Below are 100,535 nucleotides of genomic sequence, written 5' to 3'. Positions count from 1 at the left end.
GAAGTGGCGTCCCATAGGGGGTTCGAACCCCTGTCACTGCCGTGAAAGGGCAGTGTCCTGGACCACTAGACGAATGGGACGTGGCCGAACCTCTTTAAGATGGCGCGTATGTTACTGAGCACGCCTAACGCTGTCAAGCGCCTGTTGGGCCGCGCGTTTCCTCAGCGACACAGGCTATCCTGTAAAACGTAAGGCGGGCCACCCGCCTGCCGGACACTGGGCTTGGCTGACCTAAAGACGGCCATTCAAGCTTATAAAGGCCCCGCCCCTGAAGGCCCAGCAACGCGCCCTGCATTGTGGGGCAACGGCCAGCGGTGGCAAAGTAAGCTATCGGCGTGAGGGTGTGCGTGGCTGATGTTGCTACCCGACCGCCTTCGCCCGACAGCGATCATTTCTGAAATCGGAAGGTACGCCATGCGCAAGAAGATAGAGAAGAGCGAGGCCGAGTGGCGCAGCCAGCTCAGCCCCGAGCAGTATCGGGTCACCCGTGAGAAAGGCACCGAACGGCCCTTTAGCGGTGACTACCAGGTAAAAGACGCCCAGGGCATCTATCACTGCGTCTGCTGCCATGCCCCGCTGTTCGAGAACGAGCACAAGTTCGACGCCGGCTGCGGCTGGCCAAGCTTCGACCGCCCGCTAGGCAAGGGCTCGGTCGAGGAACATGAAGATACCAGCCACGGCATGCAGCGTATCGAAGTGGTCTGCTCGCACTGTGACGCCCACCTGGGTCACGTCTTCCCGGACGGCCCACCGGCGTCCACCGGCCTGCGTTACTGCATCAATTCGGTGGCCATCGACTTCAACCGCGACGAGTAGCCCAGAGGCCACCGCCCTTCCCCGCTGGCCCTAGCCCGCCGTCCATCTGCTAAGATGGACGGCCGTTAGAAACGCGCAGGAGAAGAGGCCATGCTGGGCTGGTACCCGGGACACATGCACAAGGCACGCCGCCAGATCACCGAGGCGCTGCCGGAAATCGACGTGGTGCTGGAGGTGCTCGACGCCCGTCTGCCCTATTCCAGCGCCAACCCTATGCTTGCCGAACTCACCGAGCACAAGCCGGTATTGAAGATCCTCTCGCGCGCCGACCTGGCCGACCCAGAGCGCACCAAAGAGTGGGTAGCCTATTTCGATGCCCAACCCAACACTCGCGCCCTGGCGGTGACCACCACCCAGGCCCGCGAGCTCAAGCGCATTCCCAAGCTGTGCCATGAGCTTGCCGGCGAAGTGCGTGCCGACCGCGACGTGCGAGTCATGGTGATGGGCATTCCCAATGTCGGCAAATCGACCCTGATCAATGGCCTTGCCAAGCGCAAGATCGCCAAGACCGGCAACGAGCCGGCGGTCACCAAGCGCCAGCAGAAGGTACGCATCGACGGCCGGGTAGCGTTGACCGATACTCCCGGTGTGTTGTGGCCGAAGATCGAGGATCAGGCCAGTGCTCACCGGCTGGCCGCCAGCGGCGCCATCCGCGATACCGCCATCGACTATCTGGACGTCGCCGTGGTCACCGCCGCCGAACTGGCCAAGCGTTACCCGGAGGCGCTGAGCCAGCGCTACAAGCTGAAGGCGCTGCCGCCGTATCAGGGTAACCCCGCCGCCGATTCCGTCGAGGCCGACGGCCCGATGCGCGTTGATCTGCTGGCCCTCGCCGGCTTCGACGGCAACGCCATCGTGCGCGACATCGCTGCCAAGCGCGGCGGCCTGCGCCCGGGCGGCGAGGTCGACCTGCACCGTGGTGCCGAGGTGCTGCTGCACGAACTGCGCGATGGCAAGCTCGGCCGGCTGACGCTCGAGACGCCGGCGGACATCCCGCCGCCCCCGACCCCTGAGGCCGATGAGGCCGACAGCGAAGACGCCGCGACCAACGCCGACTCTTGAGCTTAACGGTTTTCAAGAACGCCGCCCCTGAAGCGGGTGCCAGCTTCCGTCTTGCGCCAACGATACGCGTGCCGGGCCCCGTTTAGCGGGGCCACCCCTGGACTCACTACCCGGACACCTCATGGATACCCCGACGCCCATCAACAAGTCCCAAAAGCTGCACAACGTCTGCTACGACATTCGCGGGCCGGTGCTCGACCACGCCAAGCGTCTCGAAGACGAAGGCCAGCGCATTCTCAAGCTGAACATCGGCAACCCCGCGCCGTTCGGCTTCGAGGCCCCGGAAGAGATCCTTCAAGATGTAATGCGCAACCTGCCCACCGCCCAGGGCTACTGCGATTCCAAGGGACTCTATTCGGCACGCAAGGCGATCATGCAGGAATGCCAGCGCAAGCAGATTCCCGGCGTCGGCATCGAGGACATCTTCGTCGGCAACGGCGTCTCGGAGCTGATCGTGATGGCCATGCAGGCGCTGATCAACGACGGCGACGAGGTGCTGATTCCGGCCCCCGACTACCCGCTATGGACCGCCGCCACCAACCTGTCCGGCGGCCGGGCGGTGCACTACCGCTGCGACGAACAGGCCGACTGGGCGCCGGACATGGACGATATCCGCGCCAAGGTGACCAGCCACACCAAGGCCATCGTGCTGATCAACCCCAACAACCCCACTGGCGCCGTCTATCCACCGGAGGTAATCCGCGAGCTCTTGGAGGTCGCCCGCCAACATAATCTGGTGGTGTTCTCCGACGAGATCTACGACAAGATCCTCTACGACGAGGTGGAACATGTTTCCACCGGGGCGCTGGCCGGCGATGACCAGCTGGTGGTGACCATGAACGGCCTGTCCAAGAGCTATCGCTGCGCGGGCTTTCGCTCCGGGTGGATGATTCTCTCCGGCAACGTCGCCAAGCAGCGCGCCGCCGACTTCATCCAGGGCCTCAACATGCTGGCCTCGATGCGCCTGTGTGCCAACGTGCCGGCCCAGCACGCCATCCAGACGGCTCTGGGCGGCTATCAGTCGATCAACGACCTGATCCTGCCGGGCGGGCGTCTCAAGGCGCAGCGCGACATCACCGTCGAGAAGCTCAATGAGATTCCCGGAGTATCCTGCGTTACCCCCAAGGGCGCCCTCTACGCCTTCCCCAAGCTCGATCCCAAGGTGTACCCGATCGTCGATGACCAGAAGATGGTGCTCGACCTGCTGCTGCAGGAAAAGATCCTGCTGGTGCAGGGTACGGCCTTCAACTGGCCGGAGCCCGACCACGTGCGCATCGTCACTCTGCCTTGGGCCGACCAGCTGGGAGACGCCCTGGAGCGTTTCGGTCGCTTCCTGTCGCGCTACCGTCAGTGAGGGGTCAGTGAGGGGGCATTGAAAGCTCAGTCAGAGTAAGCCGCAAGGGTTTTATGCATCAGCGCTGATAGGACTTGAAACCGACCCGCATAAGACGTATCTAAGCTAGCGTATTGAACGCGCCGGCGACCGCCGGCGCCCAGCACTCAAAGCGGGAGCTTCCTCCACATGATGCGCATCCTTCTCTTCCTTGCCACTAACCTAGCGGTGGTGCTGATCGCCAGCATCACCCTGCGCCTGCTCGGGGTCGAGCCCTACCTGAATGCCCAGGGCATGAACATGAACAGCCTGCTGATCTTCTGTTTCGTGTTCGGCATGGCGGGCTCGCTGGTCTCGCTGTTCATTTCAAAGTGGATGGCCAAGCGCAGCACCGGCACCCAGGTCATCGAGCAGCCGAGTAACGCCACCGAGAAGTGGCTGCTCGAGACCGTCGCCGAACTGGCCCGTGAGGCCGGCATCAAGACCCCCGAGGTCGGCATTTTTCCGGCCCAGCAGTCCAATGCCTTCGCCACCGGCTGGAACAAGAATGACGCCCTGGTGGCGGTCTCCGCGGGCCTGCTCAACCGCATGCGCCCGGAAGAGATCCGCGCCGTGCTGGCCCACGAGATCGGCCACGTCGCCAACGGCGATATGGTCACCCTGGCGCTGATCCAGGGCGTGCTGAACACCTTCGTGATGTTCTTCGCCCGGGTCGTCGCCCAACTGGTCGACAGCTTCCTGCGCAAGGACGACAACGGTGGCCTTGGGTTCTTCGGCTACTTCGCGGTAGTGATCGTCGCCGAGATCGTCTTCGGCCTGATCGCCTCGATCATCGTCGCCTGGTTCTCGCGCTTCCGTGAGTACCGTGCCGACTCGGCCGGCGCCAAACTGGCCGGCAGCGGCGCAATGATCAACGCCCTGGCGCGTCTCAAGGCCGAACATGAAATGCCGGACCAGATGCCCGACACCCTGACCGCCTTCGCCATCACCACCGGCCAGAGCCGTAAGCTGATGGAGAAGCTGTTCGCCAGCCATCCGCCGCTGGATGATCGCATTCGCGCGCTGAAGGAATCGGCCTACCGCTGAGCCGGCGCCGTCCCTGGGCCGCTCCAGCGGCCATGACGCTGCGATAGCCCAGCGATGACGTATTGATAACGCGGTAATAATAGAAAGGGCCCGCCCTCATGATGAGGGCGGGCCCTTTTGCGTCAGGTCAGTGACTGCCGGTGTATCTTGCCGGCCGTCGCCACCTAGCGCGCCTCGCTGACCAGCGACTCGGCCATTGGCGTCGGTTCGCTATCCTCGGCCTCGGCGGCCGCCAGCGGCACGACCTTGAAGCCGACCATGGCATAGACGATCGCCAGGCCGAAGTTCACCAGATTGAAGATGGCGAACGGCAGATAGGACAGGGTCGCCACGCCGAGGGTGGCCGCCATATAGGCACCGCAGCTGTTCCAGGGAATCAGCGGCGAGGTGATGGTGCCCGAGTCCTCGAGCGAGCGCGATAGATTGACCGGCGCCAGCCCGCGGCGGCGGAATTCGGCCCGGTACATGCGCCCCGGCAGGATCACCGAGATATACTGATCGCCGGTGATGATATTGGACGAGAGCCCGGTGCCCAGCGTGGTAATGATCAGCGCGCCTGCGCTCTTGGTCACCCCCAGCATGCCCCGTACCAACCGCTCGAGCAGCCCCAGGCGCTCGATCACGCCGCCGAAGGCCATCGCCGAGAGAATCAGCCAGACGGTATTGAGCATGCTCGCCATGCCGCCCTTGCTCAGAAGGTCATCGAACACGTCATTGCCCGTATTGGCCACGTACCCATCGAACAGCGCCATCCACACCCCCTTGAGCAGCGCAAGCGGCGTGGCCAAGTCCGCCTCGCCGGCCAGGGAAAGGACCGCCTGGGGTTGGAAGATCACGGCAAATACTGCCCCCATCAGGGCCCCGATCACGATGGTCGGAAAGGCCGGCCAGCGGCGTACCGCCATCACCAGCAGTACCGCCAGCGGAATCAGCAGGTGTGGCCCGATGGCGTAACTTTCATTCAGCCTGCCCTGCAGCGCCAGCACCTGCTCGGGCGTTGCCTGGCCTGCCTCCGCCTGCAGGCCCAGCACCCAGAAGGCAATCAGCGCGATCACCAGACTTGGCACCGTGGTCCACAGCATATGGCGGATATGCTCGAAGAGCTCGACACCCGCCGCGGCCGGCGCCAGGTTGGTGGTATCGGACAGGGGCGAAAGCTTGTCGCCGAAATAGGCACCGGAGATCACCGCGCCAGCGCTTACCGCCGACGACAGGCCAAGGCCATCGGCAATACCGATCAGGCCGATGCCCAGGGTGCCGGCCACCGTCCAGGAACTGCCCACCGACAGCGCCACCACGGCGCACAGCAGGCAGGCGCTGGCATAGAAGTACTGCGGGGCGATTATGTCGAGCCCGTAATAGATCATCGATGGCACCACGCCGCCGAGAATCCAGGTACCGATCATGGCCCCTACGGCCAGCAGGATCAGGATGGCGCCCAGCGAAATCTGGATGCCGTGGTTGATCGCTTCCTCGATGTCCCGCCAGCCATAGCCGTTCTTCATGCCCACCAGGCCCGCCAACAGCGCGCCCAGCAGCAGCACGACCTGGTTGGGCCCCCAGGAAGCATCGGCACCGAACAGGACGACCGCCAACACCAGCATGGCCACCACTACCGCCACCGGCATCAGCGCATCGAGAAAGGAAGGAGCGCGCACCTCGCGCGACCGGGTATCAGACATGATCTTGCATCCCTCGAACAATGAGCGAGCAAGCTTGCCTGTCCGCGCTGGGCGAGGGCAGCCCCGGTGTCCCGATCCTAGAGACGATGTCCCAGGATCGAAAAAACACAGCGCATTCTTATAAGACTAAGGTCGCATAAACCGATATCTGTCGGGTTAGTCTGAATGACCACAACCGGCCGCCGGATCAGCTTTCGACTTCGACGGCGAAGCCCGCAGCGGCGAGCAACGGCTCGAGCGACGCCGCCGCCGGGCGCAGCCGAACCCTGAGGGTAGAAAACTCGCGGCGCAGCGGATATTCACTGCGGTAGGCGTCAAACCCGGCCTTCAGGCCTTTCTCGCGCTGATAGCGAATCAGACCATCATGGTCCCGGCGCACGTCATAACAGGCCCGCACACAGAGCCTCAAAGCCTCCCAGGGTAAGAGGCCAGCATCCAGGGTCAGGCTCGGCAGCGACGTCGCCGGCGCCAAGTCCGCAAACGCGACCCGCACCGGCAGGCCGAAGTACTCCATCGCCGCTCGATAGACCTGATGGGTGCCGCGCAGCTTGCCGTCCAGGCTATGGCCCGCGATATGCGGGGTAGCGATATCGGCCAGCCGCCACAGTGCCTCGTCGATGGCGGGCTCGTCCTCGAACACGTCCAGTACGGTGCGCAGGTCGCTGCTGGCCGCCAGGCGCGCCAGCAGCGCCTGGCCGTCGAGACAGTCGCCGCGCCCGGCGTTGAGCAGCCAGGTGCCCGGCTCGAGGGCAGCGATACGCGCCTCATCGAGCAGGTGGTGAGTGCGATGCTCGCCGTCGCGCACCAGCGGGGTGTGCAGGCAGAGCACGTCGCAGGTCTCGATCAGGGTGTCGAGATCATCGAACGTAGGCCTTTGCTCAACACCGGCGTCGTGATCGGCGGTGTTCTTGGCTTCTCGGTCTGCTGCTTTTTCCGCCTCTTGCTCTGCTCTGGGCGGATCGCAGACCCGGCAATCCAGGCCCAGGGCCGTCAGACGCCGGTAGAGCCGCCCACCGACGTTGCCGGCGCCGACGATGCCGATCCGGCGCTGGTCGAGCTCCGTGCCCTCGCGCTCGGCCAGGGTCAATAGGCTCGACAGCACATAGTCGACCACCGCCTCGGCATTACAGCCCGGGGCATTGGCAAAGCCGATGCCCTGGGCCTCTAGGGCCGCCTGATCGAGATGATCGGTACCGATGGTGCAGGTGCCGACGAAACGCAGCCGGGAATCCTCGAGTAGCGCCTCGTCGACCCGGGTAATCGAGCGCACCACTAATACTTCGGCCTCGGCGTCGCGCACCGCCTGGGCATCGATCTCGCGGCCGGGCCGCCTAGTGATCGAGCCAAGCTCGGCAAAACAGGCCTCGGCCTTGGGTATCAGGGAGTCGATGAGCAGACGCATGGCGATTCCTTGCAGCTTGCAAAACGGGTTGGCGGGCCGGTGCTGGGCACGGCCGTGGCCAGCGTGATGGGTTGTTCATGCCGGCCAGGCCGTTACAATAGCACGCAAGCCAAGCCCGCAAGGGCGCGGCCTATCGCATTTAACGCCCATTTTTCGCTCGTTTTCACCCCCGTTTCCGTGCCGCTTTTTTATCGCGCGGAATGCCGCCAGGAGCCGCCGTGATCGTTCGCTGGGAAAGTAACCACGACTATGTGCTGGTGCACGTGCATCAGGACATGTTCGGCGATTGGATCTTCAGCCGCGCCTGGGGACAGATCGGCACCCAGTTCGGCGGCCTGCAGCACCGGCTGGCGGACGACTATGCCCAGGCCATGCTGTGGCTCGAGGACGTCGCCACCATCCAGACCTCCCGGGGCTTCCACAAGGTGCTGGAAGCGCAGGATGATACCCCGGAAGGCCGCGACGCCGTGCAGCAGCTCTCGCTGCTCGATGCCCTCTAGGCACCCTCTAGCCCCCCTCTAGACGCCACACTTCAGTAGGTGAAACGCCGTTAGGCGCTACTCCTCACCCCACGAGCCGGAAAGATAGCGCCGGCCGTTATGCATCACCGCCCTGACCGATTCAGGATTAGCAGGGGGCATGATCTTCTGCGCCTTCTGCCAAGCCGCGCGATCGAGCCATCCCCGCGCCTCTAGCCAGGTGGCGAGCCGCGCGGGCTCGAAGCCCCGCTCAAGCTCGCTCCCCGCCGCATCCTCTAGCACCGGAATCCGCTCGCCGTAGCGCGCGAGCAGTGCCGCGTCATCGGCGATCTCGACACGGTGCAGCGCTGGCGCCTGCGGCCCCAACCATACCAGCCAAGCCTCCAGCTCTTCGCAGAGGTGGCACCCCAGGGTGGTATAGAGCGTCAGCGCCGCGGCGTCTTTCATCCCGCGTCCCGGTGACGAATCAGGAAGCAGTGGTGAAGGTCCGGGCGACGATTGAAATCCGGATCGAAGGTCTTCGCCGAGATGTCTTCCACCGCGAAGCGCTCGGCCAAAGACGCCTCGAGCACGAAACGGCGCTGGTTGTTGGAGAACACCAGGATGCCGCCAGGCGCCAGTCGCGCCATGGCCAGCTCGACGAGCCGGCCTTGATCGCGCTGGATATCGAGGGTCGCCTCCATCTTCTTCGAGTTCGAGAAGGTCGGCGGATCGAGAAAGATCAGGTCGAACTCGCTGCCGGCGGTCTCGAGCCAGCGCAGACAGTCGTCGCGCACTACCCGATGGCGGCTGGGATCCAGCCGGTTGAGGGCAAAGTTTTCCCGGGCCCACTCGAGATAGGTATTCGAGAGATCGACGCTGACGCTGTCGCTGGCACCGCCCTCGGCCTGGGTACCCAGTGCAGCCTGCACGGTCGCCGTGGCGGTATAGCAGAACAGGTTGAGGAAGCGCTTACCCGGCGCCATCTCGGCCAGCATACGGCGCACCGGCCGGTGGTCGAGGAAGAGCCCAGTGTCCAGATAGTCGCGCAGATTCACCCACAGCTGGGCGCGGCCCTCGCGGACCTGAAAGCGTTCGCCGCTGGCGGCGTGTTTCTGATACTGCGCCTTTCCGGACTGGCGTTCCCGCTGCTTGATGTAGACGTGCTCCGGCGAGACCTCGAGCACCTCGGGGATCACGCCCAGGGCGTCGAGCAGCCGACGCTGCGCCTGGTTGGCATTCACCGACTTGGGCGGCGCGTACTCCTGCACATGCACCCGATCGCCGTAGACATCGATCGCCAGCGCATACTCGGGCATGTCGGCGTCATACAGCCGATAGCAGGACTCACCGCTGCGCTTGAGCCAGGATTTGAGGCGCTTGCGATTCTTCAGCAAGCGGTTGGCGAACATCTGCGCCCCTTCCGAGCGCGCCGGGCGCTCGTCCGAATGAGTGTCCGCCTGCTTGGACGACTTAGCGGCTGGCTTCGTGGCTGGCTTGCCGGACGCATCGTCGGCATGTTCATCACCGGCTGACTGACCACCGACGGCACGGCGTTTGGCAGGCGCCGGCTGATCAGAGGGCGGCGCCGACGCCTGGCCCTGGTCCAGTTCGATCAGCAGCAGCTTGCAGTCCAGCGGACCGTTCTTGAAAGCATATTGCTTGCCGGCCCTGAGCCCGGTGCGGTGACCAAGCTCCGGGTTGCCGGTCAGCATCGCCAGACGCCAGCCGGGGAAATGCGCCTGGGCGCGGGCACCGAGCGCGGCATAGAGCGGCACCAGTTCCGGCAGCTCACCGATTCGCTCGCCATAAGGCGGGTTGGTGATCAGCAGGCCCAGCGCCTCGGCCGGCAGGTCCGCGGGGCGCACCAACTGCTTGACCGATGCGCCCTGGAAATCGATCAGCACCGGAATGCCGGCCCGCATGGCGTTGGCGCGGGCCGCCGAGATCGCCTGAGGGCTCTGGTCGCGACCATAGAGCTTGGCCTTGCAGCGCTTGCGGCCAAGGCTCGCCCGGGCCTCGGCCTCGCGCTTGAGTTCCTGCCACAGGGCGGCGTCATGCCCCGCCCAGCCGTGAAAGCCGAAGCGCTCGCGCAGTAAGTTAGGCGCCACGTCGGCGGCCATCAGGGCTCCTTCGATGACCAGTGTGCCCGAGCCACACAGCGGATCGATCAACGCTTCGCCGGCCTTGGCGCGGGCCGGCCAGTCGGCGCGTACCAGCAGCGCCGCGGCGAGATTTTCCTTGAGCGGCGCATGACCGAGCTCACGCCGGTAGCCGCGACGGTGCAGGCTATCACCGGACAGGTCGATGCCCAGAGTCAGGCGCCCCCGATGCAGGTGGGCATAAATACGCAGGTCCGGTTCCCGTGGGTCCACGCTTGGCCGTTCGCGACCGGCACTTCTCAGCGCATCGACGACCCCATCCTTGACCGTCTGGGCACCGAAACGGGTATGGCGGATGGCCTCGGACTGACCGTGAAAGTCCACCGCCAGCGTCTTGCCCGGCGCCAGGTGGCCGCGCCAATCGATGGTTTCGGCACAGGCTTTGAGCTGGTCCGGCGTCTCGATACCCTCTTCCCTCGACAGGCAGAGTACGATGCGATTGGCTAGGCGCGACCACAAACAAGCGCGATAGGCAGCCTCGAGAGACCCCGAAAGATGCACTCCGGCCACCGTCGTCTTCGTGACCGTCATCCCCAGACTGCCAAGCTCGTCGGCCAGCAAAAGCTCCATGCCTTTGGGGCAGGTGGCGAATAAGGTCAAAGTTTCAATAGCTTGCTGATCATTCATGAAAGAGCCACCTGGCGCGACGCGCCGTCATATTACTGAAATGCTATTTTGGTACTGCGCTTATTCCAAATCGCCTGTCGACATCGACTAGGCGGGTGCGCTAGTTGTAGAGGGGTAGCTACGCGGTACACATGTGTTATTTGGTCTAAGGACGCTATCGGCATCAGGCGCTGAGCCTCGGGATTGCGGTTAGCCTTGTGCAATCTGTGCTCGTCCCAGCCTATGCCCCATAAACACTGGTTTGCATAAAAACTGGTTCATCAAGAGGCCATCCGATGAAACGACAGAAACGTGATCGCTTCCAGCGCGCTTATGTTCACGGTTACAAGGCAGGGGTCAGTGGCCGTTCCCGTGATGAATGTCCCAGTCAGGAGGTCAATCTTCGCGAATACTGGATGAGCGGTTGGCGTGAAGGTCGAGGGGATCAATGGTCGGGCATGACAGGCGTGTCCGGCATTCACAAAAATCCCATGGTCATGTAATTCCCCATTTTCAACGCCCTAAGGCCCGTGAACACACGGGCCTTTTTATATTGAGCCCTACCTGATCGTTAGCCCTGCCTTGTATTCAGCGCTCTCCTATTTTCAGCCCTAGCGGGATCCCGCGACTTATTGCCGCCTCCCACCATATCGTCATCGGGTCTGGCATTACCCGTCAGTCGGCGGCAAGCTTCAATGCCCGGGCGCATTCGCCCACCAGGGGCGGGCCACGGTAGATGAAGCCTGAATAGAGCTGCACCAGATCTGCACCGGCCCGACGCTTGGCCACTGCCGCCTCGCCGCTGTCGATACCGCCAACGCCGATAATCGGCATGTCCGGCAGCCGGCGCCGCAGTTCACGAATCACCCGATTCGACGATTCGAAGACCGGACGACCGGAAAGCCCCCCCGCCTCATCGGCGTGAGCCTGGCCGGTCACGGCATCGCGCGCCACCGTGGTGTTGGTGGCGATGACCCCATCGATGCCGTTGGCAACCAGCGCTTCGGCCACCAGGCCGACCTCCTCGTCGTTCATGTCCGGCGCGATCTTTACCGCCAGAGGCACGCGCCGACCGCTGTCATGATCGAGTCGCAGGCTTTTCTCGCGCAGCGCGCCGAGCAGCCCATCCAGGTGTTCGCCGAACTGAAGATTGCGAAGCCCTGGCGTGTTGGGCGAGGAAATATTGACCGTGATGTAGTCGGCATGGGCATGCACCCGCTCGAGGCAGAACAGATAGTCGTCGACGGCCTGCTCCACCGGGGTGGTCAGATTCTTGCCGATGTTGATACCGATCACACCGTCATAGCGGCTCTTCTTGACCCGTGCAATCAGGTGGTCGACGCCTGAATTGTTGAAGCCCATGCGGTTGATGATCGCCCCGCTCTCGGGCAGGCGGAACAGACGTGGCTTGGGGTTGCCCGGCTGCGGCTTGGGAGTGACGGTGCCGACCTCGACGAAGCCGAAGCCTAGGGTGCCAAGGGCATCCAGGTGATCGGCATTCTTGTCGAGCCCCGCGGCAAGCCCGACGCGATTGGGGAAGCGCAGTCCCATTAGCTCGATGGGATCGTCGACCCGCGCGCCGCCGCCCAACTGGCCGGAAAGACCCAGGCGATGCGCCATGTCAAGCGCTATCAGCGTCACGCCGTGGGCAGTCTCAGGATCAAGACGGAAGAGGATCGAGCGGGCGGCGGCGTACATGGCACTCCCTAAACTGGTAGACACGGGCGAAGCAACACAAAAGAGCGAACAACCTCGGGCAACATCGCCGATAGCGACATGGCAGATAGCAGCATTCTAGATAGCAATATCGCGTGCGGAGGAAAAAGCGGCAGAGATTATAGCGCATCGGCCCCATCAACGACGAACCCCGCGCGAGGCGGGGCCGACGTTGATGGGAAAAATCAGGGAAAAGCGCGCAGCCTGTGTGGCTCAGTGATCGATTTCACCGTCGGTAAACAGGAATTCCCGCAGGTGCCCATCCAGCGTCTTATCCTGGCGGCGCAGCCATTCCAGGGTCATGGCCGCATGCTCTTTTTCCTCATCCCTATTATGAATCAGTATCTTACGTAACTCTGGATCCTGACAGGCATCGACGCGCTGGTTGTACCAGTCGACGGCCTCCAGTTCCTCCATCAGCGAAACGATGGCTCGGTGATAATCGCGGGTAGCGGCGCTAAGTTCTTCCACCGGCTCGTGATAGCTGTCACTGCTGCCTGCCATGGGCCTCTCCTTTTGTGGTCTACTGTGCGTATCCAACGTTAGGCCAAAGCGGAGCCGCTGTCAGCTTTCACCGTCAACGCGGCCAAGTCCCGCTTCATCTCAGGGAGATACTATGACCGACACCACCGACACCCTGGAAGGCCGGCTATCGCGCATTCATGAAGCCCTGGTCGATGATGACTTCGCGGTCATCGACGAAGTGCTCGATGATCTCGAACCGGCCGAGATCGCCCTGCTGCTCGAATCCTTGCCTCTGGCAGCGCGTACTCGGCTCTGGGAGCGGGTTCCCCAGGACGTAGACGGCGAAGTTCTGCTGCATGTCCATGATGAGGTTCGCAGCACCCTGATCGAGGACATGGACGATCACGAGATCGTCGCCGCCACCTTGAACATGGACACCAGCGATCTGGCCGAACTCTTCGAGGACCTGCCTCAACAGGTCGCCGAGGATATGCTGCGCTCAATGGACGAGCTGCAGCGCACGCGGCTCAAGGAGGCGCTGGCCTTCGAGGATGACTCTGCCGGCCGTCTGATGCGCACCGACACCGTCAGCGTGCGTGCCGACGTGACGCTCGAAACCGTGCAGCGTTTCCTGCGCTGGAAGAATCAATCCATCCCCGACAATACCGATGCGCTGATGGTGGTCGACCGCGACGGCATCTTCCTGGGCGTGCTGCCCCTGGCTCGGCTGGTGTCGCAGTCATCGGAGCTTGCCGTGGCCGATGTGCTGGAAAGCGACATCGACACTGTCTCGGTGACCATGAAGTCATGGGACGTGGCCACGCTATTCCAGACTCACGACCTGGTGTCAGCGCCGGTGGTCGACGAGAGCGGCCTGCTGCTGGGGCGCATCGTCATCGAGGACATCGTCGACGTCATCCGCGAGGGCTCGGATCAAGCGTTGATGAACATGGCCGGTCTCGACGAGGAAGAGGACCTGTTTGCCCCCATCGTGCCCAGCGCCAAGCGCCGGGCGGTGTGGCTCGGCATCAACCTGATGACGGCCTTCCTGGCCGCCTGGGTGATCGGCCGCTTCGAAGCAGCACTCGACCAGATCGTCGCTCTGGCAGTGCTGATGCCCATCGTCGCCAGCATGGGCGGCATCGCTGGCAGCCAGACCCTGACCCTGGCAATTCGCGGCCTGGCGCTGGGTCAGATCAGCCGCACCAACAGCAACTGGCTGATGCGCAAGGAAATCGGCATCTCGTTGATCAACGGCGTGCTGTGGGCACTGGTGGTCGCCGTGATCGCCACCCTGTGGTTTCAGGATATACGCATTGGCGGCATCATCGCCGTCGCCCTGGTCATTAACATGCTCGCCGCAGGCATCGCCGGCATCGCCATTCCCCTGGGCCTCAAGCGGCTAGGCATCGACCCGGCGTTGTCGGGTTCGGTGGTGTTGACCACCGTTACCGACGTGATCGGCTTCATGGCCTTCCTGGGGCTGGCAACGGTCTTTCTGCTATAAGCCGCTAGGCAACGCCTAGACGCCCGTCCCGTCTAAAAGCGGGGCGCGCCCATGGCAAATCGGTTTCTCGCCTGTAGCGCGACCCGGCGTGACGTTTCCCTCTGTTCGTTTCCCACAATTCGTTTCCCACAACGCAAACGACCCCGCCATTGGCGGGGTCGTTGCGTGTGGCGCTTAGGATGGCGTCAGGCTTCGGCGTTGCCTTCGGCCAGGTCCACCAGCTCACGGATGGCGACCGCAAACAGCGGGAAGCCGCCCTGAGACCCGGAGTGCACTTCGACCAACAGCTTGCACCAGCGCTGGTACATGGCCGAGTGGTTCTCGAACCACTGCTCGACGCGCTGCTCGACTTCGCGCGGCCCGCTCTCCATGCGCAGTACGCCGACGGTCAGCGCCAGCTGCTGACGATCCAGGTCATCGCGGAAGGTCTCGCGGGCCTGTGCCTGCCAGCTGTCGCGTACCTCGAGGGCGTTGATCTGCTCGGTCATCCACGGCAGTTCCAGACGATGGCCAACTTCGTAGAAGACCTCGGCAACGCGCTGGATCTTTTCGTTGGTCTGCTTGGCGGCCTCGATGATGCCAAGCCCCGCATAGAGGCTACCGGTAGCCGCCACGACGTTGGCGAGACTTTCCGGCACACCGGCCGCCGTCAGCTCGTCACGACGCGCGGCCCAGGCCTCGCGCTCGTCACCCCGCAGACGCTTGCCGATACTCTCCTGCAGCTGGGTCAGTCGCGGCGAGAAGTGGGCGATGCAGTCCTTGGCGGTCATGCCGGTACGCTGACGCAGGAACCAGCGGGTGGCACGACGCATCAGGCGCATCAGGTCCAGCATCATGCGGTACTGCACCTGGCTGGGCACCTGGTTATCCAGCGCCTCGACCTGCTGCCAGAGAGCATCCAGATTGAAGCTGTCACGGGCCACGATATAGGCCCGCGCGATCTCGGCCCGGCTGGCACCGGTGGTATCGATCAGGCGGCGCGCGAAGACCACACCCATGTGATCGACCAGGTCGTTGGCGATCTGGGTGGCGACGATTTCGCGCTTCAGACGGTGCTCGTACATCTCATCGTAGAAGCGCTCCACCAGTACGCTGGGGAAGACTCGCTCCAGGTGCTGCTGGATGTAAGGGTCATCCGGTACGTCGGAGGCGATCAGGTCCCCCTTGAGCACGCTCTTGGCATAGGAGATCAGCACCGAGAGTTCCGGCAGCGTCATGCCCTGGTTGGCATTGGCACGCTCCAGCATCTCTTCGTCGCTGGGCAGGAACTCGAGTTCGCGGTCTAGCTGCCCGGCCGCCGCCAGCTCGTTGACGAAGCGACGATAGGGCCCCAGGCCCTCCTGGGAGAGGATCTCGGACAGCGACAGCGCCTGGGTCTGACGGTAGTTGTCGCGGATCACCAGCTCGGAGACCTCATCGGTCATGCTCGCCAGCAGCTGGTTGCGCTGCTTGTCGGTCATGTCACCACGCTTGACGATATCGTCGAGCAGGATCTTGATGTTGACCTCGTGGTCCGAACAGTTGACGCCGCCGGCGTTGTCGATGAAGTCGGTGTTGACCCGCACGCCCTTGTGCGCGGCTTCCATACGGCCCCGCTGTGTCAGGCCCAGGTTGCCGCCCTCGCCGACCACGCGGCAGTTGAGCTCGTTGCCGTTTACGCGCAGCGCATCGTTGGCCTTGTCGCCCACATCGGCATCGGTCTCGGTCTCGGCCTTGACGTAGGTACCGATACCGCCGTTCCAGATCAGGTCGACCTGAGACCTGAGCATGGCGCGGATCAGGTCATTGGGTGGCAGCTTGTCTTCGCTGATGCCAAAGGCTTTCTTCATCGCCGCCGAAATCGGGATCGATTTGGCGCTGCGCTTGAAGATGCCGCCGCCCTCGGAAATCAACGAAGCGTCATAGTCTTCCCAGCTGGAGCGCGGAAGAGCGAAGAGACGCTGGCGTTCGGCGAAGGAAGCCGCCACATCCGGCGTCGGATCGACAAAAATGTGCAGGTGGTTGAAGGCACCCAGCAGGCGAATCTTGTCGGACAGCAGCATGCCGTTACCGAAGACGTCGCCGGCCATGTCGCCGATGCCGACCACGCTGAACTCGTCGGCCTGGGTGTTCACGCCCTGCTCGCGGAAGTGGCGCTTGACCGACTCCCAGGCGCCCTTGGCGGTAATGCCCATCTTCTTGTGGTCGTAGCCGTTAGCACCGCCGGATGCGAAGGCATCACGCAGCCAGTGGCCATATTCCAGCGAGATTTCGTTGGCAATGTCGGAGAAGGTAGCGGTGCCTTTATCGGCCGCGACCACCAGGTAGGGGTCGTCGGCGTCGTGACGCACCACCTTGACCGGCGGCACGACCTCGCCGGCTTCCAGGTTGTCGGTGACATCGAGCAGGGCGCGAATGAAGGTCTTGTAGCAGGCGATACCTTCCTGCTGGATGGCATCGCGATCGCCGCCTTCCGGCAAGCGCTTGCAGACGAAACCGCCCTTGGCGCCGACCGGCACGATGACCGCGTTCTTGACCTGCTGAGCCTTGACCAGGCCGAGCACCTCGGTGCGGAAGTCTTCGCGACGATCCGACCAGCGCAGGCCGCCACGGGCTACCTTGCCACCACGCAGGTGAACGCCCTCGACCCGCGGCGCATAGACGAAGATCTCGAACATCGGCCGCGGCTTGGGCATGCCGGTGATCTGGGACGGATCGAGTTTGAAGGACAGGTAGTCCTTGGGCTCGCCATTCTCGTCCGGCTGATAATAGTTGGTCCGCAGGGTCGACTGGATCAGCTCGATGTAGCGGCGCACCAGCAGGTCATCGTTGAGACTGGAGACATCATCGAGCAGCGCCATCAGGCGTGACTGACAGGCTTCGGCCTCGGCGGCACGATCGCCTTCCTGCTCAGGATCGAAGCGCAACTCGAACAGGGCCACCAGCTCGCGGGTGATCTCCGGGTGGCTCGCCAGGGTAGTGGCGATATAGAGCTGAGACAGTCCAAAACGAATCTGCTTCAGGTAACGGCCATAGGCCCGCAGCATGGCGACTTCACGCCAGCTCAGGTTGGCGCCGATCACCAGGCGGTTGAAGGGATCGTTCTCGGCCTGGCCCTGCCAGATGCGCTGGAAGGCATCGGTGAAGGGCTCGCGCATCTCCTGCAGATTAACGATTTCGCTGCCGTGATGCTCCAGATGGAAGTCGTGAATCCAGTAACTGCCATCCCGGGCCGTAATCTCGTAGGGGCGCTCACCGATCACGCGCAGGCCCAGATTCTCCATCACCGGCAGCACATCGGACAGCGGGATCGGGCGGTCCTTGTGGAAGAGCTTCAGGTTGACGCCGTCGACGTTTTCCTCGACCAGGCGATAGAGCGACAGCGACAGCGGTGCGCCCTGCTCGACTTCGACGCAGTGATGAATGTCGTAGACGGCGGAGCGGGCACTGAAGTCCTCACGGTAGCCGGCCGGGAAGGCATCGCGATAGATATCCAGCAGCCGATTGGCCTGCTCTTCGCCGAAGCCTTCCACCATGGCGCTGTGCAGGTCATCGCGCCAACTGGTGGCCAGGGCGCTGACCTTGTGCTCCAGGCGTTCGAGGTCGTAGTCCACCGGGGCGTCGCCGTTGAAGCGCAGGATCAGTTGAATGCGCGCCAGCACCGACTCGGAAAGATAGGTATTGAAGTCACCGAAGCTGGCATCGAGCTCTTCGCAGAGCAGGTTCTGGATGCGCACGCGAAGGTCGGTTGAGAAGACATCGCGTGGCACGAACACCAGGCAGGAATAGAACTTACCGAAACGGTCTTCGCGCACGAACAGACGCACCCGGCGACGCTCGCGAATATTGAGAATCCCCACCGCAGTGCGGGTCAGTTCCTCGTTGCTGATCTGGAAAAGATCATCACGCGGATAGACGTTGAGAATCTGGCGCAGCTGATGGCCATCGTGGCCGTCAGGATCGACGGCGGCGGATTCCATGACCGCATTGATCTTGCGGCGCAGTACGGGGATGTGACGCGGCGAGTCGTTGTAGACGGTGGCAGCGAACAGGCCCAGGAAGCGGCGCTCACCGATCACATTGCCTTTCTCGTCATAGCGATCGATGGAGATATAGTCCGGGTAGGTCGGACGGTGCACCCGAGCGTGGTAGGCGCTCTTGGCAAAAGACAGCAGTTCCGGCACCAGCACATAGTGATCGCCGTCGACGCCCTGATCGTTACGGATCCGCTCCTGATAGCGTGTTTCATCGAGCTTGAACACGCCAAGCTCACTGCCCTTGCGCTTCTTGAGCTGATCCTGCCCCTTGACCTGAACGACGTCGTAATCGTCATAGCCAAGGAAAGTGAAGTTGTCCTCGAGCATCCACTGCAGGAAGGCAATCGCTTCCTTGTGGTCAACCGCTGCGACACCTTCCGGCTTGGCGGCCTTGAGCTCGGCCAGGGAGGCCTTGACTTGGTCACGCATCGGCTCGAAGTCGGCAACTGCGGTGCGCACGTCCGACAACACTTCATGGAGGCTATTTTCAATCTCGGCCAGCAACTCGGGATCCGAATGACGGTCGACCTCGATGACGATCAGCGACTCACGCCCCTTCGGCGCATCCTTGGCATTGGTAGCCGTCATGTACTCGAGCTGATGCTTGGCGTCGCGCTTGGTGGCCAGCACCGCATTATAGATGGAGTGCACGGTGATGCCGCGACGGTTGAGCTCGATGCGCACCGAGTCGACCAGAAACGGCATGTCGCGCCCCACCACCTCGACCTGGGTATGGGTCGACTGCCAGCCATGCCCCTCGAAGTCTGGGTTGAAGACCCGCACGATGGGCTCGTCGGGATCCAGTTGCTGCATGAGATGCCAGGCGGAGAGCACGGCCCCGTATAGATCTTCGAGACGGCGCTCGGCCAAGTCGGCAAAGGGGGCATTGGCGAAGAATACTTGGGCGAAGGAGGCGATCGCCTTCACCTTGTCCTCGTCCAGACGGTGCGCCAGCTGTTCCTTGAGCTGGGCCAGCAATTCCTGCTTGTCATCGATCGCGACGTGTTGCATCAATCACCTCGGCTGACACCGACCCTCCTGGGTCGGCGGGAAATTCGTAGACACGTCCATGACGGTCATGGAGACCTTAAGGATACGTGAGACCCATCACGGGCCCCACTGAATTAACCCTTTGTCATGGAGCATGTCAGTTACGCATCGGTCCTTGACTTCATACCCGGCGCTCGAGCAGCACCCCACACTCACAATGGTGCGTCCAGGGGAACTGATCGAACAGCGCGAAACGCGTGATGTCATGGGTCTGAGTCAGGCGCGCCAGGTTGTCCACCAGCGTATCAGGATTGCATGAAATGTAGATGATACGCTCATAACCGCTGAGCTGATCGCAGCTCTCGTCATCGAGCCCAGCCCGGGGCGGGTCGACCAGCACGGTAGAGAAATCGTAGTCGGCAAGCCCCATCTCGGCCACCCGGCGGCCGCCCTTCTCGCCTTTCAGAGCCAGGGAGAACTCCTCGGCGGACATCCGCGACACATGGACATTATCGACGCCGTTAGCGGTGAGGTTGGCCTTAGCCGATGCCACTGAGGTACGCGAGATTTCGGTCGCCAACACGCGGCGAAAGTTCTTGGCCAGCGCCACTGTGAAGTTGCCGTTACCACAGTAGAGCTCGACCAAGTCACGCTCCTCGCTGTGGCGCGTCGCGTCCAACGCCCAACCAAGCATCGACTGGCAGATCGCGGCATTGGGTTGGGTGAAGCTGTTCTCGACCTGCTGATAGTGAAGCTCGCGCCCCTCGACGGCGAGGCGCTCCCAGACATGGTTGCGTGTGAGTACCAGGCGTTGCTTGCGAGAGCGGCCGATGATCATCACCCCGAGACGTTGCTCCAACGCCCGGGCAGCGGATTCCCAATCCTCGCCGAGGGGGCGATGATAGATCAGGGTGATCAGCGCCTCACCGGATAGGGTGGTGAGAAAATCGACCTGAAACAGCTTGCGGCCGAGCACCTGATCCTCGCGCACCGCCTCGAGCAGCAGTGGCATCAGCTCATTGATCCGCTCGCTGGCTACCGGGAACTGGTCGACCCGAACCGGGCGTTTCTTGTCCGGGCGCTCCGGATCAGGCTCGAACATGGCATAGAAGAGCTCGTCGCCCTCACGCCAGATGCGAAACTCGCAGCGCATGCGGTAATGGCTCGCCGGCGAGGCAAAGACCTCGAGCTCAGGCGTCGCCAGGTGCGAGAACTGGGTGATGATGCGCTCGCGTTTGGCCTCGAGCTGCTCGCCATAGCGGGCGGGGTCGACAACGGGTACGGCCACAGAGTCTCCTTGTGAATCAGTCAGTCGGTCTATCAAATGCGCAAACGGCGTGGCAGGCCTCGAAAGCCGTCGTCGCCACCATGAGCCTTCGCGGGGCAGCAAAACCATAGCCGGCCAATACCGAGGCGAGAGAAGCACTCGACGCGGTCACCCAAGCGCCGCCGGGGCCCCCACCGCCGGAACCTTCTGCTCGCGGCAACGGTGCTACCACCTGTGACACGCGACGGGCGATGGCATCTCCCGAATCGATCCAGTTGATCGGACGCGGTGCGGCTGCGGTAAGCGCTCGCGTCAGCAACGGAAAGTGCGTGCAGCCCAGCACCACGGTATCAAGTGCCGGATCCTCCCACAGCGGCGCCAGGCAATCGGCGATCACGCGATCATCCAGCGTCTCACCGGCCAACTGACGCTCGGCTTGCCCGACCAGCGGGTCGGCGGCCAGTCGCATCACCTGGCAGTGCCCCGCGAAGTCCTCGATCAGCTGGCGCGTATAAGGTCGATGCACCGTCGCCGAGGTCGCAAGCAGTGCCAGATGGCCGCTGCGACTGGCCGCGGCTGCCGGCTTGATGGCCGGCACGGTGCCGATCACCGGAATCGCCAATCTATTGCGCAGCGCCTCGAGCGCCAGGGTACTCGCGGTATTGCAGGCCACCACCAGGGCACTGGCTTGACTCGCCTCCACGGCCGCCTGGCAGACCGTTACGATTCGCTCCACCAACCAGTCATCGGGCTTGGTGCCGTAGGGCAGCATGGCGTTATCGCAGGCATAGCAAAGCACCACATCGGGCAGGCGATGGCGAATGGCAGCGACCACCGAAAGGCCGCCAACACCCGAATCGAAGATCAGAATAGGACCGCTCATCCGTAACGGTCCTGAATCGACTGCATGGACTAGGTCTCCTTGGCGTGATGAGGCCCCCACCCCGAGGCCCTTAGACGAGGATTGTTCAAACACCTTTCCCTTCAGCGACCCGTCTCGATGTGACCAGACCCGCTGAAGATGGCACGGCGGGTCATGGCCGCCGCAAAGTGAGGCATTCTACCCCAGTCGCCGGCCAGGGGCCGAGCCCATCGAGCCGAATGGCGCCGCCGATACGACACCGCCCGGCCAAATGGCCGGGCGGAAAGTGGGATAGGCGAGGTTGGCCTGTGACAGCCGCCACCTTCGACGATTCTAGCTCGGCAAGCCTGTTTCAAGCCTTCCTCGAAGGTCTCTCGTTAAACGGCTGTCAGGAAAGGAGTCCATCAAACCATCGGGTCCGGCGCCGCGCAAAGCTCGGCATAAAGTTCCGGGTAGGCTTCCTGAAGGCTTTCAAGCTTGGCTGCTGCACCCTCGGGCAAGGATTCGGCGAGAACTTTCATGGCATCGTCATCGAAATGTTCACGAATCAACGGGAAGAGTTCTTCGCGTTCGTCGCGCAAGTAGGCGCGGTGTGCCTCGAGATAGGCGCCAAGGTCATCTGCGAAGCGGTCCATGGGAATTGCCACGTCCATCAGCACCATATCCAGATCGTGAGACAGGCGCATCAGGCGTTCGTGAAGGGCATGGTAGTTATCGGCCAAACGCTCGCTGAGTCCCTCGGCTTCGGGTGCCTTATCCATCAACTCCTGACCGAAGACCCTCTCCAGCGGCACGGTAAAACCGTCCATATAGTCGAGGATATAATCGACGACTTCGCGCACTAGTTGAAAATCTGGCCGCTCCCCCTCCGCCAGCGTCTTGTGTTTGAGCTGCAACACGTGCAGTAGCCGTGCCATGTTGGCATGGTCCAGGCGCAGTTGATTCAGCATCGGCATGACGGGACCTCCTGTGCTGTCCGGGGCGAACGTCTGTATGGTCATTGGATTCTCCGAGCGACTCCGGGTTCGATAATCTTTCAGCGCAAGCATCTATGACCGCTAATGTCTCACTCAACGATCTGGACAACCAGCATGAAAGCAGATGCCGTCCTCACATGATGCCATGGCGCCATAGTCGTGACGGGCGCTATTCAATAGTGACCCGATACTGGTCCCCCCGTTTGGATACGCCTAACAGGGTACACCTATGGTGACCCATCTGCTGCCAGCCTAGAATATCTAACCCTAGCGCCTCCTTCACCGATATGCCTAGCGCTAGAAACCATATGCATATAAATAATAGCGCTAAAAGCGACGCTGAACTCTCCTCGTCACAGGACACCGCTTATCATGGATCTTTTCAGCCAGCAGCATGCCCAGGAGCACGCGCCCCTGGCCTACCGGATGCGGCCCCGCCAGTTGAGCGACTATATCGGCCAGCAGGCACTGGTCGGCCTCGGCAAGCCGCTGCGCCGCATGGTCGAAACCGCCACCGTGCGTTCGATGATCCTGTGGGGACCGCCGGGGGTCGGCAAAACGACTCTGGCTGAGATTCTGGCCAATGAATCCGGCGCCGAGCTCGAGCACATGTCGGCGGTGATGGCGGGGGTCAAGGATATCCGCGCCGCCGTGGAGCGGGCAGGCGTTGCCCAGGGACAGAACCGCCCCACGCTGCTGTTTCTGGACGAGATCCACCGCCTTAACAAGAGCCAGCAGGATGCCCTGTTGCCGCATGTCGAGTCGGGCCTTTTGACGCTGATCGGCGCTACCACCGAGAACCCGTCCTTCGAGGTCAACTCGGCATTGCTCTCCCGGGCCCGGGTCTATGTACTCAAGGCGCTCGATGAAGAGGAGCTGCTTGCGGTGCTTCGCCAGGCATTGGAGGATCGCGGACGAGGCCTTGGCGCGCGACGCATCCAGGCAGAAGACGAGGTGCTCAAGCTACTGGCCCATGCGGCCGGTGGCGATGCCCGCCGGGCACTGGGACTTCTGGAAACCGCCTGCGACTTCACCCTTCCTGACGGCGACGGCGAGCGGCTCGAAAAAGACGGCCTGGCCGAGGTCCTTGGCCATCAGGCCAGCGCCTTCGACAAGCAGGGTGACCACTTCTACGACCTGCTCTCGGCCATCCACAAGTCGATCCGCTCTTCCCGCGTCGATGCAGCGCTGCTCTACATCGCCCAGTTCACCCAGGGCGGCGGCGACCCACTGGATGTGATCCGGCGATTGACGGCCATTGCCTCTGAAGACGTCGGCAATGCCGACCCAAGGGCGCTGCCGCTGGTCATGGCGGCCTGGGATGCCTACCTGCGCCTGGGCGATTACGAAGGCCAGCGTGCCATCGCGCAAGCCGCCATTCACCTTGCCATTGCCCCCAAGAGCAATGCCATCGACCAGGCCTGGAAGAAGGCCAAGGCCTTTGCCGCCGAACACCCAACTCTCGAGGTGCCGAGCTATCTGCGCAATGCTCCTACCAAGCTGATGGAGTCGCTGGGCCACGGTCAGGGCTATCGCTATGCCCATAACGAAGCCAACGGCTATCCGGCCGGTTCGTCACATGACTGCTGGCCGGAGGGCGCGCCGCGCACCCGCCTCTACGCCCCCAGCGAGTACGGCCAGGAGAAGCGCTTCAAGCAGATGCTCGACTGGCGCGCCGAGCTCGACGCACAGGCCGATCAGGAGCAGGGCTGAGTCAGCGCGGATCGGCGAGCAAGGCCCGCGCTCTGGCATCGTCAACGTAGGCGACATTGAGGCGAATCCAGGACGTGTCGCTGGCCTCGGGCAGGAAGACGTCGCCGGGCGACAGCCTGATACCCCGCTTCGCCGCAGTGGCTACCAGTGCACGAGACGAGGCGAACGCCGGGTGACGTGCCCACAGGAACATGCCGCCCTGGGGCGTTGCGAACGTCTCCCAGCCGCCCTCGCGAACCAACGCCAAAGCGGTATCCATACGCCACGCCAGGCGCGGCCGCAGCCGCTCCACCAGCCGGCGATAGCCGCCGTTGTGCAACAGGGTCGCCACCACCTGTTCGGCGAAGGGCGAGGTGGCAATGGTGCTGAGCATCTTGACGTCGACCAGCGTCCTGACCCATGCCGGCGGCGCGGCAACGAAACCGACCCGCAGCGAGCAGGATAAGGTCTTGGAGAAGCTTCCCACATAGAGCACCCGCCGCAGGCCATCCATAGCGGCCAGTCGCGGCGTGGGCGTTACCTGGAAGTCGGCATAGATATCGTCCTCGACGATCCAAAGATCGTGCCGCTCGGCCAGCGCCAGCACTCGCCGAGCGACCGCCTCGGTCAGGGTGGTGCCCGTGGGGTTATGCAATGCGCTGTGGCAGAAGAACAGCCGCGGAGCATGGCGTTCTATCAGCGCCTGGAGACATTCAGGGTCGGGACCATCTTCGTTCCGGGGGACGCCGATGACGTTGACGCGATGCAGGTGCAGCAACCCTAGCAGGTTGTAGTAGCCCGGGGATTCGACCAGCACGGTATCGCCCGGGCGCAGCAGCCCGCGCACAATGGCATCAAGCGCCTGGCTGCCACCCGCAGTGGTCAGCAGCTGGTTGGCATCGGCCCGGATGGATAGCCCCCGCAGCCGTTCCTGCACCAGTGCGCGCAGCTCAGGTGAGCCCAGTGGCGTACCGTAATCAAAAAGCCCCTTCATCGATTGCCGCGTCACCCGACGCAGGGCGTGGCCGAAGGCTTCCTCATCGCGCCAGGCGGTGGGCAGCCAGCCACAGCCCAGGCGCAGATGCTCGCCTTCTGGCTGGAACTGCTGCCACATCTCATCGGATACGTCAGCCATGCCCGCCCGGGCCTCACGCTCCGCCACCTCGCGGGCGCCCTCGGCCACATAGAAGCCTGCACCGGGGCGCGCGACGAGAAACCCCAATGCAACAAGGCGCTCATAGGCCTCGATGACCATATTACGGCCGACCCCCTGATTCACCGCGAGGCGGCGAATCGACGGCAGGCGCTCACCCGACACCGCATGCTTTTCGATCCAGCCTCGAAGGCCGTCCGTTAGCTGCTCGACCCGCGGCCGAGCGTCTCGCGGATCGATCATCCTGCGCATGAGAGCCCTCCGATGCCCATCAGCGTCATGTTCCTACCGTTACCGCGAAACCCATCGCCAGTGTACCTTATAGCGTGGCGAGCACGGTGAGAGGCTGAGGGCTCACCCATCCGCTCAAGGACTCCCATGTCGACGCTTCCGGGACTGCGACTGGCCGCCGCCCTCTGCCTGATCACTACCGCCGTCAATCTCCAGGCTCCCTACTACGACGCCCTGGCCACCCACGATGGGCTTGGCGCAACCGCCACCGGCGTCGCCTTCGCCTGCTATGTGCTCGGCATTCTGCCGGTGCTACTGCTCGGCGGCGGCCTGCCGGAGCGATTCGGTCGACGCGCCCTGATCGCCGTCGCACTGGCCCTGTGTATCGCCGCCACCCTGTTGACGCTGATCGCTCCCGGCATAACCACCTTGGGCCTGGCCCGGCTGCTGATGGGCATAGCCACCGCACTGACGGCGGCCTCGGCGCCCGGCTTCATGCAGGCGCTGATACCTCCCGGCGACAGTCGCAGGGCCACGGTCTGGGTGACCGCCAGCACCTCGCTGGGCTTCGGCCTGGGCGCCGCCCTGACCAGCCTCTGCCTGCTGCGCGAGCCCAGCCTGACGCCGCCCAGCCTGTGGGGCTATCTGATCGCGGCCTCGCTGGCTCTGGCCGGCCTTTGGCGCCTCAATGACGACACCCGCAAAACCTCCGAGGCGGTGCGAATACGCTTGCCGGCCTATCCGGACGGCTCCGCCGCCTTCGGTGCGGCGATCCTGCTAGCCTGGGCCACCGTCGGGCTGGTGATCGCGCTGTTGCCCGGCGTGCTGGAGCGGCACGCTCTCTCGGCCTGGTCCGGCTTCGTGACGCTCGGCATCTGCAGCGGCGGTGTCCTCTTTCAGCCCCTCGCCCGCCTCCTGGCACCAGCGACCTCGGTCCGCCTGGGCCTGACCATTCTGCCGCCAACCTATGCGCTGATCGCCTGGGGCGCCCTCGAAGGCAATCTACTTGCCGTGCTGCTGGGGGCGCTGGGCGCCAGCAGCGCTTGCTACGGGTTCATCTATCTAGGTGGCCTGAGCGGCGTACTCGAGACCGCCGACGACCGCCCCGACCGCGCCAGCGCCGGCTTCTTCCTGATGGCCTACATAGGCTTCAGCGTGCCGGTCGTCATTACCGGCGGCTTGATGGAGCGCCTCGGTCAAGAAGGCGCCCTGTCCACCTTCGGTCTGGCGCTGTTCGTCGGCTGCCTGCTGGTGGCCATCCGGCTTTGGCGACAGGCGACCGGCACCCAAGAGCCAACCTGACCCCCGCCCTAAACGACATCGCCCCCGGAGCAGGCACTCCGGGGGCAATATGGTCGGCGGCATTCGCTGTTCGTCGGCGCTTACTGCGTCTCGCGAATCACATCGACGCCATCGGGAATCTCGAAGGTGAAGAGCGAATCATCGATGGGGGCATTCTGCTCGACGTTATCGAAGGCGATCGCGGTGCGCTGACCGGTGCTGTCGGTCATCTGCAGCATGCCGAGTTTCTCGGCGTAGAAGGTCAGCTGAAGCTCTTCGAAGAGCGTATCGGGGCTGCGTGGGTCCAGGGTGAAGGTTTCCGCGGTGCCCTGCTGGCGACGTTCGACGTCATAGTTCTTGGTGAGCTCATCGGCGCTGCCCGAGAGCAACAGGGCCGGGGTATGGGTAACCCGGGTATCCAGCGGCTGCACGGTGACCTGCTCCAGGTCCGGGTCATGCAGATAGATATCTTCACCGTCCGAGACCACCACTTGGCGGTAGGGTGACTCGACCTCCCAGTGGAAGCGGCCGGGACGCGATAGCCACATGCGGCCACTGGCTTGCTGCAGGCGCTGGCCGCTGCCGTCGAGGATCTGCTGCTCAAAATCGGCCCGATAGGTATCAATCGGCTCCAGCAGTTGCGTCAAGCGCTCGGCGCCTTCATCGGCCAATGCCGTAAGCGGCATCATCAGGGCGAAGCCGAAGGTAGCTAGGCGTGTCGGTGTCATGGCGTCTCCTTGGCCGGCAATCGCCGGCAAATGTATCCCGTCTCCGCGTGCATCCAGCGAGGGTGCACTACTGAGACCGGTGACGCCTTGCCGGGTTGCCCCGACAAGGCGTCTTGCTTGTTTGCTGCACGGTTGGCCGAATCACGATAAGGCGTCAGTTGCCCACCGGCGGCGGCGCCAGCACTTCACGGGAGCCGTTGGTGCCCATGGTCGATACCACACCTGCGCCCTCCATGGTCTCTACCAGGCGCGCCGCACGGTTATAGCCGATCTTGAAGCGGCGCTGCACGGCCGAGATCGAGGCGCGGCGGGACTCGGTGACGAACATCACCGCCTCGTCGTAAAGAGCATCCTGCTCGGCGTCATCATCGCCGCTGCCACCATCGCCCTCGAGGCCGGTCAGGGCGTCTGCCGATACGCCGCCGGAGAGAATTTCGTCGATGTACTCGGGCTCGCCGCGCCGTTTCCAATCCTCGGCTACTCGGTGTACCTCGTCGTCGTCGACGAAGGCGCCGTGCACGCGCATCGGTAGGCCTGCGCCGGCGGGCAGGTAGAGCATGTCGCCGTGGCCAAGCAGGTTTTCGGCCCCCCCCTGGTCGAGGATGGTCCGCGAGTCGATCCGCGAGGACACCTGGAAAGCCATGCGGGTCGGAATATTGGCCTTGATCAGGCCGGTCACCACATCCACCGAAGGACGCTGGGTGGCGAGAATCAGATGGATGCCGGCGGCACGTGCCTTCTGGGCCAGCCGCGCGATCAGCTCCTCGACCTTCTTGCCGACGATCATGAACATGTCGGCAAATTCGTCGATGACCACCACGATGTAGGGCAGCTTCTCGAGCACCGGCGGCGATTCATGCATCTGCCAGGGCTGCGGCTCCCATAGCGGGTCGGCGACCTGAGCGCCGGCCCGTTCGGCCTCATCGAGCTTGGCGTTGAAGCCGGCGATATTGCGCACCCCCATGGCCGCCATCAGTTTGTAGCGGCGTTCCATTTCGGCCACGCACCAGCGTAAGGCGTTGGCGGCCTCCTTCATGTCGGTGACCACCGGCGCCAGTAGATGCGGGATGCCGTCATAGACCGACAGCTCCAGCATCTTGGGGTCGACCATGATCATGCGCACTTCATCGGGCGTGGCCTTGAGCAGCATCGAGATCAGCATGGCGTTGACGCCCACCGACTTGCCCGAGCCGGTGGTACCGGCCACCAGCAGGTGCGGCATCTTGCCAAGATTGGCCACTACCGGTGCCCCGCCAATGTCCTGACCCAAGGCCATGGTCAACGGCGAATTGGCGTCCTGGTAGCTGTCGGAGTCGATGACCTCGCGCAGGCGGATCATGGCCCGGTGCGGGTTGGGAATCTCGATGCCTACGGTGGGACGCCCAGGGATGATCTCGACCACCCGCACGCTCTTGACCATCAGCGAGCGCGCCAGGTCCTTGGCCAGATTGCTGATCTTGGAGACTTTCACCCCGGCGGCAGGCTTGATCTCGAAGCGCGTGATGACAGGCCCCGGCCAGGTGTGCACCACCTCAGCCTTGACGCCATACTCTCGCAAACGGACCTCGAGCAGCTCGGCCATCTCGGCAAGCTGCTCCTCGGTGTAGTTGGGCTGATGGGCTTCGGCCGGTGTCAGCAGCCGAAGCGAGGGCAGTTCCCCATCGATATCCGGTAGGTCATCCATTGACGAGCGCTGGTTCTGCAGGTGCTCGACGGTCCAAAGCGCGGGCTCGTCGGGATGATCCGCCGCCGCGCGGGCCTGCTCGGCGCTAGCGATACGAGGCTCGGCGGCAGAACCTGGCGATTGACTGGCGCTATCTCGAGCAAGGCTTTCTTGGCCAGACTTCGACTGCACGGAGCTTTCTTGAGCCGACTCTGCTTGTCTCGCCTGCTCGTGCGCCGTCTCGTCTCGTTGCTCCAGGGGCGAGCTAGAAGGCGATGTGACAGACGCCGCAGGCTGCCCAACTGGAGGCGGCACGGGAGCGGGGGATGACGCCACTTCGGGAGCCTCACTGCGGCGCTCACTCTCGTCCCTACTCACTTCCTCATGCTCGCTGTTGCTCTCTACCGGACGCTCTTTACCCCTGTGAGGCGGTTTGTCATCGTCCCAGTCTGCATCCTGCCAGCTGATCATCGGCTCACGGCGGGCATGACGAGCCACGGACTGCGGCGAAGACCCTGAAGACGCCATGGCCGGCGTGGGGCGTTCATCCTGATCCGCTGCCTCATCAACGGGCCTAGACACTGCCGGCGTTTCTGAAACTGGCTCCGACGGCGCCTCTGAAACCGGTTCTGATGCCCGTGTTTGAGCCGGCTCAGGCGGCGTTTCCGAGGTCTGGGCAGGCATATCGCGTTCGGCCCGCAACGACATGCCGGTCCAGGGCGGCTCGTCGTCTTCCGGCAACACCGGCTCGGGAATCGTCTCTGCCCGCAGCGGGGGCGCCTTCATGGCCTCGGGGGCGGGCCTGGGATCAGTAGGATTAGCCTCGGCGGGCGTAGCCTCCGGTGATGCCTTCTCATGGGCACCCTTCGGGGCCAGCTGCTCACTGTAAGCGGCACCTGGCTGTTTGGCCGAAGGCGTGCGCTCGGGCACCTCCCAGGGAATATCGGTGCCCTGATCAGGATTCCACTGCGGCTCGCGAAGCCCAGCTTCCTCGGCCGGCATTGCGTCGTCGCTATAACGACGGCTCCAGGGCCACAGCCGCTGCCACCAGCTAGGCCCCGGTGATGCCTCATGGTCTTCGTCGCTGACTTCCACGGGCTCAGGCTCGACAGCCGCCTGCTGGGCGTCGACTTCTTCGCGCGCACGCAGCGACCGATCACGGCACCAGCCAATCACGCGCTGCACCAGATGGCCGGACTCGTCCATCACCCGTAACCAGGAGATCCCGGAGAAAGGCGGGAAACCGCACAGCAGCGCGACCAGTGACAGCAGTGTGGTGCCGTGGCTACCGACCAGCGGCGTCAGGCTGCGCACCATCTCTTCGCCGACGATACCGCCAGCGGCATAGGGCAAGCCGCTTTCGGGATTGAAGAAGTGCAGCGCCCCGAGAGTGGTGGTGCCCAACATCAGCAGGAAGAGTCCGCCGGTTCGCACGGCAAGCCCCAGCGTATCCCACTGCAGGTGCACCTGACGCACCCGGCTCATCCGCCAGCCGGCAAAGCCCAGCATGCCCGGCCACCACAGAGCACTGGCGCCGAACAACGAATACAGCACGTCGGCAAGCCAGGCACCTACCGGGCCCATCCAGTTGTTCACCGTCACATCCGGACCGCTGTGTGACCAGCCAGGGTCCGAGGCCTGATAGCTGAACATTGCCAGCAGCAGGAAAACGCAGGCCGCCAGCAGCAGAATTACCACGCCCTCGCGGGCAGCTCCTTGCAGTCGCACCCCGAAGCGGCGCGCCCTCTCCTTGGCGCCGGCCGCCGCCTCGCGGCGGCTACTCGCCTTGTTCTTGACACTCAAGTCGCCATTCCCCTTGCGCCGTCTGTGGCGTCTTCGTGTGTCCTACATCGACCAGCATGATACCGAGCCTTGGGGCCAGGGCACAGGGGCCATGCCACTCTTCCCCCATCACCGCATGACACCGGCCAATCAGGGCCACTCCACGCTTGAGGCGGACTGCGAAGCCCGTCACACTGGGCTTTACACCTCTTCTCCCCGCTAACCAACGAACCCGCTTCTGCCATGCTGCCCTGGTTGCCCACTTCTCCCGTGCAATTCCCGCCGCTCCATCAGGCACTCGACGAGCCGAATGGCCTGCTAGCGGCGGGTGGCGAGCTGACGCCCGACTGGCTGATCGCGGCCTACCGGCGCGGCATCTTCCCCTGGTTCAGCGAACATCAGCCGATCCTGTGGTGGAGCCCCAGCCCGCGTATGGTGCTGTTCCCAGGCGATATTCGCATTCGCCGCAGCCTGGCCAAGCGATTGCGCAACGCGGGCTTCAAGGTGACCTGGAACACGGCGTTTCCGGCCGTCATCGAGGCCTGCGCCGCCACCCGATCGGCTGATGAGGGCACCTGGATCAGCGATGACATGCGTGAGGCCTATGTCGCTCTGCATTCGCTGGGCTATGCACAGTCGATCGAGGTCTGGCGCGACGACTGCCTAGTCGGCGGTCTCTACGGTATCGGCATGGGCCGGGTATTTTTCGGTGAGTCGATGTTCAGCCGTGTGCCGGATGCCTCCAAGGTTGCCCTGGTCCACCTGGCCCGTCACCTGCAGGCACTGGGGGGTGGCCTGATCGACTGTCAGATGCACACCTCGCATCTTGCCAGCATGGGCGCCCGTGAGATCGCTCGCCAGGCGTTCATCAACTATCTTGATCTATACATTCAGGGGCAAACTGACATCGCGCCGCGAGGCCCCCGAGGATGACACCATTGGCGAAGGGGGCCGTTGAACGTGAGTAGTCGCGCGCCACAACACCCGGTTCGAGACCTGCGCTTCTTCCTGACGGTTCCCCATGCTTGCAGCTACCTGGAGGAGCATGAGGCGACCACCCTCTTTCTGGATCCCCAGGAATCTCCCGGTCAGAGTGTTTACGACGCCCTGACGCTGCTCGGTTTCCGCCGCAGCGGCAGGCATCTCTATCGGCCTCATTGCGAAGGCTGTCGCGCCTGTGTATCGGTACGCATTCCGGTCGCCGAGTTCGCTCCCAGCCGCAGCCAACGCAAGATCATCAACCGCAATGCCGATCTAACCATGCAGGAGCGTAGCGCCAGCTACGACCCGGAGCACTATGAGCTCTATGCCCGCTACGTACGCACCCGCCATGCCGATGGCGACATGTTCCCGCCGAGTCACGATCAGTACCGCACTTTCCTGACGCTGGACCATGCCTATGCGCGCCTGCTGGAGTTTCGCCTCGACGGCCGACTGGTGGCCGTCACCGCCATCGACCGGTTAGGGCATGGCCTGTCGGCAATCTATACCTTCTTCGACCCTTCCCCAACCCTCGATCGCCGCTCGCTTGGCACCTTTGCGGTGCTGAGCCTGATCGAATGCGCCCGCGCCGAAGGCCTACCCCACGTTTACCTGGGCTATTGGATTCGGGAATGCAGGAAAATGGACTACAAGCGCTACTTTCAGCCGCTGGAATACCTTGATGGCAGCCACTGGCGACGCTCGATTCCGACGATATGATGCCTCACCCTTCGCCGTTGCCACTAGCATGTTTTGCCTTGACGTCCGGCATACGGCACAATACCGCGCTATATTGATGATCGGTGACAGACGTTGCCGTCCCAGTCCCGGCCGTTCCGGCCGCGATGCTACCGGCACTGTCATCGTCGACACATCGCTTTGCAAAAAACCATCATGAGGAAATGCCTATATGGCTCGTGAAGACCATATCGAAATGGAAGGCGTCATCGTCGATACGCTGCCCAATACCATGTTCCGCGTCGAGCTGGAGAACGGTCACGTAGTCACCGCCCATATCTCGGGCAAGATGCGCAAGAACTACATCCGTATTCTTACCGGCGACAAGGTCAAGGTCGAGCTGACTCCCTACGACCTGTCCAAGGGCCGCATCGTCTACCGCTCGCGTTAAGCATCCCGGGCACGCTCGGACGCCTTTCGCCAACCGACCGGCCCAAAAAGACGCCCCGTCAATGGACAGGGCGCCGGTCGGTGGTGGTTATGTCAGCGGTGGCTATTCCATTGGTTGCCACGTCATATGTTGCCGGATCTATAGCTCCGTTATAAGTCCGTGACAGCCAAAGCCCGTGTCAGTCGAAAAAGCCTCAGACAATGGCTCAAGCTATCGCTTGAACCATTGCCTTGCGCCTACCTCGAACCACCAGGGCTCTTGATCAGGGCTCCGCCAGCTCTTCCTCGGTGGCGAGATGCAACTCATTGCTAGCCTCGTCAAGCGTGACGTGTACGACCCCACCTTGGTCGGCCAGGTTGCCAAACAGAATCATCTCGGCCAGCGGTTTCTTGAGTTTCTCCTGAATCAGGCGAGCCATAGGCCGCGCCCCCATCTCCGGATCATAGCCACGCTCGGCTAACCAAGCACGGGCATCCTCGTCCACGTCGAGCTGAACCCGCTTCTCGTCGAGCTGTGCCTGGAGTTCGACCAGGAACTTGTCAACCACGTTGCGCACCACTTCGGCGGGCAGCGAGCTGAACGGGATGATGCCATCCAGACGGTTACGGAACTCCGGCGAGAAGGTCTTGCGGATCACCTCCATGCCATCAGTCGAATGATCCTGCGGGTTGAAGCCGATGGAGCGACGCGAGATCTGCTCGGCCCCGGCGTTCGAGGTCATGATCAGCACCACATGACGGAAATCCGCCTCACGGCCGTTATTGTCAGTCAGGCGACCGTGGTCCATGACCTGCAGCAGCAGGTTGAAGACATCCGGGTGCGCCTTCTCGATCTCGTCGAGCAGTAGCACGCAGTGGGGCTGTTTGGTCACCGCCTCAGTCAGCAGGCCACCCTGGTCGTAGCCGACATATCCCGGCGGTGCACCGATCAAGCGCGATACGGTGTGGCGCTCCATGTACTCGGACATGTCGAAACGCACCAGTTCCACCCCCATCAGCGAGGACAGCTGCCGGGCCACCTCGGTCTTGCCGACCCCGGTGGGACCACTGAACAAGAAGCTGCCCACCGGCTTGTCCGGCGACTTGAGACCGGCACGCGACAACTTGATGGCCGCCGCCAGGCCGGTGATCGCCTCGTCCTGACCGAACACCAGCATCTTGAGGTCACGCTCGAGATTTTCGAGCAGCTTGCGATCAGAGTTCGAGACGCTCTTCGGCGGAATCCGAGCGATGGAGGCCACTACCGCCTCGACCTGATCGACGTCGATGGTGTCGACCCGCACCTCCGGCGGCAGCAGCCGCTGATGGGCGCCGGCCTCATCGATCACGTCGATGGCCTTGTCCGGGAGATGGCGATCGTTGATGTAACGATCGGCCAGCCTCGAAGCACTCTCAAGCGCCCCATCGGTGTACTTGAGCTTGTGATGCTCTTCGAAGCGGCCACGCAGCCCCTTGAGAATGCGGATAGTGTCTTCGACCGATGGTGCCGGCACATCGACCTTCTGGAAGCGCCGAGCCAGGGCCCGATCCTTCTCGAAGATACCGCGGAACTCCTGGAAGGTGGTCGAGCCGATACAGCGCAGCTCGCCAGAGGAGAGCAGCGGCTTGAGCAGGTTGGACGCGTCCATGACGCCGCCGGATGCCGCACCGGCACCGATCACGGTATGAATCTCGTCAATGAAGAGAATGGAGTTGGGCTGCTTCTTGAGTTCAGCCAGCAGGCTCTTCAGGCGCTTCTCGAAATCGCCACGGTACTTGGTGCCGGCAAGCAAAGCGCCCATATCCAGCGAATAGACCACGGCATCGGCGATCACGTCGGGCACGTCTTCCTCGACGATGCGCTTGGCAAGCCCTTCGGCGATGGCCGTCTTGCCGACCCCGGCTTCCCCCACCAGCAGCGGGTTGTTCTTGCGCCGCCGGGCGAGAATCTGCACCACACGCTCGAGCTCATGATCACGACCGATCAGCGGATCGATCTTACCCAGGCGTGCCTGCTCGTTGAGGTTGGTGGCATACCCGGTCAGCGGATGCGTATTGCCATCGCTGACACCCTCTTCGGCCTCTTCGGCATCGTGAGACGGCGAAGACGACGGCGACTGACCGTGCCCGGACACCTTGGAAATGCCGTGGGCGATATAGTTGACGGCATCCACCCGTGCCACGTTCTGCTGCTTGAGGAAGTAGACCGCCTGACTTTCCTGCTCGGAGAAGATCGCTACCAGCACATTGGCGCCGGTGACCTCGCTCTTGCCGGAGGACTGTACATGAAAAACGGCCCGTTGCAGCACGCGCTGGAAGCCCAGAGTCGGCTGAGTCTCCCGATCATTCTGGTCCTCGGGAATCAGCGGCGTGGTGGAATTGATGAAGTCCTGCAGATCTGAGCGAAGCTTGTCCAGATTGGCACCGCAGGCACGCAGCACATCAGCCGCTGAGGCATTGTCCAACAAGGCCAACAGCAGGTGTTCGACGGTCATGAACTCATGACGCTTGGAACGCGCCACGGTAAAAGCCGTATTCAGCGTGAGTTCGAGTTCTTTGCTCAGCATGGCAGTCCCCTTCTCGCCACCTCGGGCGTCGGCCGGCAATCGCCGGCAATTTCACCATCGGGTACATTCTCGGGATTCGCAAGCTCGAGTTCGAGCCGGTCACGCCGATCCTGCACTGGCTGTCTTCCGCTTGCCTGACAATCAGCTTGCCAGTCGTCAGTCGGCCCTATCGATATCGCACAGCAACGGGTGCTGGCACTCCTTGGCATATTGATTGACTTGATGACTTTTAGTTTCCGCGATGTCGCGGGTAAAAATCCCACAGGTCGCCTTTCCCTGGGTGTGAACCGCCAACATCACTTGCACGGCCTTCTCGCTATCCATATTGAAGAAGGTCTGCAACACCTCGACCACAAACTCCATGGGCGTGAAGTCATCGTTGTGCAACACCACCTTGAACATCGGCGGCGGCGCTAGCTCCGGTTCGGCAGGCTGGACCGTCACATCCTCATCGCCCTCTTCCTGAGGCCCCGATTCCTGAGGCCCAGACGGGCGGGTCATGCCGGCTTCCAGCGCCGCCGTGACATTGCGTTGGTAAGGATCATCTATCTTGAACATAAAAGGCGTTACCCATCCTCTCAAGCCTGTGAGCCTTCAACGCATCAACTATGGTTGGACGCCAAGGCCCGCTGAGGGTTCAGTTATAAGATGCGGCCGTGATGAGCCGCTTGCAAGGGGCGCTGGCCATCGAGGGTTGCCCAACAGGCTCTTTAAGGCTGTTATCAGCGTCCCTAGAACGTAAAGGGCCCTCGCCCGCTGGGCGGACGAGGGCCGGAGGCACATGCGTGCCGAGGATAGCTAAGGGTGTTAGCCCTTGGCCACCAGCGCCAGGGCCGCATTGAGCGTCTCACTGGGGCGCATGGCCTTCTCGGTCAGCTCAATGTTGGGGTGGTAGTAGCCCTGGATGTCCACGGGCTGCCCCTGTACCGCATTGAGCTCTTCGACGATCACCGACTCCTTGGCATGGAATTCATCGGCCAGCTTGCCGAATAGCGACTTGAGCTCGGCATCCTCGTCCTGGGCGGCCAGGGCCTCGGCCCAGTAGACGGCCAGGTAGAAATGGCTGCCGCGGTTGTCGAGTTCACCGACCTTGCGCGACGGCGACTTGTTGCTGTCGAGGAACTTGCCGTTGGCTTCGTCCAGCGCCTTGGCCAGCACCCGCGCGCGAGCGTTGTCGAAGGTCTTGCCCAGGTGCTCGAGGGACGCGGCCAGCGCCAGGAATTCACCCAGGGAATCCCAACGCAGGTGGTTCTCCTCGAGGAGCTGCTGCACGTGCTTGGGCGCGGAACCACCGGCACCGGTCTCGAACAGGCCACCGCCGTTCATCAGCGGCACGATGGAGAGCATCTTGGCGCTGGTCCCCAGCTCCATGATCGGGAACAGGTCGGTGAGGTAGTCACGCAGCACGTTGCCGGTGACCGAGATGGTGTCCTCGCCGCGACGGATCCGCTCCAGGCTGAACTTCATGGCATCCACCGGAGACATGATGCGGATATCCAGGCCACTGGTGTCGTGATCCTTGAGGTAGGTCTCGACCTTCTTGATCAGCTGTGCATCGTGAGCGCGCTCGCTGTCGAGCCAGAACACCGCCGGCGTCTCACTGTCGCGGGCACGGGTCACGGCCAGCTTGACCCAGTCCTTGATCGGGGCGTCCTTGGTCTGACACATGCGCCAGATATCACCCTGCTCCACGCTGTGCTCGAAGAGCACCTCGCCAGAATCGCTGGTGACGCGCACGGTGCCGTCGGCAGGAATCTGGAAGGTCTTGTCGTGGGAACCGTACTCTTCGGCTTTCTGAGCCATCAGGCCGACATTGGGCACGCTGCCCATGGTGGTCGGATCGAAGGCACCATTGGCCTTGCAGTCGTCGATGGTGGCCTGATAGATGGTGGCATAGCAGCGATCCGGGATCACCGCCTTGGCATCGTGCAGGGCATCGTCGGCGCCCCACATCTTGCCTGAGTCACGAATCATCGCCGGCATGGAAGCATCGATGATCACGTCGCTGGGCACGTGGAGGTTGGTGATGCCCTTGTGGGAATCGACCATTGCCAAGGACGGACGCTCGGCGTAGAGCGCTTCGATATCCGCCTTGATCTCCTCCTGCTTCGCGGTGGGCAGCTTGGTGATGGTCGCATAAAGATCACCGATGCCGTTGGTGACATCGAAGCCGACCTCGTCCAGCGCCTCGGCGTGCTTCTCCAGCACATCGCGGTAAAACTCATTGACCACCATGCCGAACATGATCGGGTCAGAGACCTTCATCATGGTCGCCTTGAGGTGCAGGGAAAACAGCACGCCCTGCTGCTTGGCATCGGCGATCTGCTCGGCGACGAAGGCGGAGAGCGCCTTGCGGCTCATCATGGAGCCATCGATCACCTCGCCGGCCAGTACCGGAGTCTTCTCCTTGAGCACCTTGGTGGTGCCATCCTTGCCGACCAGCTCGATCTTGACCACGTCATCGGCGGCCAGGGTGGCGGACTTTTCGCTGCCGTAGAAGTCACCGTCGCTCATGCAGGCGACGTGAGACTGGGAGTCGGCGGTCCACTTGCCCATGCGGTGCGGGTACTTGCGAACGTAGCTCTTCACCGACTGCGGCGCGCGACGGTCGCTGTTACCTTCACGCAGCACCGGGTTCACGGCGCTGCCCTTGACCCGATCATAGCGCGCCCGGATATCGCGCTCTACGTCGCTGGTGGGTTCATCGGGGTAGTCGGGCAGCTTATAGCCCTGGCCCTGCAGCTCGCGAATGGCCGCCTTCAGCTGCGGCAACGAGGCACTGATATTGGGCAGCTTGATGATATTGGCTTCGGGGGTCTTGGCCAGCTCACCGAGTTCCGCCAAATGATCACCGAGCTTCTGCTCATCGTTCAGGTATTCCGGGAACTGGCAGATGATGCGGCCGGCCAGGGAAATATTCCGCGTCTCAACGCTGATACCGGCGGAGTCGGTGTAGGCATCGATAATCGGCAGCAGGGAAAAAGTAGCCAGGGCCGGCGCTTCATCGGTGAGCGTATAGATAATCTTCGGCGTTTTTGACATGTTGGCGTTGATCTCTCTGGTCAATGCATTGGCATGAAACTGGATCGGTAGCGCGCGATCACGATGTCCGCCTCAGAGGCTCGGTGCGACCCACCCGGCAGGGTGATAAGGCCGGGTATCGCAGGGAACATCGGCGCCCAGCAGGTACTCTTAGCAGGCCCCGAGCGAGTCGAGGGCGCTCCCAGCAAGCCGGGGCATTATACCAGCGTGCCCGGCTCAGCGCATGAGCAATAATAGCCGCAGGCCCCTGCCATCCTGCCCTGCTTGCCGGTAAGCTTGCGCTCATGAGCTCTGTCTATCTCCTTCACAAGCCTTTCCGCATGCTCTCCCAGTTCACCGACCGCGGCGCCGGTGACGCAGAGCAACGCGCGACGCTTGCCGATATCATCAAGGTGCCGAACATCTACCCGGCCGGGCGTCTCGACTACGATTCCGAGGGCCTGATCCTGCTCAGCGATGACGGCGAACTGATTCATCGCATCGCTCACCCCAAACACAAGCAGCCCAAGACCTATTGGGTGCAGGTGGAGGGCGAACCCGACGAGGCGGCACTGGAAGCCCTGCGCAAGGGCGTGACCCTCAATGACGGCCCGACCCGGCCGGCCAAGGTGCGCCGCCTCGACGCGCCGCCGGTCGGCCCGCGCGTCCCGCCGGTACGTGAGCGTCGCCATATCCCCACCCGCTGGCTGGAACTGACCATCAGCGAGGGCCGCAATCGTCAGGTGCGCCGCATGACCGCCGAGGTCGGCTATCCCACCCTGCGCCTGATCCGCGTGGCGATCGGCGCTTGGCGCCTCGACGGCCTGGCCCCCGGCGAATGGCGCAAGCAAACGCTGCATGCGCCCGCCAAGCCGCAGCGCGCCGCCAGCAATGGCAAGGGCGGCAAATCGAAAGCCACCGGGGGCAAGAAATTGGGCAAGCCATTGAGCAAGAGCTTGAACAAGAACGTGGACAAGCACCATAGCAAGACCAAGGGACGCAAGCCCAACACGCCGAGAGGGTCACGATGAGTCGCTGGTCTCCCAGAGTCACGGTAGCCACCGTGATCGAGCGCGCCGGGCGCTTCCTGATGGTCGAAGAAGATCGCGGCGGACCCCATACGGTCTTCAATCAACCCGCCGGCCACCTGGAGCCCGATGAGGGCATTCAGGCCGCCGCCGAACGGGAAGTCCGCGAGGAGACCGCCTGGCATGTGGGCATCACCGACTACCTGGGGCTTTACGTCTATCGCGCGCCGGATGGCATGACCTTCCACAGCCACGGCTTTTCCGGCATGGCGCTGGCACACCTGGGCAATGACCTGGACCGGGACATTCTCGCCATCCACTGGCTGACACTCGATGAGCTGGAGGCCCTGGAACGGGCCGGACGCCTGCGCAGTCCGCTGGTGATGCGGCGCATCCGCGACGTGCAGCGTGGCCGCACCTTCCCGCTGGATGTGATTCAGGAGCGTTGAGCCCGAGCTCGAACAGCTCGCACCCAAACAGCGTCACACCGCCGCCATCTGGGCTCGGCCCTGCACTTCCGGCCTATGAAAGCAGGCTCGAAGCAAGCGGCCACTATCGTGTATAATCCCCGCCCATTTAACGCCATTCCACTCCCACCATGACGTCGAGAGCGCCCATGTCAGTTGCTGCGCCAGTCGCTGCCGGATCATCCGCCGCGCAACCCTCCGCGGCGGGCAAGGTTATCGTCGGCATGTCCGGCGGTGTCGATTCCTCCGTGTCCGCCCTCCTGCTCATGGAGCAGGGCTATCAGGTCGAAGGCCTGTTCATGAAGAACTGGGACGAAGACGACGGCACCGAATACTGTACCGCCAAGGAAGACCTGGCGGATGCCCAGGCGGTCTGCGACAAGCTCGGCATCAAGCTGCACACTGCCAATTTCGCCGCCGAATACTGGGACAACGTCTTCGAACATTTCCTGGCTGAGTACCAGGCCGGGCGCACGCCGAACCCGGACATCCTGTGTAACCGCGAAATCAAGTTCAAGGTGTTCCTCGAGTATGCCGAGATGCTCGGCGCCGAGAAGATCGCCACCGGCCACTATGTTCGTGAAGGACTGGTCCGCGGTCATGTCGACGGCGACGAACGCCCGCGCCTGCTCAAGGGCCTCGACACCAACAAGGACCAGAGCTACTTCCTGCATGCCGTACCGGAAGCGGCCATCGCCCGCACCCTTTTCCCGGTGGGCGAACTCGAGAAACCCGAGGTGCGCGCCATCGCCGAGCGCCATGACCTGGTCACCGCGCGCAAGAAGGACTCTACCGGCATCTGCTTCATCGGCGAGCGGCGCTTCTCTGACTTCCTGCGCCAGTACCTGCCGGCCCAGCCCGGGGCCATCGAAACCCCAGAGGGCGAGGTGATCGGCGAGCATATCGGGCTGATGTACTACACCTTGGGCCAGCGCCAGGGCCTGGGCATCGGCGGCCTGCAGAACCACCCCGATGCGCCCTGGTACGTGGCCCACAAGGACCTTGAGCGCAACGTGCTGATCGCCGTTCAGGGCAAGCATCATGAGCTGCTCTACAGCGACGTGCTGATTACCGAGCCGATGGACTGGGTCGCCGGCGAGGCGCCGGCAAGCGAAGGCCGCTTCATGGCCAAGACCCGCTATCGTCAGGAGGACGTCGCCTGCCAGATGCGCACCCGCGAGGATGGCGGCGTCGAGGTGGTCTTCGATGAGCCGCAGCGCGCCGTGACACCGGGCCAATCGCTGGTGCTCTACGACGGCGAGATCTGCCTCGGCGGCGGCGTCATCCTCAACACCTGGCACGGCAAGGAGCGTCGCTCATGACCACCCCGATTCATCGCGCCCCGGATTCCCCCGTCGGCCGCCAGGTACTGGCGCTGGCCGGTGTCTTCCAGGCCGCCGTGGTAGTCGACGAACTGGCCCGCACCGGCCAGGTCGACGAACGCGCCTGGCAGACACTGATTCGCGCCACGGTCGACACCGACCCAGAAAGCTTCGAGGCCATCTACGGCGGCCACCCCAACCACCTGCGCCAGGGCCTCGACACCCTGAGCGCCGTGGTCGGCAAGCAGCAGGCCAACCCGGTGGTGCTACGCTACGGCTTCTCGCTGCTGTTGCTCTCACAGAAGCTGCGCAAGAACCCGCAAATGATGGACACCCTGGGGACTCGGCTGACCCGCGTTCAGGGCCAGGCCAGCCACTTCGGCGACACCCACGAGAACGTGGTGGCGAGCCTCGGCGAGATTTATCAGGACACCATCTCGACCTTCCGCTACCGCATCGTGGTGCAGGGTGAGCCAAGCCTCTTGCAGCAGCGGATGATGCCGGAACGCGTGCGGGCTGCCTTGCTGGCCGGCGTGCGCTTTGCCCTGCTGTGGCATCAGCAGGGCGGTCGACGCTGGAAACTGATCTTCCAGCGCGGCGCCATGCGACGCGCCCTCGACGAGTTCGGCTAGCCCGGACGAGTGCTTATTGCGCCCACGGCCTTGATTAACAGCTTCTTTATTCCACACCGCACTGGATGACTGTCATGCAACTTTCCGCCCTCACCGCCCTTTCCCCCGTTGACGGCCGCTACGGCACCAAGACCGAAGCCCTGCGCGAACACTTCAGCGAGTTCGGCCTGATTCGCGCCCGCGTCACCGTCGAGGTGCGTTGGCTGCAGCGCCTGGCCGCCCATGACGGCATCAAGGAAGTGCCGGCGCTGTCAGCCGACGCCAGTGCCTGGCTCGACGCCATCGTCGCCGATTTCAGCGTCGAGGATGCCCAGCGCATCAAGGACATCGAGCGCACCACCAACCATGACGTCAAGGCGGTGGAGTACTTCCTCAAGGAGAAGGTCGAGGGCAACGCCGAACTCAATGCCGTCACCGAGTTCATCCACTTCGCCTGCACCAGCGAAGACATCAACAACCTGTCCCACGCCCTGATGCTGCGCGGCGGCCTGAAGGATGTGCTGCTGCCGGTGATGCACGAGGTGACCGAGGCCATCGTCGCCCTGGCCCACGAGCATGCCGACCAGCCGATGCTGTCGCGCACCCACGGCCAGACGGCGAGCCCCACGACCCTGGGCAAGGAAATGGCCAACGTCGCCGCGCGCCTGCGCCGTCAGCTCCAGCAGATCGAGGCCGTCGAGCTGTTGGGCAAGATCAATGGCGCGGTGGGCAACTACAACGCTCACCTGGCGACCTACCCGAACGTCGACTGGGCGGCCAATGCCGAGACCTTCGTCGCCGAGCTGGGGCTGACCTTCAACCCCTACACTACCCAGATCGAGCCCCACGACTACATCGCCGAGCTGTTCGACGCGGTGTGCCGCTTCAACACCATCCTGATCGACTTCGATCGCGACGTCTGGGGCTACATCTCGCTGGGCTACTTCAAGCAGCGCACGGTGGCCGGCGAAATCGGCTCATCGACCATGCCGCACAAGGTCAACCCGATCGACTTCGAGAACTCCGAGGGTAACCTGGGGATCGCCAACGCCGTGCTGACGCACCTGGCCCAGAAGCTGCCGATCTCCCGCTGGCAGCGCGACCTGACGGACTCCACCGTGCTGCGCAACCTCGGCACCGGCCTGGCGCAGGGCCTGATCGCCTACCAGGCGTCGCTCAAGGGCATCAGTAAGCTCGAAGCCAACCCGGAACGCCTCGACGCCGACCTGGACAACAGCTGGGAAGTGCTGGCCGAGCCCATCCAGACCGTGATGCGCCGCTACGGCATCGAGAAGCCCTACGAAAAGCTCAAGGAACTGACCCGCGGCAAACGTATCGATCAGGTCGGCTTCGCTACCTTCATCGATACCCTGGAGCTGCCGGCCGAGGTCAAGCGCGAGCTCAAGGCCATGAGCCCGGCCACCTATATCGGCAATGCCGCGGCCCAGGCCAAGGCACTCTAAGCCTGTAAAACCCGACACGGACGGCCCATTATGGGCCTCCACGCACTGCGCCACCGACAGGCGCTGGCTCCGCCAGCGCCTGTTTGCCTTTATCTGAGGACACCACACCATGTCTGCCGACACGCCCTTGCCCATGCTGGGCGGCCTCAGCGCCGCCGACTTCCTCGGCCAGTACTGGCAGCGCAAGCCGCTGCTGATTCGCGGCGCCTTCCCGGATCTCGAAAGCCCGCTGTCCCCCGATGAACTGGCGGGCCTGGCCTGCGAGGAAGGCATCGAGGCACGCCTGGTCGAAGAACACGGCCGCGACAACCAGGGGAGCCCCAAGCCCTGGCAGGTCAGTCATGGCCCCTTTGATGAGGCCACCTTCGCGCGCCTGCCCGAGCGTGACTGGACCCTGCTGGTGCAGGCCGTGGATCACTACGTGCCGGCGGTCGCCGACCTGCTGGAAGCCTTCAGCTTCCTGCCCCGCTGGCGTCTCGACGACATCATGATCAGCTACGCACCGCCGGGTGGCAGCGTTGGTCCCCATGTCGATCAGTACGATGTATTCCTGCTACAGGCCAACGGTCAGCGCCGCTGGCAGCTGGGCGGTGCCGTCGACGAGGATGCCCCAATCATCGACGGCATCGACCTGCGCATTCTCGAGCACTTCGAGGTGATGCCGGACCAGGACTGGGTGCTCGAGCCCGGCGACATGCTCTATCTTCCGCCGGGCCACGCCCATCACGGCGTCAGCCAGTCGGAAGACTGCATGACCCTTTCGGTGGGCTTCCGAGCGCTGTCCGCCGACGAGTCGGTGACCTCCTTCGCCGACTACATGGGCGAGACGCTGCCGACCTCCCTGCGCTACAGCGATGCCGGCATGACGCCACCCACCGACCCCGGCGAGCTCAACGACGAGGCGCTCGAGCGCATGCGTCGGCTGATCCTCGATACCCTCGATGATCCGGCCCAGTTGGCCCAGTGGTTCGGACGGGCGATGACCCAGCCCAAGTATGTCGACCAGCTGGTGCCGCAGGAGGAGCCGACGCCGGTCGATGAGCTTGCCGCCGAGCTCGAAGCCGGGGGGCATCTGGAGCGCACCCTGGGCTCGCGCTTCGCCTGGCGCGCCCTGGACGACACCCAGGCGACCCTGTTCGTCGACGGTGATGGCCTGCCCTGCGAGATGGGCCTGGCCCGGGCCCTGGCCTCGCAGGCGTCCATCGATGCCGAATTGCTCGCCTACCCCGGTGCGGCGTCGCTGCTCGCCGGCCTGCTGGATCGCGGCAGCCTGAGCTGGCCGGCAGACGAGATGGAGGATGGCGCATGAAGCCGCATGCCAGTGAAGTCACCCTCCAGCAGGGCAGTTGGGACGAACTGGGGGCCATCGCCGGCGAGATTCGCCGGCTAGTCTTCATCGAGGAGCAGGCCGTGCCGGTGGAGGAAGAGTGGGACGGCCTCGATCCCGACTGCCTGCATATCCTCGCCTGGCACGGCTCCAAGGCCCTGGGCACCGCCCGCCTGCTGCCCGATGGCCACATCGGGCGCGTCGCCGTGCTGGCCGAGGCCCGCGGTCTGGGTATCGGCGTGGCGCTGATGCAAGCCACCATCGAGGCCGCGCGCTCCCACGGCCATGCACATCTAGAGCTCGCCGCCCAGGCGCATGCCCTCCCCTTCTACGAACGCCTGGGGTTCATTGCCTTCGGTGATGAATTTATCGATGCCGGGATACCGCACCGCAACATGCGCCTTCCGCTAGGCGATTGATTCGCAACCCCTTCTCTTTCCCCCCAGAAACAAGACTACAGGCATGGCCGAAAAAGACCCTGCTTGTAGTCTTACTACAACGCTCCCTACCGCTAAGTAATCATGGTGAAGCCCCGATGCCATGGGCCATAGTCGTTGTCAGGGCGACATTAAAACAGTCGTTTTAGGTGCCGAGATTATCCGGCCTATTACAACCGATTTAATGCCATGTCCCCTTCGACCAAGGCAGCACAGACAAGATCGTCTGCCTGATTAACGCTTGATATATCCTGCAGCGCAGCATGAAACACTCGACGCCGCATGCCGCCGCCAGGTACAACCGACCGATGAGGATGGCTCCATGTCAGCATATCAAGATGCAATCCAGACCCTGACCGCCCTGCGCGAGGCCCAAGGCGGCAAGTGGGACACCATCAACCCCGAGTACGCGGCACGCATGAAGACTCAGAACCGCTTTCGTACCGGGCTGGAGATCGCCCGCTACACCGCCGGCATCATGCGTCGCGACATGGCCGCCTACGACGCCGATACCCGCCAGTACACCCAGTCGCTGGGCTGCTGGCACGGCTTCATCGGGCAGCAGAAGATGCTGGCGGTGAAGCGACACCACGGCACCACCGACAAGCGTTATCTCTACCTGTCTGGCTGGATGGTGGCCGCGTTGCGCTCCGATTTCGGCCCGCTGCCGGATCAGTCGATGCACGAGAAGACCAGCGTGCCGGCACTCATCGAGGAGCTCTACACCTTCCTGCGCCAGGCCGATGCCCGGGAACTTGGCCATCTGTTCAAGGCGCTGGACGAGGCTCGCGCCGAGGGCGATGAAATCGGCGCTCGGGCCGCACAGGACAAGATCGACGGCTTCGAGACCCATATAGTACCGATCATCGCCGACATCGATGCCGGCTTCGGCAACGAGGAGGCCACCTACCTGCTGGCCAAGAAGATGATCGAGGCCGGCGCCTGCTGCATCCAGATCGAGAACCAGGTCTCGGATGCCAAGCAGTGCGGCCACCAGGCCGGCAAGGTGACCGTGCCCCACGAGGACTTCCTCGCCAAGATCAACGCCGTGCGCTACGCCTTCCTGGAACTCGGCGTCGATGAGGGCGTGATCGTCGCTCGCACCGATTCCCTGGGCGCCGGTTTGACCCAGAAGATTCCGGTCTCCCGCGAGCCCGGCGACCTGGCCAGCCAGTACAATCATTTCCTCGAGACCACACCGGTGGCCTCGGCGGACGATGTCGCCGAGGGCGATACCCTGATCAAGCTCGACGGCGAGCTCAGAAAGCCGGTACGCCTGGCCAACGGCCTCTATCAATTCAAGCCGGGCAGCGGCGAGGACCGGGTGGTGCTGGACTGCATCACCTCGCTACAACACGGCGCGGACCTGCTATGGATCGAGACCGAGAAGCCGCATGTCGGCCAGATCGCCGGCATGGTCAACCGCATCCGCAAGGTCTGCCCGGACGCCAAGCTGGTCTACAACAACTCGCCCTCCTTCAACTGGACGCTCAACTTCCGTCAGCAGGTCTTCGACGCCTGGGAGCAGGAAGGCCGAGACGTCAGCGCCTATGATCGCGCCGACTTGATGAACGCGGCCTACGATGACAGCGAGCTTGCCACCCTCGCCGATGACTGGACCCGCAATTTCCAGCGCGATGCCGCCCGCGAGGCAGGTATCTTCCACCACCTGATCACCCTGCCGACCTACCACACCGCCGCCCTGTCCACCGATGACCTGGCGCGGGGCTACTTCGGCGAGGAAGGCATGCTGGCCTACGTGACAGGCGTTCAGCGTCAGGAGATCCGCAAGGGCCTGGCCTGCGTCAAGCACCAGGACATGGCCGGCTCCAACCTCGGCGATGATCACAAGGAGTACTTCTCCGGCGAAGGCGCCCTGAAAGCCGGTGGCAAGGACAACACCATGAACCAGTTCGCCTGATCGACGAACTCGCCGCACCGAGCGAATTATCACCAAGGGGAGGCCATCGGCCTCCCCCTTTTGATGTCTGTTTTCCCATTTCCCGGCTCTCATGAAGGATATCGACAATTTCGCCGACGTTATTGCCATTTTGTAGTCAGGTTACAACACAAGCTGCGGCCAATGAGGCATGGTCGATTCTGCTGTGCTGCACCATAGTCAAATCACAGCGCAAGCCAGTGTCGCTACCCCGACTCAGGATCCCTTGCACTGAGCTACAACGAAGGCGCTCCGATCGATGACCCAGGCGCCTTGAGCGATGGTCTTTCCAAGCGTGTGACCACTTCGCCACTGCAGCGACGGGCACTTACCTGGCCCGGCATGAGTAGCAAACGGACCATAACGCCATCGCCGATGGCCACTGTACGAGGTGTTACACATGAACTGCATCGAACTGACCCACCAAGCCGATCTGATCGCCGACACGTTCAGCAAGCAGGAACTCGCCAAACTGGTGGTCGCACTGAAAGGCAAGCGGGAATCTCTGCAGCACGCCGTCGAAGTCATCGATACCGTTGATAGCCGCGCGGGTTACTCCCTCGACGACGCCTGGGACGAAGTCTTGACCGGTGACATGCCGGTGATCGAAGAGGACTGATTCACCAGCGTCGCAAACCCGAACGAAGCAGCACCTCAGAAACGACGCATCAAGTGACCGACCATGACCCATCCCGCCCGGCGGGATGGGTTTTTCATGTCTCGATAACTGCCCGCAGGGGCGATACTCTGTCAGTACTGCTTTCCGGCACTTCCGTCAGGCACTAATGTTAAGGACTAATGCTAGGGACCAATCTTGGGCACCACGGCCATGCCTTGCGGTCAAAACATAACTGGCCGAGCACCGAGAATGGCGTTAGACTAGTTAAAAAACACCGTTTCCTAACGATGCCAATCACTCTCCGAGTTTCTTAACGTGTAAGCGAAGGAGGATTTACCATGCGCTACCTCAAGTCACACGCCCTGCTTCCTGTACTGGCCGCCGGCCTGCTGGCGCTTGCCGGCTGCGCCAACACTAGCCCCTATTCAGGAGACGTGTACACCGGTAACCAGGCGAAGACGGCTCAGTCGGTCAGCTATGGCACCATCACCGCCTTGCGCCAGGTACAGATTCAGGCCGGCGACCAGAACAGCGGTGCGCTCGGCGGCATCGGCGGCGCCGTCATCGGTGGCCTGCTGGGTAACCAGATCGGCGGCGGCTCAGGCCGGACGCTGGCCACCGCCGCGGGCGCCATCGGCGGCAGCGTGGCCGGCAAGAAGATCGAGGATTCCGCTAACCGGACCACCGCCTGGGAAATGGAGATTCGCCGCGATACCGGTCAAAGTGTGGTCGTGGTGCAGAAAGCCGATCGTGCCTTCCAGGTCGGCCAGCGCGTACGCCTGATCGGCAGCGGCTCTAACCTCAGCGTGGCACCGTACTAATATCGGGAAAACGCCGAGAGGCTGGCAAAGACAGTCGACCCAGCACTTTGCCTGAACTAGCAAGAACATGAGCTGGCACGAAAGAGCCCAGCAGGCCCTTGTCGTACGCACAGGGAACGCACAAGGCCCGCGAGCACGCTCGCGGGCCTTGTCGTTTTTGCTTGGCGGATTTTGAAGCGGAGCCGTCCCTGCAAGCACCATCAGCGGGGGCCGATGATGCTGCACACGGATTCAGTGCAGCTTGACCCGGTTCATGGCCCAACCGATCAGGCTCTTGGCAAGCCACACGATCAGCGCCAGCAGTAGCACGGTGAATACCATGTCGACCGGGCGCACCACGGTGGTCGCGCCCAGCACGGCAATCGCCGGGCACCAGACCCAGCGGTCATCGCCACCGCTGAGCAACAGCGATGGCATCTTGCGCTCGAAGAAGGTTCCCAACGCCCCGCTCCAACTCTTAACGGTCAATAACAGGATCACGGCAAAGGCGATCAGCCAGATCAGCGTCACGGTCATGGACATTCTCTCCAGCGGCATTCGTAGTCGGGTGAAAGGAAGATGAACAGTCGAATTCAGGGTATCCCTGCCTCGGGCGACACGCAACTGCGGCCCTAAGGCTTGAATCAACATCATGATCGCTCCGAACAAGCTGAAAAATCCCCAGACGCCCCTGACAGCCCTTGGGCCATCGCGTTACCATTGTCGCGACATGCACTCACCGAAAGGTCCATCAATGCAAATTGCGCAGAATACCGTAGTCGCGTTCCACTACACCCTGAAAAATGATTCTGGTGAGGTGCTGGACAGCTCCGAAGGTCGCGATCCGCTTACCTATATGCACGGCTCCGGCAACATCATTCCGGGTCTGGAAAAGGAACTGGAAGGTAAGGCGACCGGCGACAAGCTGGAAGTGGCCGTTACCCCCGAAGAAGGTTACGGCGAAATCCAGGAAGGCCTGGTGCAGGAAGTGCCGCGTGATGCCTTCCAGGGCGTCGAAGACGTCCAGCCGGGCATGCAGTTCCAGGCTCAGACTCAGGGCGGCCCGCTGATGGTCACCGTGACTCAGGTCGAAGGCGACACCGTTACCGTCGACGGTAACCACCCGCTGGCCGGTCAGAACCTGAACTTCGACGTCGAAATCGCCGAAGTGCGTGAAGCGAGCGAAGAAGAAGTCGAGCACGGCCACGTGCACGGCGAAGGTGGCGTGGAGCACTAAGCTCGCCCATAGCGCTCAGCAAACGCTGACAAGAAAGGGGCAGTCCATTGGGCTGCCCCTTTTTTTGCCTCTGCCTTTTGCATCTGCCGCATACCATGAGCACGAGCGGTGGATCGGGCGGTCGACTCGCCACCTGCCCGTTATGACTGCACCGGACTAAGAGTATTACTGCCCCGGACAGCGAGGCGGCGCAGAGGCGTCGGAAAACGCCAAGCGAGCATACCAGGCGGTGGCATCGCCCCCTGCATTGTCGCCGTCGGTCATCAAGGCGACGCCGCTCAAGCGCGCCGGGCGCTCACCGAACAAGCGGCTGAAGTCCTCGCGCACATCGCGCACCTCGGCCACCCACTGGCCGACCGGGGCCTCCTTGCCCTCGAGCGCCAGCAGTTGGGCGCGTTCGGTGAAGGCATTCGGCCAAGCGCTACCCGCCACTTGGTTCGATGACCAGACATAGTTCACCGACTGCACCTGGAACGGCAGCCAGCCGGTCTTGCGAGCCACATAGACCCGCGCCGGGTAGTCATCACCGCCCTTGGTGGTTTCCACAAGCCCCGGATAGGTAGACGCAACACGCCAGCACCAGTGCAGATAGGGGGTGCGGTCAAGGTCGATCTCCTGCTCCAGATACTTGGCCGAGGCCTGTCCGCGAGCCTGTGCCCTGAGTACCTGTTCTCCGTCCAACTCCACCAGCCGATAGTCGGTTTCGCCATCGAAGTCACGCATCGGCCAGCCCAGGATATCGCTTGGACTGAAGCTGATCTCGGCCACCTGCAGGGGCTCGGCAAGAGCGCTCAGCCCCAGACCTGCCACCAAGAGCCCGCTCAGCCCCGAGGCCAGCTTGACGCATGGTTGATGCCTCATGCGCTGCGCTCCCTTGCCCTGACCGTATGAAAGCCGCCCCATAGCCGGGTGCCGGTGGTCAGCAGGCAAGCCGCAGCAAAGATCGACGCCAGCACGGCAAAGTGTTCGGGCCACAGGCAGAAAACCACGAAGGCCAGAATGGTTTCGGTGCCCTCGGTGAGGCCATGCAGGTAGTAGAACGCCTTGCTCTCGAAGCTGGGCCTTGCCAGGTCGTGCTTGGCGGCCATGATCGCGAAGGCCAGAAAGGAGCTGCCGGTGCCGACGAAGGCGAACAGCAATAGCGCGGCGGCCAGCGCATTGGCCGGCGGATCCGCCAGGGCGAAGCCCAGTACCACGGCGGCATAGAACAGGAAGTCGAGGCCGATGTCCAGAAAACCACCGGCATCGCTGGCAAGCCCGGTGTGCCGGGCAAGAGCGCCATCCAGGCCATCGCCCAGGCGATTGACGAGAATCGCCGCCAATGCCCAGCCATAGGCTTGCTGCGCCAGCAGTGGCAGTGCCAGCATGCCGACCAGGAAGCTGGTGACCGTCACTTGGTTGGGGGTCACGCCGCGCTCGGCCAGGCCCTTGGCGAGCCTGGCCAGCGGCGGCTTGATCCATTCATTGGTCCAGCGATCTAGCATGCGTTTCGCTCCTCTTAGCCGAACTAGTAGCCGAACTCGTTGCCGTGCGGGTGGCAGTGGCCGACGCATGGGCACTGCGGCGCCGCCAGGCAAAATAGCGCTCGAGCCAGCCCAGCAGACGCTCAGGCTTGTGGGCATTCTTCCATACGCCGGCGCTAGCCTTGGCAGCCTCGGAGAAGGTTGGATAGGGATGGATGGTACCCAGCAGCTTGTTGAGGCCGATGCCGTGGGTCATGGCCAAGGTGTACTCGCCAAGCAGCTCACCGGCGCCGTGGCCGACGATGCTGGCGCCCAAGATACGATCCTTGCCCGGCGCCGTCAGCACCTTGATGAAGCCCTCGGTGTGCTGGTCGGCGATCGCCCGATCGAGCTCTGAGAAGCCGTAGCGGGTCACCTCGACCTCCACGCCTTGTGCGGCTGCCTCACGCTCGTTGAGCCCGACTCTTGCCACCTCGGGATCGCAGAAGGTCACCGCCGGCAGGTTGCGGTAGTCGACGTTGAAGCGTTTGAACTCGCCGAACAGCGCGTTAACCGTGGCGTGCCAGGCCTGATGAGCGCTGGCATGGGTCAACTGGAAAGGACCCGCCACGTCGCCGCAGGCCCAGATGTTCGGATGCAGGCTGCGCAGGGTGCCGTCGACATCGATGGTGCCGTTGGCCCTGGGCAACACACCAAGCCCCTCGAGGCCGAAGCCACTGACGTTGGCCTCCCGGCCCACCGCCACCAGCAGCCGCTCGAAGACCAGGCGCTCGGTCTCGGCACCCTGCGGGCCTTCGCGCTCGATGACCAGCACCCGCCCACCGTCGCCATGGCTCGGGCCAGGTTCGACCCGTACCGCCCGCGCGCCCAGCGCTAGCCGCACGCCCTCAGCCTCGAGTCGCGTTTCGACGAGCTTGGCGATATCGTGATCCTCTCTCGGCAGCAGCTGGGAGCCCATTTCGACCAGTGTCACACGACTGCCGAGCCGGGCGAAGCTCTGGCCCAACTCACAGCCGATCGGCCCGCCGCCCAGTACCACCAGACGTTCGGGCAGCGCCTCGAGCTGCCAAAGGTTGTCGGAGGTCAGCACATCACGCTCTTCCAGGCCCTCGAGCTCAGGCACCCGCGGCCGGGCGCCGGTGGCTACGATTACATGTCGAGTGGTCAGCACTCGATCGCCGACTCGTACCTCCCAGGGCGTCTGTAGCCAGGCATCACCGTGAACCACCTCGACGCCGAGACCGCGATAACGCTCCGGACTGTCATGGGGTTCGATCTCTTCGATGGCGCGATGAACGTGGTCCATCACGGCCGGGAAGTCGACCTCGGGCTCAGCGGCCGACAGGCCGAAGCGCTGGGCCTCGCGCATCTCTTGAGCGAGACGCGCCGAGCGAATCAGCGCCTTCGAGGGCACACAGCCGGTATTCAGGCAGTCACCACCCATCTTGTCGCGCTCGACCAGCGCCACCTTGGCCTTGACCGCCGCGCCGATATAACTCGCCACCAGCCCGGCCGAGCCAGCGCCGATCACCACGATGTCATAGTCGTAGTGCTCGGGCTTGTCATACTGGCGAGCAATGCGGCGACGCTTGGCGATCTCCACGCCCCAGCGGGCCAGCCAGGGAAAGACGCCGATCAGCGCGAAGGAAATCAATAACCCAGGGGACAATATCCCGCCCAGCGACTGGAGAGTTCCCAGCTCGCGTCCCGCATTCACGAAGACGGCGGTGCCCGGCAGCATGCCCAGTTGGCTAACCCAGTAGAAGGTGCGCAGGCGCATCCGGGTCAGCCCCATCACCAGATTGATGACGAAGAACGGGAACAGTGGAATCAGGCGCAGCGTGAACAGGTAGAAGGCCCCCTCCCGCTCGATACCACTATTGATGCTGTCGAGTTGACGAGAAAAGCGCCGCTCCAGAGGCGTACGGGCCAGCGTACGCGCAATCAAAAAGGCTAGGCTCGCGCCGAGCGCACTGGCAAACGAAATGATTACCAGGCCCAGGCCGAGCCCGAACAGCGCCCCACCAAGCACGGTCAACAGCGTGGCCCCTGGAAGTGACAGGGCAGCCATCGCCACGTAGATAGCAAAGAAGCCACCGATCACCGTCAGCGGGTCCTCGGCAAGCCAGGTCTGAAACCGCGCCTGTTCGGCCTTGAGGGCATCCAGGGTCAAGAGGTCATGGGCACCGCTCAAGAAGAAAGCGCCGACCACCAGGGCGATGAGGGCAAGAATGACGAGGCGTTGTCGGTTCAACGGATATACTCCTTAAATGACGGATACGGCTGCGACCCGGGACCGGCCTTACCCATTGAGTCGCATACCTGGATGCTTCCTTACAGGCTCAGTGCAGGGTGTTTCATTCCACGCTGCCCAAGACACACGACAACTGCCTGTCCCCGGGCACTCATCCTGGGCTCTCGAGCCTGGCATCTGGCTGCATCGCTGACGGCGAAGCCCTCGCCGGGAGAACCTTTAGTGCTATGGCAGGGAACCCTGAGCTCAAGTTCCCATCCAACCAACATTGCCAACACATCGGGAGTGATCATGGCGCACAATCCGCATGCTGCGAATCGCTTTGCTTTCCTGGCCACTCATCGCTGGTTCAGGGCCCTGCCACTGGCACTGGCCATTGGCGCCTCGGCAGACGCACTCGCCGCTGATACCAAAGACGCCGTCTTCGCCGGTGGCTGCTTCTGGTGCATGGAAGAGGCCTTCGACAAGGTGCCCGGGGTACTCGAGACCACCTCAGGCTACAGTGGCGACAGCGCCGATACCGCGACCTACTCCCAGGTATCTGCCGGGCGCACCGACCATGCTGAAGTTGTGCAGGTGGAATACGACCCGGACGAGGTCAGTTACGAGCAATTGCTCAACGTATTCTGGCGCAACATCGATCCTTTCGCCGTTGATCGCCAATTCTGCGATGTCGGCACCTCATACCGCAGCGCCATTTTCCCAATGAACGAGCAGCAAAGCGCCCTGGCCAAGGCCAGTCTCGACGAGATGCAGGCCCGCTTCGAGCGCGATATCGCCACCCAGATCGAAGCCTTCAAGGCCTTCTATCCCGCCGAGGACTACCACCAGAACTACTACAAGACCAACAGCCTGAGGTACAACTTCTACAAGTCTGCCTGCGGACGGGTCGACCGCCTCGAGGAGGTCTGGGGCGATGAAGCGGGCACCCAGGGCGCGCTCAGCGCTCAGGCGCAATAATCGATCTTCAGCCCCGCCGCCACAGCCAGGCACTGAGGACGAGCGTCACCAGCAGGACCAGTTCGGCAGCCAGGGTCACGCCTTCCCAGCCGCCGAACTGCCAGAACGGCTCCAGATAAAAGCCCCCGAGGCTCGCCCCCAGATAGTAGAAAACCAGATACAGCGCCGTGGCGGTGCCTCTGGCCCGCTTGGCGTTGCGCCCGACCCAGCCCGACGCCGTCGCATGACACAGAAAGAAGCCGAAGGCGTTGATGGTCAGCCCGACCACGATCACCCCAAGCCCTTCGGCCAGGGTGACAAGGCTTCCCAGCATGAAGATGACGATGCCCGCCATCATGCACAGCGGCGATGCCCAGCGCTGTGACAGCCGCCCCGACCAGGCCGAGCCCAAGGTGCCGCCCAGATAGGTCAAGAACAGCATGCCGAGCCATTGAGACCCCAACCCGAAAGGCGCTTCGCTTAGCCGGAAGGTGATGTAGCTGTACTGGTTGATGAATACCATGAAATTCAGGCCACCAATCAGGCAGGCCACCAACAGTACCGGGGTTTTCAGGTGGCCGCGAATGCTGGCCAGCGCCTCTGCCAGGCGAAAGCGCGATGGCGTGAAATGCCGCGCCGGCGGCAGCAATCGCCAGAACACTGCGACACCTACCAGGCTGATGGTGCCGACCACCAGAAAGCTCAGGGGCCAGCCTCCGGCCTCTCCCGCCCAGCCACCCATCACCCGGCCACCGATCCCACCCAGGCTATTGGCACTGATGTAGAGCCCTACCGCCAGCATCATCGCCTGGGGCTCGAACTCATCGCTCATCCAGGCCACGGCTACCGCCGGCAGACCGGCCAGCACCAGCCCCTGCAACAAACGCAGCCCCAACAACCCTGCAAAGTTGGGCACCAGCGCAATCGCCAGCGAGCAGAGGGCGACCAGCAGCAGACTGACCCGCATGATGGTGCCACGCCCCAGGGCGTCAGAGAGAGTGCCGTAGATCAGCAGCGACGCCGCCAGCGCCAGGGTCGCGCAGGACATGACCAAACTTGCCATCAGCGTCGAAACGCCGAAGGTGTTGCGCAGCTCAGGCAGCAGCGGCTGCGGGGCATAGAGATTGATGAAGACGATGAAGGAGCCCAGGCAAAGCGCCAGGGTGGCCCGCCACCAATCGCGAGTGTGAGCCTGAATCATAGAAGGTCTGTCATGTGGCATCCGAGGGTGGCGGGCCCGCCTGAAGGGGGCCCGATTCAGCCGTTGGTGGCCAGAAGCGCTCGCTGGGCGAGTTGCATCGGCGCCAGCGGGCGGCGCGCCTGCCAGAAGTAACGACGCCAGTAGCTGTTGTCGAGACGGGACAGGGCAACCCCTTGAGACGACGACGCATGGAGGAAGAAACCGTTACCCACGTAGATGCCGGCATGACGGTAGCTGCCCGGCGGACGGAAGAACACCAGGTCACCGGCCTTGAGATTGCCGCGCTCGACGCGCCGCCCCTGATGGACCTGCTGCGAGGTGGTACGGGGCAGCTCGGTCTCGAAGCGCTCACGGAAGATGGTCTGGATCAGCGCCGAGCAGTCGATGCCATGTCGGCTCTGCCCGCCCAGTCGGTAGGGGGTGCCCAGCCAGCGTTCGTGCTCTTCAAGCAAGGCGTCCCGGATCACCTCGCGACTCGGCTGATGCAGCCCCTGATGGTCGAGCAGCGGGTTATCCACCGGTGACATGGGGCCGCGGGAGAGCCCCGGCAGTTGCATGGCGAAATAACCCGGCGGCACCTCGGAAGCCGGCGACGGCGACGTCGTACAGCCCGCAAGTCCGGCTAGCAGCGCCAAAAGCACTGTCGTGACGACAATCCGCGACATCGCGCTGACCTCCTCCCTGTGGTCCGGACGTCGCCGCGGCGACTCCGAGTTAAAAGGCTGACGTGCTCAGGCATCTTGCAGGGCAAGAGCAAGCAAAGCGTGCATGATAGCGACAGACGCTGGGCATGACGAGCCTTTATGGCCCGACCCACGGCGAGCAGCCCCTCTCCAACGACCCAAGACAGTGCCTGCTCACCCCTGAGCCCCGGCCCTTAGACCCAGCCCTGAGACCCAGCCCTAATGAAGGGTGCGCGCATCTCCCGGCAGCGTGTCGATATGCATCGGCGCCCAATGACGCGGGCGGGCACCGGGGAAATCCAGGCTCGCCCAGGGGCCGGCCAGCGGCGGTGCGCCGGTCAGCCAGCCCACCAGCGCCTCACGAAAGCTCGACAGGAACGCCTTGCGTTCATCGGTCTCACCCATGAAGAACGAAAAGCCGGCATAAAGTCCCCGAGCGTAGGCCTGCCAGCCAGGGTAATGCGTCGCGGCCAGCGTTGACGCCCGATCGAGGGCGGCGCTGAACTCCGCCTCGCTCAGCCACGCGAGCTGGCGTCCGGCGATAGCCAGATCCACGGCCTGGGCGATGTCCCAGGCGGCCATATCGAAGGTATTGCAGCCGGCATCGTTATCTCGCACTCGCTTCAGGCGCAGCAGATGATTGCGCTCATCCTCGCTGCAGTCATCGCTCTCGAGAATCGCGATTTCTGCCTTGAGCCGAGCGGCATTGAGGGTATAAGGCGCATAGTTGATCTGATATTCCTGACGATCGCCGACCGAGAGCAGGTAATCGAGAAACTCCCTGAGTGCCTCGCTGTCCTGCAGGCCGTAATGGCCGTCTATCCACTCCCGTATGGCTTCCACCTCACGGTCGCTTTCCGGCAGTGGTTCACTCCAGGCACCACCGTTGAGCGGTCCGACCAGGGCCAGGGCGGTAAAGCGAGGCAGGCTGAGCCTCGGGCCGGGTTCCTGCCAACTGGCCCCCGCCCGCCAGTCGAGCCAGTGAAAGGGGCTGCCGGGGTCGTCCCGGTGCCAACGAATCTCGTGGGCCAGAGAGACCGGGGTGGTCTGGTCGAGCGGCGCCTCGGGCAGCGCAGTCTCCCAGCAGGCCCAGGCGTTGAGCAGCCGGCGGGCATCCGGGTAGAAGTGGCACAGCACCCCGCGCAGCGACTCCGCCAGCCGTGACAGGCCCTCGGCCTCGAACTCTTCGCTGTCGCCGGCCATCTGCAGGTAGAAAGCGTACTTCTCCGCCATATGGACGGTAGCCGAAAAACGGCTGCAGCCCCTCAGCGCATCGCGCTGGGCAAGTCCTTCCGCGACGGGCTGACCAAAGGGCGTAGTCAGACTCGGCAGAGCGCCATGATCCGCGTCGGCGGCCAATTGATTGAGGTGATGCGCCTGGGCCGGCAGCCAGTAGCGGGCAAGCCCGGCCACGCCGTCATCGGGGTAGAGGCCGAGCACCTCCTGAAGATAGTGGCACGCCTCCTTGCGCACGGCCTCCGACAATGCCGGCGCCGGTCCCTGGCGCAGCAGCAGCTCAGGCTCGCGCACCGACGCCAACGCCAGCACCCAATGACGCGCATCGGCGCGCCAGGCTCGCATCGTCAGGCGAGATGCCTCCAGGCAGCCTTGGTCCTGCAGAGTCTTGAGCGGCTCCCGCCAGGGGCTTGCCGGCGACTGCAGAAGCAACCCCCAGTCCCGGTTGAGCTCGCCTACTCTGTCACGCCCATCGAAGAGGCTGCGCCCGCGCTGATAGGCCGTCACCATCGCGACCCAGTCGCTGTAGCGGCGCGTGATCAAATCCAGGGCATGGTGAGCAAAGGCCTGTGCCTCGGCCTGGTCGAGCCAGCCAAGCGCCAGGCCGCTATAGGCCAGGTCGACCAGCCGCAGCCAATCCCAGGCCGCCCATTCCAGGGTTTCGCCGCGCTCGAGAAAGCCCAGCAAGACCTTGCCGGAGGCCGCCGCGTCGCCCTTCTGCCCGGCAAGCCAAGCCTCACGTTGCCCGCGGGAGGCCTCGAGCAGCCGGGTGGCATCCAGGTCCCAGGCATAGCGATCACCCTGCCCGGCCAGCCACAGCAAGAGGCGCACCAGACCATCACGGTCACTGACCTGCCATTCATCGGCGAGAAAGGCACGGGCCTGAGGGGCATCCAGGGCCTCATCGGCATCGGTCACCAGCAGGGGTGCAAAGGCGGCACGCAGTCGCCAGGCCTGGTCTCCAGCAGACGACGGCCACAGCGGCGCCTGACGACGTCGCCTGACGGTCTCTACAAGTAGTTCCCAGGTAATGCCGGCGCCTTCGTGCTCCAGAGACGATAGGGCCGTACAGGCCTCCAGGAAACCATCGTCACCGCGCTCCCAACCCAGCGCACTGCGTGCCTGACGCAGCACGGCCAACCAATCCTCGAGACTGTTGCAGTGCGCGCAGATGTCGGCGGAGATGCGGGCTACCCAGGCATGCGCCTGCTCGACGGGCAGCCAGCCGGCTGCCGTCGCCAGGGCAAGCAGCTCCAGGCTTTCCAGGTGGCCCAGCGGGTTCACGCTGCCGGGCGAAAAGGACTCGATCAGCCGCCAGCCCAGCTCGCCGCGATCCGTGACCTCCATCTCGGCCAGCCGCTGGACCGCCAGGTCCGGCTCCACAGCCGTCGGGTCGGGCGAAAAGGCCCAGTCGCACAGCACCAGTTGTTGAGCCCACCAGGCACTCAGGGGATCGACCAAGACTCACCTCACCACGCACTGCTTGTCATCAAGACAACCATAGGAATTTTTGGCGCCTAGTTTAGCGGAAACTGGGGGATTCGCCGATGCCTAGCTTACAGGGACAGGGCGCGCATCGGCAGGAAAGAGGCCAAGAGCGCCCATGCGCTTGATCCGTAAAGACGTTAACCCAGCCCCAGGGACCGGCTTAAAAGGGCCTTGACGAAGCAATTCGATAAGGCTTGGCGGATTGTTTTAAATAATGCACACTCGTTGAATATGATGACAATACCCCCTGGAGGCCTGTCGACGATGTCGTCCGATCTACTGATGTCCAATGCCTATATCAACGGCCAGTGGTGCGAGGCGCCGACGCGCTTTGCCGTGACCAACCCCGCTACCGGCGACACCATTGCCGACGTCGCCGACCTCGATGCTGATGCGGCCCGCGATGCCGTGGCCGCCGCCGACGCGGCTTGGCCCGCTTGGCGCAAGCGCTCCGCCAAGGAACGCTCAGCGCTGCTGCGGCGCTGGTTCGACGCCGTGATGGCGCATCAGGAGCCACTGGCTCGCCTGATGACCCAGGAACAGGGCAAGCCGCTCGCCGAGTCGATGGGCGAAGTGGCCTATGGCGCCAACTTCATCGAATACTACGCCGAAGAAGCCAAGCGCATGGCCGGTGAGACCCTGCCCAGCCACAGCGACGACAAGCGCCTGATGGTGATGCGTGAATCGATCGGCGTAGTGGCGGCCATCACGCCCTGGAACTTCCCGCTGGCGATGATCACCCGCAAGGTCGCTCCGGCCCTGGCCGCCGGCTGCACGGTGGTCATCAAGCCCGCCGAGGCCACCCCGCTGACCGCCCTAGCGCTGGCCAAGCTGGCCGAAGACGTCGGCCTGCCGGCCGGCGTGTTGAACGTCGTCACCGCCAGCAAGCCGGCGGCGATCGGCGAAGTGCTGACCACCGACCCGCGGGTGCGCAAGGTCTCCTTCACCGGCTCCACGCCGGTCGGCAAGAAGCTGCTCGAGCAGTGTGCCGGCACCGTCAAGAAGGCCTCCATGGAGCTTGGCGGCAATGCGCCCTTCATTGTCTTCGATGACGCTGATCTGGACGCCGCCGTGGAAGGCGCCATCGCGTCCAAGTTCCGCAACTCAGGCCAGACCTGCGTGTGCACCAACCGTCTGCTGGTTCAGGACAGCGTCTATGACGCCTTCCTCGACAAGCTCGCCGCCCGTGTCGGCGAACTTCGTATCGGCAATGGCCTCGAAGAAGGTGTCGACCAGGGACCGCTGATCAATGCAGCAGCCGTGGAAAAAGTGCAGTCCCACGTGCGTGACGCACTGGAACATGGCGGCCGCCTGATCTGTGGTGGCGAACCGCACTCACTTGGCGGTACCTTCTATCAGCCCACGGTGATTGCCGACGTGACGCCTGAGATGCGGGTCGCCCGGGAAGAAACGTTTGGCCCCCTGGCCCCCGTCTTCCGCTTCACCGAGGATGCCGAGGCCATTGCCATGGCCAATGCCACCGAGTTTGGCCTGGCGGCCTACTTCTACGCCCGCGACTATGCCCGGATCTGGCATGTGATGGAGGCGCTGGAATATGGCATGGTGGGCATCAACGAAGGGATCCTCTCGACCGAGCTAGCCCCCTTCGGCGGCATCAAGGAATCCGGGCTGGGCCGTGAGGGATCACGTCACGGACTGGACGACTACACTGAACTTAAGTACGTCTGTATTGGCGGCCTCTGAGCGCCAGGTGACTCTGACAGGAGAGATTGATGAATAACGCCCAACTCAACGAACTCAAGCAGCGCTACGTAGCCAACGGCGCCGCTAGCCCGGCCACTCAGTTTGCCGACCGCGCCGAGAATGCCCTGATCTGGGATGCCGATGGCAACCGCATCATCGACTTCGCCGGCGGCATCGGCGTACTCAATATCGGTCATCGCCATCCCAAGGTCGTGCAGGCCGTCAAGGACCAACTCGACCGCGTGATGCACACCTGCCAGACCGTGATGCCCTATGAAGGCTACGTGAAGGTCGCCGAGAAGCTCAGCCAGGTCACGCCGGTGCGCGGTCATGGCAAGGTCATGCTGGCCAACTCCGGTGCCGAGGCACTGGAAAACGCGGTCAAGATCGCTCGCGGTGCCACTGGCAAGAACAACGTCATCTGCTTCGACGGCGGCTACCACGGCCGTACCTTCATGACCATGGCCATGAACGGCAAGGTCGCGCCCTACGCCACCGATTTCGGCAGCATGCCGGGCAACGTCTTCCGCGCGCCCTACCCGGTGCCGTATCACGGCGTCAGCGAAGATGAAGCCCTGCGCGGCCTGAAGATGGCGCTGAAGACCGATGCCAACCCCAAGGACACCGCCGCCATCGTGCTGGAACCGGTGCTCGGCGAGGGTGGTTTCTACCCGGCGCCGACCAGCTTCCTCAAGGCGATCCGTGAGATCTGCGACGAGCACGGCATGCTGATGATCATCGACGAAGTGCAGTCCGGCTTCGGTCGTACCGGCAAGCTGTTCGCCATCGAGCACAGCGGCGTCGAGCCCGACATCATCACCATGGCCAAGAGCATGGCCGATGGCATGCCGATCTCCGCCGTCGTCGGTACCGACAAGGTCATGGATGCCTGCGGCCCCAACTCGCTGGGCGGCACCTACACCGGCAGCCCGGTTTCCTGTGCGGCGACCCTGGCGGTGCTGGACGTCTTCGAGGAAGAAAACATCCTCGGCAAGAGCCAGGCGCTGGGTGACAAGCTAGCCAAGCGCTTCGCGCAATGGCAGCAGGACTTCGACTGTGTCGACAACGGTCGCAACATGGGCGCCATGGCCGCCATCGATCTGGTGACCGACAAGGCCAACCACACGCCGGATGCCGACCTGGCCGGTGCGCTTTGCAAGAAGGCGCGCGAGAAGGGACTGATCCTGCTGTCCTGCGGTCTTTACGGCAACACCATTCGCTTCTTGATGCCGGTCACCATCGAGGACGAAGTGCTGGAAGAAGGCTTGGCCATCATCGAAGAGAGTCTCAAGGAACTGGTCGGCAGCAAGAGCGCCGCTACCGCCTGATCGCCATCTGCGAATGACGCGGCTGCACAAGCCTTGCAACGAAACCGCCCGGCCAAATGGCCGGGCGGTTTTTTGTAGACTGCCGATAAAGCGCTAAGGCAAGGCGCTGGCGTCAGCCACTCTTGACCTTGGAAATGATCCAGAGCAGAACCACGGCGCCCACCGTTGCTGTGACCAGCGAGCCGATGAAACCGCCCGCGGATAGACCCAGCAGGCTGAACATGAAGCCGCCCACCAAGGCACCGACCACGCCGACCCCGATATTACCCAGCACGCCGAAACCGCCGCCCCGCATGATGTTACCGGCAATCCAGCCGGCCAGACCGCCGATGATCAACCACGCAATGATGCCCATAGAATGCTCTCCTTTGCTGTGAGGTGTTGCCTGACTACCTGCAGATAGCGCCTGTTAGAGGGCGACGCTGACACCATACTTATCACACCATACGTATCACACCATACGTATCACACCGTACTTACCGCACCATACGTACCACACCGTACTTACCACTCCGTACCGGTATAACAGCCCCCACGGAACGGTGCTTATAAAATACTACTGATAACCGGTACTTATACACAGTCCGTGACACAGTGCTCGCAAAGCGAGACGCCTGAAATGCGCCCTTACCCAAGCATCCTCACGGGTAGGCCTTGCCGCCCAAAGAACCACTCGGCACCGGGCAGCGGGCAGCGGGCAGCGCAATGCTCGCTGCCAAGGGCTCAGAACCCTGAGCCAGGCTGCTCCAGAAAGGTCAGCTCCTCGGCGCTGGAATCCCGCCCCAGGATGGCATTGCGGTGTGGGTAGCGCCCGAAGCGCAAGAGGATGTCGCGATGGCGATGCTCGAAGCGCAGATTTTCCTCAAGCCCCGGCTGATCGAAGAGCCGCAGCGCTTCTTCATGCACGAGCAGGGATTCGCTGTGCATATAGGGCATGTAGAGGAAGGGCCGCTGGCGAGTCGTCAGCGCCTGATCAGCGCCCTGAGCCACCGCCTCCTGAGCCAGCACCAGTGCCAGTGCATCCTGAGCGAAGGCCATCGGATGATCACGATGCATATTGCGCGAAAATTGATCCAGCACCAGGATCTCGGCCAGGCGCCCTTGCGGTGTCGCCCGCCAGGTCCATAGCTCGGCGCGACAGGCAGCGCCCCAGGCCGACTCGAAGCGCGTCGCGATCAAGGCATCCAAGGCCTCGTCCTTGGCGAACCACTGCTTGGGGGTCAACTCCTCGAACCAGAAGTCGATTACCGCTCCGGGGCCGGCGTCGGCCATGATCCTTTCCTCCGCGTCTATGGTGATCAGGGCGAATACCGGCCGCGGTGCCGGCGACTGAGACACCTTGATATGATGGGATTGCTGTTTCCATCCTAGCCGACTCTCCGGCCCGCCCCAAACCATGCTCAACAGGTATGCTCAACCGGCCGCCCGATGTCACCGCATGAACTCTTGCCAGCCCTGACGCTGGTGCTGCATACCTGGGCCTCGTCACCTGTCTGGAGGGGCTGACCAGCGCACGTCATCAGCGTCGCCACCGACCCGCCCCTCGCGGGTGACTGAAATATCGAACGTTGATCACAAGCCGATCTTGAAGATCGCACTCAAGGACCGCGCCTAACGAGCGTACCTGGAACCCGGGCGACACAAAGTAGCGACACAAAGTAGCGACACAAAGTAGCGACGAAAAAGGGCGGCAAAATTGGCCATAAACACTAGGCTGACGAGCCAGGATGGCGCATACAAAGGCCGACGATGCTGGCAAACTTAGCCGTCATGGCGGGCATTAGACGAAAGATGCATAGAGCTTTAGTCTAAGGCTCCCTAGCATCACCTCCCACGCTAGTAAAGTTACTCCATTCCTTGGCAAAAAAACGCCGAAGGTGCCGCTTTTGCCCGCAGTTTAAGGATTATTCCACCGTGCATGCCCTGACCCTGGCGTCGTTCGTGTTCTTTACCGGTCTGGTCGCCTTCATCACCTGGCGGATCACCCGGCGCGACGACCATAAAAGTACCCAAGGCTATTTCCTCGCCGGCCGTTCGCTGACCTTTCCGCTGATCGCCGGCTCACTGCTGATGACCAACCTGTCCACCGAGCAGATGGTGGGGCTCAACGGGGCGGCCTTCAGCGATGGTCTCTCCGTGATGGCCTGGGAGGTCGTGGCGGTCATCGCCCTGGTGGCGCTGGCGTTGTTCTTCCTGCCACGCTTTCTCAAGAGTGGCATTGCCACCCTGCCCCAGCTGCTGTCGATCCGCTTCGATGCCGGCACGCAACTGATCACCAACGTGATCTTCTTGATCGCCTATGCCGTGATCCTGCTGCCGATCATTCTTTATTCCGGGGCCATCGGCCTGCAGGGCATGCTCGACCTGTCAGGGCTGACCGGCATCGAGTCCAGCACGACTCTGCTGTGGCTGACCGTGTGGGTCGTGGGCCTGATCGGCTCGGTTTACGCCCTGTTTGGCGGCCTGCGCACCGTCGCCGTGTCCGATACCCTCAACGGTATCGGCCTGCTGGTCGGCGGTTTCGTGATCGTGTATTTCGGCCTGCAGGCCGTCAGCGCCGATGGTGGCGTGCTCGCCGGCTGGGAGATCCTCAAGGAGACCAACCCGGAAAAGCTCAACTCGATCGGCGGTTCGGAGCAGCAGGTTCCCTTCTTTACCCTGTTCACCGGTGTCTTCCTGATCAACGTCTTCTACTGGACCACCAACCAGCAGATCATTCAGCGCACCTTTGCCGCCAAGAACCTCGCCGAAGGCCAGAAGGGCGTGCTGCTGACCGGCTTCTTCAAGCTGCTGGGGCCGCTCTATCTGGTGCTGCCAGGCATCATCGCCTATCACCTCTACGCCGATCAGGGTGTAGCGGCGGATGAAGCTTACGGTCGCCTGGTATTCGACGTGCTGCCGCCCTATCTCACCGGCTTCTTCGCCGCTGTCATGGTCGGCGCCATCCTGTCGTCCTTCAACTCGGCGCTGAACAGTACCACCACCATCTTCAGCCTGGGCATCTACAAGGGCGTGTTCAAGAAGGACGCGACTGAAGGCCAGGTGGTCAACTGCGGCAAGGTGTTCGGCTGGGTCATGGCCTTCGTCTCGATGACCATCGCCCCGCTGCTGGCCGGTCAGGAAAGCCTGTTCGGCTACCTGCAGAAGATGAATGCCATCTACTTCATCCCGATCCTTGCCGTGGTGGTCGTCGGCCTGCTGACCAAGCGCGTACCGCCGCTGGCCGCCAAGGTCGCCCTGATCGGTGGCTGTCTGCTGATCTTCGCCGGCTACTTCGTGCCGCCGTTCAACAAGCTGCCGACCATCATGCATGAGTTCCACTTCGTGGGTGCGGTCTTCGTGCTACTGGTAGCGGTCATGCTGATCATCGGCAAGCTGCGCCCTCGTGAAACCGACTGGGTGCAGGAAGATAGCCAGGCCGTCGACCTGACGCCCTGGAAAGGCGCCGTGCCCGCCGGCATCGTGCTGGTGATCCTGGTGATCGCCATCTATGCCACCTTTGCCGGCTAGCCGATAACGGACCAGGCGATGATCAAGCGCTTACCTGAGTGCTGACTTAAGTACTGATCAAGTGCTGCATAAGCACCAAGTCCTGACGAAGTACTCGCTCGACGCCCTGCCAACCGGCAGGGCGTCGTCGTTTTGGAGAGCAATGTCCTTATCGGTGGGATATTGGTCGTTGTGGACATTCAGCCCGGGCGCCAGACTCAAGACATTCCCCGTCCTGGAGTGCTTGGATGTCATCCCCTTCGTCGCCCACCCCATCACGCCGCATCACGCTGCTGGCCTACCCGGACTGCCAGGTACTCGATGTCTGCGGCCCCTGGCAGGTCTTCGCCAGCGCCAACGAATGCGCAGGCCGCCCCCTCTATACCCTCGAGCTGGTGGCCCGCGCCAGCGGCCCGCTGATCACCAACGGTGGTCTGACAATAATGGCCGACACCGACTGGGCGGGCCTGACGGCAAGGGGCGCGCCGGACACCCTGCTGGTGGCCGGCGGCAGCGGTGTCTTCGCGCAATGCAAGGCACAGCAGCATATCGACAAGCTGCGCGACATGGCCCCCAAGGTCAGGCGCCTGGGCGCAATCTGCACAGGGGCCTTCCTGCTGGCCAGGGCCGGCCTTCTGGACGGACGCCGAGCCACGACTCACTGGCGACATGCAGAGGCGCTGGCGCAGGCCTACCCGCGGGTAAAGGTCGAACCCGATGCCCTCTATGTACAAGACCAGGGCCGCTATACCAGCGCCGGGGTCACCGCCGGCATCGACCTGGCCCTGTCGCTGGTCGAGGCCGACCAGGGCGGCGAGCTGGCCGGCCGGGTGGCGCGCGAGCTGGTGATGTTTCTGCACCGCCCGGGCGACCAGGCCCAGTTCAGCGAGGCACTGCGCTACCAGCAGCGCGCCAGCGGGTCGCTGCGCGAGCTACTGGACCGGCTGCATGCCAACCCCGCTGAACCGCATGACCTTGGGAGCATGGCGGCCCAGATGGCGGTCACCCCGCGCCACCTATCGCGGCTTTTTAGGCACCATCTCGATACCTCTCCCGGTGCCTATCTGACGCAACTGCGCCTCGAAGGGGCGCGCCAGCAACTGCTCACGGCCAGCCCCGCGCCGTCGCTGGAGCGCCTTGCCGCCCAATGGCGGCTGGGCAGCGCCGAAAAGTTGCGCCGTCTCTTTCATCGCCGCTACGGCGTGTCGCCGTCGGTCTATCGTCAGCGCTTTGGCGCTAGCCTCTCCCATCTGGAGGACTCCCTCTCATGCCCTTGAGCGTCTTACTGCTATCGCTATGTCAGGCTCTGCTGATCACCGGCAACAGCCTGCTGATCCCGGTGTCGCCGATGATCGGTGCCAGCCTGGCACCGAGTCCTAATTGGTCAACGGCGCCGGTGGCCACCCAGTGGCTGGGGCTGATGTGCGCGACCGTGCCGGCCTCGCTGATCATGGCGCGCCTCGGTCGGCGGCGGGGTTTCATGCTCGGCCATCTGGTGGGGCTGGTCGGCGTCGCCGTGGCCTGTGAGGCACTGGTCAACGAGAGTTTCTGGCGCTTCATGCTCGCCACCTGGCTGATCGGCATCGGTATTGGCTTCGGTCAGCTATATCGCTTTGCCGCCACTGAAGTGGCGCCGCTAGAGCAGCGTGATCGTGCCATCGGCCTGGTCATGGGCGGCGGTGTGCTGGCCGCTTTCCTGGGCCCTTGGCTTGCCAATACCAGTCGCGCATTGGGAGAAACGCCCTTCCTGATGAGTTTTGCAGGGCTTGGCGCCCTCTATGTGCTGGCGCTGCTGGTGCTCACCATCGTTCGCCTGCCGCCCCCCGAGACGACCCATGAGCCCGGCACCCCGCGCCCCTTGGCCCAGGTGCTGCGCCAACCGGCCTTCATCGTCGCCGTAATGGCGGCGACGATCGGCTATGGCGTCATGAATGTCGCCATGACCGCCACCCCACTGGCCATGACCGCCGCCGGCCACGACTTCGCTCACATTGCCACCACCATTCAGTGGCACGTGCTGGCGATGTTCCTGCCGTCTTTCTTCACTGGCCATCTGAGTGCCCGATTAGGGGCGCGAAGCATGATCGTGCTGGGCTGCCTGTTGCTCGTGGCCAGTGCCATGGTGGCCCAGGTCACTCAAAGCATCGGCGGCTTCTATACCGGACTGGTGCTGCTGGGCCTGGGCTGGAACTTCACCTTCCTGCCCGCCACCGGCCTGCTCACCGAAAGCTACCGCCCGGCCGACAAGGCCCGCACCCAGGCCGCCAACGAATTCCTGGTATTTTCCACCGTCGCCGCCACCGCGCTTCTGGCCGGCCCGCTGGTCAGCGAGTTCGGCTGGGCCTTCCTGAATGCGCTACTGATCCCGCTGTCGCTGCTGCCAATCCTGGCCTTGGTCTGGCAGAGACTTGCCAGCCGGGCAGCGCGCCCGCACATTGGGGGCTGAACTCCACGGTGAACGGAACTCTTCCATGCGCCAGCCCCTGGCTCGCGAATTTCATGACCTTCTCGAACGCGGCCGCGACCGCCAGCTGCGCCTGGCGGTCACCGGCTTGTCTCGTGCCGGCAAGACGGCCTTTCTGACCTCACTGGTCCACCAGCTTCGACACGCAGGGCTCGAGGCACGCCTCGACCTGCTGCCCGCCGCCCGTGAGGGCCGCCTGCTCGGCGCCCAGCGGGTCGCCCAGCAGGACCTTGGCGTGCCGCGCTTCCCCTACGACCCGGCCATGGCAGCGCTGGATGCCGAGCCACCGCGCTGGCCCGACCCGACGCGGGGCATCAGCGAGCTCCGCTTGGCGATTCGCTATCGTCCCAAGCGCAGCGGCCTGCTGGCCCGGAGTGCGGCGACCCTGACCCTGGACCTGATCGACTACCCCGGCGAGTGGCTGCTCGACCTGCCGCTGTTGGATCACGACTACCTGAGCTGGAGCGCCTCTCGCCCGGCGCACGATGATGGCGAGTACGCGGCCCTGTTCGCCGACTGGCGCGCGTCGCTTGCCGATATCGACCCGGCGGCCACCGCCGATGAGGCGCGCCTTGCTGAAATAGCCGATGCCTATGCATCCGGGCTGCGTGCTGCCCGTGAAGCGGGCTTTGCCGACCTGCAGCCCGGTCGTTTCCTGCTGCCGGGAGAGCTCGACGGCGCCCCGGTGCTGCAGTTTTTTCCGCTACCCGGCCTTGGCGAAGAGGATCGCGACCGGCTCAAGTCGCTGCCGGCAGACAGCGTCTACCAGACCCTGGCTCGGCGTTTCGACTACTACCAGCGCCACGTGGTCAGGCCCTTCTATCAGGAGCACTTCCGGCGCTTCGACCGCCAGATCGTGCTGGTCGACGTGCTCGGCGCCCTGAATGCCGGACCGGATCGCTTCGCCGACCTGTCCCGCGCCCTCGGCACCCTGATGAAGAGTTTCGACTACGGCCGCCGCAGCCTGCTGTCGCGGCTGTTCACGCCGCGCATCGACCGCCTGGCCATCGCCGCGACCAAGGCCGATCACGTCACCCCGGAGCAGCATCCCCATCTGGTAAGCCTGCTCGAGGCGCTGCTAGCCGAACCGCTCAAGGATTTGCGCTTCGCCGACGTGCCGGTCAAGGCCTTCTCGCTGGCGGCGATCCGCACCACTAGCGCCCATAGCGTCGAGCACCAGGGCCGCACCACCCCTGCGCTGCGCGGCACCACCCTGGATAACGAATCGGTGCTGGTGTTTCCCGGCGAGGTGCCGTCCCGGCTGCCCAATGCCGACTTCTGGGCCCGCCAGGGCTTTGACTTCCGCGCCTTCCGCCCAGCCCCTCGTGGCCAGGGGGCGCTGCCTCATATCCGCCTCGATGCGACCCTCGACTGGCTGCTCGGAGACAAACTGCAATGACCGACCCTCGCCCCGCCCAGCGCTTCTCGGAAGAGCCAGCAGCCGAGCTTGACTCGGGCTACCAGGACCCGCGCCCCGCTCAGTCCTTTCCCGAGGCACAGGCCAGCCGTCCGCTGGACGACGAATCAGCCGCCGAGGCCGATCTGGCCGCCAGTCTCTCAAGGCCCAAGCGTCGCCGCTGGGGGCTACTTGGCCTGTTGGGGGGCGGATTGCTGCTTGGCGGCGTGGAGGCGGCACACTCCACCTTCACCGCGGCCCTTGACGGTGACTGGCTGGCCGGTGCCTGGAGCCTTCTCTTGCTCGCGGGGCTGGGCCTTGCCGGCAAGGCCATCGCCAAGGAACTCTTGCGCCTGCGTCGTCTGCGTCGCCACGACGCCCTGCGCGAGCGCCTCGATGAGATCACCGAGGCCACACCGCAACAGGCACAGCGCCTCGCCGAGACACTCAAGGACCGGCTCGACCTGGAAGCGGACCATCCTCACTGGCAGGGCTATCTCGCCGCCAAAGACGATCACCATGGCGGCGCCGAGCAGCGCGTGCTGATCGCTCATCACTTGCTCGCCCCACGCGATCGCGAGGCCAGGCGGCTGATCGCACGGATGTCCGGCGATACCGCCGTGCTGGTCGCGGCAAGCCCGCTGGGGCTGCTCGACATGGCGCTGGTGGCCTGGCGCAACCTGGCCATGATCGACCGCCTCGCCCGGCTCTATGGGCTGGAACTTGGCTATGCCAGCCGCCTCAAGCTGTTCCGCCAGGTGCTTTATAACGTCGCCTTCGCCGGCACCAGCGAGCTTGCCAGCGACATCGGCATGGAATGGCTGTCGATGGACCTCGCCGGGCGACTCTCGACCCGCGCCGCCCAGGGGCTGGGGGTCGGCCTGATGAGCGCACGCCTGGGGCTCAAGGCACTGGGCCTCTCCCGGCCGCTGCCCTTCGAAGCCGGCGAGGCACCACGGCTCGTGGAGCTGCGCCGTGAGCTTTGGCAGCGCCTGTCACGGCTCGACGACGCCTCCAGCAAGGCCAGGGAAAAACAGCGCCGCGACGTCTGACAACCAATGCCGTGGGGATTGATCAGGATCAAGTCGGTAAAGGACGTCTAGACTAGGATGAAGGCATACTCATCAAGGAGGTGATGCCATGTTCAAGTCGGTCATGGTTCCCGTCGACGGTTCCGAACATGCCCGCAAGGCCCTCGAAGTCGCCTGCCAGCTGATCAAGGACAGCGACACCACCCTACACATCCTGCACATCCCCGAGGTGCTGGCCCATGAGACCACACTGATCTGGGGAATCGGCGCAGTGACACTGGAGACCACCTCGGACCAACTCGAGAAATACGGTCGCGAATTGATCGACCGGACCTCAAGAGAAGCCAGCGCGCTGGGGGCAAAGCATATCGATACGACCCTTGCCCAAGGCGAACCCAGCCGCACCATTCTCGAGCAGGCCAAGCGACTCGGCGTCGACGCCATCATCATGGGCAGCCGGGGGCTCGGCGACTTCTCGAGCCTGGTGGTTGGCGGCGTCTCGCACAAGGTCAGCCACGCCGCCAAATGCACCGTTATCACCGTGCACTAGGCGTTACTCTTCGCATCAATAGCAGCGGCCCCCGCCGAATGGCGGGGGCCGCTTTGTTGGAACACGCTGGCATCTATCCGATACATCAAGCCTGGTTTGCTGGCAGACGCAGCGCCTGGCGCAAAGAGAGACGCTAGGCCAACCGGCTTTCACTTTGTGGATCGAAGAGCACCGCGCGGCTCATGTCGATACGCAGCGCCAGTCGCTCGCCGGCCGCCACCGGGCACTTGGGCCCCACTCGCGCCGTCACCTCGCTATCCCCCAGCGGCAGACGCAGCAGAATATCCGCACCGGTCGGCTCGACAACGGTGACACGCGCCTCGAGCAAGGTGCCTTCCTGCTGCCCCTCGAGCCGCGCATCCTGCTCGCTGAAATGCTCCGGGCGCAGCCCCAGCACCACCGGCTGTCCGAGATGATCGGCAAGCTCGCCGGTGATCCGATCCGCCGGCCAGGGCAACACCAGCTCCTGCTCCTCGGGGGTGGCGATGCGCAGCCGATAGTCGCCGAGCTGGCCCTCGAGGGTCGCCGTGATGAAGTTCATCGACGGCGAACCCATGAAGCCGGCCACGAACATGTCGACGGGGTCGTTGTAGACCTCGTCCGGCGAGCCCAGCTGCAGGATATGGCCGTCGCGCATCACCGCGATGCTGTCGGCCAGGGTCATGGCCTCGATCTGATCGTGGGTGACGTAGACGATGGTGGTGCCAAGGCGCTGATGCAGCTTCTTGATCTCGGTGCGCATCTCGACCCGCAGCTTGGCGTCGAGGTTGGAAAGCGGCTCGTCGAACAGATAGATCTGCGGCTCCCGGGCCAGCGCTCGGCCCATGGCCACCCGCTGGCGCTGACCGCCGGAGAGCTGGGCCGGCTTGCGCTCGAGCAGGTGGGTGATCTGCAACAGATCCGCGACCCGCTCCACGGCCTGCTCGCGTTCGGCCTTGGGCACCTTGCGCATTTCCAGGCCGAAGGCGATGTTCTGGCGCACCGTCATGCTCGGGTAGAGCGCATAGGACTGGAAGACCATGGCGATATCACGCTCGGCCGGGGTGCGCCAGGTGATGTCGTCGCCGCCGATCAGAATCTGGCCGCCGGTGACCGGTTCGAGGCCGGCGATGGCGTTCATCAGCGTCGATTTTCCGCAGCCCGAGGGCCCGACCAGGATCAGGAACTCGCCGGAATCGATGGCCAGGCTGACGTCCTTGAGGACCCGGGTACTACCGAAGTCCTTGCGGACCTCGCGAATTTCCAAAGCTGACATGATGGTTACCTCGTTATTGTTCGCATCGTGATGGCAAGGGCGCGGCGGCTCAGCCCTTGACCGAGCCCGCGGTCAGACCCCGCACGAAATACTTGCCGGCCAGCACATAGACCACCAGGGTCGGCAGCGCAGCAATCATCGCCGCGGCCATGTTGACGTTGTATTCCTTCACCCCGGTGGAGGTGTTGACCAGGTTGTTCAGCGCCACCGTGACCGGCTGGGTATCGTGGGCCGAGAAGGCCACGCCGAACAGGAAGTCGTTCCAGATCTGGGTGAACTGCCAGATCACCGAGACCACGATGATCGGCGCCGACACCGGCAGCAGGATGCGCCAGAAGATGCGAAAGAAACCGGCGCCGTCGAGCTTGGCCGCCGAGACCAGTTCGCTGGGTACCGCGACATAGAAATTGCGGAAAAACAGCGTGGTAAAGGCGATACCAAACACCACATGCACCAGCACCAGCCCCGCCCGGGAGCTCGACAACCCCAACCAACCCAGCGTCTGCGCCATCGGCAGCAACACCACCTGGAAGGGAATGAAGCAGCCGAACAGCATCAGCGCAAAGACGAGCTCCGAGCCGCGGAAGCGCCACTTGGTCAATGCATAGCCGTTCAGGGCGCCCACCACGGTGGAGATGGCGACGGCCGGAATGACAATGGCGAAGGAGTTCCAGAAGTAACCGCCCACCCCTTCGCAGCGCATGCCGGTACAGGCCTCGCCCCAGGCAGTGATCCAGGGCGCCAGGGTCGGATGCTGGGGCAGCGCCAACAGGGTCCCGGCGCCGATCTCATCGAGCGGCTTGATCGAGGTCAGCAGCATGATCACAAGCGGCAGCAGGTAGAACAGCGCTGCGACGATAAGCACGGCGTAGAGCGCCGCCCGGGCCAGCCGTGCGCCCGGGGTGCGGCGACGAATCACGTTATCCATGACGGCGGCTCCGCAGTTCGGAATATAGGTAGGGAATCAGAATCGCCAGCACCCCGCCCAGCATCAGCATGGCGCTGGCCGAGCCCAGCCCGATCTGAGCACGAGTGAAGGCATGGGTGTACATGAAGGTGGCGGGCAGGTCCGAGGCATAGCCGGGACCGCCGCCGGTCAGCGCCACCACCAGGTCGAAGCTCTTGATGGCGATATGCGAAAGGATCATCACCGCACTGAACACCACCGGCCGCAGGCAGGGCATCACCACCCGGGCATAGATGCGCGGCAAGCTGGCACCGTCGAGCTGGGCGGCCTTGATGATGCTGTCGTCGATGCCGCGCAGCCCGGCCAGAAACAGCGCCATGACGAAGCCCGAGGCCTGCCAGACGGCCGCGATCACCAGGGTGTAGACCGCCATGTCCGGATTCACCAGCCAGTCGAAGGTGAAGCTCTCGAAGCCCCAGCCACGCACCATGGCCTGCAGGCCGAGGCTCGGGTTGAGTAGCCACTTCCAGACCACACCGGTGACGATGAACGACAGCGCCATGGGGTAGAGATAGATGGTGCGCAGGCTGCCTTCCTGGCGGATGCGCTGGTCGAGCAGGATAGCCAGCCCCGCGCCCAGCACCAGGCAGATGCCGACGAACAAGCCGCCAAACACCACCAGGTTGCTGGCGGCGACCCACCAGCGGTCGTTGGCCATCAACTGCGCGTACTGCGCGAAGCCGACGAAGTCATAGCTCGGCAGCATGCGCGAATTGGTCAGCGACAGCACGAAGGTCCAGATCATGAAGCCATAGACAAAGAACAGCGACACGGCAATCGAAGGCGCCAGCACCAGGCGCGGTAGCCAGTCGCTCAGGGTGCCGAGCGCCGAACGCTTGGCGGGCGCGCGGGCGGCGCGCGCCGGGGAGAGAGAAGTCGACATGAGTACGTCCTCGAGGCCTGGGCCTCGTCAACCGAAAGACGGAGGGAGCCCGCCCGGCGTCAGGTGCCGGGCGGGCGGCGACGAGCCTAGAGCAGCGAGCTGCCAGCGTTCGCCAACCGCTCGGCGGCGGCCTCGGGACTCATGTCCGGGTCGTTGAAGAAGTTGGTGACCACATCGAAGATGGCGCCCTGCACCGAGGCACGCACCGCCATGCCGTGCGCCATGCTGGGCACCAAGCCACCGTTCTCGGAGGTTGCCTTGAAATCGGCCATGGAGCGCTGGGCGCAGCTATCGAAGGCGCTCATGTCGAGATCAGCGCGGGCCGGAATCGAGCCCTTGGCCAGGTTGAAGGCCTCCTGGAAGGTCGGTTCCAGCACCAGTCGGGCCAGATCATCCTGGGCCGCCTGAGCCTCCTCATCGCTGGCCTGGAACATCGCCAGGCTGTCGATGTTGAAGGTGAAGGCCGACTCGGTGCCCGGCGCCGGCACGCAGACATAGTCTTCTCCCGGCGTCAGGCCAGCGGCGGTGAACTCGCCCTTGGCCCAGTCTCCCATCAGTTGCATGGCGGCCTGGCCGCCGATCACCATCGAGGTGGCGATGTTCCAGTCGCGGCCAGACATGCCGTCGTCCATCAGCGTACGCATGCGCTTGAAGGTGGTCAGGGCGTCGATCATGGTCTCGCTGTTGAGCGCCTCGGGGTCGAGCTCGACCAGCGCGCGGCGATAGAAGTCGGAGCCGGCCTCGGCAAGGACCACGGTCTCGAACACCGTGGCGTCCTGCCAGGGCTGGCCGCCGTGGGCCAGCGGGATGACGCCCACCTCGCGCAGGTCGTCGGCGATCTCGAACATCTCATCGATGCTCGTCGGCACCTCGACGCCGGCCTCATCGAGCACTTGCGGGTTGGCCCACAGCCAGTTGACCCGGTGCACGTTGACCGGCACCGCCACGTAGTGGCCGTCATGGCGCATGATGTTGGCGACCACCTCGGGCAGCAGGCTATCCCAGCCCTCGGCCTTGGCCACGTCATCCAGATTGCCGAGCAGACCGAGATCGCCCCATTCCTGAATCTCGGGCCCCTTGATCTGCGCCGCCGATGGTGGGTTGCCGGACATGGCGCGAGACTTGAGCACCGTCATGGCGGTTTCGCCGCCACCGCCGGCCACCGCGAAGTCCTTCCAGGTATGGCCTTCGGCCTCCATCAGTTCCTTCAACACGTTGGCAGCACGGGCCTCGCCGCCGGACGTCCACCAGTGCAACACCTCGACCTCGCCGGCCTGCACCGGGGACGACGCTACGGCGCCGGTGACGGCGAGGCCGAGCAGGGTCTTCTTGAGCGGGAATCTCAGCAGTGAGCGCATGGGGCGTGTCTCCATCGATTGTTATTGATTGTCGTGAGCCGATTCACTAGCGGCTGATGACACGCTACCCCATTGGGAGGCACGAGAGGGGTTACCTAGTGCTGGATAGTACTGGATAGTGTTGCGGGTTTATTACACGGCTGAAATATATAACTTGCTGATTAAACTATGGTTTATAGACATAACGTCTGTAAGACCAAGGTCGCGAAGCGCCCTTTTCCGGGCGCGCTACGTCCCGTCAGGGGTCATATCCCGTCTGCGTCAGCTGGGTCGGCATCGGCGCAACGAGATAGCTCGAGGCTCACCACCAGGCCGCCGCATGGATGATTATCAAGCACCATTTCCCCGCCGTGGGCCCGCAGGATGTGCCGGGCGATCCCGAGCCCTAGCCCGCTACCGCCGGTATGACGGCTGCGCGAGGGCTCGAGGCGCACGAAGGGCGCGAAGACCCGCTCGCGCTGCCCCGCGGGGATCCCAGGGCCGTGGTCACGCAGGGTGATACTGAGCCTCGTCGGGCTGTCTTCGAGGTGCACCTCGGCGCGCTTGCCGTAGAAGACGGCATTCTCCAGCAGGTTGGCCAAGCAGCGTTTGAGCGCCAATGGCTTGGCTTCAAGTGGCAAGGCTTGGCCGGTGACTGTCACCTCGCCACCCTGCAGGGCCATCTCCTCGGCAAGGCCCTCGAGCAGGCCACGCACATCGACCGGTTCGATGGCTTCATGCAGGTCGAGCCCCCTGACCGAGGCCAGCGCCCCCTTGACCAGCAGGTCCAGCTCGTCGAGGGCGGCGCAGAAGCGCTCGCGCTGATGGTCATCCTCCAGCATCTCGGCGCGCAGGCGCATGCGCGTCAGGGGTGTCTTCAAGTCATGGGAGATCGCCGTGAATAGCCGCTCTCGCTCCTCGACCTGGTGCTGGATGCGCTGCTGCATGCGGTTGAAGGCCACCGCCGTGGCCGCCACCTCGCGGGGGCCGGTCTCGCGCAGCGGTGGGCTGTCCAGATCGTCGCCGAGCCGTCGCGCGGCCCGCGACAGTCGTGCCAGTGGCCGAGTCGCGCTGCGGATACCGAGCAGCGACAGCCCGATCACGGCAAGCAGCACGATCAGCGCCGCGAACAACCGTTCGCCTGACAGCCAGCCGTCATCGAAGAGCTCCGGCACTGGCAACAGCGTCGCCACATAGAGCCAGCCCTGGGCATCCAGGGGTAGCTGTACGACCAGGACCGGCGGTTCGATGGGGTCCATCAGCAGGCTGTGACGCCCCCAGCGGGGCGGCAGGTCGTGCAGCAGCACTTCGTTGTTGAACAGGCGCAGGGTATCGGGCGAGGAGAACTCGACGCGAGCGTTATCGACGCCGAGCTCGGAGGCCAGTATCTCGCGGAAATTGTCGGTCACCACCGTCTGGGCGGGCCCCCGGCCGATGTCCTGAACAGGAATGCGGTGATCGTTGACGCTGACGAAGAAGCGCGTGCCGCCCATGTCGCGCAGCTGATCGAGCACGATATGGCGATAATCGACCGGCAGCGAGCGGAAGAAGCGCACCGTGGAGGCGACACTGTAAGCGACGTTGCGGGAGAGTTCGTCGATCTGTTCGAGCCGGCTATCCCGGGCCTGATGGGTCCAGATCGCGTAGCTCGCGAGCTGCGCTCCCAGCACCCCGATCAGCATGATCAACACGAAGCGTCCGCGCAGGCTGCCTGGCAGGCTCCGAGCCAGGGTGCGCCTCAGCCGTCGCCAGTCGTGCTTATTGCTTGGCTTATCGGCGCCATGGGCCACGCGGGCATCGGCGCCAGACGATGCGCCCGGATTAGCGCTCACGTCAGCGCATCCACCCGGGTAGCCAACACGTAGCCGGCGCCGCGCACGGTGCGAATCAGCTGGGAGTGCTGGGCATCCTCACCCAGACGCTGGCGCAGCCGGCAGACGTGCACGTCGATGGAGCGATCCAGCGGTGGCGCCGGGCGCCCCCGGCTCAAGTCATAGAGGGCATCCCGGGACAGCACCTCTTCCGGATGCTCGAGGAATACCTGCAGCAGCTGAAAATCCGCCCCGGACAGGGCGCTGCGCTCGCCGCCTGCGTCGATCAGCTCTCGGGTGACCCGGTCGAGTCGCCAGTCGCCGAAGGCCACCAGCCGCGCCTGAGCGGGGTCCTTCTCGGGGGCCGCCTCGGGCAGGCGACGCGTGCGGCGCAGCACCGCCTTGATGCGCGCCAGCAGCTCACGGGGATTGAAGGGCTTGCCAAGGTAGTCGTCGGCGCCGAGTTCGAGCCCCAGGATGCGATCGGTCTCATCGGCGCTGGCAGTAAGCATGATGATCGGCACCTCGCTGTCGCGACGCACCCGGCGGCAGATGGTGAAGCCATCGTCACCGGGCAGCATGAGATCGACGATCAACAGATCCGGCATGGCAACGGCCAGCAGCGCCTCCAGCGCCTCGGCATCTGCGGCCACCAGGGTGCGAAAGCCATGGCGACCGAGATAGTCGGCCAGCAGCTCACGGATTTCCGGGTCGTCGTCGACCACGATCAGGGAGGCAGGCGAGTGGGTCATGGCAGCAGGTATCGCAGCAGAAGCATGGCAGTCCGAATCCATGGCGCCGACCGAATAGGCCGCAGCGCGTCCCTATCGGCCATGAAGAAAATCAAGGCATTCCATGGCGATCATGGTGGATGCCATGCCGGCCCGGCAAGATGCTTGCGACCAAGGTGGTAGGCGCTGTATTTGCCGAGACCGATCACGGTCAGCTCACTGGCCCGGCTATGGATGTCCGACGATGAATGCCCGGCCGCGTCAATCCAGCAAGCACTCGCGCAGCGTGCTGGCAACGGCGGCATCATCATGGTGGCCGATACGGGTGGCCTGAGGCACCCGTCCGGGCAACTCGGGATGGGCATTGGCCATCACGAACGCCCGACCGGCCAGGTCCAGCATCTCGGTATCATTGAGGTTGTCGCCGAAGGCCAGGCAGGCCTCGGCGGGCAGTGACAGTCGCTCCAGCAGTCGCGCCAAGGCGGCGCCCTTGTTGACGCCACCGGCCATGATCTCGAGCGAGTTGGGCAAGGAGTACGTCAGGTGCAGGGCCCCACCGTAGCGCGCCTCCACGGCTTCCTCGATGGTCGCAAGCGCCGCCGGCTCACCGATGAACAGCACCTTGCCGACACCACGACCATCGAGCTCGCCGGGATCGGCGACCCGGTAGCCAAAGCCGGTATGGGCATGCAGGGCAAGCAGCTCCGGAGCCGGCGCGTCGATCAGCCAGTCGTCATCGCGATAGAGGTTCAGGCGCATGCCCGCCGGGCGTTCGAGCGCGATCAGTTCCCGGGCCATCTCCTCGGGCACATGCTGGGTCGCCAGCACCGCATCGTCCGAGCCATGCAGATAGGCGCCGTTGGTGCTGATGATATGGGCCTTTACGCCGAGCCGCTCGCGCAGAGGAAGAATATCCCGGTAGTGGCGCCCGGAAGCGATGGCCAGATGGTGGCCGCGCTCGGCGAGCGCCTGAAAGGTCTCGATGGTGCGAGGGTCCAGATCATGGTCGGCGTTGAGCAGGGTGCGGTCGAGGTCGGTGACGATCAACTGTGGCGACATGGGGGCTCCTTGGCGGCTTAGTCGTTAGCATACCCAAGGGGATCGATGGCTGTCTGCGCCGAACTTGCCTCTCGCTCACCCCTAACGTCTTGATTGGTCGTGCACAGCGTCTACAGCTGTCCGCCCCGATTGGCGCGGGCTAGCGGAATCCGTATAGTGGCTCCCACTCTTCCCGCCATGCAAAAGTGTCCGATGCTTCAGAACAATTCGATGCTTGCTCAGCTCAAGCAGCAGATCCGCGATACCACGCCCCGGGTCGAGGGCGTGATCAAGGCCACCGACAAGGGCTTTGGCTTCCTCGAAACCGACGACGGCGACTCCTACTTCGTGCCGCCCCCCGCCATGAAGCAGGTGCTTCATGGCGACCGGGTGAAGGCCATCCTCAAGGAGGAAGGCGACAAAACCTCGGTCGAGCCGGATACCCTGCTGGAAATCGGCCTGCAGCGTTTCGTGGCACGGGTCCAGAAGCGTGAGGGCCGCCTGGCCGTGGTGCCCGACCATCCGTCGGTCAAGAACGTGCTCAAGGCACGCCTCAAGCGCAGTCTCGACGAAGACAGCATCGAGGATGGCGACTGGGTGGTGGCCCGTCTGGTACGCCACCCGCTGAAAGAAGGCGACCGCGGCTTCTTTTCGCAGATCGACGAGCTGGTCGCCAAGAGCGACAACCCGGCCGTACCTTGGCGCGTGACGCTGGCGCGTCATGCCCTCGAGCAGGCCTCGCCGGAAGCCGGCGACGACTGGCCGATGGCCGATGAAGGCCTCACGCGTGAAGACCTGACCGCCGAGCCCTTCTTCACCATCGACGGTGAGAAGACCCGCGACATGGACGACGCCCTGCGGGTCGAGACCCTGGACGACGGCGGCTGGCGCCTGACGGTGGCGATCGCCGATCCCACCGCCTACGTCGACGAGAGCCACGCCGCCGACCAGGAAGCGCGCACCCGCGCCTTCACCGTCTACCTGCCGGGACAGAACGTCACCATGCTGCCGGAAGTGCTGGCCGACGACCTGTGCTCGTTGTGGGAAGGCAAGGAGCGTCCGGTACTGGCCTGCGCGCTGGACATCGACGCCGAAGGCAACCTGGGCGACTACCGTTTCTTCGCCGCGAACATGACCTCGAAGTCACGCCTGGTCTATGACCATGTCTCCGACTGGATCGAGGGCCAGGGCGACTGGGCACCGGATGATGCCATCGCGCCGCAGCTCACCGCCCTGCGCGACCTGACCGAAGCACGCAGCGCCTGGCGCGCCGCCCATGCGCTGGTGTTCAAGGATCGTCCCGACTACGTCTTCGATCTGGACGACGCCGGCAATGTGCTGGACATTCGCACCGAGGATCGCCGCATCGCCAACCGCATGATCGAGGAATCGATGATTGCGGCCAACGCCTGCTGCGCCGATCTGCTGGCGGACAAGGTCGGTCACGGCATCTTCAACGTGCACCGGGCCTTCGAGCCGGAGAAAGCCGACGCGGCCCACGAGTTCCTCGCCGCCCAGGATATCCAGGTCGAACGCGAGGCCCTGTTGGAGCTGCCGCGCTATCGCGAGCTCAAGCGCGAACTCGAGTCCCGCGACGATGCCTGGCTAGACGTTCGCCTGCGCCGCTTCCAGGGCTTCACCAGCATGTCTGCCCTGCCCGGTCCGCACTTCGGTCTGGGCCTGGCCGCCTACGCCACCTGGACCTCGCCGATCCGTAAGTACGGCGATATGGTCAATCACCGCCTGATCAAGCGCGTGCTGAAGGGCGAGAGTGCCCCGGCCGAGGCCAGCCAGGCGCTGACCGAGCAGCTCACCGAGCGTCGCCGCCTGAACCGCATGGCCGAGCGTGACGTCAAGGATTGGCTCTACGTTCGCTACCTGGCCGAAGCCGCCAAGGAACAGCAGGAGTTCGAGGCCGAGATCATCGCCGTCAACCGCGGCGGCATGCGGGTACGCCTGGTCGACAATGGTGCCACCGCCTTCATTCCCGCGCCGCTGATGCACAGCGAGCGCGACAAGGTGGTGATCGACGACAAGGAAGGTCGCATCCAGATTGAAGGCGAAGAGCGCTTCAAGCTGGGCGATATGACCCGTGTAGCGCTCACAGAAGCCCGTGAAGAGACCCGCTCGCTGGTGGCTCGCCCCGCCGTTTGATTGAGCACTGAGCGCCTGCAAGACGCACAACGCCCCGGCCATCACTGGCCGGGGCGTTGTCGTTTCAAGGCCTTACGCGAGCAGTCGACACTACCGCGCAGAACCTGCGCATGGGCTCATCAAAGCTGCTCCAGCAACAGCCGAGCCCCCTGCTCCATGAACCGAGTCCAGCCTCCACGCCGACGAAACTCGTCGGCGTCCAGCCGCTGCGCACGCCGGCAATCATCATCGAATTGCTCATCCAGGGTCGCCGTCACGGCGTCGGAAAGCATCAGGGCGCAGCATTCCTCGTCCTTGCCCATCGAGCGATGATTGACGTTCACCGACCCGACGCAGGCCAGCCGACCGTCGACGGTAATCACCTTGGCATGCAACATGGTCGGCAGAAACACCCAGACCTTGGCCCCGGCATCCAGCAGCCGCTCGATGCTCGGCTGCCCGGCCAGCTGCGACAGGCGGCTGTCGTTGTAACGACCCGGCACCAGCAGCTCGACCGAGACGCCTCGCTCGAGTGCCGAGATCATCTGCTCGACCAAGGCACCATCGGGGGCGAAGTAGGCGGTGACGATACGCAGCCTGACATGGCTGACCGCCACCAGGGAGCGCAGCATGGCGGCGGATTCGGTCCACCCAATGGTCGAGGAAGCCCGCACGCATTGGACCAGCACGCCATCCTCGTGAATCGGCGGCGCCTGGCGAATCGGCTGCCACTGCCAGGGCCCACACTCGTTCCAGTTGTCGAGAAAGGCCGAATGCAGCCCGATGACCGCCGGACCCGACACGCATAAATGCGTCTCGCGCCATTCATCCGGCGTGCGGGCATCGCCTTCCCACTCGGCAGCGATGCCGACCCCGCCGACGAAGCCTAGGCGGTCGTCGCATACCATGATCTTGCGGTGAGTACGCTTGTCGATCTGCCAGGGCCTGGGCAGCTTGATCGGCCGGAACCGGCGCACCTCGACGCCGGCCTCGCGCATCTGGGCGACCACCTCAGACGACATCTTCTGCGTTCCCACCGCATCCAGCACGACCCGCACCCTTAACCCCTCACGAGCCCGTCGGGCCAGCGCCGCAGCGAAGCGCTGTGCGATGTCCCCCGTCCAGTAGACATAAGTCACCAGGTCGATACTGGCCTCGGCGGCATCAATGGCATCGAGCATGGCGGGGAATATCTCCACGCCATTGCGCATCACCTCGACATGATTGCCGGCGGTAAATGGCGTTCCCAGCGCATACTCGAGCTCGGTACGGTAATAGGCCTCATCTCCGGTCGACGCGGACCCTGACGGGAAAGAGCCCCCATTCTCGAGTGAGCCCCCCTCTTCCCGCTGACGCTCGCCTGAGCGGCTCTTGCCTTGACGATCCGAACCCGTGTCGGCTGGCATTCACCCATCTCCTTGTCGTGTGCGCGTGTCTTCACCATATGTCTCATGCATGACCGCAAAGCGCCACCCCATCAAGCCGCGCACATCTGCTGTCGAGACAGCGATGCCGCCATGTCGTCGAATTGTCGCATTGCCTCGCTACCCTTGAGCGATAGCCACAGCAACAGGAGACGGTCTTGCACCTTGCGGATATCACCATGTTCCATGCGCCGGATAGCGGTGGCGTGCGCACCTATCTTCAGGCCAAGCATCGTCACCTGGCGACCCTGCCGGACATCGAGGCTAACCTGCTGGTTCCTGCCGGCGAGCGTCAGACCCTGGGGGCCCTGCAGACCCTGCCCGCCTTTCGCCTGCCCCTGGGCCAGGGCTATCGCTTCCCGCTACGTCGCAGCCCCTGGCGCCAGGCACTGGTCGAACTGGGTCCGGACCTGATCGAGGCCGGCGACCCCTACGTCACCGCCTGGGCAGCGCTAGAGGCCGGCCAGCAGTTGGGCGTACCGGTAGTCGGGTTCTATCATTCCGACCTGCCTCGGCTGATGGGCGATCGCTTCGGCGCACCGGTGGCCCGCCGCCTCAAGCGCTATGTGGCGGATCTTTACGGGCGCTTCGACAGCGTGCTGGTACCCTGCCGCTCGATGGGCGATCGTCTCGAGGACTGGGGGGTACAGGGTGTGCGCGTGCAGCCGCTGGGGGTCGACCTCGACACCTTCCACCCCCGCCGGCGCCACGAGGAACTGCGCCGAACGCTGGGGCTGCCCGATACCACCCGGCTGCTGGTCTTCGCCGGCCGCAACTCCCGGGAGAAGAACGTCAATGACCTGCTGGCAACCGCCCAGCGGCTAGGGCGCGGCTATCATCTGCTGCTGATGGGGCCGGGCATGCCGACCCAGGTCCCGGACAACGTCAGCGTGATCAGCCGCTGCTGTTCACCCAATGAGGTGGCTCGCGCCCTGGCCAGCGCCGATGCCATGGTTCACGCTGGCACCCGCGAGACCTTCGGTCTGGTGGCGCTGGAAGCCATGGCCAGCGGCCTGCCGGTGGTAGCGGCCCGGGCCGGCGCCCTGATCGAGAACGTGCCCCTGGGCTGCGGCGTGCTCTGCGAGCCCCATGCGCCGCATGCCATGGCACGCGCCGTGGAAGAGCTGTTCCTCAATGATGCCGCCGCCATCGGCCGCCATGCCCGCCGCCATGTGGAGCGTCATTACCGCTGGTCGAAGGTCATCGATGGCCTGCTCGACCACTACCGCACCCTGTCACCGACCCTTGCCACCGCGACACGCTGCCAGCATGGCTAGGCGGCCAGTCGCTCAGCTCTCTGATGGGCGCAGAAACAGCAACGGCAATCCCGTGACTCACGCGCTTATGCAGGGCCTGACATGCGGCTGGAGGCTGCTGCGCGGCCGAGCACTGCTGATCCTGGCGCTGCTGATGGCGGCGCTGATCCCGCTGCTGATCGATGGCATGGCGCCCTTTGCGGCCCTTCTCGACTATCCACTTGCGCAACTGGCTCTGATGCTGTCACTGGTGCTTGGCTGCTGGAACCTCAATGCGCTGCGCCTGCGCCTGCTGCTTGCCGGTCATCTCGGGCCAGGCGATAAACCATTCGGCCGATCAGGCAACAGCCGCTTGGCTGAGTCGCCGCCGACTCAAGGCGAACCGGCCATGGCCTTTCAGGGCACGCTTCCAAGCGCCAAACGCCCCTTGGGCCAACGCCGGGCACTGGCAATGGTGATGGCCACCGAATGCGCCACCTGTGCCACCCCGGGCGGTAGCGGCGGCCCGTTGACCCTGATGATGCTGCTCAGGCGTCACGGCCTGCGCCCCGCGACCTCCTCGGGGGTCTTCCTGGTCGACCAGGTCTGTGACATGCTGTTCTTCCTGCTCGCCCTGGCCGCGATGGGCGGATACACCCTGCTGCACCCGGACGCCTGGCCCCGGCCCGAGTTGATGCGGTTGGCCAGCGCCGCCCTGGTGGCCATCCTGGTAATATTGACGTCACTGCTGCTTTACCTGCCCCATGTGCTGCGCCTGAGTCGTGCCCCGCTCGCCCGGCTGGGGCTGGCCCGCCCTCGGCGCCACCGCCTGGCCCGACAGCTGCTGAAGTTCCGCCAGGGGCTTGCCACGACCCTGAGACAGCCACCACTGACGCTGGCCGCCATCTTCGCTCTGTGCAGCGCTCACTGGATTACCCGCTACAGCCTGCTGTACCTGACGCTGGACGGGCTGGGCGTCGACGTCGCCTGGGTCTGGACCTTCATGGTGCAGATGCTGTCCATGGCCGCCGGTCAGCTTAGCCTGCTGCCGGGCGGTGCCGGCGGCGTCGAACTGACCATCGGCGCCTTTCTGCTGCCGACACTCGGCGGCGAGACCACCGCCGCCGCGATCCTGATCTGGCGCTTCGTCACCTACCATTGGTACCTGTTGGCCGGCGCCCCGGTGCTGGCCTGGCTGCTGGGTCGCCGGGGCCGCCAGTGCTAACCGACAAGGCCTAGTCACTAGCGGCTAGTCACCAAAACTAATCACCAGAACTAATCACCAGGACTAAGCTCCGCGAGCGGCGCGCATAAAAAAAGGGCACCCCGAAGGGTGCCCTTGTGCCGAGAGGCGGGTCGCTGGCTTACCAGCCGGTGACCTGCTTCAGAGCATCGCCGATGTCGGCCAGGGAGCGCACGGTCTTGACGCCCGCTGCTTCCAGGGCGCCGAACTTCTCGTCGGCTGTGCCCTTGCCGCCGGAGATGATGGCGCCGGCATGGCCCATGCGCTTACCGGGAGGTGCCGTCACGCCTGCGATGTAGGCGACCACCGGCTTGGAAACGTTGGCCTTGATGTAGGCCGCGGCTTCTTCCTCGGCGGTACCGCCGATCTCACCGATCATGACGATGGCTTCGGTCTGCGGGTCGTTCTCGAACATCTCGAGGATGTCGATGAAGTTGGAACCCGGGATCGGGTCACCACCGATGCCGACGCAGCTGGACTGGCCATAGCCGTGGTCAGTGGTCTGCTTGACGGCTTCGTAGGTCAGGGTGCCGGAGCGCGACACGATACCGACCTTGCCCGGCTTGTGGATATGGCCCGGCATGATGCCGATCTTGCTTTCGCCCGGGGTGATGACGCCCGGGCAGTTCGGGCCAATCAGGCGTACGCCCAGCTCGTCGCACTTGACCTTGGCATCCAGCATGTCGAGCGTCGGGATGCCTTCGGTGATGCAGACGATCAGCTTGATGCCACCGTTGGCGGCTTCAAGGATCGAGTCCTTGCAGAACGGCGCCGGCACATAGATCACGGACGCTTCCGCGCCGGTCTCGGCAACGGCTTCCTTGACGGTGTTGAACACCGGCAGGCCCAGGTGCTCCTGGCCGCCCTTGCCCGGCGTCACGCCGCCGACCATCTGGGTGCCGTAGGCGATGGCCTGTTCGGAGTGGAAGGTCCCTTGGCCACCGGTGAAGCCCTGGCAGATGACCTTGGTGTTCTTATCGATCAGGATACTCATTACTTGCCCTCCGCTGCCTTGACGACCTGCTGTGCCGCGTCAGTCAGGCTGGTAGCAGCGATGATGTTCAGACCGCTGGACGCCAGTTTTTCGGCACCCAGCTCGGCGTTGTTGCCTTCCAGACGCACCACGACCGGCACGTTGACGCCGACCTGCTCGACGGCACCGATGATGCCCTCGGCGATCATGTCGCAACGCACGATACCGCCGAAGATGTTGACCAGCACGGCCTTGACGTTGTCGTCGGACAGGATGATCTTGAACGCTTCCGCCACGCGTTCCTTGGTGGCGCCACCGCCCACGTCAAGGAAGTTGGCCGGGCTGCCGCCGTTCAGGTTGACGATGTCCATGGTCCCCATGGCCAGGCCAGCACCGTTGACCATGCAACCGATGTTGCCATCGAGCGCCACGTAGTTCAGTTCCCAGGCGGCCGCTTCGGCTTCACGGGAGTCTTCCTGGGACGGGTCCTGCATGGCCTGCAGGTCCGGATGACGATAGAGCGCATTGCCGTCCAGGCCGATCTTGGCGTCGAGGCAATGCAGGTTGCCTTCATCGGTGATCACCAGCGGGTTGATCTCGAGCAGGGCAAGATCCTTGTCGTGGAACAGCTTCGACAGACCCAGGAAGATCTTGGTGAACTGCTTGATCTGTTCCTTGTTCAGGCCCAACGCGAAGCCCAGCTCACGGGCCTGGTACGGCTGCGCGCCGACCAGCGGGTCGATCTCGGCCTTGAGGATCTTCTCGGGCGTTTCCTCGGCGACCTTCTCGATCTCCACACCGCCTTCGGTGGAAGCCATGAAGACCACGCGACGGGTGGTGCGATCGACGACGGCGCCCAGGTACAGCTCATTGGCGATATCGGTGCAGTTCTCGACCAGGATCTTGGCGACCGGCTGACCGTGCTCGTCGGTCTGGAAGGTCACCAGGTTCTTGCCCAGCCACTGCTCGGCGAACGCCTTGGCTTCTTCCGGGCTCTTGATCAGCTTGACGCCGCCGGCCTTGCCGCGGCCACCGGCGTGGACCTGGGCCTTGACGACCCACTTGTCACCGCCGATCTTCTTGCAGGCTTCTGCAGCTTCTTCCGGGGTATCCACGGCGAAGCCCTTGGATACCGGCAGACCATAATCGGCAAACAGCTGTTTGCCCTGATACTCGTGAAGGTTCATCGTGTCATGCCATTGGTTGCATTTGACTCGAACGATGACCGTGGCTCGCCACCACTGTAGCGAGCCAGGTCATCCCCGTTCACCCCGAACCGGCCGGGGCGAGGCGCCGCTCGGGAAGGCGGCGCTCGTTGTTCGACGACTTACTTGCGCTTCTTGCGGTTGGCCATGTGGATGGCGTGGCCGTCGACCGCCAGAGCGGCCTCGTGCACGGCTTCCGACATGGTCGGGTGCGCGTAGCAGGTCAGCGCCAGATCCTCGGCACTGGAGCCGAATTCCATGGCAATCACGCCCTGAGCGATCATCTCGCCGGCATGCTGGCCAACGATATGCATGCCCAGTACGCGATCGGTCTCGGCATCGGTGATCACCTTGGCCATGCCTTCGGTGGCATTGTTGGCCATGGCGCGACCGCTTGCCGCGAACGGGAAGGAGCCGGACTTGACTTCAATGCCGGCCGCCTTGGCTTCCTGCTCGTTCATGCCCACCCAGGCGACTTCCGGGAAGGTATAGATGACGCTCGGGATGGCGTCGTAGTTCATCTCGGCCTTATGACCGGCGACGATGTCGGCGACCATGATGCCTTCTTCAGACGCCTTGTGGGCCAGCATCGGGCCGCGCACCACGTCACCGATGGCATAGACGCCCGGCACGCTGGTACGGCAGTGATCGTCGACGAAGATGAAACCACGCTCGTCGAGCTTGACGCCGGCATCATCGCCCAGCAGGCCTTGGGTGTAGGGACGGCGGCCGACGCAGACGATCAGCTTGTCGAAGGTGATTTCCTTGTCGCCTTCGCTGTCGGCGTACTTGACGACGACCTCGTCGTCCTTGATCTCGGAGCCGGTGACCCGCGCGCCCAGCTTGATGTCCAGGCCCTGCTTCTTGAGCAGCTTCTGGGTTTCCTTGGCGACGGCCTGGTCGACCATCGGCAGGAAGCTGTCCATGGCTTCGAGGACGGTGACCTCGGAGCCCAGACGGTTCCATACGCTGCCAAGTTCGAGGCCGATCACGCCGGCGCCGATCACGCCGAGGCGCTTGGGCGTCTCGTCGAACTCGAGCGCGCCGGTGGAATCGACGATCAGGCCCTCGGTGAGCGGGGTCGGCGGGATCTCGACCGGCACTGAGCCAGAGGCGATGACGATATTATCGGCTTCATAGACGGTCTTCTCGCCGTCCTTGCTGACCTCGACCTGCTTGCTGGACAGCACCTTGCCGGCACCTTCCAGAGCGGTCACACCGTTGGCCTTGAACAGGCCGGCGATGCCGCCGGTCAGGTTCTTCACGATCTTGTCCTTGCGGGCCATCATCTTCTTGACGTCCATCGAGACGTCGCCCGCCTGAATGCCCATGTCATCGAAGTCGTGCTGGGCTTCGACGAACTTGTGGGAGGCCTCGAGCAGTGCCTTGGACGGGATACACCCCACGTTCAGGCAGGTACCGCCGTGAACGGTCTTGCCTTCCTTGTCGATCCACTTCTCGACGCAGGCTGTCTTCAGACCCAGTTGGGCGGCACGAATGGCGGCGACATAGCCGCCGGGGCCAGCACCAATGACGATCAGATCGAATTTATCGGCCATGGTTTCCTTCCTGTTTTCGGTTCGCTTGAATCGTTGGCATCACGCCGGCTCAGATATCGAGCAGCAGGCGCGCCGGGTCCTCGAGAAGTTCCTTGATAGTCACCAGGAACTGGACCGCATCCTTGCCATCGATCATGCGGTGATCGTATGACACGGCAAGATACATCATCGGACGAATCTCGACCTTGCCGTTCACCGCCATCGGGCGTTCCTGGATCTTGTGCATGCCCAGGATCGCCGTCTGCGGCGGGTTGAGAATCGGCGTCGACATCAGCGAACCGAAGATGCCGCCGTTGGTGATGGTGAAGGTACCGCCCTGCATCTCATCGATGCCGAGCTTGCCGTCACGGGCACGCTTGCCGAAGTCGACGATGCCCTTCTCGACGTCGGCGATCTTCATGCTGTCGGTATCACGCAACACCGGCACGACCAGACCGCGGTCGGTGGACACAGCCACGCCGATATCTTGATAGCCGTGGTAGACGATGTCGCCGCCGTCGATGGAGGCGTTGACGTCCGGGAAGCGCTTGAGCGCCTCGGAAGCCGCCTTGACGAAGAAGCCCATGAAGCCGAGCTTGGTGTCATGAGCCTTGAGGAAGGTGTCCTTGTACTGAGCGCGCAGATCCATCACCGCACCCATGTCCACCTCATTGTAGGTGGTGAGCATGGCAGCGGTCTGCTGCGCTTCGACCAGGCGCTTGGCGATGGTCTTGCGCAGACGGCTCATCGGCACGCGCTTCTCGGGGCGCTCGCCTTCGACAACCGGCGCGGTGGCAGCAGGCGCCGCGGCACTGGCCGGGGCCTTGGACTTCTTGGCGCTGCCTTCCTTGACGGCCTTCTGGACGTCTTCTTTCAGCACACGACCACCCTTGCCGGTGCCTTCGATCTTGGCCACGTCCAGGTCATGCTCAGCGACCATCTTGCGCGCCGCCGGGGCGAGGATCTTGTCGCCGATCTTCTCGTCGGCGCCCTGGTCGTCGCCGCCCTGATCGCTTTGGCTCTGCTGGCTGCCCTTGCTGTCACCGCCCGCCGGCGCGGCATCGCCGCCAGCGCCCTCAGCGAAGCTTGCCAGCACGGCCTCGGACTCGACCTGAGCGCCTTCCTCGGTCTTGATCTCGGAGAGCGCGCCGTCGGCCGGTGCGACTACCTCGAGCACCACCTTGTCAGTCTCGATGTCGACCAGCACTTCATCGCGCTTGACCGCTTCACCGACTTTCTTGTGCCAGGTCGCGACCGTGCCTTCCTGGATGGACTCCGGGAAGGTCGGGGCCTTGACGTCATGTGTCTTGCCGGAGGCCTCGGCCTTCGGGGCCGGCTCGGCATCGCTCTTAGCAGCATCGCTCTCGCCAGAGGCCTGGTCAGCAGACTTATCGTCGGCTTTCGGCTCGGCCTTGGACTCGCTCTTCGCTTCGCCCGCTGCGCCGAGGAGGCCCAAGACCTGTTCGGAGGCGACGGTGTCGCCCTCCTCGGCCTTGATCTCGCTCAGAGTGCCGGCCTCAGGTGCCACAACCTCGAGCACCACCTTGTCGGTCTCGATTTCGACGATCAGTTCGTCACGCTCGACGCTGTCACCCGGCTTCTTGTGCCAGGCAGCGACGCTGCCCTCGGCAACGGATTCCGGAAAGGTTGGCGCTTTGATCTCGGTAGCCATTGAATTTCCCTTATGTATTCTCTCTCGTCCGATGGGGACGCCTTCAGGCGTTGAAGGCGTCGTCCACCAGTTGGCGCTGCTGTTCTACGTGCACGGACATGTAGCCGGCGGCCGGGGCCGCAGAGGCGGGACGACCGGCAAACTTCAGGTCGCGCCCCATGCCTTCACGCAGCATGTCCGCTACGACTCGCATGTGATGCTGGCTCTGATACCAGGCGCCCTGGTTGAGCGGCTCTTCCTGACACCAGACGACCTGCTCGAGGTTCGGATAGGCCTTGAGGGCCGCCTGCAGCTCTTCCTTCGGGAAGGGGTAGACCTGCTCGATACGCACCACCGCAGTGTCTTCACGCTCGTTCTCGGCACGGTAGGCGGCGAGATCATAGTAGACCTTGCCGGAACACAGCACCGCCCGCTTGACCTTGTCGGCCTCGAGCTTGCCCTGATCAGGCAACACCATCTGGAACTTGCCGTGAGCCAGCTCTTCGAGGGTGGACGTCGCTTCCTTGTGGCGCAGCAGACTCTTCGGCGACATGACCACCAGCGGCTTCCTGAGCGGACGAATCACCTGACGACGCAGCAGGTGGAAGATCTGCGCCGGGGTCGTCGGCACACAGACTTGCATGTTGTGCTCGGCACACAGCTGCAGGAAGCGCTCGAGACGCGCCGAGGAGTGCTCGGGACCCTGCCCCTCATAGCCGTGCGGCAGCAACATGGTCAGGCCACACAAGCGCCCCCACTTGGTCTCGCCCGAGGAGATGAACTGGTCGACCACCACCTGGGCGCCGTTGAAGAAGTCCCCGAACTGGGCCTCCCACACATCAAGCGCATTGGGCATGGTGGTGGAATAGCCGTATTCGAAGGCCAGCACGGCTTCTTCCGAGAGGAAGGAGTCGTGGATGGTGAAGCGCGGCTGTCCGTCGGCGATGTGCTCGAGCGGCACGTAGGTGCTGCCGTCCTTCTGGTTGTGCACCACCGCGTGACGGTGGGAGAAGGTGCCGCGGCCACTGTCCTGGCCGGTAATGCGGATCGGATGGCCCTGATCGAGCAGCGTGGCATAGGCCAGGGTTTCGGCGAAGCCCCAGTTCAGCGCCATGCCACCGGCGACCATCTTGCGGCGATCCTCGTAGATCTTGGCGACCTGACGCTGGACCTGAATGCCGTCCGGCACCTCGCACATCTTGTTAGCGAGCTGCTGCATGCGCTTCATGTCGACAGTGGTATCGGCATCGCCGGTCCACTCATGACCCAGATACGGCGCCCAGTCGACGAACAGCGAGGTGTTCGGCTCCTTGACCAGGGCGTTGGCCACATGGTTGCCGGCCATCAGGTCGTCGCGATACTTCTCCATCTGCGCCTTGGCATCGTCTTCACTGATGATGCCCTCATCGACCAGCCGCTTGACGAAGTGGGTGCGAGCAGACGGATGATTCTTGATCTTCTGATACATCATCGGCTGCGTGCCGGACGGCTCGTCGGCCTCGTTGTGGCCGCGACGACGGTAGCAGACCAGGTCGATGACCACGTCACGCTTGAACTGGTGGCGATAGTCGATGGCCACCTGGGTCGCGTGCAGCACGGCGTCCGGATCATCGCCGTTGACGTGGAAGATCGGCGCCTGAACCATCTTGGCGATGTCGGTGCAGTACTCGGTGGAGCGCGTATCGCCGGGATGCGAGGTGGTGAAGCCGACCTGGTTGTTGATCACGATGTGCACCGTGCCGCCGGTCTTGTAGGCACGGGTCTGCGACATCTGGAAGGTTTCCATGACCACGCCTTGCCCTGCGAAGGCCGCGTCACCATGGATGTTGATCGGCAACACCTTGCTGCCATCGCTATCGTCGCGACGGTCCTGACGGGCCCGCACCGAGCCCTCGACCACCGGGGAGACGATCTCCAGGTGGGACGGGTTGAACGCCAGCGCCAGGTGAACTTCGCCACCACTGGTCATCACGTTCGAGCTGAAGCCCTGGTGATACTTGACGTCGCCGGAGCCCTGGGAGATCACCTTCTTGCCGTCGAATTCCTCGATCAGCTCGGAGGGGCTCTTGCCCAGGATGTTGACCAGCAGGTTGAGGCGACCGCGGTGCGCCATGCCGATGACGACTTCCTTGGTGCCATAGCCGCCGGCCCGCTGGATGATCTCATCCATCATCGGGATGAAGCTTTCGCCACCCTCGAGGCCGAAGCGCTTGGTCCCCGGATACTTGGACGCCAGGTAGCTTTCCAGGCCCTCGGCCGCCGTCAGCCGCTCAAGTACGTGCTTGCGCACGTCCGGGCTGAACTTGGGCTTGGAGCGCACCGATTCGAAGCGCTGCTGCAGCCAGCGCTTCTCTTCAGTGTCGACGATATGCATGATCTCGCAGCCGATGGAGCGGCAGTAAGTCTGCTCCAGGGCGTCGACGATCTCCTTGAGCGGCGCTTTGTCCTTGCCCAGGAAGAAGGACCCGGTCTGGAACTCGGTATCCAGATCGGCCTTGGTCAGCTGGTGGAAGGACAGGTCGAGATCCGGCACCGGCACCTGACTACGCAGGTTAAGAGGATCGATATCGGCCTTTTGGTGGCCGCGAAAGCGATACGCATTGATCAGCTGGAGAACCTTGACCTGCTTCTTGCTCTCACCGCTGTCGACGCTGGCGGCGGCCTGTGAACCCCGACGGGACTGGCCAAGCTGGTAGAACTGGTCGCGAATCGGACCAAGCGGAATATCCTGGGAGGGGCTGCCATCCGGGCGGGGCAACTGATCAAAGTAGTTGCGCCACTCGTCGGGGACAGCGTTTGGATCGACGAGGTACTGTTCGTATAGCGCTTCCACATAGTGAGCATTTCCGCCACTGACATGGGAGGTGCGCCACATCAACTCCATTATGCCTTCTTGCATGTCTCGGTCACCCTACACTGATGGGGTGTTATCGGCGCCATCTACGGCATCGCCGCATCGGCGTGACTGTTGCCCTGCCGGTTGGGCTTGTGTCCTGATCCGGCGAGCTTCGGCACGAACCGTAAGCCCAGGTCTCGATCGTCAAAAGCCGGTGCGCGAGGCACCGGCTCTTAGCGACGGGGCCGGCTCAGCCGCGACGAAACGCCACGGCCTGAGATCGGCCACCATGATAGCAAGACGAGCGCGACGATTTAAGTGGCATTCGCCAGCAGCATCTCGCGGATCTTGCCGATCGCCCGCGTCGGGTTGAGTCCCTTCGGACAGACCGCCACACAGTTCATGATACCGCGGCAGCGGAAGACGCTGAACGGATCCTCGAGCTCGGCGAGACGCTCACTGGTCGCCTCGTCACGCGAGTCGGCCAGGAAGCGGTAGGCCTGCAAGAGGCCGGCCGGACCGACGAACTTGTCCGGGTTCCACCAGAACGACGGGCAGGACGTCGAGCAGCAGGCACACAGGATGCACTCGTATAGACCGTCGAGCTTGTCACGATCTTCCGGCGACTGCAGGCGCTCGATGGCCGGTTCCGGCGTGTCGTTCTGCAGGTACGGCTGAATGCGCTCGTACTGCTTGTAGAACAGCGCCATGTCGACCACCAGGTCACGGATGACCGGCAGGCCGGGAAGCGGACGTAGCGTCAGCTTGCCGCCCTTGACCACCTCGGACAGCGGCGTGATGCAGGCCAGGCCGTTCTTGCCGTTCATGTTCATGCCGTCGGAGCCACAGACCCCTTCCCGGCAGCTGCGACGATAGGCCATGGAGCTGTCCTGCTCCTTGATCATGGCCAGGACATTCAGAACCATTACATCGCGGCCCTGAGTGTCCACCTGAAACTCCTGCATGTACGGCGCGGAGTCTGTTTCCGGATTGTAGCGGTAGACGGATACCTGAAGCATGGACATCGTGGACCCCCTTAGTAGGTACGGACTTTAGGCTCGAAGGTGTCGACGGTCTTCGGCGTGAAGTTGACGTCGCGCTTACCCAGCGTCTTGGTGGCCGGGAAGAACAGCGAGTGCTTCAGCCAGTTGACATCGTCACGGTCCGGATAGTCGTAACGGGAATGCGCACCGCGGCTTTCCTTGCGCTCCAGCGCAGAAATCGCGGTGGCCTCGGCCACTTCCATCAGGTTGTCGAGCTCCAGGGCTTCGACACGTGCGGTATTGAAGGCATTCGACTTATCGCCCAAGTGGGCGTTGTTGATCCGCTCACGCAACTCGGCGAGTTTCTTGACGCCTTCCTGCATGTTGTCTTCCTGACGGAAGACGCCGAAGGCGCTCTGCATGATGTCCTGCAGTTCGGCCTTGAGGGCCGGCACGGACTCGCCGCCGCTGGACTCGTTCCAACGATTCAGGCGCGTCATGGCCGCATCGATATCGGACTGAGTGGCATCAAGGTACTCGATGCCCTCGTTCAGCGCGCCTTCGATGTACATGCCGGCAGCGCGGCCGAACACCACCAGGTCGAGCAGCGAGTTGCCACCCAGACGGTTGGCGCCATGAACCGACACGCAGGCCGCTTCGCCACAGGCGAACAGGCCGTTGACGATCTGGTCGTTACCGTCTTCGTCCTGCATGACTGCCTGGCCATGCACGTTGGTGGGGATACCGCCCATCATATAGTGGCAGGTCGGCACGACCGGGATCGGCTCTTTGGCCGGATCGACATGAGCAAAGGTCTTGGACAGTTCGACGATGCCCGGCAGGCGCTTGCCGAGGACGTCCTCGCCCAGATGATCGAGCTTCAGGAAGACGTGGTCGCCCTTCTCGCCACAGCCCCGACCTTCGAGAATTTCCATGACCATGGAGCGAGCGACCACATCGCGGCCGGCCAGATCTTTGGCGTTCGGCGCATAACGCTCCATGAAGCGCTCGCCGTCCTTGTTGATCAGGTAACCACCCTCACCGCGGCAGCCCTCGGTGACCAAGGTGCCGGCGCCGTAAATGCCGGTCGGGTGGAACTGCCACATTTCCATGTCCTGCATCGGGAAGCCCGCGCGCATGGCCATGCCGATGCCGTCGCCCGTATTGATCAAGGCGTTGGTGGTGGAGGCGTAGATACGGCCGGCACCGCCGGTCGCCAGCACGGTGGCCTTGGACTTGACGTGCACCACTTCACCGGTCTCGATGCACATGGCGATACAACCCACCACGTCACCGTTGGCATTCTTGACCAGATCGACCGCATACCACTCGTTGAGGAAGGTGGTGTTGTTCTTCAGATTGTTCTGATAAAGCGTGTGCAGCAGCGCGTGGCCGGTACGGTCAGCCGCCGCACAGGTACGTGCTGCCTGACCGCCCTTACCGAAGTCCTTGGACTGACCACCGAACGGACGCTGGTAGATGCGACCGTTGTCGAAGCGGGAGAACGGCAGCCCCATGTGCTCGAGCTCGAATACCGCCTTGGGCCCTTCGGAGCACATGTACTCGGCCGCGTCCTGGTCGGCGATGTAGTCGCCGCCCTTGACGGTGTCATACATGTGCCAGCGCCAGTCGTCGTCAGGGTCTGAGGATGCGATGGCACAGGTGATGCCGCCTTGGGCAGACACGGTATGCGAGCGCGTCGGGAAGACCTTGGAGAGTACTGCGGTCTTCTTGCCGGACTTGGCCAGCTCGAGAGCGGCACGCAGGCCGGAGCCGCCACCACCAATGATGATTGCGTCGAAGGTCAGGCTACGCATGTTAGACATTTATCAGGCTCCCCACAGGACTTGGACGCCCCACACCAGAAAGACAAAGATGGCCAGGATAATCACGGCTTGGACGGCGATACGGATGGCGGTCGGCTTCAGGTAATCGGTGGTCACCGTCCACAGACCGATCCAGGCGTGGGCGGCCATCGACACGAAGGCGAGCAGCGAGAAGATACGCATCCAGGTAGAGCCGAACAGGCCGCTCCAGGTGGCGTAGTCCAGGTTCGGGTGCAGCAGCAGATAGCCGACCATGAAGAGCGTGTAAAGCGCCAGAATGACGGCCGAGGCGCGCTGGATCAGCCAGTCAGACAGGCCACTACGACCAAAGTTTGTAATATTGGTTACCATACCCAGACTCCTGCCAGAATCACCAGAACGGCGCTGATCACGACAGTGATCTGCGCCTTCTTGATACCGCCCTCGAGGGTCACACCGATGTCAGCATCCATCAGCAGGTGTTTGATGCCGGCCACGAAGTGAAAGGCCAGGGCGGACAGCATGCCCCAGGTGATCAGCTTGGCCAGGAAATTGTGGGCAATGGCATCACTTACAGCCTCGAATCCCTGCGGGGAAGACAGCGACGTATCCAGCGCCCAGAAGGCGAAGATCAGGCCGATGAAGAGGATGACGCCTGTGATGCGGTGAGCGATCGACGTTAGTGCCGGGAGGGGGAACTTGATCGTACTGAGATCGAGATTTACGGGTCGTTTGCTATTCACGGCTCTTTACACACTCTCTTGGCCCGCTGTGGGTGCGTCGGGGCTAGGGCCCGAGCGGGCGGTGGTTTTGAGGAAGGGCTCGGCCGTCTGCCAAGTCGACACGACCGTACCTATCGGCCAGTCGCGCGGTGTGGATTATAGGGATTGGTCGCAACCATGACAAATGGCGACAGCCTAAGCCCTGCTAGTTACGTCTTGACCCATACCGGGAAAGGCGCACAATGATGCAAAGCACCAATAACTGTACAAAACAAGTACGGAAATAACAAGATTGCACAAGGCGGCCCGCCCAATGGCGAATTGACAATCCTTGGATCGCTTCTATAGTGGGCTGACTTTTTTCTGCCCGTACATCAAGCGAGTCAAGGACTTATCGCCGGATACCAGACAATGAGGAGCCTAGCATGGCTGACAGAAAAGCACATTTGACGATAGATGGTCTGGACGAGGCTATCGAGCTGCCGGTCTATTCCGGTACCGCCGGCCCCGACGTCATCGACGTGCGCAAACTTAGCGCGACGGGTCTATTCACCTATGACCCAGGCTTCATGGCGACCTCCGCCACCGAGTCAGCCATTACCTTCATCGATGGCGGCAACGGCGTTTTGCTGCATCGCGGCTACCCGATCGACCAATTGGCCGCTCATTCCGACTTTCCGGAGCTCTCCTACTTGCTGCTGTTCGGCGAACTGCCGACCGAAGAGCAGTATCACGAGTTCGAGCGCACCGTACGCAGCCACACCATGGTCCATGAGCAGTTGTCCAACTTCTATAAGGGCTTCCGTCGCGACGCCCATCCGATGTCGATCATGTGCGGCGTGGTCGGCGGGCTGGCCGCCTTCTATCACGATCACATGGACATCACCCGCGAGGAGGACCGCCGCATCAGCGCGATCCGACTAATCGCCAAGATGCCGACCCTGGCTGCCATGTGTCATAAGTACAACATCGGACAGCCCTTCATGTACCCGCGTAATGACCTCAATTACGCCGAGAACTTCCTGTACATGATGTTCGGCAATCCCTGCGAGAACTACGAGATCAACCCGGTGTTCGCCAAGGCCATGGACCGCATCTTCATGCTGCATGCCGACCATGAGCAGAACGCCTCGACCTCCACGGTTCGCCTGGCCGGCTCCACTGGCGCCAATCCCTACGCCTGCATCAGCGCCGGCATTGCAGCGCTCTGGGGCCCGGCCCACGGCGGTGCCAACGAGGCCGTGTTGAACATGCTCGACGAGATCGGCGATGACTCCGAGGATAACATCCAGGCCTTCATCGATCGCGCCAAGGACAAGGACGACCCGTTCAAGCTAATGGGCTTCGGCCACCGGGTTTACCGCAACTTCGATCCGCGCGCCAAGGTCATGAAAGAAACCTGCGACCAGGTACTCAGCGAACTGGGCATGGCTGACGATCCGCAATTGAAGATCGCCAAGCGCCTCGAGCAGATCGCCCTGGAAGACGACTACTTCATCGAGCGCAAGCTCTACCCGAATGTCGACTTCTATTCCGGCATCATCCTCAAGGCGATCGGCATCCCCACCAACATGTTTACGGTGATCTTTGCGGTGTCGCGTACCATTGGCTGGATCTCGCACTGGAATGAGATGATCAGCAGCGGCAATTACAAGATCGGCCGGCCGCGCCAGCTTTACACCGGCTATAACCAGCGCGACTACCCGACCGAGTAAGCCAACGTGGTTACGTCATGAACAAAAGAGGTCGCCCAAGGGCGACCTCTTTTTGCATGCCTGTAATGGCGCGCGCTCCTATTTGCCGATGACGCGAATTGCGCATGCCCTGATTTGCGTACGCCCCGAAGGCGGTAGCTGTCAATCCACAAGGAGATCAAGATGAGTGACAACGCCATCCAGACCGTCAGTTTCATTGGCCTTGGCGTCATGGGTTACCCCATGGCCGGTCACCTAGCCAATGCCGGCTACACGGTGCGGGTCTACAACCGCACCGCCACCAAGGCCGAAGCCTGGACAAACGACTATGCCGGCAGCCATCACGCTACCCCCAAGGAGGCCGCCGAAGGAGCCGACCTGGTGCTGGTGTGCGTCGGCAACGATGACGACGTCCGCCAGGTCACCCTGGGTGAAGACGGCGCCCTGAACGGCATGCGCGAAGGCACGGTGCTGGTCGATCACACCACCGCCTCGGCCAACCTGGCACACGAGCTCGATGCCGCCTGCCGGGCACAGGGCGTTGCCTTTATCGATGCCCCAGTCTCGGGTGGCCAACAGGGTGCCGAGAAAGGCGCCCTGACGGTCATGTGCGGTGGCAAAGACGCCGACTTCCAGCGCGTGCAGGCCGCCCTCAACGTCTATTCGCGAGCACTCAACCTGCTCGGCCCTGCCGGCAGCGGTCAGATGACCAAGATGGTCAACCAGATCTGCATCGCCGGCATCGTTCAGGGCCTCGCCGAAGGCCTGCACTTCGCTGAGCAGGCGGGGCTCGACCGCGAACAGGTCATCGAGGTGATTTCACAGGGGGCCGCCGGCTCCTGGCAGATGGAAAATCGCCACAAGACCATGATCGAGAATGAGTACGATCATGGCTTCGCGGTGAACTGGATGCGCAAGGACCTGGCGATCTGCCTAGACCAGGCACGAGAGCTCGATGCCCGCCTGCCCGTGACCGCACTGGTCGATCAATTCTACGGTGATGTCCAGGCCATGGGCGGAGGCCGCTGGGACACTTCTTCGTTGCTCAAGCGCTTACGCCGCGACTGACACCATCCGCTGAAAGCCATCACCCACGCAGACGCCCCCTCAGGCCCGGGCACCCCGGGCCGCCTTGTCGCCCCACCTGTCTGCTGTATCGCCCCCAAACCCCCTCTAAGCAACACTCTTCCCCCTCGGCGCCATAAACTTGGGCATGGCACGACTCATCATGGAAACACTTCCCTGTCAGCCCACCTCACACCATCGCACCTGACCTCCATACAGGCCGCAGTGCCTGACAGAACCCAATGCCTAACAGAACGCGATGCATGAAATAGCAAAGCGGGGGACTGACTCTTGCTTACTGCACAAGTTTTGTCGAAGCCTGATACCGGCAATCCCTGCATGAGGACCGATCGAACGCCACGATAAACACCGGTTGTTACCTGCTACAGGCCCTATCAATCCAGCTGTTTACAGGCCTCATCGCGTTTTCCACACTTTCTGTGGATAAGTCTGTTTAAAACCTTGAGAAAACCGCCAGCAACCACCATGACAGGGGGGTTACGCTCAGATTGATTATTTTTTAACCAAAAATAACCTACTGATTTTAATGAATTTATTGAAAATTACCCACCCAGGGTTGACGAGTACAAGAATTATGCACAAGGCGAAGAAGCAACAAAGGGGGCGTGGACAACTCGGCGCCCATGTCAAGTATCAAGAAGGTCAAATCGGCGGATGACGCCAGAATCGGTTGCCGCGGAACGGATATGACCCGAAGTCACCAGAACGGTGCCGGTCAAGTTCAATAGAAAGGGGATCAGACGAAATGACAGCGACAAAAAAAGACGCCATGGGCGTCTGGTCTCTTATGCTGACAACTGCTGTAGGAGAATCGGGTGGCGTCCCATAGGGGGTTCGAACCCCTGTCACTGCCGTGAAAGGGCAGTGTCCTGGACCACTAGACGAATGGGACGCAT

79 protein-coding genes and 2 tRNA genes are annotated in these 100,535 nt (G+C 63.4%); 37 read left to right on the top strand and 44 right to left on the bottom strand.

Features of this window, described 5'->3' with window-relative positions; translation table 11 throughout:
• Nucleotides 1-4 precede the first annotated feature (4 nt).
• A tRNA-Glu gene (locus HUS66_RS15650) sits at nt 5-80 on the bottom strand.
• A 334-nt stretch (nt 81-414) separates the two neighbouring features.
• Between HUS66_RS15650 and msrB the strand changes: the two genes are divergently transcribed.
• From msrB to htpX, 4 genes are all read left to right on the top strand, one after another.
• Complete coding sequence (msrB, locus tag HUS66_RS15645; RefSeq protein WP_175072128.1) at nt 415-816, top strand: peptide-methionine (R)-S-oxide reductase MsrB; 402 nt, start codon at nt 415-417, stop codon at nt 814-816.
• Between the two features lie 90 nt (nt 817-906).
• Nucleotides 907-1,878: a ribosome biogenesis GTPase YlqF gene (ylqF, locus tag HUS66_RS15640; RefSeq protein WP_175072127.1), complete on the top strand. Its 972-nt coding sequence runs from the start codon at nt 907-909 to the stop codon at nt 1,876-1,878.
• A 121-nt stretch (nt 1,879-1,999) separates the two neighbouring features.
• On the top strand, nt 2,000-3,232 hold the full coding sequence (locus HUS66_RS15635; RefSeq protein ID WP_175072126.1) for a pyridoxal phosphate-dependent aminotransferase: 1,233 nt from the start codon (nt 2,000-2,002) through the stop codon (nt 3,230-3,232).
• 168 nt (nt 3,233-3,400) lie between these two features.
• Nucleotides 3,401-4,297 carry a protease HtpX gene (htpX, locus tag HUS66_RS15630; protein WP_175072125.1) on the top strand — a complete coding sequence of 299 codons (897 nt, stop codon included), beginning with the start codon at nt 3,401-3,403 and terminating at the stop codon, nt 4,295-4,297.
• A gap of 164 nt (nt 4,298-4,461) precedes the next feature.
• Here the strand turns inward: htpX and nhaC are convergent, their stop codons facing one another.
• Nucleotides 4,462-5,979, bottom strand: a complete 1,518-nt coding sequence (nhaC, locus tag HUS66_RS15625; RefSeq protein ID WP_175072124.1) for a Na+/H+ antiporter NhaC — start codon at nt 5,977-5,979, stop codon at nt 4,462-4,464.
• A 187-nt stretch (nt 5,980-6,166) separates the two neighbouring features.
• Complete coding sequence (locus HUS66_RS15620; protein ID WP_175072123.1) at nt 6,167-7,381, bottom strand: 4-phosphoerythronate dehydrogenase; 1,215 nt, start codon at nt 7,379-7,381, stop codon at nt 6,167-6,169.
• Between the two features lie 218 nt (nt 7,382-7,599).
• On the opposite strand from HUS66_RS15620, the gene HUS66_RS15615 reads away from it, so the two are divergent.
• On the top strand, nt 7,600-7,881 hold the full coding sequence (locus HUS66_RS15615) for a hypothetical protein (protein ID WP_175072122.1): 282 nt from the start codon (nt 7,600-7,602) through the stop codon (nt 7,879-7,881).
• Nucleotides 7,882-7,938: 57 nt separating this feature from the next.
• Here the strand turns inward: HUS66_RS15615 and HUS66_RS15610 are convergent, their stop codons facing one another.
• Complete coding sequence (locus HUS66_RS15610) at nt 7,939-8,307, bottom strand: glutaredoxin family protein (protein WP_175072121.1); 369 nt, start codon at nt 8,305-8,307, stop codon at nt 7,939-7,941.
• Nucleotides 8,304-10,628: a bifunctional 23S rRNA (guanine(2069)-N(7))-methyltransferase RlmK/23S rRNA (guanine(2445)-N(2))-methyltransferase RlmL gene (rlmKL, locus tag HUS66_RS15605; protein ID WP_175072120.1), complete on the bottom strand. Its 2,325-nt coding sequence runs from the start codon at nt 10,626-10,628 to the stop codon at nt 8,304-8,306. The genes HUS66_RS15610 and rlmKL overlap by 4 nt, the downstream gene beginning before the upstream one ends.
• A gap of 275 nt (nt 10,629-10,903) precedes the next feature.
• Here rlmKL and rmf point away from each other — a divergent pair, with 275 nt between their 5' ends.
• Nucleotides 10,904-11,110 (top strand): ribosome modulation factor, encoded by a 207-nt coding sequence (gene rmf, locus HUS66_RS15600; protein WP_175072119.1) that lies wholly within the window; start codon nt 10,904-10,906, stop codon nt 11,108-11,110.
• A 172-nt stretch (nt 11,111-11,282) separates the two neighbouring features.
• Here the strand turns inward: rmf and HUS66_RS15595 are convergent, their stop codons facing one another.
• Together HUS66_RS15595 and HUS66_RS15590 are read right to left on the bottom strand one after the other, a co-directional pair.
• On the bottom strand, nt 11,283-12,305 hold the full coding sequence (locus HUS66_RS15595) for a quinone-dependent dihydroorotate dehydrogenase (RefSeq protein ID WP_175072118.1): 1,023 nt from the start codon (nt 12,303-12,305) through the stop codon (nt 11,283-11,285).
• 231 nt (nt 12,306-12,536) lie between these two features.
• A complete protein-coding gene (locus HUS66_RS15590) occupies nt 12,537-12,827 on the bottom strand; it encodes an encapsulin-associated ferritin-like protein (RefSeq protein WP_175072117.1) in 291 nt (96 codons plus the stop codon).
• A 112-nt stretch (nt 12,828-12,939) separates the two neighbouring features.
• Here HUS66_RS15590 and mgtE point away from each other — a divergent pair, with 112 nt between their 5' ends.
• A complete protein-coding gene (gene mgtE / locus HUS66_RS15585; protein WP_175072116.1) occupies nt 12,940-14,295 on the top strand; it encodes a magnesium transporter in 1,356 nt (451 codons plus the stop codon).
• Between the two features lie 185 nt (nt 14,296-14,480).
• On the opposite strand, the gene HUS66_RS15580 is transcribed toward mgtE, so the two are convergent.
• The 4 genes from HUS66_RS15580 to HUS66_RS15565 all read right to left on the bottom strand — a co-directional run bounded on the left by HUS66_RS15580 (nt 14,481) and on the right by HUS66_RS15565 (nt 22,380).
• Nucleotides 14,481-19,322, bottom strand: a complete 4,842-nt coding sequence (locus HUS66_RS15580) for an NAD-glutamate dehydrogenase (protein WP_175072115.1) — start codon at nt 19,320-19,322, stop codon at nt 14,481-14,483.
• Nucleotides 19,323-19,482: 160 nt separating this feature from the next.
• Nucleotides 19,483-20,589 carry a tRNA (uridine(54)-C5)-methyltransferase TrmA gene (gene trmA / locus HUS66_RS15575; RefSeq protein ID WP_175072114.1) on the bottom strand — a complete coding sequence of 369 codons (1,107 nt, stop codon included), beginning with the start codon at nt 20,587-20,589 and terminating at the stop codon, nt 19,483-19,485.
• A 16-nt stretch (nt 20,590-20,605) separates the two neighbouring features.
• Nucleotides 20,606-21,451, bottom strand: coding sequence for a glutamate racemase (gene murI, locus HUS66_RS15570; protein ID WP_175072113.1), 846 nt, complete (start codon nt 21,449-21,451; stop codon nt 20,606-20,608).
• A 383-nt stretch (nt 21,452-21,834) separates the two neighbouring features.
• On the bottom strand, nt 21,835-22,380 hold the full coding sequence (locus HUS66_RS15565) for a hemerythrin domain-containing protein (protein WP_175072133.1): 546 nt from the start codon (nt 22,378-22,380) through the stop codon (nt 21,835-21,837).
• Between the two features lie 399 nt (nt 22,381-22,779).
• On the opposite strand from HUS66_RS15565, the gene HUS66_RS15560 reads away from it, so the two are divergent.
• On the top strand, nt 22,780-24,120 hold the full coding sequence (locus tag HUS66_RS15560) for a replication-associated recombination protein A (RefSeq protein ID WP_175072112.1): 1,341 nt from the start codon (nt 22,780-22,782) through the stop codon (nt 24,118-24,120).
• Nucleotide 24,121: 1 nt separating this feature from the next.
• On the opposite strand, the gene HUS66_RS15555 is transcribed toward HUS66_RS15560, so the two are convergent.
• The gene (locus HUS66_RS15555) at nt 24,122-25,504 is read right to left on the bottom strand and encodes a PLP-dependent aminotransferase family protein (protein WP_175072111.1); all 1,383 of its coding nucleotides are present in this window, start codon (nt 25,502-25,504) and stop codon (nt 24,122-24,124) included.
• Nucleotides 25,505-25,630: 126 nt separating this feature from the next.
• Between HUS66_RS15555 and HUS66_RS15550 the strand changes: the two genes are divergently transcribed.
• Complete coding sequence (locus HUS66_RS15550) at nt 25,631-26,785, top strand: MFS transporter (protein ID WP_175072110.1); 1,155 nt, start codon at nt 25,631-25,633, stop codon at nt 26,783-26,785.
• An 80-nt stretch (nt 26,786-26,865) separates the two neighbouring features.
• Here the strand turns inward: HUS66_RS15550 and lolA are convergent, their stop codons facing one another.
• On the bottom strand, nt 26,866-27,492 hold the full coding sequence (gene lolA, locus HUS66_RS15545) for an outer membrane lipoprotein chaperone LolA (RefSeq protein ID WP_175072109.1): 627 nt from the start codon (nt 27,490-27,492) through the stop codon (nt 26,866-26,868).
• A 154-nt stretch (nt 27,493-27,646) separates the two neighbouring features.
• Nucleotides 27,647-30,958 carry a DNA translocase FtsK gene (locus HUS66_RS15540; protein WP_282847572.1) on the bottom strand — a complete coding sequence of 1,104 codons (3,312 nt, stop codon included), beginning with the start codon at nt 30,956-30,958 and terminating at the stop codon, nt 27,647-27,649.
• A 222-nt stretch (nt 30,959-31,180) separates the two neighbouring features.
• Here HUS66_RS15540 and aat point away from each other — a divergent pair, with 222 nt between their 5' ends.
• The 3 genes from aat to infA all read left to right on the top strand — a co-directional run bounded on the left by aat (nt 31,181) and on the right by infA (nt 33,047).
• Nucleotides 31,181-31,870, top strand: a complete 690-nt coding sequence (gene aat / locus HUS66_RS15535; protein WP_175072108.1) for a leucyl/phenylalanyl-tRNA--protein transferase — start codon at nt 31,181-31,183, stop codon at nt 31,868-31,870.
• 27 nt (nt 31,871-31,897) lie between these two features.
• On the top strand, nt 31,898-32,638 hold the full coding sequence (locus tag HUS66_RS15530; protein WP_175072107.1) for an arginyltransferase: 741 nt from the start codon (nt 31,898-31,900) through the stop codon (nt 32,636-32,638).
• A 190-nt stretch (nt 32,639-32,828) separates the two neighbouring features.
• Nucleotides 32,829-33,047 (top strand): translation initiation factor IF-1, encoded by a 219-nt coding sequence (infA, locus tag HUS66_RS15525; RefSeq protein ID WP_007111068.1) that lies wholly within the window; start codon nt 32,829-32,831, stop codon nt 33,045-33,047.
• Between the two features lie 262 nt (nt 33,048-33,309).
• Here infA and clpA read toward each other — a convergent pair whose 3' ends face one another.
• From clpA to HUS66_RS15510, 3 genes are all read right to left on the bottom strand, one after another.
• Nucleotides 33,310-35,592 carry an ATP-dependent Clp protease ATP-binding subunit ClpA gene (clpA, locus tag HUS66_RS15520; protein ID WP_175072106.1) on the bottom strand — a complete coding sequence of 761 codons (2,283 nt, stop codon included), beginning with the start codon at nt 35,590-35,592 and terminating at the stop codon, nt 33,310-33,312.
• Nucleotides 35,593-35,748: 156 nt separating this feature from the next.
• The gene (gene clpS / locus HUS66_RS15515; RefSeq protein ID WP_175072105.1) at nt 35,749-36,150 is read right to left on the bottom strand and encodes an ATP-dependent Clp protease adapter ClpS; all 402 of its coding nucleotides are present in this window, start codon (nt 36,148-36,150) and stop codon (nt 35,749-35,751) included.
• A gap of 249 nt (nt 36,151-36,399) precedes the next feature.
• A complete protein-coding gene (locus HUS66_RS15510; RefSeq protein ID WP_175072104.1) occupies nt 36,400-38,634 on the bottom strand; it encodes an NADP-dependent isocitrate dehydrogenase in 2,235 nt (744 codons plus the stop codon).
• Between the two features lie 284 nt (nt 38,635-38,918).
• On the opposite strand from HUS66_RS15510, the gene HUS66_RS15505 reads away from it, so the two are divergent.
• From HUS66_RS15505 to HUS66_RS15460, 10 genes are all read left to right on the top strand, one after another.
• On the top strand, nt 38,919-39,644 hold the full coding sequence (locus tag HUS66_RS15505) for a pseudouridine synthase (protein ID WP_175072103.1): 726 nt from the start codon (nt 38,919-38,921) through the stop codon (nt 39,642-39,644).
• Nucleotides 39,641-40,090 carry an NUDIX hydrolase gene (locus tag HUS66_RS15500; protein ID WP_175072102.1) on the top strand — a complete coding sequence of 150 codons (450 nt, stop codon included), beginning with the start codon at nt 39,641-39,643 and terminating at the stop codon, nt 40,088-40,090. Before HUS66_RS15505 ends, HUS66_RS15500 begins: the two co-directional genes overlap by 4 nt.
• Nucleotides 40,091-40,257: 167 nt before the next feature.
• The gene (mnmA, locus tag HUS66_RS15495; protein WP_175072101.1) at nt 40,258-41,430 is read left to right on the top strand and encodes a tRNA 2-thiouridine(34) synthase MnmA; all 1,173 of its coding nucleotides are present in this window, start codon (nt 40,258-40,260) and stop codon (nt 41,428-41,430) included.
• Nucleotides 41,427-42,062: a high frequency lysogenization protein HflD gene (gene hflD, locus HUS66_RS15490; RefSeq protein ID WP_175072100.1), complete on the top strand. Its 636-nt coding sequence runs from the start codon at nt 41,427-41,429 to the stop codon at nt 42,060-42,062. Before mnmA ends, hflD begins: the two co-directional genes overlap by 4 nt.
• Before the next feature lie 74 nt (nt 42,063-42,136).
• On the top strand, nt 42,137-43,504 hold the full coding sequence (gene purB / locus HUS66_RS15485; protein WP_175072099.1) for an adenylosuccinate lyase: 1,368 nt from the start codon (nt 42,137-42,139) through the stop codon (nt 43,502-43,504).
• Nucleotides 43,505-43,613: 109 nt separating this feature from the next.
• On the top strand, nt 43,614-44,813 hold the full coding sequence (locus HUS66_RS15480) for a cupin domain-containing protein (RefSeq protein ID WP_175072098.1): 1,200 nt from the start codon (nt 43,614-43,616) through the stop codon (nt 44,811-44,813).
• Nucleotides 44,810-45,250 carry a GNAT family N-acetyltransferase gene (locus HUS66_RS15475; protein WP_175072097.1) on the top strand — a complete coding sequence of 147 codons (441 nt, stop codon included), beginning with the start codon at nt 44,810-44,812 and terminating at the stop codon, nt 45,248-45,250. The genes HUS66_RS15480 and HUS66_RS15475 overlap by 4 nt, the downstream gene beginning before the upstream one ends.
• Before the next feature lie 340 nt (nt 45,251-45,590).
• Entirely contained in the window at nt 45,591-47,189 is a 1,599-nt protein-coding gene (locus HUS66_RS15470) for an isocitrate lyase (protein WP_175072096.1), read from the top strand.
• A gap of 418 nt (nt 47,190-47,607) precedes the next feature.
• Nucleotides 47,608-47,826 carry a hypothetical protein gene (locus HUS66_RS15465; RefSeq protein WP_092526160.1) on the top strand — a complete coding sequence of 73 codons (219 nt, stop codon included), beginning with the start codon at nt 47,608-47,610 and terminating at the stop codon, nt 47,824-47,826.
• A gap of 338 nt (nt 47,827-48,164) precedes the next feature.
• On the top strand, nt 48,165-48,647 hold the full coding sequence (locus HUS66_RS15460) for a glycine zipper 2TM domain-containing protein (protein ID WP_175072095.1): 483 nt from the start codon (nt 48,165-48,167) through the stop codon (nt 48,645-48,647).
• 231 nt (nt 48,648-48,878) lie between these two features.
• On the opposite strand, the gene HUS66_RS15455 is transcribed toward HUS66_RS15460, so the two are convergent.
• Nucleotides 48,879-49,163, bottom strand: coding sequence for a hypothetical protein (locus HUS66_RS15455; protein ID WP_175072094.1), 285 nt, complete (start codon nt 49,161-49,163; stop codon nt 48,879-48,881).
• Between the two features lie 217 nt (nt 49,164-49,380).
• Between HUS66_RS15455 and slyD the strand changes: the two genes are divergently transcribed.
• A complete protein-coding gene (slyD, locus tag HUS66_RS15450) occupies nt 49,381-49,863 on the top strand; it encodes a peptidylprolyl isomerase (RefSeq protein ID WP_175072093.1) in 483 nt (160 codons plus the stop codon).
• A gap of 165 nt (nt 49,864-50,028) precedes the next feature.
• Here slyD and HUS66_RS15445 read toward each other — a convergent pair whose 3' ends face one another.
• Genes HUS66_RS15445 through HUS66_RS15435 form a run of 3 tightly spaced genes read right to left on the bottom strand, consistent with a single transcriptional unit; the run spans nt 50,029 to nt 53,580 of the window.
• Nucleotides 50,029-50,724 (bottom strand): DUF3047 domain-containing protein, encoded by a 696-nt coding sequence (locus HUS66_RS15445; RefSeq protein ID WP_175072092.1) that lies wholly within the window; start codon nt 50,722-50,724, stop codon nt 50,029-50,031.
• Complete coding sequence (locus tag HUS66_RS15440; protein ID WP_175072091.1) at nt 50,721-51,347, bottom strand: CDP-alcohol phosphatidyltransferase family protein; 627 nt, start codon at nt 51,345-51,347, stop codon at nt 50,721-50,723. Before HUS66_RS15440 ends, HUS66_RS15445 begins: the two co-directional genes overlap by 4 nt.
• Entirely contained in the window at nt 51,325-53,580 is a 2,256-nt protein-coding gene (locus tag HUS66_RS15435) for an FAD-dependent oxidoreductase (RefSeq protein ID WP_175072090.1), read from the bottom strand. Before HUS66_RS15435 ends, HUS66_RS15440 begins: the two co-directional genes overlap by 23 nt.
• Nucleotides 53,581-53,871: 291 nt before the next feature.
• On the opposite strand from HUS66_RS15435, the gene msrA reads away from it, so the two are divergent.
• The gene (gene msrA, locus HUS66_RS15430) at nt 53,872-54,540 is read left to right on the top strand and encodes a peptide-methionine (S)-S-oxide reductase MsrA (protein ID WP_175072089.1); all 669 of its coding nucleotides are present in this window, start codon (nt 53,872-53,874) and stop codon (nt 54,538-54,540) included.
• A 7-nt stretch (nt 54,541-54,547) separates the two neighbouring features.
• Here the strand turns inward: msrA and HUS66_RS15425 are convergent, their stop codons facing one another.
• From HUS66_RS15425 to HUS66_RS15415, 3 genes are all read right to left on the bottom strand, one after another.
• Complete coding sequence (locus HUS66_RS15425; RefSeq protein WP_175072088.1) at nt 54,548-55,720, bottom strand: MFS transporter; 1,173 nt, start codon at nt 55,718-55,720, stop codon at nt 54,548-54,550.
• 56 nt (nt 55,721-55,776) lie between these two features.
• Complete coding sequence (locus HUS66_RS15420) at nt 55,777-56,385, bottom strand: C40 family peptidase (RefSeq protein WP_175072086.1); 609 nt, start codon at nt 56,383-56,385, stop codon at nt 55,777-55,779.
• 237 nt (nt 56,386-56,622) lie between these two features.
• Nucleotides 56,623-59,100, bottom strand: a complete 2,478-nt coding sequence (locus HUS66_RS15415; protein WP_175072085.1) for a YbeU/YbeR family protein — start codon at nt 59,098-59,100, stop codon at nt 56,623-56,625.
• A 309-nt stretch (nt 59,101-59,409) separates the two neighbouring features.
• Here HUS66_RS15415 and HUS66_RS15410 point away from each other — a divergent pair, with 309 nt between their 5' ends.
• Entirely contained in the window at nt 59,410-60,831 is a 1,422-nt protein-coding gene (locus HUS66_RS15410; protein WP_254628860.1) for an NAD-dependent succinate-semialdehyde dehydrogenase, read from the top strand.
• Nucleotides 60,832-60,860: 29 nt separating this feature from the next.
• On the top strand, nt 60,861-62,159 hold the full coding sequence (gabT, locus tag HUS66_RS15405) for a 4-aminobutyrate--2-oxoglutarate transaminase (protein ID WP_175072080.1): 1,299 nt from the start codon (nt 60,861-60,863) through the stop codon (nt 62,157-62,159).
• A gap of 112 nt (nt 62,160-62,271) precedes the next feature.
• Here gabT and HUS66_RS15400 read toward each other — a convergent pair whose 3' ends face one another.
• Nucleotides 62,272-62,514 carry a GlsB/YeaQ/YmgE family stress response membrane protein gene (locus tag HUS66_RS15400; RefSeq protein WP_112055470.1) on the bottom strand — a complete coding sequence of 81 codons (243 nt, stop codon included), beginning with the start codon at nt 62,512-62,514 and terminating at the stop codon, nt 62,272-62,274.
• Between the two features lie 368 nt (nt 62,515-62,882).
• Nucleotides 62,883-63,431 carry a DUF924 family protein gene (locus HUS66_RS15395; protein WP_175072078.1) on the bottom strand — a complete coding sequence of 183 codons (549 nt, stop codon included), beginning with the start codon at nt 63,429-63,431 and terminating at the stop codon, nt 62,883-62,885.
• 642 nt (nt 63,432-64,073) lie between these two features.
• On the opposite strand from HUS66_RS15395, the gene HUS66_RS15390 reads away from it, so the two are divergent.
• From HUS66_RS15390 to HUS66_RS15365, 6 genes are all read left to right on the top strand, one after another.
• A complete protein-coding gene (locus HUS66_RS15390) occupies nt 64,074-65,669 on the top strand; it encodes a solute:sodium symporter family transporter (RefSeq protein WP_175072076.1) in 1,596 nt (531 codons plus the stop codon).
• Between the two features lie 227 nt (nt 65,670-65,896).
• A complete protein-coding gene (locus HUS66_RS15385; RefSeq protein WP_175072074.1) occupies nt 65,897-66,925 on the top strand; it encodes a GlxA family transcriptional regulator in 1,029 nt (342 codons plus the stop codon).
• A complete protein-coding gene (locus HUS66_RS15380) occupies nt 66,916-68,094 on the top strand; it encodes an MFS transporter (RefSeq protein WP_175072072.1) in 1,179 nt (392 codons plus the stop codon). The genes HUS66_RS15385 and HUS66_RS15380 overlap by 10 nt, the downstream gene beginning before the upstream one ends.
• Before the next feature lie 25 nt (nt 68,095-68,119).
• The gene (locus tag HUS66_RS15375; RefSeq protein WP_175072070.1) at nt 68,120-69,511 is read left to right on the top strand and encodes a YcjX family protein; all 1,392 of its coding nucleotides are present in this window, start codon (nt 68,120-68,122) and stop codon (nt 69,509-69,511) included.
• The gene (locus HUS66_RS15370; protein WP_175072068.1) at nt 69,508-70,560 is read left to right on the top strand and encodes a TIGR01620 family protein; all 1,053 of its coding nucleotides are present in this window, start codon (nt 69,508-69,510) and stop codon (nt 70,558-70,560) included. Before HUS66_RS15375 ends, HUS66_RS15370 begins: the two co-directional genes overlap by 4 nt.
• An 88-nt stretch (nt 70,561-70,648) precedes the next feature.
• Entirely contained in the window at nt 70,649-71,089 is a 441-nt protein-coding gene (locus tag HUS66_RS15365) for a universal stress protein (RefSeq protein ID WP_175072066.1), read from the top strand.
• Nucleotides 71,090-71,222: 133 nt separating this feature from the next.
• On the opposite strand, the gene HUS66_RS15360 is transcribed toward HUS66_RS15365, so the two are convergent.
• From HUS66_RS15360 to HUS66_RS15330, 7 genes are all read right to left on the bottom strand, one after another.
• Nucleotides 71,223-72,344: an ABC transporter ATP-binding protein gene (locus HUS66_RS15360; protein WP_175072064.1), complete on the bottom strand. Its 1,122-nt coding sequence runs from the start codon at nt 72,342-72,344 to the stop codon at nt 71,223-71,225.
• A 49-nt stretch (nt 72,345-72,393) separates the two neighbouring features.
• Entirely contained in the window at nt 72,394-73,272 is an 879-nt protein-coding gene (locus HUS66_RS15355; protein ID WP_175072062.1) for a carbohydrate ABC transporter permease, read from the bottom strand.
• A complete protein-coding gene (locus HUS66_RS15350; protein WP_175072061.1) occupies nt 73,265-74,194 on the bottom strand; it encodes a carbohydrate ABC transporter permease in 930 nt (309 codons plus the stop codon). The genes HUS66_RS15355 and HUS66_RS15350 overlap by 8 nt, the downstream gene beginning before the upstream one ends.
• Nucleotides 74,195-74,280: 86 nt before the next feature.
• Complete coding sequence (locus HUS66_RS15345) at nt 74,281-75,552, bottom strand: ABC transporter substrate-binding protein (protein ID WP_175072059.1); 1,272 nt, start codon at nt 75,550-75,552, stop codon at nt 74,281-74,283.
• A 245-nt stretch (nt 75,553-75,797) separates the two neighbouring features.
• Complete coding sequence (locus tag HUS66_RS15340; protein WP_175072131.1) at nt 75,798-77,213, bottom strand: ATP-binding protein; 1,416 nt, start codon at nt 77,211-77,213, stop codon at nt 75,798-75,800.
• A gap of 146 nt (nt 77,214-77,359) precedes the next feature.
• Nucleotides 77,360-78,094 (bottom strand): response regulator, encoded by a 735-nt coding sequence (locus HUS66_RS15335; protein WP_175072057.1) that lies wholly within the window; start codon nt 78,092-78,094, stop codon nt 77,360-77,362.
• A 240-nt stretch (nt 78,095-78,334) separates the two neighbouring features.
• Nucleotides 78,335-79,132: an HAD family hydrolase gene (locus tag HUS66_RS15330; RefSeq protein WP_175072055.1), complete on the bottom strand. Its 798-nt coding sequence runs from the start codon at nt 79,130-79,132 to the stop codon at nt 78,335-78,337.
• Between the two features lie 192 nt (nt 79,133-79,324).
• Between HUS66_RS15330 and HUS66_RS15325 the strand changes: the two genes are divergently transcribed.
• Nucleotides 79,325-81,265, top strand: coding sequence for an exoribonuclease II (locus HUS66_RS15325; RefSeq protein ID WP_175072053.1), 1,941 nt, complete (start codon nt 79,325-79,327; stop codon nt 81,263-81,265).
• 119 nt (nt 81,266-81,384) lie between these two features.
• Here HUS66_RS15325 and HUS66_RS15320 read toward each other — a convergent pair whose 3' ends face one another.
• A complete protein-coding gene (locus tag HUS66_RS15320; protein WP_175072051.1) occupies nt 81,385-82,650 on the bottom strand; it encodes a phospholipase D-like domain-containing protein in 1,266 nt (421 codons plus the stop codon).
• A gap of 176 nt (nt 82,651-82,826) precedes the next feature.
• On the opposite strand from HUS66_RS15320, the gene HUS66_RS15315 reads away from it, so the two are divergent.
• On the top strand, nt 82,827-83,945 hold the full coding sequence (locus HUS66_RS15315) for a glycosyltransferase family 4 protein (RefSeq protein ID WP_175072050.1): 1,119 nt from the start codon (nt 82,827-82,829) through the stop codon (nt 83,943-83,945).
• Between the two features lie 52 nt (nt 83,946-83,997).
• The gene (locus HUS66_RS15310; RefSeq protein ID WP_282847523.1) at nt 83,998-85,128 is read left to right on the top strand and encodes a lysylphosphatidylglycerol synthase transmembrane domain-containing protein; all 1,131 of its coding nucleotides are present in this window, start codon (nt 83,998-84,000) and stop codon (nt 85,126-85,128) included.
• A 139-nt stretch (nt 85,129-85,267) separates the two neighbouring features.
• On the opposite strand, the gene sucD is transcribed toward HUS66_RS15310, so the two are convergent.
• The 9 genes from sucD to sdhC form a co-directional block, all read right to left on the bottom strand.
• Nucleotides 85,268-86,140, bottom strand: coding sequence for a succinate--CoA ligase subunit alpha (gene sucD / locus HUS66_RS15305; protein WP_175072048.1), 873 nt, complete (start codon nt 86,138-86,140; stop codon nt 85,268-85,270).
• A complete protein-coding gene (sucC, locus tag HUS66_RS15300; protein ID WP_175072046.1) occupies nt 86,140-87,306 on the bottom strand; it encodes an ADP-forming succinate--CoA ligase subunit beta in 1,167 nt (388 codons plus the stop codon). Before sucC ends, sucD begins: the two co-directional genes overlap by 1 nt.
• 140 nt (nt 87,307-87,446) lie before the next feature.
• Nucleotides 87,447-88,883: a dihydrolipoyl dehydrogenase gene (lpdA, locus tag HUS66_RS15295; protein ID WP_175072044.1), complete on the bottom strand. Its 1,437-nt coding sequence runs from the start codon at nt 88,881-88,883 to the stop codon at nt 87,447-87,449.
• Nucleotides 88,884-88,932: 49 nt separating this feature from the next.
• Nucleotides 88,933-90,534 (bottom strand): 2-oxoglutarate dehydrogenase complex dihydrolipoyllysine-residue succinyltransferase, encoded by a 1,602-nt coding sequence (gene odhB, locus HUS66_RS15290; protein ID WP_175072042.1) that lies wholly within the window; start codon nt 90,532-90,534, stop codon nt 88,933-88,935.
• A 43-nt stretch (nt 90,535-90,577) separates the two neighbouring features.
• On the bottom strand, nt 90,578-93,412 hold the full coding sequence (locus tag HUS66_RS15285) for a 2-oxoglutarate dehydrogenase E1 component (RefSeq protein WP_175072040.1): 2,835 nt from the start codon (nt 93,410-93,412) through the stop codon (nt 90,578-90,580).
• Nucleotides 93,413-93,663: 251 nt separating this feature from the next.
• Entirely contained in the window at nt 93,664-94,374 is a 711-nt protein-coding gene (locus HUS66_RS15280) for a succinate dehydrogenase iron-sulfur subunit (RefSeq protein WP_112055493.1), read from the bottom strand.
• Nucleotides 94,375-94,385: 11 nt separating this feature from the next.
• Nucleotides 94,386-96,158, bottom strand: coding sequence for a succinate dehydrogenase flavoprotein subunit (gene sdhA, locus HUS66_RS15275; protein WP_175072039.1), 1,773 nt, complete (start codon nt 96,156-96,158; stop codon nt 94,386-94,388).
• 3 nt (nt 96,159-96,161) lie between these two features.
• Nucleotides 96,162-96,509 (bottom strand): succinate dehydrogenase, hydrophobic membrane anchor protein, encoded by a 348-nt coding sequence (gene sdhD / locus HUS66_RS15270; protein WP_175072037.1) that lies wholly within the window; start codon nt 96,507-96,509, stop codon nt 96,162-96,164.
• Nucleotides 96,503-96,880 (bottom strand): succinate dehydrogenase, cytochrome b556 subunit, encoded by a 378-nt coding sequence (sdhC, locus tag HUS66_RS15265; RefSeq protein WP_112055496.1) that lies wholly within the window; start codon nt 96,878-96,880, stop codon nt 96,503-96,505. The genes sdhD and sdhC overlap by 7 nt, the downstream gene beginning before the upstream one ends.
• A 404-nt stretch (nt 96,881-97,284) precedes the next feature.
• On the opposite strand from sdhC, the gene gltA reads away from it, so the two are divergent.
• The gene (gene gltA, locus HUS66_RS15260; protein WP_175072035.1) at nt 97,285-98,574 is read left to right on the top strand and encodes a citrate synthase; all 1,290 of its coding nucleotides are present in this window, start codon (nt 97,285-97,287) and stop codon (nt 98,572-98,574) included.
• Nucleotides 98,575-98,736: 162 nt separating this feature from the next.
• The gene (locus HUS66_RS15255) at nt 98,737-99,621 is read left to right on the top strand and encodes an NAD(P)-dependent oxidoreductase (protein ID WP_175072033.1); all 885 of its coding nucleotides are present in this window, start codon (nt 98,737-98,739) and stop codon (nt 99,619-99,621) included.
• Between the two features lie 834 nt (nt 99,622-100,455).
• On the opposite strand, the gene HUS66_RS15250 is transcribed toward HUS66_RS15255, so the two are convergent.
• Nucleotides 100,456-100,531 (bottom strand) — tRNA-Glu (locus tag HUS66_RS15250).
• Nucleotides 100,532-100,535: the final 4 nt, after the last annotated feature.

The sequence above is a fragment of the Onishia taeanensis genome (assembly GCF_013349955.1).
In the GTDB taxonomy this organism is placed as follows: Bacteria; Pseudomonadota; Gammaproteobacteria; order Pseudomonadales; family Halomonadaceae; genus Onishia; species Onishia taeanensis_B.
This window is presented reverse-complemented; position numbering and strand designations above follow the sequence as displayed.

What these genes read in the sequence shown, in the direction of transcription:
- msrB (WP_175072128.1), top strand. Translation starts at nt 415, where the DNA reads ATGCGCAAGAAGATAGAGAAGAGCGAGGCCGAGTGGCGCAGCCAGCTC.
- ylqF (WP_175072127.1), top strand. Translation starts at nt 907, where the DNA reads ATGCTGGGCTGGTACCCGGGACACATGCACAAGGCACGCCGCCAGATC.
- HUS66_RS15635 (WP_175072126.1), top strand. Translation starts at nt 2,000, where the DNA reads ATGGATACCCCGACGCCCATCAACAAGTCCCAAAAGCTGCACAACGTC.
- htpX (WP_175072125.1), top strand. Translation starts at nt 3,401, where the DNA reads ATGATGCGCATCCTTCTCTTCCTTGCCACTAACCTAGCGGTGGTGCTG.
- nhaC (WP_175072124.1), bottom strand. Translation starts at nt 5,979, where the DNA reads ATGTCTGATACCCGGTCGCGCGAGGTGCGCGCTCCTTCCTTTCTCGAT.
- HUS66_RS15620 (WP_175072123.1), bottom strand. Translation starts at nt 7,381, where the DNA reads ATGCGTCTGCTCATCGACTCCCTGATACCCAAGGCCGAGGCCTGTTTT.
- HUS66_RS15610 (WP_175072121.1), bottom strand. Translation starts at nt 8,307, where the DNA reads ATGAAAGACGCCGCGGCGCTGACGCTCTATACCACCCTGGGGTGCCAC.
- rlmKL (WP_175072120.1), bottom strand. Translation starts at nt 10,628, where the DNA reads ATGAATGATCAGCAAGCTATTGAAACTTTGACCTTATTCGCCACCTGC.
- rmf (WP_175072119.1), top strand. Translation starts at nt 10,904, where the DNA reads ATGAAACGACAGAAACGTGATCGCTTCCAGCGCGCTTATGTTCACGGT.
- HUS66_RS15595 (WP_175072118.1), bottom strand. Translation starts at nt 12,305, where the DNA reads ATGTACGCCGCCGCCCGCTCGATCCTCTTCCGTCTTGATCCTGAGACT.
- HUS66_RS15590 (WP_175072117.1), bottom strand. Translation starts at nt 12,827, where the DNA reads ATGGCAGGCAGCAGTGACAGCTATCACGAGCCGGTGGAAGAACTTAGC.
- mgtE (WP_175072116.1), top strand. Translation starts at nt 12,940, where the DNA reads ATGACCGACACCACCGACACCCTGGAAGGCCGGCTATCGCGCATTCAT.
- HUS66_RS15580 (WP_175072115.1), bottom strand. Translation starts at nt 19,322, where the DNA reads ATGCAACACGTCGCGATCGATGACAAGCAGGAATTGCTGGCCCAGCTC.
- murI (WP_175072113.1), bottom strand. Translation starts at nt 21,451, where the DNA reads ATGAGCGGTCCTATTCTGATCTTCGATTCGGGTGTTGGCGGCCTTTCG.
- HUS66_RS15565 (WP_175072133.1), bottom strand. Translation starts at nt 22,380, where the DNA reads ATGCTGAATCAACTGCGCCTGGACCATGCCAACATGGCACGGCTACTG.
- HUS66_RS15560 (WP_175072112.1), top strand. Translation starts at nt 22,780, where the DNA reads ATGGATCTTTTCAGCCAGCAGCATGCCCAGGAGCACGCGCCCCTGGCC.
- HUS66_RS15555 (WP_175072111.1), bottom strand. Translation starts at nt 25,504, where the DNA reads ATGCGCAGGATGATCGATCCGCGAGACGCTCGGCCGCGGGTCGAGCAG.
- HUS66_RS15550 (WP_175072110.1), top strand. Translation starts at nt 25,631, where the DNA reads ATGTCGACGCTTCCGGGACTGCGACTGGCCGCCGCCCTCTGCCTGATC.
- lolA (WP_175072109.1), bottom strand. Translation starts at nt 27,492, where the DNA reads ATGACACCGACACGCCTAGCTACCTTCGGCTTCGCCCTGATGATGCCG.
- aat (WP_175072108.1), top strand. Translation starts at nt 31,181, where the DNA reads ATGCTGCCCTGGTTGCCCACTTCTCCCGTGCAATTCCCGCCGCTCCAT.
- infA (WP_007111068.1), top strand. Translation starts at nt 32,829, where the DNA reads ATGGCTCGTGAAGACCATATCGAAATGGAAGGCGTCATCGTCGATACG.
- clpA (WP_175072106.1), bottom strand. Translation starts at nt 35,592, where the DNA reads ATGCTGAGCAAAGAACTCGAACTCACGCTGAATACGGCTTTTACCGTG.
- clpS (WP_175072105.1), bottom strand. Translation starts at nt 36,150, where the DNA reads ATGTTCAAGATAGATGATCCTTACCAACGCAATGTCACGGCGGCGCTG.
- HUS66_RS15510 (WP_175072104.1), bottom strand. Translation starts at nt 38,634, where the DNA reads ATGTCAAAAACGCCGAAGATTATCTATACGCTCACCGATGAAGCGCCG.
- HUS66_RS15505 (WP_175072103.1), top strand. Translation starts at nt 38,919, where the DNA reads ATGAGCTCTGTCTATCTCCTTCACAAGCCTTTCCGCATGCTCTCCCAG.
- HUS66_RS15500 (WP_175072102.1), top strand. Translation starts at nt 39,641, where the DNA reads ATGAGTCGCTGGTCTCCCAGAGTCACGGTAGCCACCGTGATCGAGCGC.
- mnmA (WP_175072101.1), top strand. Translation starts at nt 40,258, where the DNA reads ATGTCAGTTGCTGCGCCAGTCGCTGCCGGATCATCCGCCGCGCAACCC.
- hflD (WP_175072100.1), top strand. Translation starts at nt 41,427, where the DNA reads ATGACCACCCCGATTCATCGCGCCCCGGATTCCCCCGTCGGCCGCCAG.
- purB (WP_175072099.1), top strand. Translation starts at nt 42,137, where the DNA reads ATGCAACTTTCCGCCCTCACCGCCCTTTCCCCCGTTGACGGCCGCTAC.
- HUS66_RS15480 (WP_175072098.1), top strand. Translation starts at nt 43,614, where the DNA reads ATGTCTGCCGACACGCCCTTGCCCATGCTGGGCGGCCTCAGCGCCGCC.
- HUS66_RS15475 (WP_175072097.1), top strand. Translation starts at nt 44,810, where the DNA reads ATGAAGCCGCATGCCAGTGAAGTCACCCTCCAGCAGGGCAGTTGGGAC.
- HUS66_RS15470 (WP_175072096.1), top strand. Translation starts at nt 45,591, where the DNA reads ATGTCAGCATATCAAGATGCAATCCAGACCCTGACCGCCCTGCGCGAG.
- HUS66_RS15465 (WP_092526160.1), top strand. Translation starts at nt 47,608, where the DNA reads ATGAACTGCATCGAACTGACCCACCAAGCCGATCTGATCGCCGACACG.
- HUS66_RS15460 (WP_175072095.1), top strand. Translation starts at nt 48,165, where the DNA reads ATGCGCTACCTCAAGTCACACGCCCTGCTTCCTGTACTGGCCGCCGGC.
- HUS66_RS15455 (WP_175072094.1), bottom strand. Translation starts at nt 49,163, where the DNA reads ATGACCGTGACGCTGATCTGGCTGATCGCCTTTGCCGTGATCCTGTTA.
- slyD (WP_175072093.1), top strand. Translation starts at nt 49,381, where the DNA reads ATGCAAATTGCGCAGAATACCGTAGTCGCGTTCCACTACACCCTGAAA.
- HUS66_RS15445 (WP_175072092.1), bottom strand. Translation starts at nt 50,724, where the DNA reads ATGAGGCATCAACCATGCGTCAAGCTGGCCTCGGGGCTGAGCGGGCTC.
- HUS66_RS15440 (WP_175072091.1), bottom strand. Translation starts at nt 51,347, where the DNA reads ATGCTAGATCGCTGGACCAATGAATGGATCAAGCCGCCGCTGGCCAGG.
- msrA (WP_175072089.1), top strand. Translation starts at nt 53,872, where the DNA reads ATGGCGCACAATCCGCATGCTGCGAATCGCTTTGCTTTCCTGGCCACT.
- HUS66_RS15425 (WP_175072088.1), bottom strand. Translation starts at nt 55,720, where the DNA reads ATGATTCAGGCTCACACTCGCGATTGGTGGCGGGCCACCCTGGCGCTT.
- HUS66_RS15420 (WP_175072086.1), bottom strand. Translation starts at nt 56,385, where the DNA reads ATGTCGCGGATTGTCGTCACGACAGTGCTTTTGGCGCTGCTAGCCGGA.
- HUS66_RS15410 (WP_254628860.1), top strand. Translation starts at nt 59,410, where the DNA reads ATGTCCAATGCCTATATCAACGGCCAGTGGTGCGAGGCGCCGACGCGC.
- gabT (WP_175072080.1), top strand. Translation starts at nt 60,861, where the DNA reads ATGAATAACGCCCAACTCAACGAACTCAAGCAGCGCTACGTAGCCAAC.
- HUS66_RS15400 (WP_112055470.1), bottom strand. Translation starts at nt 62,514, where the DNA reads ATGGGCATCATTGCGTGGTTGATCATCGGCGGTCTGGCCGGCTGGATT.
- HUS66_RS15395 (WP_175072078.1), bottom strand. Translation starts at nt 63,431, where the DNA reads ATGGCCGACGCCGGCCCCGGAGCGGTAATCGACTTCTGGTTCGAGGAG.
- HUS66_RS15385 (WP_175072074.1), top strand. Translation starts at nt 65,897, where the DNA reads ATGTCATCCCCTTCGTCGCCCACCCCATCACGCCGCATCACGCTGCTG.
- HUS66_RS15380 (WP_175072072.1), top strand. Translation starts at nt 66,916, where the DNA reads ATGCCCTTGAGCGTCTTACTGCTATCGCTATGTCAGGCTCTGCTGATC.
- HUS66_RS15375 (WP_175072070.1), top strand. Translation starts at nt 68,120, where the DNA reads ATGCGCCAGCCCCTGGCTCGCGAATTTCATGACCTTCTCGAACGCGGC.
- HUS66_RS15370 (WP_175072068.1), top strand. Translation starts at nt 69,508, where the DNA reads ATGACCGACCCTCGCCCCGCCCAGCGCTTCTCGGAAGAGCCAGCAGCC.
- HUS66_RS15365 (WP_175072066.1), top strand. Translation starts at nt 70,649, where the DNA reads ATGTTCAAGTCGGTCATGGTTCCCGTCGACGGTTCCGAACATGCCCGC.
- HUS66_RS15360 (WP_175072064.1), bottom strand. Translation starts at nt 72,344, where the DNA reads ATGTCAGCTTTGGAAATTCGCGAGGTCCGCAAGGACTTCGGTAGTACC.
- HUS66_RS15355 (WP_175072062.1), bottom strand. Translation starts at nt 73,272, where the DNA reads ATGGATAACGTGATTCGTCGCCGCACCCCGGGCGCACGGCTGGCCCGG.
- HUS66_RS15350 (WP_175072061.1), bottom strand. Translation starts at nt 74,194, where the DNA reads ATGTCGACTTCTCTCTCCCCGGCGCGCGCCGCCCGCGCGCCCGCCAAG.
- HUS66_RS15345 (WP_175072059.1), bottom strand. Translation starts at nt 75,552, where the DNA reads ATGCGCTCACTGCTGAGATTCCCGCTCAAGAAGACCCTGCTCGGCCTC.
- HUS66_RS15340 (WP_175072131.1), bottom strand. Translation starts at nt 77,213, where the DNA reads ATGCTGATCGGGGTGCTGGGAGCGCAGCTCGCGAGCTACGCGATCTGG.
- HUS66_RS15335 (WP_175072057.1), bottom strand. Translation starts at nt 78,094, where the DNA reads ATGACCCACTCGCCTGCCTCCCTGATCGTGGTCGACGACGACCCGGAA.
- HUS66_RS15330 (WP_175072055.1), bottom strand. Translation starts at nt 79,132, where the DNA reads ATGTCGCCACAGTTGATCGTCACCGACCTCGACCGCACCCTGCTCAAC.
- HUS66_RS15325 (WP_175072053.1), top strand. Translation starts at nt 79,325, where the DNA reads ATGCTTCAGAACAATTCGATGCTTGCTCAGCTCAAGCAGCAGATCCGC.
- HUS66_RS15320 (WP_175072051.1), bottom strand. Translation starts at nt 82,650, where the DNA reads ATGCCAGCCGACACGGGTTCGGATCGTCAAGGCAAGAGCCGCTCAGGC.
- sucD (WP_175072048.1), bottom strand. Translation starts at nt 86,140, where the DNA reads ATGAGTATCCTGATCGATAAGAACACCAAGGTCATCTGCCAGGGCTTC.
- sucC (WP_175072046.1), bottom strand. Translation starts at nt 87,306, where the DNA reads ATGAACCTTCACGAGTATCAGGGCAAACAGCTGTTTGCCGATTATGGT.
- lpdA (WP_175072044.1), bottom strand. Translation starts at nt 88,883, where the DNA reads ATGGCCGATAAATTCGATCTGATCGTCATTGGTGCTGGCCCCGGCGGC.
- odhB (WP_175072042.1), bottom strand. Translation starts at nt 90,534, where the DNA reads ATGGCTACCGAGATCAAAGCGCCAACCTTTCCGGAATCCGTTGCCGAG.
- HUS66_RS15285 (WP_175072040.1), bottom strand. Translation starts at nt 93,412, where the DNA reads ATGCAAGAAGGCATAATGGAGTTGATGTGGCGCACCTCCCATGTCAGT.
- HUS66_RS15280 (WP_112055493.1), bottom strand. Translation starts at nt 94,374, where the DNA reads ATGTCCATGCTTCAGGTATCCGTCTACCGCTACAATCCGGAAACAGAC.
- sdhA (WP_175072039.1), bottom strand. Translation starts at nt 96,158, where the DNA reads ATGTCTAACATGCGTAGCCTGACCTTCGACGCAATCATCATTGGTGGT.
- sdhD (WP_175072037.1), bottom strand. Translation starts at nt 96,509, where the DNA reads ATGGTAACCAATATTACAAACTTTGGTCGTAGTGGCCTGTCTGACTGG.
- gltA (WP_175072035.1), top strand. Translation starts at nt 97,285, where the DNA reads ATGGCTGACAGAAAAGCACATTTGACGATAGATGGTCTGGACGAGGCT.
- HUS66_RS15255 (WP_175072033.1), top strand. Translation starts at nt 98,737, where the DNA reads ATGAGTGACAACGCCATCCAGACCGTCAGTTTCATTGGCCTTGGCGTC.